This is a genomic window from Micromonospora sp. NPDC005163 (genome assembly GCF_053599835.1).
Genome location: NZ_JBSFYP010000003.1, coordinates 1 through 107,587, shown reverse-complemented (window position 1 = coordinate 107,587; position 107,587 = coordinate 1). Strand labels below are relative to the sequence as shown.

Sequence of the window (107,587 nt, the reverse complement as noted above, 5' to 3'; positions counted from 1 at the left end):
CCGGCAAGACCCCGGCCGGTTGGCGGCTGCGGCCGGTCCCGTTGACCGGCGCCGACGGGAGCGCCCTGCCCGCCCTGGTCCAGGCCGGCCTCGCCGCGCCGACCGACCCGGAGCCGGAGTACGTCTCGATCAACAGCCTTAACCAGCTGGCGGTGACGCTTCAGGAGAACAACGGCGTCGCCCTGGTCGACCTGCCCACCGGCCGGGTCACCAAGGTGTTCAGCGCCGGCACGGCGACGATCAGCGGGATCGACACCGTCAAGGACGGCACGATCAACCTGACCGGCGGCATCACCGATGTGCCGCGCGAGCCGGACGCGGTGGCCTGGATCGACGACCGCTACCTCGCCACGGCGAACGAGGGTGACTGGCGGGGCGGCACCCGCGGCTGGTCCGTCTTCGACAGCCGCAGCGGGCGGGTCGCCTGGGACGCCGGCAACACCTTCGAGCGGCTCGCCGTCACGTACGGGCTGCACAACGAGGACCGGGCCGCGAAGAAGGGCACCGAGCCGGAGGGCGTCGCCGTCGCCGAGTACGACGGCGTGCGGTACGCGTTCGTCGGCTCGGAGCGCAGCAACTTCGTCGCCGTCTACGACCTGAGCCGGCCGACCGACCCGCGGTTCCGGCAGGTGCTGCCGGCCACCAACGGACCGGAGGGGCTGCTGCCCATCCCGTCGCGGGGGCTGCTCGCCGTCTCCAGCGAGGAGGACGACGCCTCGGTCGGCGTCCGCGCCTCGGTGTCGCTCTACCAGCTGGGCCGGGGCACTCCGGCGTTCCCGAGCATCGTCTCCGGCACCGACCGGGCGGGTACGCCGATCGGTTGGGGCGCCCTCGGCGCGCTGACCGCGGCACCCGGCAAGCGGGACCAGCTCTACAGCGTCACCGACGCGGCGTACAGCCAGACCCGGATCCTCACCATCGACGCGAAGCGGACGCCGGCCGTGATCACCGGTGCGCTGCCGGTGAAGGACGCGACCGGCGCACCGGTCGGGTACGACGCGGAGGGCATCTTCGCCCGTCCGCAGGGCGGCTTCTGGCTCGCTGTCGAGGGCGCCAAGGGCCCGGAGAACAAGCTGGTCCGGCTGGACGACGCCGGGGTCACCCGGCAGACCGTCGCGCTGCCCACGGAGGTCGCCGCCGGTCTGGCCAAGCAGGGCCTGGAGGGGGTCACCGCGACCACCGACCGGCAGGGCAGGGAGATCGTCTGGGTGGCCGTGCAGCGCGAGCTGAGCACCGACCCGGCCGGCGTGGTCCGGCTGGGCCGGTACGACGTCGCGGCCGGCACCTGGAGCTGGTTCGGTTACCGGTTGGGCGCCACCAGCGTCCCGGGTGACTGGATGGGCCTCTCCGAGATCACCGTGGTCGGCGACCGGCTCGCGGTCATCGAGCGGGACAAGCTGAACGGCCCCGCCGCCACGGTGAAGCGGATCTACACGGTGCCGCTGCCGGGCGGGGCCGCGGCGCCCGGCCCGCTGCGGGTGCTGCCGAAGACGCTCGCCGTCGACGTGCTGCCCGCGCTGCGTGCCACCAACGGGTGGACGCAGGAGAAGCTGGAGGGCCTGACCGTGGCCGGCGACGGCGAGGTCTACGCCATCACCGACAACGACGCGGTCCAGGACGCCACCGGCGAGACGGTGCTCCTGCGGCTGGGCTCCAGCCGCAAGGTCTTCGGCCGCGACTGACCCCTCACCGCGTGCCTCTCGGCCCGGCGTCCACCGCGAGGGGGCGCCGGGCCGATCACGCAGGGTGATTTGATTCCGGGCCCCGGCCGCCGCACCCACCCCAGACCCTTTGCTCTGCTTACCTATACGCAACACTCACACTCCGCGAGCACAGGTATGGCCACCGCCCACGCAAGCCATCGTGAAGCCGCAGCTCAACGTGGTGTTGCGCCCGTGTAAGCAGAGCAAAGGGGTTGAGCGGTCTGGCCGGGGGCACCGATGCCCGTCGCGCTCAGTGACGAGCACCCGCCACGCCATCCGGACACCCACCGTCACGGTGGCCTGAGGGTCAGATCGCCGTGCCAGGCGGGGACTTGAGCAGCGACGACGCCTCGGCGAGATAACCGCCGCGCCCAGCTCGGAGCGCGCTCGCCGCCATGCGAATCAGATCGATGTTGACGCCGGCAGCACCGCTCGGGTCATGCACCTTCAGCTTCACGTCAAGGCTTATCGCCGTCTCACCCCAACCCTGCGCCTCGATGTTGAGATGCGCCACCTTCTGCGACTTCAGATGCGGTAGGTATCCGAGCGGAGCCAGTTCGACCTTGTCAGCCGCCGACAGCGCATTGAGCTTGGACTGCTTCTTGGTATTGGAGTTCTCAACCAGGTTCCGGAAGTCTTCGGTACCTCCCAGATTGACCTGATATGAACTCACCAGGGTGAGCCCCCGCTCCTCGAGCAACCGCAGCAACGCGTTGTGCACCACCGAGGTGCCGAACTGGCTGGCCAGGTCGTCACCGAGCAACGGCAGGCCGGCCTCCTGGAACCGTTCCCCCCACATCGGGTCGCGGGCTATCGCGTCGGACGTGGTGTTGACGAAGGCGACACCCGCTTTGCAGGCCGCCTCGGCGTAGGCCCGGGCGGTCTCCGGCCGGCCGCTCGGTGCGGAGTAGAGCAGCACCTCCGCCCCGGCCAACGCCGCTGCCACCCGATCCACCTCAGTCGCATCGACAAGGCCCCTGGTTACGGGCACGTCCGCCCTGGGAAGATCGCAGTCGAGACGGGGGAAGTTGTTGGGCGCCACGAAGATCGCCTCGGTCAGGTCCTTGCCAATCTTCTCCGCGGAGGTGGCGAAAGCCGCGACGAAATCGATGTCGGCCACCCCGAGACCGTCGATCATCGGCCTACGAACACCCACCAGGCTGCCGGTCTGGCGGTAGAGAGCAATCCCCTGCACCAATGCTGACGTGTTGTTACCGACTCCCGCGACCGCAACTCTCACCCGTTCGACCATGGGCACGAGGGTACGAGAGCCGGCATCGCCTCAGACGGGCAGTTCCGGGCCACCGTCGAGCAGCGGGGCGAGCAGGTCGCCGTACTCCTCGACCCGGTCCAGCACCTCGGCGGCGGTGAACTGGCGGACGGCCGGCTTCCGGCCGCGGGCGCCGGCCTCGACCTCGTCCCAGGTCAGTGGCGTCGACACCGATGGCATCGACTGTGCCCGCAGGGAGTACGGCGCCACGGTGGTCTTCGCCGCGTTGTTCTGACTCCAGTCGATGAAGACCTTCCCCGGGCGCAGGTTCTTCGCCATCTTCGACACGATCAGCTTCGGGTGCGCCTTCTCCAGTTCCTGAGCGATCCGCCGGGCGTAGTCCGAAACGAGATCGGAGGACTGGATGCCGGCGATCGGGCAGCAGAGTTGCATGCCCTTCTTGCCGGACGTCTTCGGGTACGACTCGATCCCGTCCAGAGCGAGCCGGTCGCGCATCAGCACCGCCACCGGGCAGCACTCGGCGAGCCCGGCCGGTGGGCCCGGGTCCAGGTCCACCACCATCATGTCCGGGTGCTCGCCGACCTTCCACTGCGGCGTGTGCATCTCCAGCGCGGCCAGGTTGGCCAGCCAGACCAGCGTCGGCAGGTCGTCGGCGACCACGTAGTCGATGGTCTCCCGACCCTTGGTCGACCCCGGCGCGGGCAGCGTCTCCACCCGTACCCAGTCCGGCGTCGCGGCCGGCTTGTTCTTCTCGAAGAACGACTTGTCGTCGACCCCGTTGGGGAACCTGATCCGGGTGAGTGCCCGGTCCCGCAGGTGCGGCAGCAGCACCGGCGAGATCCGCGTGTAGTAGTCGATCACCTCGCCCTTGGTGAAGCCGGCCGACGGATAGAGCACCTTGTCCAGATTGGACAGGTCCAGCGCGCGGCCCTCGACGTCCACCCGCAACCGGTCAGCTGGCATCGTCGACCTCCTCCGGCGGCTTGTCCGGGCGCAACCGCAGCACCCGGGGGAAGCGCAGTCGGCCGTCCGGGGTGCGCTGGCCGTACTTCACCTCCACCACCACCCGGGGAGTTACCCAGATGGCACCCCGGGCATCCTCGCGTGGCACACCCGGCGCGAACGGTGACACGCCGGAGCGCAGTGGCTCCAGCTCGGCGAGGAGCTGCCGTTCGATGGCCGCGCCGATCCCACCTCCCACCCGGCCCCGGTAGATCAACCGGCCGTCCGGCCCGGGTACCCCGACCAGCAGCCCACCGATCCGGCGCGCGCCCGGTCGCCAGCCGCCGATGACGAAGTCGCCGGTCACCTCCAGCTTGACCTTCACCCAGTCCGGCGAGCGCACCCCGGGGCGGTAGACGGCGCCGACCCGCTTGGCCATCACCCCCTCCAGTCCGTGCTCGCTGGCCGCCTCGTAGGTGGCCGGACCGTCGGCGAAGACCGGCGGCACGGCCCACCGGGCACCGCCGAGAGCGAGCCCGTCCAGAGCCTCCCGACGGCGCTCATACGGCCAGCCGGTCAGGTCGTCGCCGTTCAGCCGGAGCAGGTCGAAGATCATGTACGTCACCGGCATGACCGCCGCCAACCGGGCCGCTTTGTTCCGGTCCCGGACGTGCATCCGTTCGGCCAGCGCGGTGAACGACGGCTGCCCACCCTCACCGAGCAGCACCACCTCACCGTCGAGCAGCGCGTCGTCGACCTGCTCAGACAGGGTGGCCAGTTCGGGGTACGCGGCGGTGATCTCCACGCCGGAACGGGCGTACAGGTGCTGGCCGCCGGCCGAGATGTCGGCCAGCGCGCGGACACCGTCCCACTTGAACTCGTACGCCCAGCCGTCACCCGCCGGGAGCGGCCCGGTCATCGCGAGCATCGGCTTGAGCGGCGCGCCGGGCACGACCCGACTGTAGTAGCAGGCCGAACACCTCGCGTCCGGTTCCTTCGGATGCGAGCATGGTCGATACCGGGGAAGGGAGCAGAGGATGCGGGCCATCTGGAAGGGAGCCGTGTCGTTCGGGCTCGTCTCGATCGGGGTGAAGCTCTACTCCGCGACCGAGGAGAAGGACATCCGGTTCCACCAGGTGCACCGTGAGGACGGCGGCCGGATCCGGTACAAGCGCACCTGCTCGGTCTGCGGCGAGGAGGTCACCTACGACGACATCGCCAAGGGCTACGACATCGGCGGCGGGGAGATGGTGATCCTCACCGACGAGGACTTCGCCGACCTGCCGCTGACCAGCTCGCGCGCGATCGACGTGCTGGAGTTCGTCCCGGCCGACCAGGTCGACCCGATCCTCTACAACAAGGCGTACTTCCTGGAGCCGGAGGGCACGGCGACCAAGCCGTACGTGCTGCTGCGCGACGCGCTACTCGACTCGGAGCGGGTGGCCATCGTCAAGGTCGCGCTGCGCCAGCGGGAGCAGCTCGCCACGCTCCGGGTCCGCGAGGGCGTGCTGCTGCTCAACACCATGCTCTGGCCGGACGAGATCCGGACGGCGGATTTCGGCTTCCTCGACGAGGACCTCAAGGTGCGCCCGCCGGAGCTGGCGATGGCGAGTTCCCTAATCGACTCGATGACCGGTGAGTTCGAGCCGGACGTCTTCACCGACGACTACCGGGCGGCGTTGCAGGAGGTCATCGACGCCAAGGTGGAGGGTCGGGAGGTCGTGCAGCCGGAAGAGGTGGAGGAGGCGCCGGCCGCGGCGGTGGACCTGATGGCCGCGCTGAAGGCATCGGTGGACCGGGCTCGGACGGCCCGCGGCGAGCAGCCGGCCCGTGGTGGCGGCGGCGAGCCGACGCCCATCTCGTCGGCCCGCTCGGCCAAGAAGGCGGCCGAGAAGAAGGCGGCGAAGGCGCCCGCGAAGAAGACCGCGGCGAAGAAGACCGCCGAGAAGAAGACGGCCGCGGCCAAGGCCGAACCGGCGAAGAAGGCCGCCAAGAAGACTCCCGCGAAGAAGGCGGAGCCGGCGAAGAAGACGGCGGCCCGGAAGACGGCACCCCGCAAGACCGCCTGACCGCACGGCAGCGACGGAGGCGTCGGCCGAACCGGGTACGCTCCGCCGGCCGCTGGCCACCGGAGGAGCCGCCATGCCGTACACCCCTGATCTGGACCGGTTGTTGACGCCCGGCGCTCGCTTCACCGACGCGCACGGCTCGTACGTGATCGAGGCCCACCCGGTGGGCGACATCGTGCTGCCGACCGGCCAGGTGGTCGGGTGTGACCCGCTGGTCTGCCCGGAGGCCGAGCCGTTCACGGTCACCGTGCCCCCGGGGCGGCATCCCGCCCGCGCCTGGGTGGCCGTGGTGCTCCGGGAGGACGCCGAGGTGGACCGCCGGGTGGCCGCGCTGGAGCTGGTGGTCCGGGACGCGCCGACGGTGCGCTGGGAGCCGGCTGTCGCCGGCGACCAGGACGTCGCCAGCCTCGGCGCGGACGACTACTTCGGGTACGGGGTGGACGCCGGCGCCGGCACCCTCGCCGACCCGACGGCGCTCACCGCCCTGGAAGCCTGGGACGAAGACCAGGTGGAAAAGGTCTTCATCCCGGCCGAGCTGCCCGCCTCACCGGTCCCGGGGTTGATCACCGCGGTGCTGGAGGAGGCCACCGGCGCCAACGTCGTGACCGTCGCCACGGGATGGGGTGACGGCTGCTACGGCACCTGGATCGGGCGGGCCACCGATGGCGGGGTGACATCGTTCGTGACGGACTTCATGGTGGTGCCGGAATAACCGTCACGCCGGCTCGGGGCGAGCGCCCGCAGAGCGATCCGGGCGGTCCGGGGTGGGCACGGTGGGCCGTCAGGCGGGTACCGTGTGCGTCGGCTTTCCCCCCGGCACCGGGTGCCGGCCACACCTTCGCAGCAGGGAGTCGACGACGTGAGCGAGAGCACGAAGCAGAACCGGTCGGAGGGCCAGAGTCCGGCAACCAAGGCGGGGCGGCGGCTGGCCGCCCAGCTGGCCGCGCAGAAGGCGGCCGAGGCGAAGCGGCGCCGTCAGGCGTGGGCCGGTGGGCTGGCCGGCATCGCCGTGGTGGCGGTGCTGATCACCGTCTTCGTGCTGGTCGGTGGGGGCGACGACAAGCCCGCGAACCAGGCTGACGCGACACCGTCCGCCTCCGCGTCCGCCCCGGCCCCGGACGAGGCCGCCGCGCCTCCCGCACCGCAGCTGCCGGCGGACGTCGACCCGGCGCTGGGCAGCAAGCCGACCGTCGAGGCGGGCAAGGGCGAGCTGAAGAAGCTCACGGTGACTCCCCTGATCAAGGGCACCGGCCCGGCGGTGCAGAAGGGCCAGACCATCACCACGAACTACGTGGGCGTCTTCTACAAGGACGGCAAGGAGTTCGACTCCTCCTGGAAGGCCGGCCAGCCGGCCACCTTCCCGATCGGCGTGGAACAGGTCATCCCCGGCTGGGACCAAGGCCTGGTCGGCGTGACCGTGGGCAGCCGGGTGCAGCTCGACATCCCGTCCGAGCTGGCGTACGGCAAGGACGCCGCCGCCATGGGTCGGCCGGAAGGCCCGCTGCGCTTCGTGGTGGATGTGCTCGCCGCCCAGTGACCCGTCCGGATCGCCCCGGTGTTCGCCCGGGCGCGATGGAGTTGTTCACATGGGGCTTCCGGCCCGTCACCCACCGGCAGTAGGTTCGGCGTCACCCCGGGAGGCTCGCCTCCCGGGGTGAGCATCCGGACGGGACGCGGAGGTGCACGTGACGGCGCTGGACGAGCCCGGGCGGATCGCCCGGTTGATGTGGGCGCACTTCGAGCCGGTGCACGCTGTCACCTACTTCCACCCCCGGGCACGAGCGGCGTACGAGGCGGTCGGGCTGCGCGGCTACTGGCGGGGTTACTTCGCCGGCCGGTCCGCGCCGCTGGGCGCCACCGACGCGGCCCCGGTGATCGCCGCCTTCTTCAGCTTCGCGCCGCCGATGGTGAGCCGGGCACTGCCGGCGATCTGGCGGTTGGCCAGCCCGCAGGAGGCCCTGCGGGCCCGGCTGACCGGTGCCGTGCAGGCCCTCGCGGAGCTGACCTACGAGCTGCCAGAGGCGCACCTGGCGGAGGCCGCCGATCTGCTGGAGCGGGCCGCGTCGGCGACGCAGACCGCCGGCCGGGTGCTCGGCGCGGTCAACGCGGCGTTGCCGATCGGGGAGTACCCGCTGTCCCGGCTCTGGCAGGCCGCCACCACGCTGCGCGAGCACCGGGGAGACGGGCACGTGGCCGCGCTGGTCGCCGCCGGCCTGGACCCGGTGGAGACGCTGGCCTGGCGGGTCGCGGTGGACATGTCGCCGCAGAACCTGCTGGGCCGGGGCTGGTCCGAGGAGCAGTGGCGGGCTGCCCGCGAGCGGCTGGCGCGGCGGGGCTGGCTGAGCACGGACGGCGAGGCCACGGAACACGGCCGGGCCGCTTTCCAGGCTGTCGAGGACGCCACCGACCGGGCCGCCGAGCACCCGTGGCGGGCGCTCGGCCCGGACGACACGGACCGGCTGCGCAACCTTCTGGAGCCGATGGCCCGGGCCTGCCACACCCTGATTCCGGCCGACAGCCCGATCGGGCTGCCCGCACTGCCCGGCTGACCGACGGCCCCCGGTCCGGCAGGATGGGGCCGTGGTGGATGCGGTGGTCTTCGACCTGGACGGCGTGATCGTGGATTCCGAACCGGTGTGGGAGGAGGTCCGGCGGGCGTACGTGGCGACGCACGGCGGAGCCTGGCAGCCGGACACCCAGCGCCGGCTGATGGGCATGAGCACCAGCGAGTGGGCCCACTATCTCAGCGGTGAGCTGGGCGTGGCGCGCACCGCCGGACAGGTCGCCGACGAGGTGGTCGAGGAGATGACCCGGCGCTACCGGGAGCACGTACCGCTGATCGACAACGCCGACCAGGTGGTGCGCCGGCTGGCCGCGCGGTGGCAAATGGGGTTGGCCAGTTCCTCGCCGACCCGGCTGATCGCGGCGGCACTGGCCGCCACGGGTCTGACCGACGCGTTCGCCACCACCCTGTCCACCGAGGAGACCGAGCGGGGCAAACCGGCGCCGGACGTGTACCTGAGCGTCGCGGGGCGGCTGGGCGTCGACCCGGCCCGCTGCGTGGCGGTGGAGGATTCGTCCAACGGGGTGCGTTCGGCCGCGGCGGCGGGGATGCGGGTGGTGGCAGTGCCGCACGGTTCGTACCCGCTGGACCCGGACGCCGCCCGGCTGGCCGCGGTGACGCTGGGCGCGATCGGTGAGCTGACCCCCGAACTGGTGGATCAGCTGGCTGACTGATGTACGCCACGTCACCCGTTGTCCGGTCCCTCCCGCCTCGGGTGCGGTTATACGGTTTTCAGGGACCGGTGGGGCCGGCATGACGGGGACTGAGCGGGGTACCGCAGCCGGCGGTGCTCGACCCGGGTGCCACCCGCCGGACGGGTGAGGAGACCACGGATGAAAGCCATCGTGTACGAGCGCACCGGTGATCCTTCGGTGCTGCAGTTGGTCGACCGGCCGGTGCCGGAGCCGGGGGCGGGCGAGGTCCTGGTCCGGGTGGCGGTCTCCGGCGTGAACCCGACGGACTGGAAGGCCCGCCGGTCGTTCCCCCTGCCGGCCGGCTGGCAGATCCCCGGGCAGGACGGGGCGGGCGTGGTGGAGGCCGTCGGCGCCGGGGTGGACCCGGACCTGATCGGCGAGCGGGTCTGGATCTGGGAGGCGGCCTGGCAGCGGCCGTGGGGCACCTCGGCGGAGTACACGCTGGTGCCGGTCCGGCAGGTGGTCCGTCTCGGCGACGCCTCGTTCGACCTGGGCGCGAGCCTGGGGATCCCGTTCCTCACCGCGCACCGCTGTCTGACCGCCGGCGAGTTCATGCCGGACACGTTGCGGGCCGGCGCGCTGGCCGACCACACCGTGCTGGTGCAGGGCGGGGCGGGCGCGGTCGGCAACGCGGCGATCCAGCTCGCCCGTTGGGCCGACGCCACGGTGATCACCACGGTGAGCAGCGCGGAGAAGGCGCAGCTCGCGGCGTCGGCCGGCGCCTCCGTCGTGATCAACTACCGGGAGCAGGACGTGGTCGAGGAGGTACGCAAGATCGCTCCCGACGGGGTGCACACGATCGTCGAGGTCTCCCCGGCCCGCAACGCCCCGACGGACGTGCAGGTGCTCCGGAACGGTGGCTCGGTCTGCGTCTATGCCGACGACGAGCCCGAGGTGAGCGTCCCGATCCGGCCGTCGATGATGCGGAACGCCCGGTGGCAGTTCGTGCTGGTCTACACGGAGCCGACGGTGGCCAAGGCCCATGCCGTGCGGGACGTGGCCGCGGCGGCCGACCAGGGCGGCATCCGGGTCGGTGTGGAGGCCGGCCTGCCGCTGCACTACCACCGCCTGGCCGAGACGGCCGCGGCGCACCAGGCGGTGGAGAACTCGGCCGTGGGCAAGGTGCTGATCAGCACCAGTGACGCCTGATCAGGTCGCTGACCACCCAATTTCCCCGTCATCAGGACAGAGGCGAATAAGTTTCGCAACAATGACGGTGCGGGTCGCCCCGCGTGGAGCGGGCGGCCCCGGCGCGGTGCGAACGCCGGGGCCGCCCCTGGGGAGGAATGTTCAGAAGCACCCCTGCCCCAACAGGCGACGGTGCCGGGGAAAACGTTACGGGGCCGCCAGCTCCCGGACCGTCAGCTCGCCCCCGGCGTACCGCGAACGGACGACCTTCTTGTCGAACTTGCCGACGCTGGTCTTCGGCACCGTGTCGATGAACGCCCACCGCTCGGGCAGTTGCCAGCGGGCCACCGAGCTGGCCAGGAAGTCACGCAGCTCCTCGGCGGTCACCGAGGCGCCCTCCCGGACCACCACGGTGGCCAGCGGCCGTTCGTCCCACCGCTCGTCCGGCACACCAACCACGCACGCCTCCAGCACCGCCGGGTGAGCCATCAGTGCGTTCTCCAGCTCCACCGACGAGATCCACTCACCCCCGGACTTGATCACGTCCTTGGCGCGGTCGGTCAGCGTGATGTATCCATCCGGAGAGAGGGTGCCCACGTCGCCGGTGCGCAGCCAGCCGTCCCGGAACTTCTCCTCGTCCGGGGCGTCGTCACCGACGTACCGGGCGGTCACCCACGGTCCACGGACCTCCAGCTCGCCCACGGCCTTGCCGTCGGCGGGCAGCGGCTCGCCCAACGGGCCAACGATCCGCGCCTGCACACCCGCAGGCACACGGCCCTGCGTGTAGCGGTAACGCCACGCCTGCTCCCCGGTCGCGCCGGCCGGCGGACGGGAGACCGAACCCAGCGGGGACATCTCGGTCATGCCCCAGGCGTGGATGACGTCGATCCCGTGCCGCTCGTCGAACGCGTGCATCAGCGACGGCGGGCAGGCCGAGCCCCCGACGATCACCTCCTTGAGCGAGGAGGTGTCCACCTCGTGGCTGTCCAGGTGGGCCAGCAGGTCGGTCCAGATGGTCGGCACCGCGCCGGCCAGGGTGGGCCGCTCGGCGGCGATCATCTCGGCGATCGGCGCGGCCTGGAGGAACCGGTCCGGCATGATCAGCGACGCGCCGGAGAGAAACGCCGCGTACGGCAGCCCCCACGACATCGCGTGGAACATCGGCACGATGGCCAGCTCCCGATCGGTCGGCCCGAGACCGAAGCCCTCCGGCATGCAGACCTGCAACGAGTGCAGGTAGATCGACCGGTGCGAGTAGGCCACGCCCTTCGGGTTGCCGGTGGTGCCGGAGGTGTAGCAGAGCGCCGCGGCGTCCCGCTCGTCCACCTCGGGCCAGTCGAACACCTCGGGCCGGTCGGCGAGCAGGGCGTCCCAGTGGTGCACGGTGATCCGATCGCCGGCAGCCGCCACCAACGGCGCCGGGTCGCCGCCGCCGACCACCACCACGTGCCGCACGGTGGCCAGTTCGCCGATCACCCGGGCCAGCAGCGGGATGAGCGTGCTGTCGACCAGCACCACCCGGTCCTCTGCGTGGTTGGCGATGTAGGCGACCTGGTCGGGAAAGAGCCGGATGTTGAGGGTGTGCAGCACCGCACCCATGCTCGGCACCGCGAAGTAGGCGACCAGGTGCTCGTTGTTGTTCCACATGAAGGTGGCGACCCGCTCGTCGCCGGTCACCCCGCACTCGTCGCGCAGCGCGTGTGCCAGCCGGGCGGCCGCACGGCCCACCTCGGCGTACGTCATCCGGCGGGGTTCCCCGCCGGTCCAGGTGACCACCTCGGCCGTGCCGTGCACGGTGGCGCCGTGGTCGAGGATCCGGGAGACCTGCAGAGGGGCGTCCATCATCGTGCTACGCATGGGTAACAAGCTAGTGTCGCCGGTCACAGCTTGGGAACCCCCGTAAATTGTCGCAGGTGAGCATCTCCTGGGCCGACTCGTACGTAGGGCAGTTGCGCGCACTGGCCGGGGACCGGACGCTGATGTTCGTCGGCGCCCGCGCCGTGGTCCGCGACAACGCCGGACGCATCCTGCTGATCCAGCGCTCGGACAACGGCCAGTGGGCCATGCCGGCCGGGGCGATGGAGCTGGGCGAGTCGATCGCGGACTGCGCGGTGCGGGAGGTCCGCGAGGAGACCGGGCTCCGGGCGTTGCGGGTCTGCGCGTTCGCCCTCTACACCGGCCCGGACCGGACCAGCACCAACATGTACGGGCACACCTACCAGGTCTTCACCACGGCGTTCCGGGTCGAGGATTGGGACGGGCAGTTGTCGCGGTTCACCGACGAGACCACCGACGCCGGCTTCTTCCCCCGGGACCGGTTCCCCGCCCCGCTCTCCACCTCGGTCACCGAGACCCTGGCCGACCTGGACGTCTTCGAGCAGACCAACCGGCTGATCCTCAAGTAGGCCGTACCCGCCGTGCCCGCCCGGCCCGGCCAGTGAGCGCCGGACCGGACGACAGGCCTCACTGCGGGTAGCGGACCCCGGCGAACGCCTCCTGGATCCAGTTCGGGTACCCGACGGGCAGCTTGCTGATCTCGTCCAGCTCGGCGAGATCCTGCGCGGTCAGCGTCAGGTCCGTGGCGGCGATGTTGTCCACCAACTGCTCCTGCTTGCGGGCGCCGACGATCACGCTGGTCACGGCCGGCCGGGCCAGCAGCCAGGCGACCGCCACCCGGGCCGGGCTGACCTCGTGCCGCTCGGCGACGCCCTTGAGCACGTCGACCACGTCGAACCCGCGCTCGCGGTCCACCGGCGGGAAGTTGGTGAAGCCAGGCTGGGCGCTGCGCGAGCCGCTGTCGGCGACCGCGCTGTCCCGGCCGACCTTGCCGGAGAGGAAGCCACCGGCCAAGGGGCTCCACACGGTGAGGCCGACGCCCTCGTCGAGCGCCATCGGCACCACGTCGCGCTCCACGTCCCGGCCCAGCAGGGAGTAGTACGACTGCACCGAGACGAAACCGGCCAGCTTCTCCCGCGCGGAGATGCCCAGCGCCTTGGAGATCTGCCAGGCGGCGAAGTTCGCGCAACCGATGTAGCGGACCTTGCCCTGCCGCACCGCGTCGTCGAGCGCGCGCAGTGTCTCCTCCATCGGAGTGACCTGGTCGAAGTTGTGGATCTGGTAGAGGTCGATGTGATCGGTGCGCAGCCGTCGCAGGCTGTCCTCCAACGCCTGCATGGTGTGCAACCGCGAGGTGCCGACGTCGTTCGGGCCGGGACCGGTCCGGGCGTGCGCCTTGGTGGCGAGCACCACGTCGCGGCGCCGCTTGCCGAGCGCCTGGCCGAGCAGTTCCTCGCTCTCGCCCTCGCTGTACGTGTCAGCGGTGTCGACGAAGTTGACGCCCGCGTCCAGCGCGGTGTCCACCAGCCGCTGGGCGTCGGGCAGCGCCAGCGCGCCGAGGCCGCCCCAGATCGGGTGCCCGCTGCCGCCGAAGGTCATCGTGCCGAGCGAGATCTCCGAGACGTACACCCCGGTGTTGCCCAGCAGTCGGTACTTCACGCGTTACTCCTCGTCGATCGGAGGCCTGCTTCGGCCACCCCGTGGTCACTATGTCGGACAGTGTGTCCGGTGACGAGCGTACGTCGCCCGTTCCGCCCCCGGCCACCTAGGATTTCGACCATGCCCTCGATCACCCGACGCCGCCCGCGCAACCCCGACGGTCGGGCCGCCGTCGAAGCGCGGGTGCTGGCCGCCACCGAGCGGCTGCTCCAGGAGGGGGCCCGCTTCACCGACCTCGGCGTCCAGCGCATCGCCGCCGAGGCGGGGGTGGCCCGCTCGACCTTCTACATCCACTTCCGGGACAAGAGCGAGCTGCTCATGCGCCTGGCCGGCAGCATGCGGGAGACCTCCTTCGACCGGGTCCAGGAATGGGATCCAGCCGACCCCGGCGACCCGCTCGACCGGCTCACCGAGGTCTTCAGCGACGTGATCCGGATCTACCGGACGTACGCCCCGGTGCTGGCGGCGATCAGCGAGGTCGCCGCGTACGACGAGGTGGTGCGGGAGTACTGGGCGGCCGGTTTCGAGCGGTTCATGGCGCGTACCGAGGAGGTGCTCCGCGCCCAGCAGCGGGCCGGTCGTACCCCGGCGAGCCTGGACCCGGCGACCGCGAGCCGGCTGATCGTGCTCGGCGGCGACCGGTTCCTCGCGCACCATGTCGCCCTGACCCCCGCCGACCCCGAGGTCGATGGTGCGGCCGCCCGGGAGCTGGCCGCGACCTGGTGGTACGGCGCCTACCGACGCCCCGCCTGACCACCGACCGCCCCGGACCAGCCGGGGCGGTCGAGGTGGACACGGTCAGATCATCGTCTGGGACTTGGCCTCCATGTCGGCGGCCGCCTCCTCCTTCGACTCGCGGGTCAGCGGCTTGCCGCCCGGCGCCGGGGCCTCACCGCCGAGCGGGTCGGCGCCGCCCTTGGCGCCCTGCGGACCGGCGCCCCGGAGCTGTTCGTTCGGCAGCGCCAGGGTGACCAGCACGGCCACGATCGCGATCAGGCCGGCGGTCAGGAAGACCATGTCCAGCGCGTCGACGAACGCGTTCTGGATGGCCGACCGGACCGGCCCGGGCAGGGCCATGATGGTTGCCGGATCGTTGATCGAGATGTTCGCGCCGCCGCTCGCCGCCACCTCGGCCTGCTGCTGCGGCGGAAGCTGGGCGATCGCGCCGGGCAGCCGGTCGCCCAGCCCTCCGGCGAGCCGGGACGAGAGCACCGCGCCGAGGATCGCCACCCCGAACGAACCGCCCAGCGACCGGAAGAAGGTGGCCGAGGAGGTGCCGGCGCCCAGGTCGCGCACGGAGACCGCGTTCTGCACCGCGAGGACCAGTGACTGCATGCACAGCCCCAGGCCGACGCCGATCACCACCATGTAGCCGAAGGCGATCCAGAGCGAGGTGCCCACCGACAGTTGGGTGAACAGCAGCATGCCGATCAGCAGGATCGCCGACCCGGTGACCGGGAACCACTTGTACCTTCCGATCCGGCTCATCGCCCGACCGGTGAGGATCGAGGTGACGATGATGCCGGCCATCATCGGCAGCATCAGCAGACCGCTGCGGGTCGGTGAGGCGCCCTTGACGATCTGCAGGTACAGCGGGATGAAGATGATCGACCCGAACATGACCAGGCCGAGCACGAAGCCGGCCGAGTTGGCCAGCGCGAAGGTCGCGCTGCGGAACAGCCGCAGCGGCAGGATGGGCTCGGCGACCCGGGCCTCCTGGAGCAGGAACAGCACGGCGAGCACCGCGCCGGCGACGAACAGGCCGATGATCACCCCAGAGCCCCAGGGGTACTCGTTGCCACCCCAGCTCAGCGCGAGCAGCAGGCTGCTCACCCCGGCGACCAGCAGGCCGGCGCCGAGCCAGTCGATCGCGTGGTCCCGGCGCTCGAACGGGATGAGCCGCATCACGTGGTAGCAGACCACGATCGCCAGGATCGCCAGCGGCACGTTGATGTAGAAGATCCACCGCCAGTCGGTCTCCGCGAAGTAACCACCGACCAGTGGACCGGCCACCGACGAGATTCCGAAGACCGCACCGAACAGCCCCTGGTAGCGGCCCCGCTCCCGGGGTGAGACGACGTCCGAGATGATGGTGAACGCCAGCGTCAACAGACCACCCGCGCCCAGGCCCTGGATGCCCCGGGTGATGATCAGCTGGGTCATGTTCTGCGACAGACCGGCCAGCAACGACCCGACCAGGAACGTACCGATCGAGAAGAGGAAGACCGGGCGGCGCCCGTACAGGTCGGCCATCTTGCCGTACAGGGGTGTCGACGCGGTCGAGGCGAGCAGGTAGGCGGTGACCACCCACGAGTAGTGGTTGATCCCGCCCAGCTCCCCGACGATGGTCGGCAGGGCCGTGCCGACGATGGTCTGGTCGAGGGCGGCCAGCAGCATGCCGGTCATCAGACCGATCATGAGCAGCCGGATCTGCTGGCGACTCAGCACCGGCGCGGCAGAGGCTTCGGTGGTCATGGGCCCTTCTTTCCCGACCAACGCGGAACATGCGTCGAACCAGGAAAAACACGTCCGCCTCGGCCGGCCACTGGAGTGGATCACCACGGAGGTTTGACCCCGAGGGTGCTGGGGACCCGGGGAGGCATGGCAGGAGCAGCAGCGGAACACCGCCGGCTCGCCACCGTCGTGGAGAGCTGGCTGGGGCGCCCCGTCCTGATCATCGGCGACGCCATGTTGGACGAATGGCGGTTCGCCGACTCCGACCGGCTCTGCCGGGAGGCGCCCGCCCCGGTCCTCACCCTGCGGCGGCGGATCTCCGCCGCCGGCGGGGCCGCGAACACCGCCGTCAACGTCGCCACCCTCGGTGGACGGGCGGTGCTGGTGGCACCGGTCGGTGCCGACGTCGCCGGTGACGAACTGCACGACTGCCTGGACCGCGCCGGCGTCTGGGACCGTACGGTCAACCAGCCCGGTCGCCCCACCCCGGTGAAGCGGCGGATGCTGGCCGGCAACCAGATCCTGCTCCGGGAGGACTCCGGCGGCCCGGACGCGCTCGCCCCGGACGGGGTGACCCGGCTGCTCACCGCGCTGGACTGTGCCACCGAGGAGCTGCGCGCCGCCGCCGGCGGGGAGGCACCGACCCTGGTGGTCTGCGACTACGGCCTGGGCGCCCTGCCCGCGCCGGTCCGCGCCTGGCTGGTCGAGCAGCGGGAGCGCTACGCCACGGTCGCGCTGGACGCCCACGACCTGGCCGACTGGCGGGGGCTCGCGCCGACCGTGGTCACCCCCAGCTTCGCCGAGGCGACCCGGCTGCTGGCCCGCGCCGGCCGCGCGAACCGCCCGGCGGCCGGCATCGAACTGCACCTGGAACACCCCGACAGCGACCCGGCCGACGGACCATCCGAGCTGAGCGTGGGTGCCGCCCCGGGTGGGGCGCGAGCCGACGCCGTCAGCGCCGGAACCATCCCCGACCCGACCCGGGCCGGCCATCCGGGGCCGGTCGGCGAGCCGACGCTCAGCGAAGGCCAGGTGGCCCTCACCGGCGACGGACTCAGCGTCACCGGCGCCGGCGTGACCGTGAACACCGAGGCCGGAGAGGGCGTCGACCGGGCGGTGCTGGCCGAGGCGCGCCTCGCCGACCTACGTGCGCACACCGGCGCCGACGTGGTCGCGGTGACCCTGGACACCGAGGGCGCGGTTGTCGGCGGCGCCGACGGGGAGCCGCGACGCAGCCACAGCACCCCGGTGCCGGCGAGCCATGCCGTGGGTGCCGGTGACGCGTACCTGGCGGCGATGACGCTGGCCCTGGCCGCCGACGCGCCGCTGCCCACCGCCGCCCAGCTCGCCCAGCTGGCAGCCACCATCACCGTGTCGGACACCGGCACCTGCGTGTGCCGACGGGAGGACCTGCTCACCGCGCTCGACCAGCCGCCGGAGAGCACCGGGCACCCGGTGCTCGTCGGCGCCGACGAGCTGGACGCGATCGTCGCCGAGTATCGCGACACCGGACGTTCGGTGGTGTTCACCAACGGCTGCTTCGACGTGCTGCACCGCGGGCACGTGCGCTACCTGGAGCAGGCCCGCGCCCTGGGCGACCTGCTCATCGTGGCGGTCAACTCGGACGGCAGCGTACGCCGGTTGAAGGGGTCGGACCGTCCGGTCAACCCGGTCGAGGACCGGGGCGCCCTGCTCGCCGCGCTGTCCTGCGTGGACCACGTGGTGATCTTCGAGGAGGACTCGCCCGCGGCGCTGATCGAGGCGGTTCGGCCGGACGTCTACGTCAAGGGCGGGGACTACCCACCGGAGCTGGTGCCTGAGGCGCCGCTGGTGCGCCGGCTGGGTGGCCAGGTGCGCACCCTGGGGTACGTGCCGGACCGGTCCACGTCCGCGATCATCGAGCGGATCCGGTCGCACAGTCAGGACCGGGAGCCCGACCCGTCGTCGCACGGCCAGGACCCGTCACTCCGCACCCGTACCCGAGCGTCGTGAACCGCCCACTCGACCTCGACACCCCGGAGGCGTTCCGCACCGAGCGGCTGGTCGACGTGCTGATTCCGACCCGTAACCGGCCCGCCGAGCTGGCGGTCACCCTGGCCGGCCTCGCCGCCCAGGAGGGCGTATCCGGCTTCGGGGTGGTGGTCAGCGACCAGTCCGACGGGGAGCCGGCGTACGCCCACCCCGCCGCCGCCACCATGGTCCGGGCTCTGCGCCACCGGGGCCACCCGGTGCTGCTGACCCGCCGGCTGCCTCGGCGAGGGCTGGCCGAGCACCGGGCGTACCTGCTGGCCACCTCGGCCGCCCGGTACGTGCTCAGCCTCGACGACGACGTCTGGCTGGAGCCTGGGGCGCTGCATCGGCTGGTCACCGCGATCGGGGAGCTGGGCTGCGGGTTCGTCGGCAACGGCGTGCACGGGCTCTCGTACACCGATGACCGGCGACCAGAGACGCACGGGCACTACGAGGAGTGGATCGGCCGGCCCACACCGGAGCGGATCCGGCCCGGCACCCCGGAGTGGAACCGGGCCCGGATCCACTCGGCGGCCAACCTGCTGCACGTCACCGGAGAGTTGGCGCTGCCGCCCGGTGCGTGGCGTGCGTACAAGATCTCCTGGATCGGGGGGTGCGTGCTCTACGACCGGGCCAAGCTCGTCGATTCCGGTGGCTTCGACTTCTGGCGGAAGGTGCAGGAGAAGCACCAGGGCGAGGACGTGGCCGCCCAACTCTCGGTGCTGGCCCGGCACGGAGGGGCCGGCATCCTGCCCAGCGGCGCCTACCACCTGGAGTCCCCCACCACGGTCACCGATCGGGACGTCGAGGCGTGGGAGGTCGTACTCGCCGACGAGGACACCCCCCAGCCAGCCTGAAAAGGCGCCCTTCCCTACGCCTGGAGCAGCTCCCGGGCGGCCTCCAGCACCTCGATCGTCGGCACGTCGCTGACGAAGGAATCCCGGTGCGGGCACTCGCCGTCGCCGGGCCGGTGCGGATAGATGCCGGGCGTGCAGTCCACCCCGCAGACCGGGCAGTGCACGATCCAGGAACAGATCGGCCGGTGCCGGCCGCGTAGCGGGTTGGCCGTGTTGATCAGGTTGCCGACCCAGTAGACGCCGACCGTCGGCGTACCCACCGCGGCGGCCAGGTGCAGCGGGCCGGTGTCGTTGGAGACGACCAGGGCGCAGCCGGCGTAGCAACCGGCCAACCCACCGAGGCTGAGCGTGCCCACCTGCGGCCGGACCGGCACCCCCGCCGCGGCGACCACCCGGTCCACCACCTCCCGCTCGCTCGGCGTACCGGTGACCAGCACCTCGAAGCCGTCGCCGTGCAGCTCGCGGGCCACCTCGGCGAACCGCTCGGCCGGCCAGCGGCGGCGGGTGTCGCTGGCGCCCGGATGCAGCGCCACCCGGGGTCGGTCCGGTGGGCCGAGCACCTGGTCCGCCTCCGCCCGGTCGGCGTCGGTCACGGCCAGCGCCGGCACGATGGTGGTCGCCGGCGCACCCACCAGGGCCACCGCCTCCAGGTAGCGGATCACCTCGTGCTGGTAGTAGATGTACCGGATCCACCGGTCCAGCGGCGGCGCGTCGTCGGCGCGCAGCCCCACGGTGACCCGGGCGCCGAGGCCGCTGACCAGCGGGTTGGAGTTGGCGCCGCCGCCGTGGATCTGCACCGCCAGGTCGAAGCCCTCGCCGGTGGCCGCCGCCAGGAAGTCGTCCATCGACGACTCCGCCTCACCCGCCTCCGGCGTGCGGATGCCCGGCGCCGGCGGCACCACCAGCACCCGGTCCACCGGGCCGGGCCGGTCGCGCCAGAGCTTCGCGTGCCACGGCGCGCCGAGCAGCACGATCTCCGCCTCCGGGTACGCGGCGCGCAGCGCGTCCAGCGCCGGCAGGACGAACAGGAAGTCGCCGAGCGCGTTGGCGCGCAGCACGGCGATCCGCTGCACGTCGGGGACGCGCCCGGCCGTCGGGCCGAGCAGGGACGGGGTGACCACGCGGTCCCGCTACGACCGGTCGATCTCGCCGACCGTGTCCGGGCGGTGCAACTCGCGGTCGGCGGCGGGATCGGCCGGCATCGGCGTACCGGTGGAGAAGTCGCCGGAACGCGGCCCGGTGCGGCCGACGGTGATGGTGCGCGGCCTGGGTCGGACCGCCCGCGGCAGCCGGACCCGGAGCAGGCCGTGGTCCATCACCGCGTCGATGCCCTCCGGGTCGACCCGGGCCGGCAGGTCGATGCGGTACTCGAAGCCGCGGGTCTCGAAGCCGCCCGGAATGCCCTGGTCGGCGTTGACCTCCGCCTCGGAACGGGCCCGTACGCACAACTCCCGGTCGTCCAGCTCGACCGCCACCTCCTCCGGCGCCACCCCGGGCAGCCGGACGACGACCTCCCAGCCGTCCGCGGTCTCGGTCAGCTCGACGTCGGACGTCCCGGCCCGGCCGCCGACCAGCCGGCTCAGCTCGGCGCGCAGCGACTGCAGCTCGCCCATCGGATCCCAACCCTGCTGCCGGCCCCGCCATCCCCGGCCGAAGCCGCCGGTCTGCTGCTCGGTCATCACACCTCTCCGATCCGCCGGGCGGCCGCGGGCGGCCGCAGTGAGCTGGGCGCGTCCAGACCGGCCTCGCGGTCGACGCCCACGCCGAGCCGGTCGACCAGTTCCCCGCCGAGCCAGGCGCTGATGCCGAGAAGGGCGACCGCCACCACCTCGATGGCGACCAGCGCGCCACCTGCGGCCCGGGAATCCGCGTTGAGCCGGACCGCCCAGACGGCGGCGAAGAGCAGGATCACGGCGACGTTCGCGCCGGCGTGCAGCAGACCCACCCGCTTGGCGCGGGTGCCGGTCGGGATCGCCAACAGGTCGAACGAGCCGGCCACCGCGGCCAGCAGGCCGCCGATCAGACCGACCGTGATGTTCCAGTACGCGACCTCGCCGAGGAAATCAGGCCCGCCGACGGTGTCCACCACGTCGAACAGCAACGCCGTGACGAGCAGCGCGACCGGGAACATGACCAGCATCGGATGGACCGGATGGCCCAGCACCTTGAGTCGGCTCTCCATCTTCCGGCCTCCACTGGTCGGCGTCCTCGTGACAGTTCGTGCTGCGGGCGCGTCGGGTGAGGCCGTACCCCCGACAACCGGGGGCAAACCTCGCGCTGGCCACGCAGGCCTAGGCTGGCGGACGAGGTCGTCGGACGGTGGTGCCCGCCACCCAGGTCAACGGCCGGGGGAGGATCACGTGACGGTGGAGATCACCTCGCACGAGGAACTACGCGAGCTGCTCGGCGTGCCGAACGCGCAGGCCGCCAACAAGGATCGCGCCCGCCTGCACGAGCGGGACCGCCAGTGGCTGGCCGCCGCGCCGTTCTGCCTGGTGGCCACGGCCGGCGCGGACGGCAGCTGCGACGTATCGCCCAAGGGCGACCCGGCCGGGTTCGCCCTGGTGCTGGACGACACGACCATCGCGCTGCCGGAACGACCGGGCAACAAGCGGGCGGACGGCTACCGCAACATCCTCGACAACCCGCACGTCGGGTTGCTCTTCATGATCCCCGGGCGGACCGACACGCTGCGAATCAACGGACGGGCCCGGCTGGTGCGGGACGCGCCCTGGTTCGACGACATGGTGGTCAAGGGGCACCGGCCGGTGCTCGCGGTGGTGGTGGAGATCGAGCAGATCTTCTACCACTGCCCCAAGGCGTTCATGCGGTCCGCGCTGTGGCAGCCGGAGACCTGGCAGTCGGACGTACTGCCGTCCCGGGCCCGGCTGATCAAGGAGGTCGAGGCGCCGGCGGAGAGCCTGGCGGACCTGGAACAGCGCTACGGCCCGGAGTACGTCCGAAGCATCTACGTCTGATCCCGCCTCGCCGTCGGTTTCAGGACGCTGGCTCGACGGACACCATCCACAGGTGACCGTCGGGGTCGGCGAAGGTGCCGGCGTACCCCCAGGGTTGTGCTGTCGGCTCGGTGACCACCTCGGCGCCGGCGGAGCGCGCCCGCTCGACGATCGCGTCCGCGTCGGCGGGCGAGGCGACGCTCAGGCTGAGCAGACACTCGCTCTGCCCCCGCGCGGCGGCCTCGTGCGGACCGATCACCCACCCGAATCCGCCGGTCGGGATGAGCATCAGCCGCAGCCCGTCGTTGACGACGAACTGCAACGGCTCCGGGATGCCGTCGTCAGCCAGCTCTCCCACCGTCTCCAGACCGAGACCATCCCGGTAGAAGCGGTGTGAGGTCGGACGGTCGGCGATCGGAAGACTGACGATTACGGGCGCGAAGGTCATGGGACGGGCTCCAGGGTGTCGAACGGACACTGTCTCCAGGATGGACGCGACCCGGCGCCAAAAGTCATCGGACCGCCGGTCGAACACCGAGCACCGGCACCCCGTAACCGCGGGGAATCGGCCTCGCCGATAGGTCACAGCTTGTCGATCAGCTCGGCCAGTGCGGCGTCACCCTGCGCGATGACCGTGCCGCCGGAAGCGGCGACCACCATGATGCGGTGGCAGCCGTCGAGTTCGACGTACGTCTGCGGGTCCCCGCCGGCCACTGACCACAGCAGCGCGAACCGGCTGGCTTGTCCGCTGCACGACTCCACCGGCCCGGCAGCCTTGAGGGCGTGCTCAATTGCCGTCCGGCGGTCCGCTGGCAGCACCGTCCCGTGCGCGAATTCGCCTTCGCTCCCCTGCGCGCTCTTCGACACCTGGTAAACGCAAAGGCGGACCTGCTGCCCGGCGGGGAACGGCTCCGGGAGGGCTCCGGTGCGGGGGCCCGGCTTCCTCGTCGTCTCCACCGACATCACGTCCTTCCAGCGCTGGCTGCAACCCGCTGCGGCGGCCTCAGCCGACTCGACCTCGGCGACCGGGCGGGTCGCCACAGTGGTCAGCGGCAGCGCGTCGAGGGCTTCACGTACCTCGGTCCGCAAATTCCGGCACAGGTCGATGGGAATCCCGGGCCGCATCCACCGGCCGTCGGCGTCGACGACCGCGAGCCAGGGCGCCAACGACAACATCATCAAGCACCCCCCTCGGTTTGGGCTCGGCTCGTCGGGCAGGCGGAGCGCGGTGACGAGGGCGGCGACGTCGTCGGCACGACGTTCCGTCGCCACCATGTCCTCGCCTCCGTCAGCGCGTCGCTGCGTCTCGTGTCCGCAGATGACGACCGCTGTCGGCGTGAAGTCACCATCGAGGCGGGGCAGGACGGCCACGTCCTCGGCCGTGATAGAGAAGCCAGGGGTGGCCATCTCCGGTGCCGCGTCGGCGCACGAGGTCCACCGCCCTTGTCCGCCCGAGTCGCCCGCCGCCTGGGGTGGAGGGGCGTGGTTGCCACCGGCGAGTATCTGCACCCCTCCGACACCTAGTGCAACTGTCATCGCTATGGCGAGCGCGCTGCTTCCGATCAGGCGCTGCCGGTGCCGGCGGACCCGCCTCGCCACCGCGCCAACCCGATCCACCGGCGGCGCCAGCGGGGGAACAGCCTCGGTCAACAGGAGTTTGATGTCCTCATCTTCATGCGTCATTTCGTGACCTCCTAGTGGCAGACAGCTCAAGGTTCGGATCGGTACGCAGAATCCGTAGGGCACGAGAGGCCTGCACCTTGACCGTGTTGTGCGAGCAGCCGAGCACTTCCGCTGTCCGCTGGACCGTCAGGTCCTCGACGTAGCGGAGCACCACGACCGCCCGCTGCTGTCGGCTAAGCCGCGCCAAGGCGCGGCGCACCCGCGTCCCGGTCAGCGGACTCCCCGGCTATGTCGCCGTATTCCGACTTGTCCGGTGGCTGGCCTGGAATCTCATTGCGCCAACGACGCCGCCACCAGGACACGTACGTGGTGAACAAGGCCTTGCGCAGGTACGCCTCGGGATGCCCGACAGTCGTGATCGCGGCCCAGCGCCGCCAGACGTCTGCCAGAACCGTCTGCAACAGGTCCTCCGCCCGCCCGACGTCGCCGGTAAGCAGCCAGGCCGAACGTAGCAGCGCATCCGAGCGCGCCGCGACGAACTCGGCGAAGCCCTCCGGCGGCCTCAGTTCCCGGGGTCGTTGCATGTGTATGTGTACCTCCCACCTCATGAACGCTCTGGGAGGACAGTGCGGTTAACGCGCCAGCCGATCAAAATCCGCGCAGGGCAACACCGCTAGGCCAGGCAGGCGGCGTAGCCGGTGAGCATCGAGAAGCGGCCGAACCGGAAGTAGCGGGCGCCCGTCTACGACGCCTCGGGTAAGCAGATCGCAGCCCCGACCCCGCCTGGCCTGCAGAAACCCCTCTCGGCATCCCTCAGTGTCAGCGGCCGGGGTTCGACCTCTCGAGGACAGAACGAGGACCGAGACGGGGCACCACGCAGCACCGGTGGCGAAAGTCCGTAGACCAGCACCGGCCGTGATCGGGAAACTGCCGGGATGGAACCGACACAGACGGCGCTCATCGTGCCGATACCCGAGGCCGAGGAAGCGGTAGGCCGGTTTCGGGAATCCCTCGACCCGGCTGCCTCATGGGGCGTGCCGGCGCACGTGACCGTCCTCTACCCGTTTCTGCCTCCGCAGCAGATCAACGACCAGGCCCTGACCGCGCTGCGCAAGACCATTGCCGGCATACCGCGGTTCGACGTTGCGCTGACTCACATCGGCTGGTTCGGTGACACGGTCGTATGGCTTGCGCCGCAGCCAGACCATCCGTTCCGGAACCTCACCGCGGCGGTGTGGCAGCGAATTCCCGAGACCACCCCATATACCGGGGCGCACACCGAGGTGGTGCCGCACCTGACCATCGGCCAGGACGGACCCAAGCCCACACTGAGCCACGCCGCGGAGACTGTCTCCGCGCAGCTGCCGATCAACGCGGCCGTCGACATGGTTCGCCTCATCGCCGGAACGCCGGGCCTAAGCCCTTGGCGCACCGTCTGCGAGTTCCCACTGGGGGCGGATCTCCTCGTCGGGCAGTCGTAGACCGTCCAGCCTCCCCCGACGGAGACAAGGTGGACCGCCTCGCCGAACGCCCTTGGCCCCGTCGACGTTTCAGGACGCTGGCTCGACGGACACCATCCACAGGTGACCGTCGGCGTCGGCGAAGACGCCGGCGTACCCCCAGGGTTGTGCTGTCGGCTCGGTGACCACCTCGGCGCCGGCGCAGCGCGCCCGCTCGACGATCGCGTCCGACGCGGCGGGCGAGGCGACGCTCAGGCTGAGCTATCGGTCAGGTGCGTTAACAGGTGGTGCCCAGAGTTACCACGACAAGGTGAGGGTCCATGCGCTACGTCGGCAATCCGACGACGCTACGGTCCTGTTAACCCGTAGAGGAGACGAACCGGGAGCCACGCCGGGAATGAGTAGCGGTATTCGGTCGCGCCGGTAGGCCTACGAATTCTGCACCCGTGATTTCTTGCGAAAGACAGCCCAGGTCAGTGACTGCCGCGGCGGAACGGCGTCCTCTTCGGCAACGGCCGGCCAAGTCGAGCCAGCGCAGGACTGCCAGAGTGCACCTCGCCCGGCATCCCGAAGTCGGTCACTGGCTGCTGAGTCCGGGATGGTGCTGGTGGGTGGGCCTTCCCAGCCGGTCACGACAGGTACGCGTCGGCTCGGCCGCGGCTGCCCCGAACCATGTGGCACCGGATTGGCCGACCGGCCCCAGCACGGTTCCTCAACAGAGTACGCGTCCGCGTCGAAGGCAAGGACACAGTTGTCGGCCGACCCGGCATACCCATCCGCCAGACGGACGGGACGTCGGAAATACACTGCCCTTCATGTCATCCGAGCAGGTCACCGTCAGCCCGGTCGAACTCAGCTACACCCTCACCAAGGACGACTGGCTCGACGGCATCGTCGCCCACCGGCGCGACGTCCGGCGTCCCTGGCTGGTCCCGGTACTGATCGTCGCCGCGCTCGTCGGGCTCCTTCCTGGGCTCATCTCTTCTGACGGCTCCCGGGCCATGTCGGCGGCTCACATCGCAGTCCTCGCCACGGTGGCTCTCTTCGGCATCGGGCTCGGCCTGCTGCTGTTTCGGCTCCTGGTCGCCGCCCGCTGGATCTATCGCTGGCAGGTACGCCTGATCATGCGCGGGAATCCTTGGCTGTCCGAGCCCATCCGAACCACCGTGGATGACACCGGGATACGTCTCACCAGCGCAAGCCGGAGCGAAACAGCCGCGTGGTCCCAGTACCTGCGGTATATCGAGACGGAACGGTCGTTCGTTCTGCGCGCGTCTGAGCGGCTTGGCGCAGCGGTACTCGTGCTGCCCAAGCGCGGCCTGGTGACCGGCGATCCGGCGCGGCTACGGTCGTTGCTCGAGACCCACTGCCACCGGCGCGCTTGATTGCCACGCCCAGCGCCCTCCAGGAACACCCGCGCACCTGCACGGTTCCACCCGAATCTTCCGACATCGCTCACCGCTCTCCCACCGTCCGTGGACCCTCGTGCGGACTGGATGCAGACCGTTCCGTTGATGCGGGGGCCCGAAGCGTCAGCTTGGGAAATGTCGATGCCCGGCTGTAGCGTTCTGCCAGTGGGACGGCTAGCGGATCGGCGCCGTGACCTCGCCGGATGGTTGGTGACGCCGCTGTTCACCCTCGTGGCGGCTCCGGTGTTGGCCTGCATCGTAGGAATGTTGGGAAACCTCGGGGACCACAACGGCCCACCGGCGCTGTGCGAGCAGGCCATGGCTGACAACATGTGCGAGGAGACCAGCCTCGGGGTGATCGGCGGGCATGTGGTGATCTCAGGCACCATGTGGTTGCTGCTCTGGATTATCCCGTGGTGGCGAGGTCTTCGCACAGTGCGCGTTCTGCTCGCCGTCGCTGCGACCGTCGTTCTTGTACTCCTGCCGGTGCGGATGTTCGGCTGGTCGTTCTCGTACATCTGACAATCGCGCGTCGCGTTCCGGAGGAACTGCTGGCACCTCTCGTGCCGCTCGAAGGCCGCTCGCTCATGCCAACTTCGCCGGTGTGACGCCACACGACCTGCGGCACACCGCTGCGAGCCTGGCCGTAGCGGCCGGCGCCCTCACCGCTCCCGGAGTGCGGAAAACTGCGGGGGCCTAACATTCCAGGTCATGCGTGGGTTCCTCACGGTTGGGAGTCGCAGGCTTTCGTATCTGGACTTTGGCGGTTCGGGTACTCCGCTCCTGGCTCTTCACGGGCACTACAACGAAGCGTCGGCATTCGCGCCGCTGGCTGAGGCGCTGGCACCGCGGTGGCGGGTGATCGCGCTCGATCAGCGTGGGCATGGAGCGTCGGACCGTGCCGAGAGCTATGAGCGGGACGACTATGTTGCCGACGTCGCCGCCTTCCACCGGCATCTGGAAGTCGGCCCTGTGGCGGTGCTGGGCCACTCACTCGGCGGTGTGAACGCCTACCAGTACGCCGGCCGGCACGCGGACCGGGTCACGGCGCTGATCGTCGAGGACATCGGCGCGGTTGTGGACTGCGACTGGTCGTTCACCACCAGCCTCCCCCGCCACGCGCGATCCCGCGATGCGCTGGCCTCGGCCCTGGGCGCGACGGCTCCCTATCTGGAGTGTTCCTTCCGCCGGTCGAAGGACGGCTGGGGCTTCTCGTTCGACATCGATGACACGGTGGCGTCCCAGAAAGCACTCAACGGTGACCACTGGAAGGACTGGCTTTCGGTAAGCTGCCCCACCCTCCTGATTCGTGGAACGCGCAGCGATGAACTGGCGGCCGGCCACGCTCGCGAGATGATCGCCCGTCGCGCCGGCCAGGCCCGTCTTGCCGAGCTGCCAGCCGGTCACGTGGTGCATCACGATGCTCAAGCGCAGTTCGCTGCCGCTGCCAGTGCCTTCCTGTCCGAACTCGACTGAGCCAGCGGAGGGTGGGGAGCAACATGGGCGTCATGTTCCCTCCTGTGACTGGTGGCCGATCAACCAGACATCCGGTGCCGGCCACTCGCAATCGGTTTTCTCAACGGGCGGCGGAACGACGTGCTCGCTCATCGGCTACGACAGGACGTTGGTCGGCGGCTAACCTGCCACCCCTCGATCGCCGGACCCTGTCCCATATCACCTGGCGGAGCTGCGTCGCACATCAGCTGTCGGATCACAAACGGCTCGCCGAGTGTCCTGTCACGGGACATGCTTGACACCCGAGTCCCACCAGATGCTCGACATGATCACGAGTCCCAGCGGAGGAAGCGGTTTCACTCCGGCTGCCAGCGGAGCCAGCGCTGGTCATGCTGGAAGCCCACCCGCTGGTAGAAGGGCACTGCTCGTTCACTGGAATGGACGGTCACGTGCTCCAGGTCCAGCTTGCGGGCCTCGACCAGTACGGCCTCCAGAAGAGCCGGACCGGTCCCGCAGTCGCGTAGCTCAGGCACCACATACACCGACTGGACGTCGCCGCTGCGCCGAACGTGCTGCGCGGGAGTGGGTACTCGGTCAGCGACGATCAGCCATGCCATGCCGACTACGTCTTCGTCTACCTGGGCGAGGAAGGGCAGGTGGGTTGACAGGTGGTGGACGACCCAAGTGGAAAACAGCTCCATGAAGGCGGCGCGGTCTGTTCCGGTGTAGCCGCGTTCCTCGGTCAGCCGCCGCCACCGAAGACCGCCTAAAACCGCAGCGTCGGACACCGTCGCCTCACGAACGGCCACCTGCATGCCGGCTCTCCTCCGTAGTTCGATGACCCTGGACGTGTATGCCGGCCTGTTCGGTGACGACCTGGACGCGGTCGCCAACGTCTTGGACGAGGCGGTCACTGCGCATTACGAGTCGCTAGCGACCCTGACGTCTTGGCGCTGCGCCGCTCGATCCGGCTGGCGCCGGTGTGCGCACCAGTCCGCTGACGTCCGCGGACTTGGCTGCTCGGTTGGCTGCTCCTCGCCACTGCCGGTAGCAAAGCTCCCACGGGCGATCACCCGGACGGCAACCGACCGGTGAGACAGCGGATCTGTTCGCCACCTGGCCGCCAAAGGCAGACGTAAGCAGGACCTGGCCCCGCCCGGCGCCGTCCGCGAGCCAAATCGGCCAACGGGTAGATTGACGCCGATGAGCAGTCTGTTGCGTCAGGAGTTGCTGGGGTTGGCCCGCAGTCGGACGCTGTGGCTCCTGCCGCCCCTGGTCGCGTTCGCCGGCCTGAGCAGTCTTTCGTTCAACGACGACGCCTACATGTTCTACGTCTACTACGACCCGCAGACCCTAGAAGAACAGCTTGACGCGTACCACTTCGACGTCAAGGCGATCCACACCTCGGGCCTCGGCTGGGCTCAACTGGCCGCGCTGGCGGCCGGGGCGTTCCTGGTACTGCGTGATCCACGACTGACCGGCCGCCCGGCCCGGCTCTCCCTGCCGGCCCTGGAATCGTCGCCGGCCCGGCTCCCCCCGCCGCCCCGTCCCGGCCGGTACCTGGTGGCGAAGGCGGGCGCGGCCGCGCTGTTCGGTCTGCTCCTCGCCGTGGCCGACCTCGCCGCCGTGCTGCCACTGGCGTCCAGAGTGGTCGCCGACCACTGGGTTCGGCGCGAGCTGGCCTCGAAGGACATCTTCTTGCCGGTGCAGATCTTGGCCGAGGAGTCGGTGTGGCCGGTGGTGCTTCGTGCGGCGGCCGGCGTCCCGCTGTTCGCGATCGTTGGGATCGGCCTGGCCGCGCTACTCAACCGCTGGTGGGCGGTTACGGTGGCCGTCGTCATCCCAATCTGCGGGTCGCTGTACGTGACCGCTGACCCGTTCTTCGGCGCCCTGACTGCTCCGAACCGACCGGCCCTCGCCGCGACCCTGATTCCGAGCCTGGGCGGGGCCGCGATCGCCTTCCTGCTCGGCTACGGCGCGACGCGGTGGCGACTCGCCCGGGCGCCCGCAGTCCGGCCGACCGGCCGACCGGCGCGGAAGCTTGAGGCTTCGGCCGCAGACGGGCCAGAGACGACCCGACGCTTGGCCACGGACACTCGCTTACAAGGCGCTTCCGGCAAGAGTCGCAGCGTCCGCTGACGTCCACTGGGTCCGGGCCGGAGGCCAGATCCGTATGAGCATGTCCGGCCTCGGCCGCCAGCGATGATGTCAGCCACGGATGTCAAGCCGCCTCTGCTGCCGGCTGCTTGCTCGCCGCGGGCATGACCCCCGTCGGGGGGAGCCTGGTCGGCGTTGCCGGCTGGTATCAACCGACGTCGTCTCGTGCCCTCACGCACCGGGGCCGTGTCACCCCCTTCAGCCGTCATCATCGCGCGGCAAGCAGCCATGCTGACTCTCTGCTGACTCGGCATGGCGGTCGCTGCCGGTGCGACTCCTCGCTCACAAGCTCTGTGCAGCAGGTCCGTCGACGCTCGGCAAGGGCCGTGGGCTGCCATCGTCCTGTGCGGTTGCTCTCGTCACTGCTGCCAACTGCGGCGGGAGCGCGCTGATGCCTCGCCCACGGTTGCTCGACCTGTTTTGCGGTGCCGGCGGTGCGGCGATGGGCTACCACCTGGCGGGGTTCGAGGTGGTCGGCGTGGACATCCGTCCACAGGCGCGGTACCCGTTTGCCTTCGTACGGAGCGACGCACTCACGTTCCCGCTTGACGGCTTCGATGCCGTCCATGCCTCCCCGCCTTGCCATGATCACAGCGCTCTCGTGAGTCGCGTAGGGGGTGACGGGACGGGCTGGATGCTCGACGCGACGCTCCGCAGGCTTGCCGCGTCCGGCCTCCCGTGGGTTGTCGAGGACGTCGAGGCCACCCCCCGGATGCTGGGATCCCGCATCCTGTGCGGAAGCGAGTTCGGCCTACGCGCGGGCGGTCGGTGGCTGAGGCGGCATCATCGGTTCGCATCCAACATGCTGTTGATGGGCGCCGGGGGCTGCCACTGCTCGAAGCGCCCTATCGGCGGGGTCTACGGCACCGGTGGCGGTGGTCAAATGACCCGCGGCTACAAGTTCACCCACGCCGAGGGAGCCGCGGCGATGGGCATCGACTGGATGACGCGTGCTGAGCTGTCGCAAGCCATCCCCCAAGCCTACACCAGGTTCATCGGAGAACAGCTACTCCACCGCATCAGCCACGGCCCTTACTTGGCTGCCGCCGCATGACCCCGACTCACGTCGGCCAAGGCCGGACCGGGAGCGCAACTGGCCGTCATGCCACTGGTCGGACCCGGCGCAGCCCTGACCGCCGCCGGTTGGCGCCCTGTCGACGCCTGTACGTGCTTCTCAGGCGGCCCCTCGGAAAAGTCGGCGTGAGAGCCTGCGTCCGTCATGAGGCCGACCTCCGTTCGGCATCGTGAGAAAGGTGCGTGTGTCACGGGTCGCCGTCGAGCTGTGGTGTGCAATAGATGGCGAACGCGCTGATCGCGTGGGCCCAAGCCGCGTCGAGGTCGGCGTTGGGTGGGAATCGGTCGGCCAGCTCGAGATCGACAAGGCCGTGCGCGAGGCCCCAGATGGCACGCGCGGCTGCGACGTTGCCGCCGGTGACCTTCAACAGGGGCGCGGCCGCCGCGGCCTCGACGCCGGACGCGAGACGTGGACGATTCAGGGAATGGCGGGCACTGAGCTCGTAGAGGCGAGGGTGCTCAAGCGCCCATCGCCGGTAGGCGGCGACGAGCGTGGCCAGGTCGGCGCTGGCCCCGGCCAGCACGGCACCGAGCCGTTCCAGCGCGCGCTGTTGCAGTGCAGCTTCGATCTCGGTCTTGCCGGCGATGTGCTTGTACAGCGAGGGTGCCTGGATCCGCAGTTCGTCGGCGAGGCGCCGCATGGTCACCGCGTCTGGGCCTTCACGTTCCAGGATCCGCTCGGCCGCGTCGACCACCTCGCCGCGGCGGTTCACCAGCGCCTCGGACAAGCCGGGATCGCTATCAGCGCCCTCATCCGGCGCGCTGGGTGGTGCCGCGCCAGTCCGGGGACGACGTCCAACCGCGACTCAACACGTAGGCGCCGACGAGGAGCACAGAGACGGTGCCATCCCAACCGACGATCGTTGCGGTGTCGGCGATGCCGGCGTGAGCGGCGTAGAGCAAGGCGGTCACCGTGAGCGCGATCTTGTGGAAGATCACCAGCTCCCACACACCTCGGTAGCTGCGCGGCGCCAGCGCAAGCAGCACGAACAGGCCCGCGAAGACGACGAGGCCGTAGGCTCGCCAGGTCTCGACGACTTTGGTCCCGCCATCGGCGTCCCAAACCGTGCCGGCCGCGGTGAGCGCGGCACCGGCGGCGCCGACGGCGGCAAGCCACAACATGATCCTTGCGATCCGATCGCGGCCAGATCGCGGCGACCGCGCCGATGTGGTCGACACGGTGGAACTGCTGGTGATCATAAACTCTCCTCGGATCTGGCTAACAGCGTTAGCCTGACCGTAGGCTAACAACGTTAGCCTCGTCAACGGGTAGTCGGCCCCGGGCGCGACAAATTACGGCACGGGGCAGGGCGAGCAGCGCGACGACCACGACCAAGCAACGAATCGTCAGGAGGCCGCGTCGCGGATGGAGGGGGCGCTGTGGTCAGGTGTATGAGGCTTTGGCTGCTCGCTTGGCTGCTCGGCCTGGCGAGAGCATGGAGAAGGCCCAGGTCATGATCGGCGATCAAGCCGGTGACCTGGGCCTTCTGGTGGAGCCGCCTGACGGAATCGAACCGTCGACCTACGCATTACGAGATCAAACTGCCCGTGCCGCCGACCTGGGCACATGGGGGCCTGGCAGCGGAAATCCTTCCGACATCCCTCAACGCTTCCCCATCATCTGTGGACCTCTTGCGGACTGGATGCGGACCGCCTCTGCTAGGCGGACGGGGACGGGGCCTCCAGTGGGCGGCCGGCGGCGCGTCGAGCGTCCGCAACGGCGACGCCGAGCAGCACGACCGCAGCGACGATGGCGGCAAGCAGCGGCGGGCCGAAGAACAGCGGCGGCGCCAGCAGGACCAGAACGCCGATGCCGACGAGCCGGCGCACGGCGAGCCGGTTGAAGACGACCCGTTCCAGCCGACTGCGGCCGAACAGGAAGATCGCCGGCCCGCCGAGGATGACCACGAGCCAGGCCGGCACGGAGGGCCCCTCCGGATGCGCCAACACGATTTCCGCGCCAGCCGCGGCCAAGGTGATGCCGAGAACCATGAGCAGATGGGCCACACCGACGATCCCGCCGGCAGCTGCCCGGTTCGACGACATCTCGACGGCCTCGGCCAGCACCTGGCCCGCGCGATAGAAGTAGATCCGCCACATCAGCACGGACGACAGGAACGTGACCACCAGGGCCGCCTTTGCGGCGAGCGTGGTGGGGTGGGTGGCGTAGGTGAGGCCTATGGACAGCACCGTCTCGCCGAGCGCGATCAACAACAGTTGCTGGTAGCGCTCGGGGAGGTATCGGCTGCTGGCCATCGCCCACGCGCTGGTCGGTGGCCGGCCCAGGCCGGGTACCGGCCATCTGACCCGCGCCACGACCAGGTCCACGGTGATGGCGATCAACCATAGGGCGAGCCGGAGGTTTCCGCGCATCGCCGCCCCGGCGAGCCAAATGACGCCGGAGATGCTGGCCCAGATGGCCAGGCGGGTGTAGAGCTCCCGTACCTGCTCGTGCTCCCGTAACAGGGGCCGGAGCACCAAGGGGCGTCCGATGTGCAGCACCACGTACACGATGGCGAAGGTGGCGCCGTGTTGCTCGAACTCGTACAGGGACGTCGCCATGATCAGCAGGCCGAACGCGCTGACCAGGACCAGCAGCTGAATCCAGCCGTTGCGGTAGTCGAACCGGCTGGTGAGGTACGCGGTGGTCGTCCACAGCCACAGCAACGGCAGGGCCAGAACGGCCGCGTACAGCAGCGACAGCCAGCGCACGCCCACATTGTCGGAGAGAAGGTCCGGCCCCATCCTGCTGACGACCCCGACCAGGGCGAAGACCAACACCAGGTCGAAGAACAGCTCCAGGAAGCTGGCCTGCTGGGCGTCCTCCTCGCCGCGCATGATGCCCCCGGTCTGCGCCGGCTCCGATGGTCGCCCCATCCGCCCATGGTTACGGGAGGATCGCTTTGCGTGCACCGATTTCGCCCGTTTCATCAACCGGCGGCGACGGCGGTAACGCTCGCGTGAGCCAGGCACGGATGACACCTGCGCCGATCCGTTGACGTTTGTGGGCGCCCAGCTGAGTAAAGAGCGGATCTCCTCGTCGGGCAGTCGCAGACCGTCCAGCCTCCTGGGACGGGGACCAGGTGGAGCGCCCTACACGGCGGCGAGTCTGGCCGTGGCGGCGGGCGCCAACGTCAAGGCGGTGCAGCGGATGCTCGGGCACGCCTCGGCGTCGATGACGCTGGACGTGTACGCGGGGCTGTTCGGTGACGACCTGGACGCGGTCGCCAACCGGCTGGACGAGGCGGTCGCTGCGCGGGGTGCGGACTATCTGCGGACTGGCACGGCCGGCGGCGGTGTTGTCGACCTCGGGAAACGGCGAAGCCCAGGCCGATGACCTGGGCTTCCGTGCCGAGCCGCCTGACGGAATCGAACCGTCGACCTACGCATTACGAGTTTCCCGCCTGGCACTGAACTAGACTGAATAGCCCTGCATACGGGCTGTTCCGTCAGTCTCATGCAGTGCCATTCAGCGTGGTTCAGTACACGGTTTGGTACACGGTTGATCTTCCGCTGCGGCGGCGGCGCGACGCCGCCAGATCGCGACCTGAATCTCGGCGAGGGCCTCGGACAGCGCCTCCGCGGCGGCCTTCCCGGCGGGGCTGTCCGGGTCGAGCGGGGTGATCTTCCTGCGCTCCGTCACGCGCCCGCCGCGCCGAACAGCCGGCCGCCGATCGCCGCCGCTGCCTCCGTCATCAACTCATCCGCACCCTGCGTATAACCCTGCGTCGTCCGGATATCCCGGTGCCCCAGAATCTTCTGCACCGTCCGAATATCCACACCCTGCGCCAGCAGCATCGTCGCCGCAGAATGCCGCATGATGTGCAACTTGGAATGCGGCACCCCGGCCTCAGCCAGAATCGACACCCACTCGTCGTAATCCTCGCGCGGGTCAATCAGCCGACCGTCGTCCGTCGTGAAAACCGCGTCATGCTCATTCCACTCACCCCGGAACGCCATCCGCTCTTTCCGCTGCGCCAATCGGTGCGCCTTGAATGCGGGCAGCAATTCCGGCGGAACCGGAATGGAGCGCCGCGACTTTCCTTTCGTCTTCACGAACATCAACCCGCCGCCCGATCGTTGCGGGCAATCCGCGCCCCGCTTCCGCCCGCAATTCCCGCCGCAGCCATGCTCGTAAATTCGGCGGCGCAGCTGATACCACACGTGCAACACCCCGGCGTCCAAGTCGACCAGGTCCTGATTCCCGGCCCGCCACCGTAGCCCGATCGCCTCACCCTGCCGCAGCCCCATCGCGAACGCGATCGACCACCGCGGCGCGTTCCGCCGGCCAGCGGCCACCTCGAGGATCCGCAACGTGTACGCCTCGGCGAGCGCTTCCACCTTCGCCTCGTCGATGCTCGGCGGGTCGACCAGCTGGGCGACGTTGCGCACGACCAGGCCGCGGCGCATCGCGATGTCCATGGCGCGGGACAGGATCCGGTGCACCTTCAGCTGGTGGCTCGCTGCCTTCCCGGCCCGGTCCATCGCCAGGTAGATCCCGTCGAGGTGCTCCGGGGCGAACTTCTCCAGCCGGATCCGCCCGTACTCCGGGAACACCCAGTTCCGCATCTTCGAGCGGTAGTCGTAGACGGTGCTGGGGGCGCACCGACGCGGGGCGATCGTGTCGAGGTAGGTCGTCAGCCACTCCTCGACGGTCGGCTTCTTGCCGGCCTTGGCGACGGCGCCCGCGGTGCGCAGCTGGTCGAGCAGCTCGTCGGCGGCTTCCTCGGCGGCGTCCTGCGTGTCGCGGCTGATGTGCCGCTGGTCGGGCCGGCCGTTGGGCTTGGTGCCGACCGACACCCACACGTGCCAGTAGCCGTCGGCGCCCTGGCGGGCGACGGGTCGGCGCCGGCGGGCCATCAGCTGTCCGTCTCGGTGCGGGTGGCCCGGGCCAGCATTCGGATGGTGTGCCGGATCGCTTGCTTCTCGGCCTCGGACACGTTGGGGTCGCGCAGCAGTCGGCCGAGCCGGCGCAGGTCCGGGTCGTCGAGGGGCTCCGGTTCGGGTTCGCGGGCCCGGTCGGAGATGCCGAGCGCGGCGGCTCCGGCCGATACCGGAATGTCGAGGCCGGCGCAGAACTGGGCAACCTTCTCCCACTTTGGCAGGCCGCCCTCGCCGGACTGCCACTTGTGGAACGTCGACGGGGAGATGCCGGTGGCGCGGTGGATGTCCTTGTCGGTCATCTGGCGCTCGCGGGCGTCGGCGAGTGCTCTCTTGACGAAGCGTGCGAAGCGGGCGCGGGCCACCGATGGCGGGACGGTCACGCGCCCAGTGTCGGTCCGATTCGGCGGACGGTTGTCCGGTGTACGGGAGTGCTCCGATGCGCGGTAGCGCCCCCGGCGCGTGCCGGTGGTGCTGCGCCACGGGCGTTCGCGCTGCGCCTGCGTGTCGGGGGAAGGGACCTGGTAGCACCTCATGTGACTGATGTTAGGCGTCTCTGTTCAGTCGAATATCGGCCGAACGGCTGACATGCTCCACTGAATCGGAGCGTGTACCGTCACTCCTATGAATCGGAGCGAGATCGTTCAGACTCCGGCGCGTCGGAGCGACGACGTTCCCGGTCGACTGGCCTACACCGTCCCCGAGGTGGCCGTGCTGCTCGGGGGTGTCACCGAGCGGTACGTCTGGAAGCTGGTCGACAACGGCAACGGCCCGCTGCGGTCGTTCGTCCTCGGCAAGCGACGAGTCGTCTACCACGAGGACCTCGACGCGTTCATCCGGGAGCTGCGCGACGAAGAGCTGCGCGCCCGGGAGGCCGCGGCCGGGACGGCGGCGGCGGCATGAGCGCGTCGGCCGCCGCGATGTCCGGCAGCCCCGGCCAGCCCCGCCCCGGCGGCGGGTCCGGCCCGCGCCCCGGCGGCGGCAGCGGCACCGGCCCGAAGAGGTAGTAGCCGTGCCCACTTACCACTCCCAGACTCCGGCCACTCGGCCGGAGCCCGGCCCGGCGGGTATCGACGTCCCCGCCGGCCGGGCCAAGACCACCCCGCCAGGAGAACGTGATGGCAACGACGAACGGCAGCTACGACTACCGGTCGCGGCAGGACGAGACCGACGAGGACCGGGCGCGCCGGGAGCGGTTCTGGCGGTCCCTCGGCAAGCGGATCCGCTCCGGTGCGCGCATCCGATGACGACGCACCCGCAGCCGATGCCGCTGCCGCCCAGCTTCCCGAAGCCCAAGCCGCAGTGAGCCCCGGGTCGGCGTCCGCGAGAGCCGCTCCGGACGCCGACTCGGCAGCAAGAACGCGGACCACCTGGCTAGAGGCGGTCCGCGCCAACCGACCTACACCACTGAGAGGACAAGGTCGATGGACACGAACCCTACCAACCGCCGCCCCGTCGAGCAGCTGACGGCCGGCGTCCACATCGCCGACGTCCACGGCGTGCACGAGCTGGTGCACAGCCTGCCCTACAGCAACGGCGACGGCAGCCCGATGTACGCCCTGACGCTGCGGCCGATTGGCAGCGGCGAACCGTGGGTCGAGCGGCACGCCAAGGGCGTCAAGGTGCACCTGGCGACCGACGCCGAGGTCGCCGAGGCGGTCGACGCGGTGCGCCGGTTCGCCCTGGCGCAGGCGCTGCGGGCGCTGGCCGACGACATTGTGGACCGGAACCTGCCGGTGTCCGCCGGATGGTTCAGCGTCGGGCCCGGTGTCCTCGACTCGCGCGATGACCTGAACCGGTGGGCCGCGTACTTCGGGGCCGAGGTCACGATGGGCGGCACCGCCGGGGACATCCCGGTGGTGCGCGCGTCTCGGCCGGTCATGGCCGGGCTGCGGCTGGACTTCCACGCGCAGAGCTCGGCGGAGCCGGTGGCCGCGCCGTTGCAGGTCGACGCCGCGATCGCCGCCGCTGCCGCGCTGGAGCCGAAGGACACCGGCCGGCTGGCCGAGTGCGGCTGCCACATCTTCCAGGACCCGCTGCAGGACGACCCGGAGGTCATCCACGACACGGCCTGCCAGGACTGGTACTTCACGTTCGGCGCTGGCCACGTGCACCCGGAGAGCCCGGCGATCAACGCGGAGGGCGGGGCGAGCCTGGCCGACCGGTACGTGGTCATCCGGGGCACGCACGAGTCGGCGCGGGCGATCATGCTGCGGTTCTTCGGCCGGGCGTGGTGCGACCAGTACGGCTCGGCTGAGCGGGCCGGCGTGAACGAGTTCTGCCTGACGGAGCTGGCCCGCCGGCACTGGCCGACGCCGGCCGCCGACGCCACCCCTACGCAGCAGGCCGGGGAGTGAGCGGCGATGCGACCGCCACTCGACCACGCCACCCGCGAGTGGGTGCAGGGCCACGAGGCCGCCATGCGCCGGGCCGCCGCTAACGCGATCACCGCGTCGAACCGGTGGCGGCAGCTCGACGCCGAGCTCGACGACAAGTACAAGGCCGAGGGTCGCGACAGCATCGCGGCCTCGCAGGCCAAGGCCACCCACCCGGGCCTGGCCGACGCCTACGGCGCGTTCACCTTCTTCGCGACCAAGACGCAGCTGCACTCGGCCGCGCTTCAGGGGGAGTTGGCCGCGCGGGCGCTGCTGGACGGCGTCAATCAGGACCAGGACCCCGACCCGACGGGCATGCGGTACGACCGGGCCGACACGGCTGAGCCGGTGTCGCCGGTGCCGGACTTCGTCGATGGTCTGTCGATCACCGGCCGCCCGCCGAGGCGGCCCAACAGTTCCCCGGCCGGGCACGTCACCGACACCCGTCGAGCGGCGCGCTCATCGTCTCGCCCGGTCGGGGCCAAGCAGGGCGCGGCGGGTGCGGGGGTGCCCGCCGCGCCCGCCGGGGCGGTGGCGTGATGGCCGTCAACCGGATGAAGACCCGCGACGGAGTCTTGGTCGACGTGCTGGACACGGACGGACAGGTGACCGTGGTGGCGCTGGGCGACGGGCGGGCTGAGCTGGCCGTGCTGGCCGCCAGGGGCACCTTCCCGACCCGGGTCGTGGTCGGCCCGGACGAGGCCCGTGCCCTGGCTGCCGAGCTGCTGCGGATCGGTGGTGCGTGATGGCCCAGTTCGATCGCATCGACGGCGGCTCCCACACCGCCCGCGTGTCCGCCGCCGAGCAGGACCGCCTCTGGCGCGAAGAGCGGGAGGCAGACGCCCGCGCCTGGCTGCTCCGCAAGGGCCTGCGCGACGTCGCCGAGATCCTCGGCCTGGTCGCGCCGGCCACCGAGCCGGCCGATCCGAAGCGCCGCCACGGCCACAAGCTGGTGTCCCGATGACCGGCCTGCCGATCCACGACGGCGGCCGTGGCGACCTCCACTGCCCGGACTGCTGGACGCCGCCCGGGCAGACCCACGAGCTGTCCTGCCCGAAGGTGTCGCCCTCGCAGGCGTGGGCGTACCTCGATGAGGTTCGCGCCGAGCGGGAGCGCCGCGATCGGCGGGATCGGCGCATGGCGGTCGCAGGTCGGTGGGTCGCCTTCGTCGCGGTGCTGCTCGCCGCCGCGCTCGTCTGGGGGTGGGCGCGATGACCGCGCTCGACCTGCTGCTCGTGTTCGTGCTGCTCGTGCTGGTCATCACCGTGCCGGGCTTCGCGCTCATCTGGGGCCACCGGCGCAAGGCGGCCCCGGCCCTGGCCCCGGTCGACGCGTTCGACGAGCACGCGGCCACCGCGACCGCGCTGCTGCAGCCCGACGACCCGGCCCTGCCCGACGTCGACTCCCAGCTCATCGCCCTCGTCGTGGCCCGGGCGGTCGACAACTACGCCTCCTACCTGATCGCCCTGCGCGACCAGATGCCCGCCGCCGTGCTGGCCAGCCTCCGCGAGCAGATGTACGCGGACCTGCGCGAGTCCCTGACGCCGCCGCAGCTGGCCCGGGCGCTGGTGATCGGCCTGCACCCGCACGCCGATGACCGTGCCCGCGCGCTGGTCGACCAGTTCCGTTCCCTGCCCACCACCACCGCGAAGGAATCGCGTTGATGAGCCTGATCCGTGACCTGCTGGTCGGCGCCGCTTTCCTGGCCCCGATCGGCGTCGGCGTCGGCCTGCTGGCCGCCTTCGGCCGCGACCGCACCGCAGACGAGCACGACCTGTCCGACTACCACGCCGAGCCGACCGCCGAGCTGGAGCCGCGCCGGCACACCCCCGACATCAGGCCGACGGTGACGGTCGACGCCCCCGAGACGGCCCGAACCGACGGGCCGACGCCGCCGCTGGCACGTGCCCTGCTGATCGACCACGCGGTGCCGACCCTGTCCGAGGCGGCGATCAGCGCGACGGCCGACGACTGGCTGCGGGAGATCGCCGCCGAGCAGCAGGCCAAGGCCGGCATCGTCCGGGTCGTCTCGCCGGCGACGGACCGGGACCTCACCGGCGCGTTCGCCGTGGTGCGTGCCGCATGACCGCCCCGGTGTGGCTGCTCGACGTCGACGGCGTCGTCAACGCTCGGCTGCCCGGGTGGCCCGGCGACCCGGCGACGGGCAAGGCGTACGCCGGCAGCGCGGGGTACGTGATGACGTGGGCGCCCGCCCTGGTCGATCGCATCCGCGAGCTGCACGCGGCTGGCGTCGTCGAGGTCCGCTGGTGCACCACCTGGTGCGCGTACGCCGACGAGCTGGAGCGGCTGTGGGACCTGCCGGTCCTCGGCCGGGCGTTCACCGAGGACGTCAACGGGTTCGCTGCGGTCAAGGCCAAGATGCGCGCCGCTCGACAGGTCATCAGCGAGGGCCGCCGGCTGATCTGGACGGACGACGACGTGGTGCCGCTGCCCAACGATGGCGGGTTGCACGACGACCTGACCGCTGACGGCCGGGCCCTGCTGATCCGGCCGTCGGGTCGGTGCGGGTTGGAGCCGGAGCACCTCGACGAGATCGAGGCGTTCGCGAAGGCTGCCGTGCCGGTCGACCAGCACAGCGCGCCGGAGCTGACCGACCGGCAGCTGCTCGTCGAGGTGCACCGGTGGGCCCGCGCCAACGGGTGGAACTGGCACGAGTGCTGGGGCTGGGTGAACGCCCGCTACGCCAGCGAGGCCACCCTCGCCGTCGGGTGGGACGAGGGCACCGTCACCGTCCGGTCCGGCGTGGTGCTGCTGCGGCCCACGACGTACCCGGTCGACTCCGTCACGCAGGCCGTGGACATGCTCGTCACGGTCGGGGTGCTGCCGGCCCACCTGTCGTCCGCGTACCGGGCGGCGGTGGCCCGCCCGTGACCGAGGCTCAGCCGTTCGTCGTCGAGCGCCCCGGGATCTACCCCGGGGTGCCCGACGACGTCTACCACGCCGACCCCGTCCCCGGCGGCAGCCTCTCGTCGACCGGTGCCCGCGACCTGCTCCCGCCTTCCTGCCCGGCCAAGTTCCGGCACAAGCGCGACAACCCGCAGCCGCCGAAGGCCGCGTTCGACGAGGGCAAGGCAGCGCATCACCTGGTCCTCGGCACCGGCCCGGAGCTCGTCGTCGTGGCCCGGGAGCGCTGGGACACCAACGAGGTCAAGGCGCAGGTTAAGGCGATCCGCGAGGCCGGCGGGGTGCCGCTGAAGCAGGCCGCCTACGACCGGGTGCACGAGATGGCCGAGAAGCTGCGGGAGCACCCGGAGGCTTCCGCGCTGCTGCGGCCCGGCACCGGGCAGCCGGAGGTGTCGCTGTTCTGGGTCGACCCGGAGACGCGGATCCGTTGCCGCGCTCGGGTGGACTGGCTGCCTGACGCGCCCGGTGGGGACCGGCTGATCGTGCCGGACTACAAGACCTGCGCCACCGCCGAGCTGGAAGCCCTCCGGAGGGTCATCTACGACCGCGGTTACCACCGGCAGGGCGACTGGTACGAGGGCGCCCTGCGTGCGCTGGGCCGGCACCCGAACCCGCAGATGGTCTTCGTCTTCCAGGAGAAGGAGCCGCCGTACGTGGTGACGGTGGCGCAGCCGGACCCGACGGCGCGGCTCATCGCTGCGCGAGAGAACCGCAACGCCCGGCACCTGTACCGCGAGTGCGTCGAGTCCGGCCGCTGGCCGGGCTACACGGACGACGTCGCGCTGATCAGCCTGCCCGGCTACATCGAGAACCGCTACGCACAGGAGTTGATGTGAGCACCAGCCAGCGCGCCGTCGAGCGCTTCACCCCGCCCGCCGCCGGCGCCGCCCCGGCTCACGTCGGCCAGGCCACCGCCGTCGAGCAGGCCCGCGCCGTCGCCGAGGTCGCCGCGGCCGTTCAGGTCGCCCAGCAGAACCCCCGCGACATGAACCGCGCGTGGGCCGAGATGCAGGCCGCGTGCAGCCGACTCGGACTCGCCTCCCGCGCCTTCTACACCGTCAGGAACCGGGGCACCGGGCCGTCCGTGCACCTCGCCCGGGAGCTGGCCCGGATCTGGGGAAACATGGACTACGGCGTCCACGAGCTGCACCGCGACGACGAGCGGGGCATGTCCGAGATCCGCGCGTACGCGTGGGACCAGCAGACCAACGTCCGGTCGTCGCGGACCTTCCAGGTGCCCCACGCCAAGATGGCCGGCGGCGCCCGAAAGCCGCTGACCGACCTGCAGGACGTCTACCTGAACAACCAGAACATCGGCGCCCGCGCGGTCCGGGAGTCGATCCTGGCGGCGCTGCCGGCGGACTTCGTCGAAGAGGCGAAGGACCGGTGCCGGGCGACGATCGAGAAGGGCGACGGCAAGCCGCTGGTCGACCGGATCACCGACATGCTGGCCGCGTTCGCCGGCGTCGGTGTGAAGCCGGCGCAGATCGAGACGCGGCTGGGTCGCAAGAAGGGCCAGTGGACGGCGGCCGACGTCGCCGACCTCAGCGTCGTCTACTCGTCGATCAAGCGCGGTGAGCTGTCGGCCGACGAAGAGTTCCCGCCGCAGGTGACCGGCGACGAGATCGCCGCGCAGGCCGCGGCCCGCCCGGCGCCTGCTCCGGAGCAGCCGACCGCCCCGCCGGCGGGTCAGACCGAGTGGGACGACGTCGAGACGGCGCAGCCCGGATCGGCGACCGGCCAGTGAGCGGGGACGTGGCGTTCTACGAGCCGGAACCGGCGGACGTGGAGCTGGTCAGCCAGGCATGGAAGGCCGCGACCTGCCTGCACTTCACCGGCGCCGTCTGCCTGCCCTGCCAGTCGAGGGCGATCCTGCGGGCGCTGGCCGGGCGCTACGAGCTGACGCCTCGGGGCGGTGCCCGGTGACCGAGCTGCGCATGGTGGCACTCGACCTGTCGCTCGCCGCGACGGGCCTGGCCGCCACCCACGACCACCACGGCCGGGCCGGCCTGCTCGCCCGGACCATCCACACCGCCCGGACCGCCCGCGGCGCCACCGACATGGACCACCAGCGGGTGAGCCGCGTCCTGCTCGACGTGGCCGCCGCGGTGAAGTGTCAGCCGCACCTGGTGCTGATCGAGTGGCTGCCGCAGTTCGAGGGCAAGGGCGCGACGTCGCTGCGCCTGGCTGAGCTGCACGGGGTGCTGAAGCATTGGCTGTTCAGCAAGGGATTCCGCTACGTCGACGTGCACCCGCCCGAGGTCAAGATGTGGGCCACCGGGAACGGCAACGCCAACAAGACGCAGGTGGTGGAGGCGGTCACCTCCACGTACGGCCGCCTGCTGCACGTGGGCGACGACAACGCCGCCGACGCGGTCGCGCTTCTGTCCCTCGGCTTGGCGGCGTACGGCCACCCGCTGGTGCCGGTGTTCGGTCAGCAGCAGCGGCGGGCGCTGGGCAACGTGAAGTGGCCGACGCTGGCCACCGAGACCGGGCCGGTGGTGGCCCAGTGAGCGGCCTGCCTCCGCACATCCTCGCGTCCGTCGACCAGCACCGGGCGCTGCTCGCCGAGCTGGTGGGCGGGGTGCGGGAGCACGTCGACTCGCAGGCGTGCGAGTACGCCGACGCGTGCCCCGGCAACGAGGTCGCCAGGGCGCTGGCCGACCTGGGCGGGTCGGCGCGGACCCGGCTGCTGTATCTGGCGCTGGCGGAGTTGCGGGCCCTGGATTACGGCCTGCCGGTGCACCTGACCGAGGCGGCGGTGGCCGCCCTCGATGACAAGCCGAAGAGCAGGAGGTGGTGGCCGTGGGGTCGCCAGTGATCGCGGAGGTGGAGGTGGCGGGCCGGTGCGGGTGGTGTGGCTGCCCGCAGTTCAACCACCGCCTGGGCAAGAAGGGCTGCAAGGACCCGGAGTGCGGCTGCGCGAAGTACGAGCCACCGAAGGGCAAGCCGGCCGCTGAGCCGGCCGTGCTGGTGGTGGACCCGGCCAGCCCGGTGCCGGGCGTGGTGGTCGAGCGGCCGGACGGTCCGGATCTGGGCGTGTGCGTGGGCGGGTTCGAGCCGGCCCAGCCGGGTGACGTCGACCTGCCGGTCGAGCCGGAGCAGCCCGAGCCCATCGACCACCCGGTCCCATGCCGGGGATGCCACGCCTGCGAGCCGGAGCCGACCGACGACGAGGTGGCCGACGAGATCGACCGGGCGGAGGGCGCCGCCGAGATCGAGCAGCTGCACGCCGAGCTGAGCGAGATCCGAGCCGCCCTGGGCGTTGACGAGGCCACCTCGCCAATGGAGGCGATCAGTGCGGTGCTCAACCGGGCCGGGCACTACCGGGCGAAGCGCGACCACGAACGCCGCCGCGCCGACCGGATCGACGCCGCCCTGCGTGACGCCGCTGTCGAGCTGGAGCAGGTCCGCGCCGACAAGGTCCGGCTGGCCGGGCAGCTCGCGCCCCGCCTCGCCGACCTCGACCAGGCGCTGGGCGAGGTGTCGAAGCTGCGGCAGGTCAACGTCGAGCTGGGCCGCGCCCGGGCCGAGGCCGACCAGCTGCGCCGAGAGCGGGACAAGGCGCAAGGCGCGTACGACGACGCGATCCGGACCGGCACGGCGGCCGCCGCCAACGTGCTCTACCGGTACGACGCCGACCAGTGCACGACGGACGGCTGCGGGAGCCGGTACACGGTGCCGGTCGACCACCGGCATCCGCTGACGCCGGTGACCGTGCTGATCGTCCGCCGGGAGGTGCCCGGTGTGTAGGTGGCTGCTGCGGCTGGTTGACGCCGAGGTGCGCCGGCTGACCCGCGAACGAGACCAGGCGCGTGCCGAGCGGGACCAGGCGGCGAAGGCCGCCGTGCGTCACCGCGTGGACGCGCTGGTGCAACAGGCCCGGGCAGACGCCCTGGCCGAGGCCCGCGAGAAGGAGAGCAACACCTGATGGCAGTGAACATCTCGGCGACCTTCAAGAAGGACGAGAAGCCCCGCAACGGCCTGGCCGCGATCGCCGAGCAGCTGGTCGACGAGGACCTGCTGCACGCCCAGTACGTCGTCGTGGCCACGATCCGGCCCAAGCGGGTCGCGATGGACGCCGAGGACGGCGTGAAGACCCCGACGATTCGCTTCGACCACATCGAGGTGCTGACCGACGTCGCCGACGTCGAGCTGGCCAAGGGGCTGCTGGCGCGGCGGTTGAAGGACCGGACCGGGATCGAGGACACCGAGCCGGCGTCGCTGTTCGACGTGGTGCCGGGCGACGAGGACAACGGCGAGCGCCAGGTGCCGGAGGCCGGCGCCGACGAGATCATGGCCGAGCGGGCGGAGCGCAAGGCGGCCGAGGCCGAGGCGGAGCAGGCCAACCGGGTCGCCCCGCCTGCGTTCTCCGGCGGTGAGCCGGAGTGACCGCCCCGGTGATGACCGTCAGCGAGCTGCAGGCGCGCGTCGACCGGGGCGTGGTGTGGCTCGACGAGCACCTGCCTGACTGGTGGCGCGCCGACCGGCCCGACCAGGGCTTCGACAAGGGCGGCCCGATCGACGTGAACGCACTGGTCATGCGTGACCCCTGCGGCTGCGTCCTCGGCCAGCTGCTCGGCAACTACTACCGCGCCGAGATCGGCCTCGACGAGGCGACCGAATGCGGGTTCGACACGGCCGCTCGGGCCGAGGACTACGACGGACACGACGAGATCCGCGAGGCGATGAAGGACGAGTTCGAGGCCCTGACCGAGCTGTGGTCGCGGGTCATCGAGCAGCGCCGGGCAGCGGTGGCGTCGTGATCGGCCGCGCCCGACCGGAGCAGCCGGCCGCCGACCCGACGGCGGTCCGGCTCGCCCAGCTCACCGCCCGCCACGACCAGGCCCTCGCCCTCGTCGACGAACGGCTCCGTGCCGCCGGCTCGAACGCGCAGATGGTCGACGCCTTGCTCGACCTGCGAAACCTGCTGCGCCCACCCCGGCCGCAGCCGTGACCGCACGAGACGAGCTGTACGAGGCGCTCTGGAAGGAACGGTTCGGGCCGCGACCGGCCCGGACCGTTCGGCCGGTGCCGCTGTCGCGGCAGCGCGGGGACGCCGCCGACCTGTTCCGGGTCGGCGGCGTCATCCACAGCCCACCCGGGCCGCGGCTCGACGACGACGTGCTCCGGATGGCCGGCTACGGCTGGTCGGCCGAACAGATCGCGGCGCTCATCCAGCGCGACGACGTGTACGTGACCCAGGTCCTCGCCAAGCACGGGCGGCGGCCGGCCCTCGAGGAAGGAGCAGCGGCGTGAAGACCACGTTGACGACGGCGCCGCCGACGGACACCGGCGTGTGCGGCACGCCAGCGGGCAGGCAGCGGCACCAGCGCAGGGGGCAGCGGGTCTGCGAGCCGTGCCGGGTTGCCCGCTTGGTTGAGCAGCGCGCCCACTACGCCGCCCGCGCGGCCCGGCTCCGCGGCCGCGCCCTGGTCACTGCTGACGATCGGAGGGCGGCGCTGCTGGCGCTGCCGTTGACGTCGGGTCGACTGTCGTGCACGGCTCGCCGGCATCTGTTCACGGGGCCGGTGGGCGCGACGCTGTGCGTGGACTGCTGGGGCTGGCGCGATGATCCCCGGCACCCGGTGGTCGGCGGTCCGGTGGTGGGCCGGTGAACGGGCTGCTGATCGCCACCCACGACCAGGCCGTCGACGCCATCATCGAGCGCCTCCCACAGCTCGCCATGCACCTGATGGTCCGCGATGCGCTCGCCGGCGTGCTGGAGATCCACCGCGCCGAGCCGTCGGAAACGAACCGGCCGAACCCGGAGTGCGGGAGCTGCGAGGGCATCGGCTGGATCGAGTACGCCGAGGTCGAGGACGGCCCGACGGTCCGGGAGCACTGCCACTGCCGGTGCCCGTGGTGTGTGGGCTGCGAAGAGCCGTTGTGCACGGGGCCGTGCCCGACCGTCGAGGCCATCGCCGAGGCGCTGGGGCTGCTCTCATCCGACCCGCCAGGAGAGGCGGCCCAGCCGTGACCAGTCCGGACGTGCGGGCGGCGGTGATCCGGCACCTGATGCCGCTGCTGATCCGCCGCCCACCGCATCCGCCCCCGGCGCGCACGCCTGCTCGCCGTCAAGCTCAGGAGACCCCGATGACCGACAAGCCGTACACCGACGCCGACGTCAAGCTCGTCGAGCAGGCAATCCTCCACGCCGACCCCCCGATCCGTCGCGGGTACATCAACGGGCCAGACGTGCTCACCGCCGAGGCTCGGGCCGCGCTGGACGCCCTTGCCGCCGCCGGCCGGCTCGCCCCCGTCGACGACGGCCCCCGCCACATCATCGAGTTCCGGCCCGACGGCTGGACCATCAAGCACCCGCTGTCCTGCCGGATCGGCGACCTGTTCGGCTGCCGCGTCAACCTGGCCGCCGAAGACCTCGACGGGCCGCCGGTGCCACCCGGCCGGTACGAGGCGTCCGTCAGCGACATCGACGGCCGGCTGCAAATCGGCGACCGCGTCGACCAGGGCGTGACGGCGTGACAAACCCTGCCGCCGTGCCACAGCCCCGCGACTGGCTCACCCAACTCGGCCAGAACGTCCGCGCCCTCCGCGAAGCCGCCGGCCTCCGCCAAGCCGACCTCGCTGACCTGGTCGGTGTCAGCCGCGCCAGCATCGCAAACATCGAAGCCGGCCGCCAAGACACCACTGTCACCGTGCTGCTGACACTCGCGGACGCCCTGGACACCACCGCTGGCACGCTGCTCGGCGAAGACCCCGCGCCGTTGTCGCTGCTCGCCCGGATCGCCGACGGGCAGCGGCGCATCGCGGGGGCGTTCACCGAAGCGGCCGTCCTGATGGAACGGATGGGGCAGGACGCCGCCGAGATGCGCGACCGCATGGAAGCGCTCGGCCCGTACGAACCCGTCCGGCCGACAGAGGGCTGACCGGTGGCCATCGACCGCTGCACCGAGACGCGACCGCACCCCGCCCACCGCACCCAGTACGGGCCGTTCGGCGTGAAGGACTGCCCCGGGGTGCCGATGACCCCTGCCGCCGCCGAGCCTGCGTACCACCCGGGCGGCCCGGTCGCCGGCCCCCCACTGACGATCCTGCTCTTCCCCGACGAGTGCTTGCTCGCGGCCAGGGAGAACCGCGTGGCGTGCGTCCGCGCCGACCACCAGCACCAGGCCGAGGGCTGAGCGGTGACGTGCGACGTGTGCGGCCTGCCTGACAGCTACCGGGGCCAGGGCGACGGCATTGGGTCCTGCGACTGCCCCCGCTGCGACTGCGGGTCGGCGCGCGGCTCGTACCTGTGCGACTGCCCACCCGACGACTGCCGCGACCACCTCTGCTGCGGCGGCTGCGCGGACGATGACGGCGAGCCGTGGCCCGACGACGTGATTCGCCCCGTCGTCACCGTCGAGCTGCCCGGGGTGAGCCGGTGAGCGCCGAGCAGCTCGCCCTCGATCTCTGGGCCACCGCGCCGACGCCGCCGCGAGCCCCGCGCCCGCTCGACTCGCATCAGCGCGGCCACGTACGCCTGCCGTACGACACCGCTGGCCTCGGCAAGACCGGGGACATCGTCCCCGCCTGGGTCTGCTGCCGGTGCGGCGGCGTCGAGCTGACCGAGTACTCGCTCAACATCAACCACCACTGCGAGGCGTTCAACCCGGGATGCCGTGGCCGAGCGCCCGACGCGCGCTACCCGTTCAACTTTCGGCCGTACTGGATCCCGCCGGCGGAGGTGACCCGGCCGTGACCCACCAGGCGGCGCTGATCCACCACCCCGGCCGAGGCGGCATCTGGCGACGATTCCTGCTCGCCGGCCCCGACCGGGTCGTCAACGCCGCCCCCTGGCTCGACGCCGTCGCCCAACACGCGCCCGTCGGCACCTGCCGCCCCTGCGGCGGCTACCTGTACCCCGGCCAGCCCTACCGGCCCGCGTCCGGCAACCGCGACTGGTACCCGGCCGTCTGCGCCACCTGCCACCAGGACACGGCGGCGCCCGGCCCACGCCCCACCAGAAAGAGGAAAAGCACCCGATGACGTGGTTCAAGGTCGACGACTCGTTCTACGACCACCCCAAGGCGTTCGACGCGACCGACGCCGCCATCGCGCTCTGGCTCCGAGCCGGCACCTGGTCCGCACGCAACCTCACCGACGGGTTCGTGCCGACCGGAATGCTCGCCCGGCTGTCCACGGGCGGCGATGCGGCCGCCGGCGAGCTGGTCGTCCGAGGGCTGTGGAAGAAGGCGCGAGGCGGCTACCGGTTCCACGACTGGGCGGACTACCAACCGACCAAGGAGGAGGCGACCGCAGGGAAGAAAAAGCTGTCGGCCGCCGGCGCCCTCGGTAACCACCGCCGGTGGCACCTGGGCGCCGGCAAGGTCGACCCCGAGTGCCGGTACTGCCAGGCCGACACGGGCGATCGCCAACCGCCAACGAAGGGCCAACGAACGGGCAACGAAGGACGAACGAAGGCATCGGGTTTGCCATCGCCTTTGCCCATCGAGGACCAGTCGAGCACCGGGGGGCAAAATCCGAATCCGGCACCTGACCAGCAGGGACAGGTATCGCCCAGGCGATCGGGTGGCGATCGGGTTGGCGAGGGGGTACCCGAATCGCCCCCGATTCCCCCCGACCCGGCCCGACCCGACCTTATGGGGGGGCGATCTTCGTACGTCTCTCACGACCGCGCGCACGGGGGTCCGCCCCCCTCCCGATGCGACAAGCACCTGACCGACCCGGACCCCGGCCCGTGCCGGGCTTGCGGTGACGCCCGCAAGGCCCGGGAGGCGTACGACCGCGACCAGGTGACCGCCGCCGCCCGCGCCCAGTCCGAGCGGGCCCGCGACCAGGCCGCCGCCAGCCGCACCGCCATCGACGCCTGCCGCCTCTGCGGACCCGACGGCAAGCGCGATGGCCGGCTCTGCCTGCACGACCCCGACATGACCGACCGATCCCGCCGCGGCGCATCGCTCGCCGCGGCCGCCATCCGCCGACCCACCACTCAGGAGACGCCGTGATCACCAAGCCCACCAGGGTCCGCACCCACCAGGTCGCCGGCCCCGCCCAGCCACTGCGCCGACCCGCCGAGCCGATGCTGCTCGACCCCCGACGGTGCACCTGCCGCAAGCCCACCTTGGTGGCCACGTTCCGCCGCGAGCAGCTCGTCGCCCTGGAGCTGCGCCACCTCCGGTCGAACGGCTGCGCGTACCCCGCCCAGCCCGTCGACGTCGCCAGCTGGCGGCTCCCGTGGTGACCACCGAGCCCGCCTGGGCCTGCGGCGCCTTCCAGTCCGACCCACCCCCGGAGATGGACCCGTACCGGTGCAGCGAGCCGTACGACCACCCCGGCGACCACCAGGCCGTGATCGTCGGCCAAGTCGTCGCGCAGTGGCCCCGCCGGCCACAAACCTGACCCACCCGCACAACCCGAGAGGCCGCCCGTGACCCACCCGCACCAGCTGCACGCCACCCGCGCCGCCGGGTCACTCGCCGCCGCCCGCACCCGCCTCGACCAGGCCGTCACCGACGAATGGCTCGCCCGCCGCCGCGAGGCCAAGGTCATCGCCGCCGCCGGCGCCATCCAAGCCTGGCGACCCATGTCCGGCCCGTCCGGCCAAGGCGGCCACGGCGACCTGGTCGGCCGCACCGCCGTCTCCACCCTCGAACCCGAGGTACGCGACGGCCACCTCGCCCGTCTCGCCGCGTCGACCACCGCCACCCTCGCCTGGCTCGCCGACGCCCTGCGGCTCACCTTGGCCGGTGACCCGCTCTACGCCCTGGCCGACGCCGCGCCCACCCTCCGGCCCAGCACCGCCGCCCACCTCACCCGGTGGCTGGACGAAGCCGACCAGCGGATCCGCGACACCCTCCACCTCGACCCCGACGGCACCGCCCTACCCGGGCGACGATGCCCCCGCTGCGCCCGCCGCCAGCTGACCGCCCACACCACCGGACCCCGGACCGCCTGGACCGTCACCTGCACCCCCACCTGCCGCTGCGTGGGCGACACCTGCCCGTGCACCATGCCCATCCGCGCCACCGACGTCCCCCACGTCTGGGGCCCCGACCACCCGCTGATCACCGGCCTGACCGCCATCGCCTGAGAGATGATCGAACCGTGGATGACTTGGTGACCTGGCTATGCGCACAGCTCGACGCCGACGAGCTCACGGCGACCAACCTCGACGAGCTCGGCGGCTGGGAACGCAGCGGCATCGAGGCCACCGCCGGCGGGCACGTGGTCGACTACCTCGACGTCTTCGACTCCGCCCGGATGCTCGACGAGGTGACCGCCACGCGCCGCATCATCGACCTGTACGAGGAGACCGAGTTCGGTGACTTCGCGCGGCGAACCGCGCTCGAGGAGGTCGTCCGGATCCGAGCTGTGCCGTTCGCGCACCGGCCCGGCTACCGCGACGACTGGCGGCCTCAGTGACCGACGAATGGATTCCCGCCGACGGCGACCACTGGGGCACCGCCCGCATGATCGCCACCCACCTCGGAGGCGACGTCACCGAAGCCATGATCCGCAACTGGGCCGCCCGCGACGGCCTCCCAACAGCCAAGATGCGCGACCGCCACGGCCGCCGACAGACCCGCTACCCACGCCAGAAAGCGACCGACATCGAAGCCCAGAAGTACCTCTCGGGCCGCGGCCGCAAGCGTCGACTTGACGAGACGATCATCGTCGCCGCATGATTTGATCACTCCGAACCGGTAGGTGAACCCTGCCCGCAGCCGGACCAGAGCTAAGCGGGTGACTCCCCGGGAGCCTCTACCTCGGGCGCCGGGACCTCGTGGACCTTCTCTCTCGGCATCCATCCCGACGGGTCGCGCTTGAGCCACTCAGGCTCGCGCTGATGCGCTTCGGCAGCAGCCAGACGCAGCGCCGCCGTAACAACGAACTCGAGACAGAACGAGAAATCGTCGTCAGTCGGCGCGTAGCCTTCCGGTGCCGTGTATTCCCGCCGCCCGTCGCCATACGCGGTCATATCAGGGACCAGCAGATCGAACTTCAGATACGCCGGGAAGTCCAAACCGAGCGCGACCATCCGCATCGCCGGGCGCATCAACCTGGCGGACGCTACGGCCGACGCCAAAGCCTCCGCCACTCTGCGAGAGCGTGTGAAGCTCGACCCGCCGAGCAACTTCTCGATCGCTTCCTTGACGTCGTGCGCCGTCGCCGCGAACGACAAATCAGGTCCGAAGGCGAACGGGGAACTGTTCCTGTCGAACCAGGAGATGCGGCGCTCGCCCCGGTGGGGCTCGAACAACTCGTCGAACGCATCCCGCAGCTTCACCATGGCGAGGCGCGTCCTTCCACCCGCCTGTTCAACCTCCGCGGCGCGCAGGTCGGCACGCACCTTGGCTTGGCTGACGACATCCACCATGGACACGTCTGCGTAGTCCACCCTGAAGACTGCTTGCACAGTGGCCGCCATGAAGGTTGCCGCGTCAGCGCCAGCGAGCGTGATCGTCGCCGACGACGGGACGACGCCGTTGTGCTTCAAGTCGTTGCGCGAGCGGTGAAGCCGCTGCATCCCCCGGAACCCGGTCAGACCGCCCGGCACACGGGGGGCAAGCACCTTCCAGTAGTCCTCAAACTTCGGCGACATGACGCCGTAGTGATCGGCCACTAGCAGGAGCAGGCTCTCGACCGCATCGTGCAGCATCAGCAGCGAGACCGCGGACTGTGGATCAGGGAGCTGGGCCTGACCGTCGGCCAGTCGATGCAAGTAGCGGATGAACGCAAGACGCCGTACTGCTGTCGGATCAAGAGTCACGCTGCGACTCTCGCACCTTGCCGCTGGCCGGCTCAACGGCGATACGCCCCGTCGACTCGTTCATCTTGCCGGCGCTACCACCCGCCCCGCCGCTCCGGTGACTACGCATCTGACTCACCGGAGGTGTTCATGCCCCGACCCGGCAGCACCACCGACCGCGGCTACGGCTGGCAACACCAACAACTCCGCGACCAGTGGGCCACCACCATCGAGCACGAAGGCAGCACCCGCTGCCACGCCACCCGCTGCCTCGCCCCCAGCCGCGCCATCCGACACGGCGACGACTGGGACCTCGGCCACACCGACGACCGCACCGCCTACACCGGACCCGAACACCCCCGCTGCAACCGCGCCGCCGGCGGACGCAAAGGCGCCCAAGTCGTCAACGGCCAACGCACCCCACTCCGCCACAGCCGCGTGTGGTTCCCAGCCGAGCAACCCACCCCCCAGCGCCCGTGACCCAACGTCACCGAACCTCAAAAAAATTCGGACATTGGGGGCGAGCCTGACCGCCGGGGTCAGCATTTTTTTTCCGCAGGGTGGTGATCTTGGATGGCCGGCCAGCGGATGCGCTGCCAGACGTGCCGCGAGCGGTTCACCCGGGCGCAGGGCACCCGCCGTCTGCACTGCGAGAAGTGCCGTCCGCCTCGCCAACCGACCGCCCCGGTGCACGCCTTGCCCGAGCGGCCGACTGAGCCCGGTCCGATCGAGACGGCGACACGCAAGGAGCTGGACGCCCGGAAGCGGGCCGACACCACGGCGGGGGCGATCGCGCTGCGGCTGGCCCGGGACCTGGACTCGCAGTTGCTGACCGCGTCGCAGGCGTCGTCGCTGTCGTCGCAGCTGCTCCGCACCATGGCGATCGCGACGGAGGGCGCTCCGGCGGCCCCCGACGAGATGGATGAGCTGGCCCAGCGGCGGCGGGAGAAAGCGAGGGGCGCATGATCGGCGCGCCTGAGCCGATGACCCAGCCCGCGCACCTGTGGGTGCCACCGCGGCGCGGGTCGTACGGGCCGGAGATCATCGACTTCTGCGACATGATCCACCTGCCGGTCGACCCGGAGCAGCGCCTGGCGATCGACGCGACGGCGTCGTACGGGCCGGGTGGCCGGTGGCTGGCGCTGGAGACGGCGATCATCGAGGGCCGGCAGAACGGCAAGACGATGAAGGTCGTTCTGCCGATCACGCTGGCGGACCTGTTCCTGTTCGACGACAACCCGGACCGGATCGTGTGGACCGCCCACCGGATGAAGACGTCCCGGGACGCGTTCAACGAGGTCAAGCAGCTGATTGACGGGTCGGACTACCTGTCCCGCCGGGTGAAGAACATCGTCGACTCGAAGAGCGAAGAGGCGATCGAGCTGACCTCCGGCGCGACGCTGGAGTTCCTGGCCCGTACCGCTGACGGCGGCCGCGGTCTCGGTGGGAAGCGGCTGGTGTTCGACGAGGCGCTGTTCCTGTCGGCCGATTCGATGGGCGCGCTGATCCCGACGCTCTCCGCCCGGGGAAACCCGGTCATCAACTACGCGTCGAGCGCCGGCAAGCAGCAGTCGGACCACCTGCGCCGGCTGCGGGACCGGGGCCGCCGCGGCGGCGACCCGTCGCTCGTCTACATCGAGTATTGCGCGCCGGGCAGCTGGGACGACCCGGGCTGCGAGCTGGGTCCGGAGTGCCCACACGAGTACGGCACCGAGGGCTGCTCCCTCGACGACGAAGACCGGTGGCGGAAGGCGAACCACGCGATCAGCCGCGGCCGCATCACGATCGAGTTCGTGCGCGGCGAGCGGCGCACGTTGACGCCGCGGGAGTTCGGCCGGGAGCGCAACGGCTGGTGGGACGACCCGGTCGGCGTGGTCGACGAGCTGCTGAAGCGGTGGGCCGACCTCGGCGATCCGGACTCGGCGCCGACGACCCGGCCGGTGTTCCTGATCGACGTCGCGCCCAGGTCGCGGTCAGCGGCGATCATCGCGTCGATGAAGCTGCCCGACGGCCGCACTCACCTGGAAATCGTGGCGCACCGGCCGGGTGTCGCGTGGGTGCCGGACGCTGCCGAGCAGCTGAAGGTCCACGACCCGCTGGACTGGGTGATCGACCCGGCCGGGCCGGTCGGCGCGTTGAAGCCGGCCCTGGCCGAGCGGGGCATCGAGCCGCGGGAGATGACCACCCGGGACCTGGGGCAGGCCTGCGAGGCGTACGCGTCAGCGGTCGACGCCGGAGACATCGTGCACCTGGACGACGCGGCGTGGCTGACGGCGATCAAGGGCGCCGCGAAGCGGGACATCGGCGACGGGCTGTGGGCGTGGGCGCGCCGCAAGAGCGACGCGGACATCACCGTGCTGGTCGGCGGGACGGGCGCGTACTGGGGGCTGTCGGTGGTGCCGCCCGAGGTCCCGCCACCACCGCCGCCGGTGAACGCGCCGGTCGAGTCGGCGGAGTCGTGGACGAACGACCTGGCCGCGGCCGGGTTCTGAACGTGGGGAGGTGTTGCCGGTGACCGCACCAGTGGGCGAGATCGGGTACGCCGCCCGGACGTCGGTGCTCGGCTGGATGGAGATGGCCGAGGACGAGCCGACGCCGGAGCTGCGGTGGCCGGACTCAATCAAGGTGTACGACGCGATGCGGTCGCAGGACTCGCAGGTCGGGTCGGTGCTGCGGGCGGTGACATATCCGGTGCGGCGCACGCCGTGGCGGATCAATCAGGCCGGCGCCCGCGACGAAGTGACCGAGTTCGTCGCCGACAACCTCGGTCTGCCGATCGTCGGCGCCGAGCCACGGCCGCTGCCACGCACCCGGGACCGGTTCTCGTGGGATGAGCATCTGCGCCTGGCGCTGCTGATGCTGCCGTTCGGCCACGCCTACTTCGAGCAGGTGTACCGCATCACCGACAACGGCACGCGGGCGCGCCTACGGAAGTTGGCGCCGCGGCTGTCGAAGACGATCGAGAACATCGAGGTCGCCGACGACGGCGGCCTGGTCAGCATCACCCAGTTCTCGTCGAAGGTCGGCAAGCGGCAGAAGCCGATCCCCGTGGACCGGCTGGTCGCGTACGTGCTGGAGCGCGAGGGCGGCAACTGGCTGGGGCGCAGCGTGCTGCGCGGCTGCTACAAGAATTGGCTGATCAAGGACCGGCTGCTGCGCGTCGACGCGCAGACGATCGAACGCAACGGCATGGGCATTCCGCTCTACCGGGGCGCCCCGGGTGAGAAAGACCTCGGGCCTGGCCTGCAGATGGCGAAGTCGTGGCGGGCCGGTAACAGCGCCGGCAGCGCGGTGGCCGACGGCGCGGACCTGGTGCTGCGCGGCGTCGAAGGTGACCTTCCGACCGCGTTGCCGTCGATCCGCTACCACGACGAGCAGATCGGCCGCTCGGTGCTCGCGCACTTCCTCAACCTGGGCAGCCAGACGGGCAGCTGGGCGTTGGGGACGACCTTCGCGGACTTCTTCACCCTCAGCCTGCAGACCCTCGCGCAGGAAGTCGCGGACATCGCCAGCCAGCACGTCGTCGAGGACCTGGTCGACCACAACTTCGGCGAGGACGAACCGGCGCCGCTGGTGACGTTCGACGAGATCGGCTCCCGGCAGGCGGCGACGGCGCAGGCGCTCAAGTGGCTTGTCGAGGCGGGGATCCTCCGCCCGGACCGGTCCCTCGAGGAAGACACCCGGCAGCAGTACGGGCTGCCGAGCAAGGACAGCCCGGCGCCGGCGCCGGCCGACGATGGGAGTAGCTGATGAAGGGACAGGCCGACCTGCTCTACCTGCTCCGCCCCGATCCGGCGCGCCGGCCCAGTGTGGTGCGGACATCCGCGCAGCGGGCTGCGGCGTTGGCCGCCGGCGACAAGCCGCCGGCGTGGTACGAGGTCGGGCCGGTGCTGGCGCTGGCCGCCGAGGGTGAGGGCGACGACAAGGCCACCAGCGCGGACGTGTACGTGTACGACACGATCGGCGGCTGGTTCGGGATGACCGCCGATGACTTCGTGCGCGACGTCGCGTCGCTGGACGTCGACGAGATCGTGCTGCACCTCAACACCCCCGGCGGGGACGCGTTCGAGGGCGTCGCGATCGCGAACGTGCTCCGCGCGCACCGGGCGAAGGTGACCGTGCGGGTCGACGGCCTGGCCGCGAGCGCGGGAAGCATCATCGCGATGGCCGGCGACGAGGTCGTCATGGGCATCGGCAGCCAGATGATGATCCACGACGCGTGGGGTGTGGGCATCGGCAACGCCGCCGAACTGACGAAGTACGCCGAGCGGCTGGCGTCGACGAGCAACGCGATCGCCGCGGCGTACGCCGCGAAGGCGGGCGGCACGGCCGAGCAGTGGCGGGCCGTCATGCAGGACGAGGTCTGGTACACGGCGGAGGAAGCCGTGACGGCGGGCCTCGCCGACCGGGTCGCGGCCGCCGACGAGACGGGTACCGCGTCGGGCGAGCAGATCACCCCGGGCGGCTCGTCGAGCTTCTGGGACCTGTGGGATTCCCTGCGGGATCCGGATCGGTTCGACCTCAGCGCCTTCCAGCACGCCGGGCGCGCGAACGCGCCCGCGCCCGCCATGGTGGCGGGCCCCATTTCCCCGGTCGCGTCCGCGGCCGGTTCCACCCAACAGGAAGGGAGCCGCGCCGTGGCGTTCAGCGACGAGCAGCTCGACAACCTGCGGCAGCGGCTCAACGTCGCCGACGACGCCGACGAGGCCACCATCCTGGCGGCTCTCGACACGGCGCTCGCCGAGCGGCCGGCCGCGCGGCAGACCGCACCGGGCACCGTGGTGCTCGACGAGGACCAGCACGCCCAGCTGCTCGCGGATGCCCGCGACGGCCGGGAGGCGCGGGCGCAGCAGCTGCGCGAGCAGCGCGAGGCCACCGTGAAGACGGCCGTGAAGGACGGCCGGGTTCCGCCGGCACGCGCCGAGCACTGGCTGACGCAGCTGGAGGCCGACCCGGGTGCCGCCGAGACGCTGGCCAGCCTGAAGCCGGGCCTGGTGCCCGTCGACGAGCTCGGCTACGCGGGCGAGGACTCGAAGGCGTCCGCCGACCCGGCGGCCGCAGACGACTACTGGTTCGTCGGCGCGCCCGCCGCGAGCCGGAAGGGGAACTGACATGGCGAACGAGTGCATCCCGTTCTACGAGCCCGGGCGCCGGATCACCTGCCACGCCACCGCCGGTGTCACTGGCTGCCGGTTCGTCATGATCTCCGGCAACCGGCAGGCCGACGGGTCGATCAGCGTCGCGCACGCCACCGCCGCCACCAAGGCGTTCGGCGTGGCCGCGTACGACGCCGCGACCGGCGAGAAGGTCGGCATCGTGCGGGGCTCCGGGTTCATCGTCCCGGTCACCGCAGCGGCGAACCTGACCGCCAACCAGCGCGTCGAGGTCGGCGCGAACGGCCAGGCCGCGGTCCTCGCGGCCGGCATCGCCGTGGGAACGGTCGTCACCGGCGCCACCTCCGGCAACCTCGCGCAGATCGCGCTCGACTGAGAAAGGGGGATCCAGTCAGATGCCTACGCAGCAGACCGCGTACCCGCTGGCCGCTCCGACCGTCACCGGTAACACGCTGACGGTCGACACCGCGCTCAAGCAGCCGACGCGAATCACGCGCCGGATCATGGACCTCACTCTGGCCCGGTTCATCGTCGACCGCATCTTCGCCACCGGCGGCAGCGCCGACGGCGGGTCCGTCGTCTACGACCAGGCCACGGTCAACGAGCTGTACACCGATCGGGACGTCGAGCGGGTCGGCCCGGGCGACGAGTTCCCGATCGTCGGGTCGCAGCGGCCGGTGCCGAAGGTCGCCCTGGCCGAGAAGTGGGGTGGCAAGTTCTTCGTCACCGACGAGGCCCGCGACCGCAACGACGTCACCCTGTTCAACAACCACACCACCCAGCTGGGCAACACGATCGTCCGGAAGGTCAACACCCGGGCGGTCGAGACCCTGGAAGCGGCGATCACCGCGCTGGGCGGAGCGGGCACGTTCGCCGGCCACAACTGGGCGACGGTCGTGACCGCCGGCGCCGGCCAGACCAACAACTCGGGCTGGCCGGCGGCTGACTTCGCCCAGGCGCAGTACCTCGCGGACGTCGACGAGCTCGGGGTGCAGTACGACCTGTGGGTCGTGAACCCGAAGCAGAAGATGGATCTCGTCACCGCGTACGGCAGCGGCCTCAACGAGGTCCTGGCCGCGGCCGGCATCGACGAGATGTTCGCCTCCAACCGGGTGGCCAACGGCACGGCGTACGCGGTCGCCCGCGGGCAGGTCGGCGAGCTGCGCGTCGAGAAGGCCCTCTCGACCGAGGTGTGGCGGGAGCAGGGCACCCAGCGGACCTGGGTGCAGGCGGACGTGCGGCCGGTCATGTACGTGACCAACCCGTACTCGATCAAGAAGGTGACGGGGCTCAATGGCTGAGCGGACGATCATCCACGGCAGCTTCTGGTACGTCGACGACGAGGGCCGGCAGCTCACCGCGCTGCGGGGCGACACCGTCGACGTCACCCGGGACGAGGACCTGCGTCGGGGCGAGCGGCACGGCGCGTTCGCCACCGAGCGGGACCTGGCCGACGGTTCGGAGCTGCGTCAGTTCATGGCGCGGCGGGAGGCAGCGGCGCCGTCGGCGTCGGTGTTCCTCGACCCGGCGGACGTCGAGGGTCGCACCTCGGCGGCCGGGTCGGCGGACCCGCGCATCCAGTCCGGCATGGTCGACCCGACCACGGTGCCTGGCCCCTCGGCCACGCCGCCAGCGGACCCGGCGGCGGCGGACTCCGGCGCGGACGTCGGCGGCAAGCGGCCGTCGGTGAACGCGCCGAAGGCCGACTGGGTGGCGTACCACGTCGACCAGCGGCCGGACGACGTCGACGAGGACACCGCCCGGGCGCAGGCCGAGGGGATGAACCTCCCCACCCTGAAGCAGCGCGCCGGCGTGAACTACCAGGCCGACACCGCACCGCCGCAGGGCTGACCGATGGCGGAGCTGTTCGACACGGAGGACCTGCGCAAGCTGCTGCGGGAGACGGTCACCGAGTTCGACAGCGACGCCGCTGAGGTCGCGCGCCGTCAGGCCGGTGGGTGGCTCTCGGACGCCACCGGCCTGACGGAGTGGCCCGACCCGGTACCGGACCGGCTGTGGTCCTGGGCGATTGAGCTCGGCGCGATCGCCTACCGCAACCCGGACGGGGCGGGTGAAGAGCAGTCCGACGACCACCGGGTGAAGTTCGACCGGGCGCGCCGGGCGGAAATCCTGGCCTCGGCGCGGGCGGCGTACCCGTCGGCCGGGCCACCGGCGCCGGCCGGCTCGGGTCCGCTGTGGTCGTTCCCGGCACCGGACTGGTCGTGGGGGCAGGAGACGTACACAGGGCGGGAGGGCTGAGGACATGTCTCTGGCATCAGTGCTCGCCCGCGGCCGTAACGCGGCGGAGCGGCGGATGGTCGACGAGTGCGTCATCCGCCGCGCCGGCGTCACGGACCCGGTCTACGCCGGTCGGTGCGAGGTCGTGCAGTCCAGCGATGAGGGCGGCGAGGCGCAGGACGAAGCCGACGCGTACGCCCTGAACCTGCGTCTCGGGCTGAAGCTGCCGATCGCGGCGACCGGCCTGCAGCTGGGCGATGAGGCGGAGTTGACCGTGTCGTCGCGGGATCCGGACCTGGTCGGCCGGTTCCTGCGGATCCAGGGCCTGGCGCACGAGAGCAACGCGACGTGCCGGCGGCTGTTCTGCACGGAGCGGACCGGGCCGGTGTACCTGCGCGGCGGCGACGAGCGGGCGTGGACGACCTGATGGCCACCAACGTGTTCGCGGCGAAGCAACTGCTGTTCGACCGCCTGGCGGTCCTCGCCGGCCAGGGCGGGCCGCTGGCCGGCCTGCAGGTGGCCTACTCGATCCCGAGGGCAGCGGACCTGCAAGCCCAGTGTGTGTACGGCGGTGGGGTGCGGTTCACCCACGACGACGCCACCGCCGAGCGGCTCGTGCTGCTCGACGAGGTGGCGCTGGTGTCGGTGTACATCTGCATCGTCGGCGACGCGAGCGTGACCGTCGCCGACACCGACGCCCGCGCGGCCGAGGTGTTCGCGCAGCTGGCCGCGCAGCTGACCACCTGGCCGGACCTCGGGCAGGGCCTGTCGTTCGCCGGCGTCACGCAGGGGCAGGGCGACTACGACCTGGCGCCCGGCGAGACGAAGTCAGTCCTCGGCGTGCAGGTGCGCATCGAGTCGACCGTGACCTACGGCGGCGGGTGATGGCCGACGACAACGTGCGGGTCACCGTCGACGAGCGCGCGGTCGACGCGGTGGTCCGCAGCGTCGACATGCGGGACCTGCTGCTGGAGGCGGCCGAGCCGATCGAGGCGCGGGTGGTCGCGGGCGCGCCGAAGGCCAGCGGTGAGGGCGCAAGGTCGATCCGGTCCGAGCCGGTGCTCGACGGCCCCGACTGGACGGTCCGGATCTCGTGGGACCGCGCCCACTTCTACCTCTATTTCCATGATCGCGGCACCCGGCGCCTGCCGGCCAGGCCGTTCCTCGAACCTGCGCTGGACACGGCGCTGTGAGCAAGCAAGGAGAGCTGGCGTGACATACCCCGGACTGGAGCACGACCCGAGCGCCGCACCGGCGACCGAGGACTTCATGGCGGTGGAGCGGCTGCGTAAGGAGCGCGAGGCGGAGTACGGCGAGTACGTCGCCTCGCAGGTCATCCCGTGGGGCACGGTGAACGCGTTCACCCCCGGAATGCGGGTGCCGACCTCGACGGTGCAGCGGCTGCACTGGGACGAGCTGGGCCTGGTCGCCCGGCGGTCCACGAAGGCCGGCCGGGAGGTGCTGGAGCGCACCTCCACCGCCACCGCGGACGAGCTGGAGAAGTGGGCGGCGGACGACAAGGCCGCCGCCGAGCGGGCCCGCGAGCAGGCGGCCGCGAACGAAGCGAAGCCGGCCGGCGGCTCGACCGCCTCGGCGCGTACGACCGGAGGTAAGTGACATGCCGCTGTCTCAGGCCACACCGCTGATCCTGAAGGAGCCCGGGTTCCTGTTCCACGCGCCGCTGGCGACGGCTGAGCCGCTGCACGCCGCGGCGGGGTCGACGTACGACGCCGACACGTGGCCGGTGGCGTGGGTGCCGCTGGGCCCGACGCAGGAAGGCAGCGCGTTCAGCCACTCCATGAACGTCGAGGCGATCCGGGTCGCCGAGCTGTTCGACGCGGTCGCCTACTCGGTGACCGAGGTGACGACCACGCTGGCGTTCGCGATGACGAACTACACGCTGCACAACCTGCGGCGGGCGATGAACGGCCCGTCCTCGCTGGTGAGCACCGTGTCGGGTACCGCCGCGACCCTCAGCTCGAAGTTGGAGGCGCCGGACCCGCAGGAGATTGTCCGGTCGATGATCGGCTGGGAGTCGCTGGACCACACGCTGCGCCTCGTCGGCCGGCAGTGCCTCAACGGCGGCGAGCTGCAGTCGACCTTCGGTCGGGCCAGCGCGGCCGGCATCGCCACGGTGTGGAGCTTCGAGCGCCCGGCCGCGGGTAAGGCGTTCGCGTTCTACGGTGCGGGCACCGCCCGCCTGGGGGCCTGATGGGTCGCAGCATCGGCACCCTGGGGCGGGTGCGTGAGCCGCTCGATCTGGAGTTCGACTACTTCGGGGAGACGATCCGGATCCACCCGCAGGCCACCGACGCGGTCGAGATGGAGTTCCTGCGGGCGGGCGAAGAGGTGGACCTGTCGGTGTTCGACGGCGTTGACCTGTCGAAGGTCGACGCCGTTGACCCGGAGAAGCTGGCCGGCGCGGTCAAGGCCATGAACCAGATCCTGCGGGCGGGCGTGCAGGCGGCGCTGGACGCGTTGCGCCAGCTGATCCACCCGGAGGACTTCGACCGGTACTGGCGGATCGGGATGCAGCACGGGCAGCAGATCCGTGACCGGATGACTGACATCCGGGCCATCACCACTGCGGTGGTGGAGGCGACCACGGATTTTCCTACTGGGCGGCTCGCCGCCTCGCCGACTGGGCCCGGAGCAACGCCGCCCGGATCCACGGCCGGCTCGCCCTCGCCGGCGCCGGCCTCGGATCTGGAGGTGGCCCTGGCGCTGGAGCGGGGCCGCCCGGACATCCAGGAGTTCTACGTGATGCAGGCGGAGGACAAGGCGCGGGCGGCGCAGGAGGAACGGGAGAATGCGGCCCGGGACAAGCGGCAGCTGGCCACGGCCGGCCTGGCCTGAGCCTCGCCGACGTCCTCGCCGTGGCGTACACGCTGCGGCTGGAAGATTTGGCCCGTGACGTGCACGCCCACACGATCGCTGCGGCGATGGCCGCGGCGTTCGGTGTGCAGCAGGTCGCCGGCGATCGTGCGGACTGGGATGCGGTCAAGGCGGGGTTCGACGTCGCCCTGGCCGCCCCGCCCGCTGGCCAAGGCGGCAGGGACAACAGCCCGGGCGGGATCAAGCGGCGGGCGCTCGGCGTGACGCGATAGAGGGGTGGGCGGATGGCGGCCAGGGGTAAGAAGCTGTCGGACGCCTACCTCGAGCTGCGGGCGGACGACTCGAAGCTGTCCGGCGACGTCAAGGTCAAGGCGACGAAGGCGGCGAAGGGCTTCGCGTCGCAGCTCAACAACGCCCTCAAGGTGTTGGACATTGATCCGGTCGACGTCAAGGCCGACCCCACGTCGGCCCTGGCCGCGATCGAGACGACGCGAGAGCGGCTGCGGGTCATGTCCCGCGAGGCGGACAGCGTCGAGATGCGGGTCCGGACCGAGCGGGCGCTGACCCAGCTGGAGCGGTTCCGTAAGCAGCTCGGCCAGGTCGACGACGAGCCGGTCAAGATCGAGGCGGATCCGTCGCCGGCGCAGCGGCAGGTTGACCAGCTGCAGAAGCGGCTGGCGTCGCTGGGCATCGACCCGCCGGTCACCGTCGACGCCGACCCGAAGGCCGCCCTGGCGGCGATCAAACTGGTCGACGAGCAGCTGGAGAAGCTGACCAAGGACGCCGGCAACGTCAAGGTGCGCATGGACGCCACGTCCGCGCGTAACGACCTGGCCCGGCTGCGGGACCAGATCGGGGACGTGGGCGACGACGCCGCCGACGGCTTCGGCGCCCGGTTCATCGCCCGGGTCGGGCCGCTGCTCGCGTCGGCTCCGCTGTCTCCGCCGATGCTCGTCGCGGTCGGCGCGGCCGGGTTGGTGGCCGCGCCGCTGCTGTCCGGGATCCTCGCGTCGGCGATGGTCGGCGGCGCTGGCGCGGGCGGCATCGTCGGTGGGGCGATCCTCGCCGCGCGGGACCGCCGGGTGCAGATCGCGGGGATGGAGCTCGGCCAGTTCATCCTCGGTGATCTGGAGGACCGGGCGGCGGACTTCGTGCCGGTGATGCTGGGCGGGATCGCTGACATTCGCGCCGGGTGGGGCAGCCTCGGCGGGGACCTGGATCGGATTTTCGCCGCGTCGCGGTTCGTTGAGCCCCTCGCGGCTGGGGCGGCCGCCGGTGGTCGGGCGCTGATCGGTGGGATCGCCGACGCTGTCGACGAGGCCGACCCGGTCGTCGCCGCGTTCGGTGCCAGCCTTGACCGGATCGGCGACGCGACCGGCGACACGTTCTCCCTGCTCGCGGGTGACGCCGACGAGGCCGCGTCTGCGGTGAACGACCTGACCGAGGGGGTGGCGAACTTCATCCGAGTCTCGGGCGGCATCGTGCACGCCGGGGCGACGGTGAAGGGCTGGGCGGATGAGGTCGACCACGCGATCGACCGGGGCCGGTACTGGCTTGAGGACTGGATGTCCTCCGGTGGTGTGCTCAAGCAGTTCGGCATCCAACTCGACCTGACCGCTGACGGCTTTCGGGCTGGCAGCAAGGAAGCCGACGCGTACCGCAAGGCGGGCCTCGGCACCGCCGACGCGTCCGACTTCGCCACGCTGAAGCTCGCCGGGATGACCGACGCGCAGATCGCGGCCGCCGACGCCTCCGGGAAGTTCCGCTCCCAGACCGAGGCGGTGGCCCGCGCCATGGGCTTGTCCGCTGACGCGATGGCCGCGACCGAGGAAGACGTCGCCGGTTTGCAGCTGCAGCTCGACGCTGCCGGCGCCCGCTACAAGGCGCTCGGTCAGATCGGCGCCGACTCGCTGAACGATCTGATGGTGAGCAGCGGCGCCGTGTCCGGGGCGATGGTGCGCCAGACGACCGTCGCGGATGCGTTGCGGCAGGCGCATGAGCGGATGTTCGGTGCGGTGATCAGCCAGACCGAGGCCAACGAATCCTATGAGGCGTCCTGGGACACCCTGTCGGAGACGGTGAAGGGCAACTCCGACCAGGTCGGCAAGAACAAGAACAACCTTGACCTGCACACGAAGGCGGGCCGGTCGAACCGGGACGCGCTGCAGGAGCTGCTGACCAAGTCCGGGGAGATGTACTACGCCGACATTGAGGCCGGCATGGCCGTCGACGAGGCGCGCAAGAAGCACGAGAAGCGCACCGGGGCGATCCGTACCGAGGCCGGTCAGCTGAAGCTCAACAAGACCGAGACCGAGAAGCTGATCGGCACGTACGGGAACATCCCGCCGAAGAAGACCACCGCCCTGCTGGTCGACGGGATCGACCGGGTCGGCCGGGTGCTGACCGACCTGTACATCTTCCAACGGTCGCTGGCCACGGGCCGGACGTTGTCGCAGGTCCGCTCGGATGTGTTCGGCGGGTACGCCGGTGACCCGCGCGTTTTCAAGCGCGAGGGCGGCGAGATCACCGGGCAGGGGATCAAGGGTGTCGACTCTGAGCCCATCATCGCCGCGCCGGGTGAGTTCATGCAGCCCGTCCCCGCGGTCGACTACTACGGTGTCGCGGCGATGCAGGCGATCCGGCACCGGCAGATCCCCAAGGAAGCGTTGCAGGGCTACGCCACCGGCGGGCTGATCGACCGGCTGCACGGCCGCGACTGGGGCAAGCGGATGCCGATGGAGACGGACGTCGACCGCACGCGCATCCCGTCGCGGGCGGAGGTGGCCAGCAAGGTGACGCCGGCGTTCGGGGCCTGGCCGTCGTCGCCGTCGTCGCAGCGCGGTGACTCCGGGGTGTGGCGCGGAATCATGGCCATGGTCCGCGGGTCGGGTATCCCGTACACGTTCGGGAACGCCTACCGGCCGGGCGATCCGCTGTGGCACGGCTCCGGCCGGGCGGTCGACTTCATGGGCTACAACCAGGACCGCCTGGCGCAGTTCTTCATGGCCCGGCAGTCGAAGGTGTTGGAGCTGATCCACCGCACCGGGAACCGGGACTACGCCGTCACCCGCGGTCGGAAGACCACGATGCCGACGCAGTTGCCGCTGCACCGCAACCACCTGCACGTGGCGATGGACAACGGCGGCTACCTGATGCCGGGCTGGAATCCGCCGATCTACAACGGCACGGGCAGGCCGGAGCCGGTCACCCCCGCGCCGATCATGGACAAGGTCGTCGACCGGCTGGAGAAGCTGATCACTGCCGTCGACCGGGTGGCCCCGGGCGTCGGCCGGGAGCTGAACGGTCAGGTCACTGGGCTACGGCAACTGGGGAGGACATGGCCAGCGTCAGTCTGACCCGCATGTGGGTCAACCGGGTCGACTCCGGTGAGGCAGTGTCCGCGTACTCGATCGACCGGTCGCGGACGCACGGCATCGCCGGTGAGGTGCGCGCGTACGCCGGCGGCCGGCAGCGGTCCATCGCGGTGGAGGGTGAGCGGGGCGAGTGGTCGTTCACCCTCCGCCGGCTGACCCTGGCCGACATCGACACGCTGCGCGCTTGGGAGGGCGTGCTGGTGCAGGTCCGCGACCACCGCGGGCAGCGGGAGTTCGGCGTGATCTACGACGTGCCGCAGGTTGAGTACGTGCACGACGCGGCCCGCTACGACGTGGGGCTGACGCTGCGGATGGTCACGGCCGCCGAGGGGGTGTGATGCAACCCTTGACGGCGGTTCCCCGCGACGAGCTCACCGTCGATGAGGTGGTGGGGCTGGTGCAGAACGCGCCCGGCTTGATCATCGGCTACGGCGCCGAGCTGCTCGACCAGGACCTGGGGGTGCTGGAGGACATCAGCGCGGACCTGTCGGGTGGGCAGGTGTCGCGGGCGTCGTCCGCGACGCTGCACGGCACCGCCCGGTTGACGATCTCCCGGGATCTGGACTGGCCGCGGGCGATCGTCCGTCCCTTCATGACCATCAGCGACGGGCAGCTGCTCGCCCGGTTCAACCTCGGCGCCTACTACACCAACACGCAGCGGCGGCAGGTGGGTCGGTCAGTGCCCAGCCACGACGTGGACTGTTACGACATCCTGCACGGGCTGAACGACCCGGTGGGTGAGGCGTACGCGGTCGACGCGGGGATCGGATACCTCACCGCGGTCGAGGACATCCTGGTGCAGCGCGGCTACACCCAGCACGTCATCGACCGCACCGCCGCCGGCCTCACACTGCCGGCGGCGCGGGTGTGGCCGTTCGACGCCAAAACGACCTGGCTGACCGTCGTCAACGACCTGCTCTCCGCCGTCGGGTACGCGGGCATCTGGTCGGACTGGGATGGCCGGCTGCGCTGCCACCCCTACGAGTCGCCGATCCAGCGCGTCCCGGAGTGGGTGTACGACACGGGTCCGCTCACGTCGATGCTGGCCGACCGGGCCATCGAGCGGGACTACTTCAACGCCCCGAACCGGTGGGTGGTGTACCGGCAGAACAACATCGACGGGCCGCCACCGGTGGAAGGCGACGGCATGTACACCTACATCAACGAGCGGCTCGGCGACACCAGCGTCGAGGGCCGCGGCGGTCGGATCATCACCCGCACCGAGGCCGTCGACGCGGCGGACCAGGCGTCGCTGGTCGCCCTCGCCGAGCAGCTGGTTGACGCGGACCTGCGGCTGACGACGACGATCCCGGTCACGACCGCCCCGAATCCGCTGCACTGGCACTTCGACCGGATCGCTCTCGACGACCCGGAGATCGGGCCGGTCACCGCCGTGCTCGGCACGCAGTGGACGTTGCCGCTGACCGGCGGCGACATGTCGCAGGAGTGGACGGTGCTGGAGCCATGATCCTAAATCGGTGGCTGGAAATCATCGACCAGCGGATCCGGGCGCACGCGTCGCCGGTGACGAAGATGGGCACCGTCCAGTCCCGTGACCCGTCCGGGCCGCGGGCGATGGTCACGCTCGACGGGTCGACCCTGGCCGTGCCGGTGAAGGTGTCCGCCAACGTGCGGGTGCACGCGGATGACCGGGTCAGCCTGACGCTGTTCGGTTCCGAGTGGGTGGTCGTCGCCTCGTTCGGCGCCGCGGCGGCCGGTCCGAACGTGGAGACATTGGAGATTGCCAGCCCCGCTGACACCACCTTCACGACCGTCAACACCGACCTGGTCGGCGCGTCATTCCCGGTGGCGAAGGAGCTGGACGCCACCCGCATGCGGGTGACTATCCACGGGAGCGCGTACCGCAGCACCGCGACGTTCTGCCGGTTCTTCTACGGCGTCCGGATCAACGGCGTGAGCTACGACGTGGACAAGTTCACGTTCACCAACGCCAACGACCGCAACCCTTTCAGCAGCTTCGCGACACTGCCCGCGATCCCCGCCGAGCGGTACACGGTGCAGGTGTACGGGCGCACGGACGTCGCCGCGCAGACGGTCCGGACCGTGGCCGACGACTCGTGGAAGATCAAGTGGGAGGAGATCGTCTAGATGGGGACCGTCGCCACCACTAATAGCCTGACGCCGCTGATCTGGCCGTCGACCACCTTGATCGACCGCAGCCCACGCACCGGGCACCTGTTCGCGATGGTGAAGGCCACCGCGGCCGACACGTACGAGCTGCGGCGCTCCACCGACGGCGGCGCGAACTGGTCGACGCTCACCTCCGTGGTCCGGGCGAATGTGCAGGAGATCGGCTCGCTGCTCATCCCGTCGGACGGGATGATCTACTGGTGCTTCCGCACGGCGGAGAGCAGCCAGGACCGCGTCTACTTCCAGCGGTTCTACCTCGGGCCGCCGCTGCAGATCGGCCCGCAGATCCTGCTCGCGTCGGCCGGTAACGAAGGAGCGGCCGGGTCCGTCTACACCGGGCTGGACATCCAGTCGGCGGCGTCCGGCACCAACCGGTACGTGGTGGTGGCGATGGGCACGACCGTCGGCGCCACGCACGGGGTGGTGCTGGTCGGCGCGACGATCAACGCCCGCGGGCAGCACACGGCGTCGAATGTCATGCTGACCGGCACCCGCTGGTGGTTCGCCACCGGGTCGGGGCGGATCACCCCGTCGATGGAGATCGAGCACGTCGGGGACAGCAAAAGCGGCTACCCGGCGCACCTGTGGGTGACGTGGGGCCGCACCGACGTCTACATCGCGAAGCTCGCCTACAGCAACGGGGCGTGGGCGGGCCCGGTTTCCCCGGTGCGGGTCAACCCAGCGACCCTGGCGGCGCAGGACCACATCGCTGGCCGGTGGGACGGGCATCGGTTCATGGTCGCGACGCCCGACCCGACCGCCACCGACCGGGTGCAGATCCTCGAACGCAACCGGGCCAACTCCGTGACGTCGGTGCGGCAGACCCCGGCGCACCCGGCCGGGAACATCCGCAACTGCACCCTGTCCTATGACCGGTCGGGTGACACCCGGGTCTACGCCGTCGGCACCAGCTCGACGGTGCTGTACTTCGTCGACCGTGTGCGGGCGACCGGGGTGTGGACCAGCTGGGCGCAGGTGTCCGCGACGGCGATCCTCGGGACGACCGGCAACAACTACTCGGTGCGCCGGTCAACGTACGGCAACGCCCGCTACGACGTGCTGACCGCGCACGCCGGTTCACCCAACACGATCGTTTCGACCCCCCAGGTGGTGTCGTACCCGCCGGACACCCCCGCGTGGGACACGGTGGCGATCGGGATCGACAACGGTGCCGCCGCGAACGTCAGCGCCCCCGTGAACCTGCAGTGGACGTTCACCGACCCCGACCCGGTCGACATCCAGTCGGCGTGGGCGCTGTCCCGGCAGATCGGCGCCGGCACCATCCAGTACCTGCGCGCGTCGGACAACACCTGGCAGCCGGCGGAGGTGAAGAACACCGGCATGAGCATCACCCGGTCCCTCGCGGCCGGGTGGGGGGTGACCTCCGACGCCCCGCACTCTTACAAGATCAAGGTGTGGGATTCCACCGCCAACGGATCCGCCTACTCGGATGCGCTGGTGCTGGTGCCGTCCGGCAAAGTCAACCCGGTCATCACCTCGCCGGTTGAGGGCGGCACTGTCACCACCGACACGGTGACCACCGCGTGGACGGTCGCCGAGCAGACGCAGTACCGGGTCAAACTCATCATCTTCGGTGGGGTGCTCTACGACTCCGGCTGGCGGGGCGGGACCGACACCTCGTACCGAATCCCGTGGGTGGTCGCGAACGGGTTCAACTACAGCGTCCAGGTGCAGACCCGCAACGCGGAGGGCCTGGCCTCCGACGTGATCCAGGTCAACTTCGGGGTGGCGTTCGTGGAGCCGCCCCGCGCGTCGCTGGCCGCGACCGCGCTGCCGGAGTCCGGCGTGATCCGGGTGGCCATCTCCAACCCGGCGCCCGCCGGCGTTGATCCGGTGTTCGTGCAGCAAGACCTGTGGCGCCGGCCGGTGCTTACTCCGATCCTCAACGGCAACCCCGGCTTCGAGGCCGGCAGCACAGCCGGCTGGGGGCCGGCGGTGGGCGGCGTCGGCGCCGCGTCGACGGAGCAGGCGCAGAGCGGCAGCTGGTCGTACAAGGTCATTCCCGACGGGGTGTCGGCCATGGCCTACGCGGAGTCGATCAAGCTGCCCTGCGTGGAGGGCGTCACCTACGACGCGTACGGCTGGGCGCGGGCGGTCACCGCGAACAAGCCGACCGCGGTGTTCATCCGCTGGTACAACGCCGGCGGCGGGCTGGTGGGGTCGAGCATCACCACGGTGCTGCCGCCGGCGGCTGGGGTGTGGCGGGCCCGCTCGCAGCTGGCCGCTGCGCCGGCCGGTGCGACGCAGATGACCCTGTGCGCAGGTGTCGGCTCGACGCCGGCCGTCACCGACATCGTGTACGTCGACGAGCTGCGGATCCGGGTCGCGGACCCCAACGACGGGGTGCGTATCGCCGCTGGCCTCCCGTCGGGCGCGGTCGTCGACGACTGGCGTGCGGTGTCCGGCATCCCCTACGAGTACCGGGCTGTGGTCCGCGCCGCCAGCGGTGCCAGTGCCTTCGGCCCGTGGACCGCGTGAGAGAGGACAACGAGATGGCGACCACCGGGGACCTGACTCCTAAGACGAAGCCGGCCTTGGGCTCCGCGACCGTGCCCGCCGATGCGACGAGCGCGGAGGACATGAACGCCCGCACGCAGATGATCGACGGGCTGGGCGACGGTTTCGACGGGTTCCGCACCGCCCGCATGCCTGACGGGCGGTGGCTGTCGTTCACCGGTGACGCCATCGCGCAGGACGGGCAGGTGTGGCCGGTGTACGACAACGCCGCGGTCATTTGGGAGGCGGGTACGCAGCGGCGTGTGGAGTCGCCGTGGCCGGGCGGGCACTTCTTCCCGCGATGGCCGGACGGCGGCGAGTTCTGGCCGAACCAGTTCGTCGTCGCCGACGGCCGGGCGTATGTCATCGGCTCCCGGGTGCTGCCCGTGTCAGGCGAGATGGCCTGGACGGCGATGGGAGCCTACGGCGCCGTCGTCGACCTGCCCGCCGGCGCGGATCCGCTGTTCGCCCACTACTGGCCGACGCCGTCGTCGCTGCTCGGTGACGAGGCGGTGCAGTGGTCCGCCGCTATCGCCACGGACGGCACCTGGATGTACGTGCACGGCGTGCTCGACAGGCCGGACCAGTTCCACGCCCGCGACGGCGGCTACGTGGCCCGGGCACCGCTGGCCCGGCTCGGGGTGCCGCACCGGTGGGAGGTGTGGACCGGTAGCAGCTGGTCGGCGCACGTCGACCAGGCCGTGGCCACCATCCCGACCGGGGGCGCGCCGACGCACGGTACGGCCTCCGGCTACACCCTGCACCAGCGGCCCGACGGCACCTGGGCTGTGACCACGAAAGCGGGCGGGGAGCTGGCGGACACGTTGGGCCGGTACACGGCGGCCACCCCGTGGGGGCCGTGGACGTGGGAGAACCTGCTGACGGTTGGCGGCCTGGACTCGTACCTGACGGGTGCCGCCCCGGGTATCCCGACGGTGTCGGGGAAGCTGCTGGTGCAGTGGTCGCGGCGCGGGTCGACACCGTACTGGGCGGAGGTGCCGCAGTGACGCGCGCACCCGCCAACCTGCTGGCCGTCCGCTCCCTGCTGCTGACCCACCTCGACAACGCGCCCGGTCCGGATGATCTGGACGCGGCTGAGGCCGGCATCGTTCCCGATCCGCTCCACCGCGGCGGCTACCACTGCGGCTCGGACCGGACCGTCACCAACGACTACTCGGTGGTGGAGTCACCCCGGGACAAGGCCGGCCTCACCGACTACGCCAGCGCCCTGGACGTGGGTGGTTTCTCGGTGACCGCTGGCGGCCGAACGCACACGCTGTCCAGCTTCTCGCTCTGGTGCGTCGGGCAGTGCGTCGCGAACGCGGCCGACACCCGGGACATCCGCGAGATCATCTACAGCCCCGACGGAAACACCGTGAAGCGGTGGGACCGCCTCGGCAAGCGCAGCAGCGGCGACAGCTCGCACCGCTGGCACACCCACTTCAGCTTCCACCGCGACGCCATCAAGGCAGGCCGCGACCTGACCCCGCTGTTCCGCCGCTACCTGACCACCATCGGACTCTTGGAGGATGATGTGTCCGCCGAAGACCTGCTGTTCCCGAAGCTCATCGAGAACCCGATCACCAAGACGAAGGTCAGCGTGGCCACGTTCCTGGTGTCGATCAACTCCGAGGCGTACCGCGGCCGGCTGCTGGACGAGGCAATCCTCGCTGCGGTCAAGGGCGTCGACACCAAGGCGATCCTCGCCCGCATCGAGCAGGTGGCCACCGCCGAGGTGGCACGGGACCAGGTCGCCGCCGCCGAGCGCGCCGAGCTGGCCGAGCTGGTCCGCCAGGGCAACTCCGGGGAGCTGGACGCCGCCGAGGTAGTCCGGCTGATCGGCGAGAAGCTCGCCGACGACTCCACTGCGGCCTGACGCACCACCACCACCAGCACGGGAGGCCGCCGGTGGCCGGCGACGACATCACCAACGCCGAGCTCGGCCGGCAGATCGCCGCGATGCGGCACGACATCCAGGAAGATCTGGCGGAGATCCGGCGGCGCCAAGACGCGTACGTGCTCCGCGAGGTTTACGCAGCCGACCAGCGACTGACGGAGGCGCGGATGCTGACGATGGAGAGGTCGATCGCGGAGCTCGGGGCGACGATCAAGGCCGCCGACGAGCGCCGAACCGCCGACCGGCGGCTCGTTGTCGGTGCTGTAATCAGCGCGGTGCTGGCCCTTGTCGTGCAGCTGGTGCTGAGCCTGCGAGGGCCGGTGTGATCGCCGAGCACCGTCGGCCCCGCCGGCGGATCGTGTCGCGTGCCGGCCTGGGCGTCGCGGCGGTCGCCGTGCTGGTGGCCGTGGTCGTCGGGTGGATCGCTCACGATGTGCGGGTGACCCGCGCCCAGGTGGCCGCGCTGGCGGTGGCGTTGGATCAGCAGCGGCGGCAGGCGCAGGACTCCGGTCAGGAGCCGGTCGCGCCGGCGGCGGAGGACATCATCCGCGATCCGCAGGTCGTGACCGGCCCGGAGGGGCCGCAGGGGCCGCGAGGCCAGGATGCCACCGACGAGCAGGTGCGGGCGGCGGTCGAGCGCTACTTCGCCCGCAACCCGCCGAAGGCACGCGATCCAAACCCGACGGAGATCGCCGTGGCCGTCATCAACTACCTGACCGAGAACCCGCCGCCGGCTGGGAAGGACGGCCAGGACGGTACAGACGGGCGGGACGCGAGCCCGGAGCAGGTCGCTGCTGCCGTGCGCGAGTACCTGACGGCGAACCCGCCGCCGGCTGGGCCGAAGGGTGACAAGGGAGACCCGGGCGAGCAGGGCCCGGGGGCGACGCCTCAGCAGGTCGCCGACCAGGTGGAGGCGTACCTGAAGGCGCATCCGCTGCCGTGGTGCCCGGACGGAACCCACGCCGAGACCGTCACGGTCGTGACCACCGACGGGGCGCAGCGGATCGCGGCCTGCGTCGCCGACTAGTCCGGCGTCCGGTCGTACCGGATGCCGGCCTGCTCGAACCTCGCCCGCACGTCGGCCGCGTGCTGCGCGGCTACCTCCATGTCGGCGCCGGCCGCCTGGAGCAGCTCCACCGTCGGCCCGCTGATGCCCTGCGGGTCGGCCATCGCCACCCCGGCCTGGATTCCCAGCAGCCGCGGGTCAGTGGACACCTCGCGCACCGCGGCGACCGCCTGATCGCGCGGGGTGTCTCGGTCGCTGCCGTTGCCGTACCGGCCGGCTACCCCGGACAGCCCGGCGAGCACGAGCCGGTCATAAGCCGGCAGCGAAGGCACATGCACCATCCGACGACCGTACCCAAGGAGGTACTCACCGTGGCGATCCGCGCCAAGTTCCGCTGCAACTCCGTCACCTTCAACGGCGACCCGACCGACGCGAACACCTCGCGCAGCTACAAGCTGTCGCCGGTTTACGACACCAGCACCCCGGAGAACGCCCGGTTCACGAAGGCCACCCCGTGGGGTGAGCTGAAGATGAACGTCGACAACCCGGACGCCCAGTTCGAGGTCGGCCAGTTCTACTACGTCGACTTCACCCCGGCGGAGGGCTGACATGCAGAACTTCCAGCCGACGCAGGCCCGCTACCCGTGGCGGGCGGTGCTGCGCACCATCGTCGCGTACATCCCCCCGGTGGCCATCATGCTGCCCGAGGCGGCGAAGGCCGCCGGCGTCGAGCGGGTGGCGTGGGTAGCGGCGATCCTCGCCGTCGCCGGCGCGATCACCCGCGTGCTGGCGGTGCCATCGGTGAACGCCTTCTTCCAGCAGGTGTTCCCGCCGCTGGCTGCGGCGCCGAAGACGGAACGGTCCGCCGATCGCCCGATCGGGTGACGAACGCGCGTTGGAAGCGATGAGCGCGGGGGCTCGCGGTGTGAAAATCGGCCTGATAATATCCCCCGCATGGCCACACCCGAGGACGTCGCTGCCGTTGTCGAAGCCGTTGGACCGCTCTGCGAGCCGCTGCACCGGTGCGTGGAGAAGGCAGCCGACATCGCGCTGAACCACTTCACGGAGTACGACATGACCGACTCGTGCTACCGGCGCGAGCGGACCGACCTTACCCGGGCGCACAGTCGTCGGCTCCTTCGCGCGGCGGACCTCGGCGGCTGGCAGGTGGCCCAGACGAAGAACAACGGACAGCTTCTCCTGCGGCGCAACCTGATGTGCGCCAAGGTGTTGCATGTGGCGCCCGACAACCTTGTACCCGCACCGGGCAGCAACCGCGCGCGGGTCGCCTACTACCGCAACCCGCCAGCCGACCTCTTTGGTGTGGAGACCAGCCGGTTGCTGGTGATGTGGTCGGTTGACCCTAAGACAGGCGAGGCGGGGTTCCGCATGGTGCGGCCGACCGGCTCCTGGTCCTACGGGGAGCAACACCTGGCCGATGTCGACTTCGACCTGCCTCGCGCCAGCACAGACCTCTCCAGTCTCGAATTCGTGCCGGACGACAACGCAATCACTCTGCCGATTGACTTCGGCGATGAAGGGACCAACGATGACCTCGCCCATGGCTGGTGAGCGAATCCGATCCCTGCGGCGTCTACTCGGGATTTCCCAGGTCGAGCTGGCGCGAGCCGCTGGCATCCGGCAACCCATCATCTCTGACGTCGAACTGAGCGTTCGCCCCGCCACCGATGAACTGTTGGATGCAATCGCTCAGGCCACTGGCACGCCTCGGTCATTCTTCGACGTTCTACCGCCGGACTTACCGCTAGGGACACTACGGTTCCGAAAGTTGGCGACGGCGCGGCAGAGTGACACCAAGCGAGTCAAGGCGCTATTTGATGAGGCGTATCGAGTCGTTGGTGACCTGCTCTCAACGGCCCGCTACCCCCTCCCTGAATTGCCAGTGGCGACAGGGGAGGTGACCGATCGAGATATTGAGCGGTTAGCCCTTGAGGCACGAGAGGCGCTCCAGATCGGTGGCGATAGCCCGGTCCGTCATTTGACACGGTCGGTCGAGCGTGCCGGTGTAGCAGTCACTCCGCTGACCCTTCCCGGCGATCATGCGGCTGAAGATGAAGCCATCGGTCACTTCGGAGTGTCGCACTGGCCAGGGCCTGGCGATGGGGCTCTGGTGGGAGTCTTCACCGGGGGGTCCGGAGATCGCCAGCGATTCACCGTTGCCCACGAGCTGGCTCATCTGATTCTGCATTCCCGCCGTCGAACTGTGTTTGATCCCGAGGGCGAGGCAAATAAGCTTGCAGGCGCGATCCTGCTTCCCGACGAGCGGGCCAGGTCGATCTTCGCGGACGGTGTGAATCTGAGCGACTTGGTCGAGGTCAAGAGGGTGTGGGGCATATCGATCCAAGCATTGATCATGAGAGGTGGCCACCTCGGAATGATCGATGATCGGCGGAAAACATCGCTGTTCAAGCAACTGTCTGCCCGCGGTTGGCGCAAGAACGAACCTGTAAATGTGCACTTGGAGGAGCCAATGCTCGTGTGGCGCCTGCTGGCCAAGCGTTTTGGAAACCCAGTGCCATATCAAAAGGTCGCAGCAGAACTCGGTCTCAGTGCCGTTGTGCTGCGGTCGCTGGCGCCGCCCCCATCGGATGGAAGCCCTACACCTCGCGGACGTACCGATCCACCATCCAACGTCTCGCGAATTCCGACGCGGCCGCGGCTCAGGTCCGTTTAGCAAGGCGAGAGCAGACATCCACCGCGCGGCCCGGCCTCGGACGGGTTCATCGGGCCAAGACGACAACCAGCGTGGCAAGGGCCCCGAGCAGCAAGGTGACTCCGCCGAACATGACGTACGGCCACCGTTCACCGGAGCGCTGCGGCTGCGGCCGAAGAGGCTGAGTCGGCAGGTTCCATGTTGGATGCGAAGCCACCCCGTTCTGCCCGGGCCAACGCGGCGGGGGGTGGTGCGAATTCGAGTTGACCATCGTGCAGTGCCTCCGATGAGGGTGTCGCGGTGGGCTGTTCGGCTGTGAGCCGGGCGGAACCGCGGGGGTCGTGCGGTCCCGCCCGGCCGAAAGGTCGCGCACCTCGGCCTTCCACCGGTAGGCGTCGCCCGTTTCCGTGCCGTTACATCACTCCTGCCGTCATCGTCCCTAAACGTTCCCTAAGGGATGTCCGAGCTCCCACTCCGTGCCGGCGGCAGCGCCGCGGCCGATCGAGTCCAAGGTGAAGGCCGCGACGGTCGGCGCGCCGGCGGCAGCGCGGCCGTCATCACCCCGGCCGTGCTGTGGGCGATCGACGAGCTGTGGTTCCGCGCCGCCGCGCCGGACGTGCCGCTGCCGCTCGTCGGCCTCGTCGGCCTGGCCCGTCACCGGCATCTGCGCGTTCGCCGCCGGCTTCTGGGCGAGGCACACCACCCGGCCGGACCTCGGCCGGTCCTGATCCCTCACCGCAAGACGAGAGCGCCCCCGCTTGGCCATCCGACCGGGCGGGGGGCGTGTCGTCGTCTCCGGGACCTCAGCTGCGGGTCCGCTCCGAGTAGGATCGTCGGCGCGGTGCTCCCGGTGACGTCCCGGGTAGCGCCGACCAAGCAGGAACGCCCCCGCTCGGCTACGGCCGGCGGGGGCGCTTCGTTGCTGCGAGTCAGCCGCCGAGAGTGAGCGCAAAGGCCCCGAACAGCTGCTGCTCCGGGTACTGAACCTTCCCGCGGTGCGACACCTCCACACCGTAGAAGTTCTTCCCGGTGGGCACGTCCTTCACGGTGAAGTTGAACTTGCAGCCATCGGCGGTGGTCGCGCCCGGGGCGGTCTCCATCACGCCGTTGCCCAGCTTGCCGAGTCCGACGGTAGCGCCGGCCGAGTCAGTGATGACGACCTGCGCGCCGGGTGCGATGTCGTCGTACCCGCCGGAGCCGCGGCATCCGGTGGTGCTGTCCCACGCGACGCCGTCCGGGTCGCCGAGCATCAGCGTTCCGGTGACGACGCGGGCGGCGGGTGCGGCGCTGACGGCTGCGGCTGGGGCCGGTTCGGGGTCGCTAGAGCAGCCGGCCAGCGCGATGGCGGCCAGGGCCAGTGCAGCGGCGAGGTGGGTGCGGGTCATGCCGCGCACCGTACCGGCCGGCGGCAAGGGCGCTGGTGCGTCGTCGGGTTGCCGACGCTGTGGCGTGTCGACGTAACACCGCAACTCGTCGTCGCTGGGATCAGCGGGGACGTTTGCGCGGGTCAGGGACGCTACAGTGACCGGCTACCCGACCCCCCGCGCCAATCGATGGAGCGCCCAATGACCGCCAGCCCCGACATGCCCGCCGACCCAACCCGTCCAGAGGGCGGCCCGTTCACCGACGGCAGGGTCTACACCGGCGCGTGGCAGATCCCCATGGATGAAGCCGTCGCCTCCGCCACCGCAGCCGGCTTCCGGGTGACACCGCGCAGCCACCGCACCCGTGTGTTCGTAGAACGCGGACGGTGGACCGCCGCCGCTATCACGCCGACGCCCGCCGGGGTGGTGGTGAAGCGGTCAATGACGCTCGCGCAGACGGCGATCGTCGGCGCTGTGATTGTGCTGTTCATCGTGTGCGTAGGCGCCCCCGGCCTGCTCAACTGACCGCGGCCCGCCGCCTCTTCGGAGGTGGCGGGCCGATTCTCTGCGTCTGCGGTCAGCGCTGGTTGAACGACGACTCCGTCACCAGCCAGCCGCCGCCGCTCTCTCGCTGCACCTTGCACCGGTAGTCGCCGCGCACCAGCGCCCCGAACCCGTTCTGCGCGTCAACCTCACCGCTCACCTCGTAGTAGGTGCCGAAGTTGCCGTCCTCGCCGGTGACCGTCACGCCGTCGGCGTACTTGGCGGTCGACGGGGACTTCAGCTGGCCCGAGATCGCCGTCTGGCAGCGGTCGACGGCCTCGTCCTCGTCGGTGGGCATCAGCGCGTACGCGACCCCGCCGGCGGCGAGCAGGACAACGAGCGCCGCAGCGGCCATCCACGGCCAGCGCCGGGCTTCCCGTCGGGGTGGCGTGGCGGCGGGAGCCTCGGTGGTGATGAACCCACTCGGCGCGCCGCCGGCCTGCTGCGGGATGCCCGGCTGCTCGGCGCGCGGGTCGGTGGGGTGCGTCATGTCCGGCAACGTACTCCCGGCTGTCAATGCCGTCAGTAGCCCAGTGCCGGGAGTAGCCATTCGACGGTGGCGACGATGGCCGCTACGCCGAGGGCCAGTCCCCCGGCCGCGGCCGCGGCGAACAGTCTCAGTGTCATCTCGGTGTCCTTCCGGTTGATGAGGTCGGCCAGATGCCCTGCTGCCGGCGGCGGCACTCCGGCTCGGGGCAGACGCACCGCCAGCCCAGCTCGGCCGACGGGATCCGGTCGCCGCCGCACAAGTGGACGCTCGTGGCGAGGACCGTGTCGGCGCAGCCGAGGCACCGCGAGTCCCGCACGGCAGGGGCTACCGGATCCACCCGACGATCCGCTCGTACAGGTCGCTCGCGTCCTCGCTGGGCCGCTCCTGCAAGGCGACGTAGAGCAGGCTTCCGACGTGCATCGACAGGCCGATCCGGTCCCGGCGGTACGTCTCGGCCAGTCGCACCTGAGCCGGCGCGCACGGCCAGGACGTACCGGCGTCGCAGGTCCGGCACTCCCACTCCGGGCGGCGCGGCACGTGCTCGTCGGCGAGCCGGGCCTCGATGGTGGCGATTTCCCGCAGCGCGACCCGTGCCCGCCTGGCCGTGGCGTCGCGGATCGTCGTGGGGACCTCACCCATCACCGGGTCAGCCCGTCGTAGAGGTGGGCGGCCTGGCGCTGCGCGGCCAGGGCGAGCAGGCGGCTTTTCGCGGCCTGTTGTTCGCGGCTCTGGATCGCGGGTCCGCGTGGGGGCGCGGGCTGTCTGCGGGTGCGTCGTGCGAGGGGCCAGACCATCGGTGATCACTCTCCCGGCTCAGGCGGTCACCTTATGCAGCCTATCTAACCTGTGCAGCCTGTACAGCCCTAGCAGGTAGGTCATTGCCGCCCGAGTGTCCACATGGTGCAATTCCGGAGCCCGTGAGCTCAGGAGAAAAACGCGCAATGGCACCCGCCCGCCGGATGACGTACGAGCAGATCGCGGACGATTTAGCCGCCCGAATCACGTCCGGCGAATACGCGCCCCACACCAAACTTCCGTCGAATCGCGAGCTGGCCGACCTGTACTCGGTGTCGATGGGGACCGTCGCCCAGGTGCAGCGGATGTTGCGGGACCGGGGATTGACGTACGGAGTGCCCGGTGCGGGAGTGTTCGTAGAAGATCGCCAGGAACGTAACTCCTAGCGGGATCGGCGACATCGGGCGACGGCGTAACTCCTCAGCGTGGCGGCCGTTCGGCAATCGGCCGGTCGCAATCCGTGAGGTGTAAGGGGCCGGACAGCAGTCGGCCCTCACGCTCGGTCGCGCTCATAACACGTGGAACTTCCACGGTCCACCGGCCAGCGCAGGAGCGGGCCTGGCCTCATCCCCACCACCTACGCAGGTCTTCCCCCCGCAGCTCGAACGGGTGTCTCATCGGAGCCCTTAAGGATCTGTTAAGGAGCTGAGCGCCGATGAGCCAGTGGGGCTGCACCCTGCGACCATCCGACCGGGACGACCCGCCGATTTTCGGCGCCGAGCATGGCTGGCTGGTGGTGGGCATCGCCTCCGGCGCCGGGTTCGCGGTCGCCTACCTCGTCGACCAGACCCAGCCGGTGGACATCAACCACGGCGCGTACATCGCCGCGGGGGCGACGTTCCTGGCGGGGATGGCTGGCTATCTGGTGCGGTCGGCGGAGCGGCGTGTCCGCCGGGACGGCGACGGCCGGCAGGTGAGTGACCGGCTGGCGGAGCTGACCAGCCAGGTGGACCAGCTGCGCAAGCAGGCCGCCGGACGGCCCGGGTGCCCGGCAGTGGGGCACATGTACGTGTCGCAGGCCATGCAGGCCGCGCAGGGCGACACGGTGCCGACGATGCCGCGCGTCGACGACAAGGCGCGCCGGTCGCAGCGGGGTGGCCGGTCGGAGTACTGGACCGTGTACAGCGACGTCCTGGAGGACTTGAGTGGCCTCGACGGCGGGCCGTCGGACAACTGAGTACACGGTTCCGCACACTGTTGATCTTCGGGCGGGTATGAGGAAGGCCCCGTGACCTTGGCGTTTCGCCTGGTCACGGGGCCTTCGCGTTGCCGAGCCGCCTGACGGAATCGAACCGTCGACCTACGCATTACGAGTGCGTCGCTCTAGCCGACTGAGCTAAGGCGGCAACGATCGTCAAGTGTACGGCACCCCCACAGCCGTCGCCCGAACGGGGTGCCCCCCTCCCCGCCCGCTGCCATCAACCGGACAACCGCCGTCATCTGGACGTTTACCGGACAGCGGATCATCCGGGTCGGTACTACGCTGCGGCGGGTGAGCGACGATCACGCCCCCCTCGACCGCCCCGACCAGCAGGACCCGGCGGACGGACGTCCCGACGGCCCGCCGGCCGGGGAGCGGATCGCCCACCGGCCCCGCACCACCGACCCGCTGGAGCTGGGCTTCACGCCGCGCAAGCCGGTGCCGTGGCTGGCCCCGTTCCTGCTGATCAGCACCGGCATCCGGACGCTGCTGGCGATGCTCTTCGGGGCGTACCTGGACAAGCGCGAGTTGCAGAACGCGTTCGGCGACGACGCCTTCCGCCAGGCTGGGCCGGACGGCGGGCTGTGGCTCGACTACGTGGCCGACCTGGGTGATGGCTTCAACGCCACCTACTCGGTGGCGTACCTGCTGGCACAGCCGGAGCTGACCGTGGACGGGCACCGGCTGCCCCGGGCGCAGACCCTGGTGATGGGTGGCGACCAGGTGTACCCGTCGGCGGCCTACGCCTCGTACGAGGATCGTTGCAAGGGCCCCTACCAGGCCGCGCTGCCAGCGACCCCGCCGGAGCGGCCCACCCTCTTCGCGGTGCCAGGCAACCACGACTGGTACGACGGCCTGACCGCCTTCCTGCGGTTGTTCGTCCGCTCCAGGGACCGGCACTTCGGCGGCTGGGGCACCGGGCAGTCGCGCTCGTACTTCGCCGTGGAGTTGCCGGCCGGCTGGTGGCTGCTCGGCGTCGACGACCAGTCCGGCTCGTACCTGGACGACCCGCAGCTGGCGTACTTCGACGAGGTGGCCCGGCGGCTCGGCCCGGAGTCGAAGGTGATCATCGCGACGCCGGCGCCGGCCTGGGTCAAGGCCGCCGACCATCCGACGGCGTACGACTCGGTCGACTACTTCATCCGAACGATCATCGACCCGACCGGGGCGCAGGTCCGTCTGCTGCTCTCCGGCGACCTGCACCACTACGCCCGCTACGCGGGGCCGACCCGGCAGCTGATCACCTGCGGCGGCGGTGGGGCGTACCTCTACCCGACGCACAAGCTGCCGGAGCGCATCGAGGTGCCGCCGCGGGACACCCTGGCCCGGCGGGCCAGCCGTGCCCAGCCGTACGACCTGGTGGCCCGCTATCCGGACGCGGCCCGCTCGCGCCGCTACGGCTGGGGCATCTTCCCCCGGCTGCCGTTCCGCAACCCCGGTTTCACCACCCTGCTCGGCACCCTGCACACGCTGCTGATGCTGGCCATGGCGGGCGCGGCCGCGAACTGGGCGGACGCCACCGATCAGCGGCTGTTCACCGTACCGCTGGTGTTGATGTTGCTCGTGACAGTGCTGGCGGCGGCTCTGTTCGCCAAACCGCCGAGCGCGAGCGGCAAGCGGCACGCGCGGCACTGGATCCTCGGCGTCAGCCACGGCCTGGCACACGTCGGGCTGGCCGCCGCCGGCACCTGGGCCTGGTTGGCGCTGCCGCTCTACGACTGGCCGTGGCCGCTGCCGGTGGTCGCCGCGGCGGTGCTCTACGGCCCGGTGAGCGGCCTGCTGGCCAGTCAACTGGTGGCGGCGTACCTGCTGGTGGCGGGGTCGTTCGGGGTGAACGTCAACGAACTCTTCGCCGGTCAGGGCATCGAGGACTCGAAGGCGTTCCTGCGGTTGCGCATCGACCCCGACGGCACGCTCACCATCTACCCGGTGGCCGTCGACCGGGTCTCCCGCGACTGGCAGGTCAACCCCGACCAGTCCCCCACCGCCAGTTGGCTGACCCCGAAGTCCCCCCTGACCCCCCGCCTGGCCGAACCCCCCATAGTCCTGCACTGACCGGTCGGACGGGGCCCTGCGGGGTCAGGACGTGTAGTGCTGGTCGTGGGCCTGGCGGGGGGCGCAGACGGAGGCGCGGGAGCAGGAGCAGCGGGAGCCGTCGGCGTCGAGCCGGACCGTCACCGCGTCACGGGGGACGCTGTGGCCGACCACGCGGCCGTCGCCCTCCGGCGTCGAGACCCGGCTGCCGACGGTCGGGGCGGTCTCCTGGAAACGCTGGTAGAGCGGGTGCTCGTACTTCAGGCAGCACATCAGCCGGCCGCACGCGCCGGAGATGCGCAGCGGATTCAGCGGCAGGTCCTGGTCCTTGGCCATCCGGATGGTCACCGGCTCGAAGTCGGTGAGGAACGTGGCGCAGCACAGGTCCCGCCCGCACGAGCCGATCCCGCCCTGCACCCGCGCGGAGTCCCGTGCGGAGAGCTGCCGCAGCTCGACGCGACAGTGCAGGGTGGCGCCCAGGTCACGGACCAGGGAGCGGAAGTCCACCCGGTGCGGCGCGGTGAAGTAGACGGTGCTGCGCTCGCCGCCACCCTCGGTGGAGCCGAGCACGTGGTCGACGGCAACCACCTTCATCGGCAGGCCGTGCGCGCGGATCAGCCGCTTCGCGGCCACCTTGGCCTCGGCCTTGCGCCGACGCAGCGCCTCGTCCCGGCGCAGATCGTCGTCGCCGGCCAGCCCCACCAGCCGGGGGAAGCCTTCGGTCTCCTCGGTCACCCACTGTGCGGCCCAGACGCACTCGGCCACCTCGGGCCCGTCGTCGGTCGGCACCAGCACCTTGTCGCCGACCTGCGGGCGCAACTCGCCGGGGTCGAGGTAGTAGAGGCGCCCGTACCGGTTGAAGCTGACCGCGCAGAGCATGCCCATGCACCCCACCCTACGACGGATCACCGCCGGAGGGCGCGTCGGCCGTCGCCGGGCGACTACCGCCCGCTGCCATCCATGACCGTCGACTTGACCGATGGCAGGGCCACCCGTCGTGCCGTTGCTCCTCGCCCGGACGGTTGAATCCTGGCCGCAGTAGGGGACAAACGCGTCCGGGCGGCGTTGAGTGGAGGCAGACCTGCGGGGGGTGCAGGGGGAAGACCACGGCGTCGCCGTCGGTGCCGGCTCAGGCCGGGCGCCCGCGGGCGACGCCGTGGCCTGTCCGGGGCGCGGTCGGCCGGCTACCAGCCGACCTGGGTGGTCTGGTCGTGCCGGGGTCGACCGTCCACCGGCGGCCGCCAGGCGGACTCGGCCAGGCTCGGCGCCCATTGGTGCAGCAGCGTCTCGGCACCGTCGTACGCGACGCAGAGCACCGCCAGCACCCGCGCGGCGATCTCGGCCGCATCGGCCACGCCCGGCCCCACCGGGCCGGGCCGGAGCGGCATGCCCGTGGCCGTGGCGGCGACCACGGCGACCGCCTCGGCCGAGCGGAGGATGTCGGCCAGGGTGCGGGCCAGGGCGAGCCGGGTGCCCTCCACCCAGTCGGCGAGGGCGTCGGCGTATCCGGCCGTGGACTCCAGGCGCCCGACCAGGCTCTCCGGCCCCTCGTCGAGGTGGCGCAGCAGTGCCGCCCGCTCCTGCCCGTAGGCCGAGGCGGCTGGGCCGGACCAGAGCACGGGGTCGCTGAGCGCGGCGGAGACGTCGTCGTACCCCCGGACCAGCCGGCGCACCGCGTGCCCGGCGCCGGCGAGCGGCGCCGGATGAAGGTCGAGGAAGCCGCGGACCGCGTCGCCCGGGAGCACCTGCATCCGGCGCAGCAGCGGCCAGACCCGGTGCCCCTCGGGGACCCCGGCGGCCAGCAGTGTGTCCACCCGGCGCAGCAGGTCCAGGCCGGGCTCGGCGAGCCGGTCCAGCGGGTCCATCAGGGCTCCCCGGTGATGCGGCGGCGGGCGGCCCGGTCGACTTCGCCGTAGCGGTCGGCGGCCTCGCGCACGGCCGAGGCGGCGGCGGCCAGCCGACCGGCGGCGGCGCGTGCCTCGCGGGCCCGGTCGTCGGTGGCGGCGGTCCACTGCCGGTGCAGGGCGCGGCCGATCTCGCCGGGCCGCCCCGGGGCGTCCGTGCCGAAGGCTGCCTGGACCGGATCGCTGGCGGTGACCGTGCGGGACAGGGCGGTGAGCGTGGTGCTCGCCTCGTCCAGCCGGGCGGAGAGCGCGCGCAGTGTGTCCATCTCAGGCCCCCGCGAGCGGTCGGTAGGCGGCGAACGTCTCGTTGTGCAGCTTCTCCCGGGCCCACTCGGCGGCGTCGGCCGCGGCGGTGACCGCGGCCTGCACGGAGCCGGCCACGTCTCGCGGGCTGCGGCTGTGCAGCGGCCCAAGGAACCGGACGTCGGTGATCCGCCCACCGGCGGTGACCACCACCTCGACCAGCCCGTCCGGCGAGCGGACGGTGACCTCGACGGTCGAGACCGCCTGGTCGAACTCGGCCTGGAGCGACTCGATCCGGCGGTAGCGCCGAACCGCCTCCTCGATCCAGGCTTCGTCGATCTCCCCCCGCGGCATCGGCCGACTCCTCCCGGATGACCCATCACTGAGCGTGCCGTCACCGTCACAACAGCACACCGGACCGTACCGCACAGCAATCGCGCGTGTCGATGCCTGTGGATGACCGGTCCGGCGGGCGGGACCACGGCACGGAGGGTGCGGGTCAGCCCTTCCAGAGGGCGAGCATCATCGCCTCGACGGCGATCCGTGGCTTGACGTTCGCCTCGATAGCCGCCCGGCAGGCGAGCACGGCCTCCAGCCGGCGCAGCGACCCCTCGGCGTCCCACTTCTGTGCCCCGGCGCCGGCCAGCACGGCGGTGTCGGTGTGCACCGGGGCGACCGGAGCGCGCAGCGCCATGGTGAGCGCGTCCCGGTAGAAACCGGCCAGGTCGACCAGCGCCCGGTCCAGCGCGTCCCGTTGAGCCCGGGTGGCCCGCGACTTCTGCCGCTTCTCCAGCTCCTTGAGCTGCCCGGCGGCGCCCCGCATCGCGCCGGCCGCGCCCCGGCCGGTGCCGCCGGCGCCGAGCGCGGTCTCCAGCGCCGCCCGTTCGGTCGCGTCGGCCTCGGTGACCGACGCCTCGGCCTCCGCCTCGGCCGCCTCGATCAGTGCGGACGCCGCGTCGAACGCCGCGCCGACGCCGGTCAGCCGGCGAGGCACCGCGAGCACCGCCTCGCGCCGCTGGCGGGCCTCCGGGTCGCGGGCCAGCCGGCGGGCCCGACCCACGTGCCCCTGCGCGGCCGCCGCCGCCCACTGCGCCACGTCGGGGGCGATGCCGTCCCGACGGACCAACACCTCGGCCACCGCCGTGGCCGGCGGCTGCCGCAGGGGTACGACGCGACAGCGCGACCGGATGGTCACCGAGATGTCGTCCGGGTGGGTGGAGGGGGCGCAGAGCAGGAACACGGTACGCGGTGGGGGCTCCTCGATCGCCTTGAGCAGCGCGTTGCCAGCCGCCTCGGTGAGCCGGTCGGCGTCCTCGATGATCACCACCTGCCAGCGCCCGCCGGACGGGGTGCTGGCCGCGCGGAGCACCAGCGCGCGCATCTCGCCGACGCCGATGGAGAGCCCCTCCGGCACCACCATCCGGACGTCGGCGTGGGTGCCGCCCATCGTGGTGTGGCAGCCGGGGCACTCGCCGCAGCCGGTGCCGTGGACGCACTGCAGGGCGGCGGCGAAGGCGCGGGCGGCGACCGAGCGGCCGGAGCCGGGCGGCCCGGTGAAGATCCAGGCGTGGGTCATCCCGGCGCTCGGGTCGACCCGGGCCGGTGCACCGGCCCCGCCGTCCGTGCCGGCCGGGCCGGCGGCGATCAGCGCGGGCGAACGGTCGGCCGCGCCCACGCGCAACACGGCCGCCGCCGCGGCGGCGGCCCGGCGCAGCTCGGTCACCGCCTCGTCCTGACCGACCAGGTCGGCGAAGACCTCCGGCATCAGGTTCGATGCTCCATCGTCACCAGCTCCGCGTCGGATAACTCCGGCTGCACCGAGGTGTCCGGACCCTGCGCCGGCCTGGGGTGCACGATGCCGCCCGGATTTCCGAGCATCTCCTCGACGCGTCGGACCACCTGCCGGGTGATCTCCTCGGCCGGTCGGGACCCGTCGAGCACCAGGTAGCGCTTCGGGTCGGCGGCGGCCAGGTCGAGGAAGGCGTACCGGACACGCTCGTGGAACGCGATCGACTCGGCCTCCAGCCGGTCGACGCCCGCGCTGCGCGATGCCACCCGGGACAGGCCGGTCTGCGGCTCGACGTCCAGCAGCACCACCAGGTCGGGCTTGAGCCCGCCGGTGGCCCAGGAGGAGAGCCAGGAGACCTCGTCGACCGGGAGTGTCCGCCCCGCGCCCTGGTACGCCAGGGACGAGTCGACGTACCGGTCGCTGATCACCACGCCGCCACGGACCAGCGCGGGTCGCACCACGGCGGCCACGTGGTGCGCCCGGTCGGCGGCGTAGAGCAGCGCCTCGGCGCGCGGCGAGGGCGCCTCGTCGCCGGAGGTGTCCAGCACCAGCGACCGGATTCGTTGACCGACCCCGGTCGCCCCCGGCTCGCGGGTGACCACGACGTCGCGCCCCTGGCCGCGCAGCCGCTCGGCGAGCGCGGCGAGCTGGGTGGACTTGCCGGCGCCCTCACCGCCCTCGAAGACCACGAAGAGCCCGGCGGAGACGAACGGCTCGGCCGGCATCAGCGGGCGACCCCGGATGGAGCCCCAGAGGTCGGCGAGGACCGGGACGCCCTTCTTGTCGTCCATCTGACCGAACGCGCTGATCCCGGCGAAGATGCCGGCGACCCCGGCGGCGAGCAGCAGCAGCCGGGTCGACGAGACGGACAGGCCCAGGTCGGCGATCTCCAGCTTGCGCGAGCCACCGACACCGGCGAGCAGGCTGCTCAGCGCGATGGCCAGGATCAGCACCAGCCGGGTGCCGATCTGCACGACGGCGAAGACCCGGCCGCGCACCTCGTCCCTGATCTCGCCGCCGAGCAGCGTGGTGCCGGCCAGGAAGGCCATCCCGGCGCCGGCGCCGACCAGCACCGCGCCGACGATCGCCATGGACAGGTGGATGGCGAAGGCGAGGGTCATCACGGCGGCGCTGGCCAGCACGATGCTCATGCCGAACCAGCGGCGCCGGGACATCTCCTTGACGATCATCGGGCCGAGCCCGATGCCGAGTGCCAGGCCGACGAAGATGGCACCGAAGAGCAGCGAGAACGCGGCGTCACCGGCACCCAGCGAGCTGGCGAAGAACTTCGCGGTGCCGATGACGATGCCGCCCCCGGCGAACGCGCCCAGGATGCCGAGGACCAGCCCACGCACCAGCGGGGTCTGGCCGATGAACTGCCAGCCCTCCTTGAACTGGCGCAGCATGCTCTGCTCGTGGCGGTCGCCCTCGGCAGTCTGCCCCTGGCTGATCTCCCTGATGCCGAACGCGACGACCAGGGCGGTGGCCAGCCGGGACAGGGAGTTGAACCAGAGGGCCAGTTGGGCCGGCTCGGCCCAGTCCGGGAAGTTGCCGCCGGTCACGCCCCGGACGCTGCGGTCCAGACCGGCGCTGACCAGCGCGGCGAGCACCGGGGTCAGGCCGTACGTGGTGATCAGCGTGAGCTGGTTGGCCGCCTCCAGCCGGGCGCGCGGGATCAGGTTGGGGACCGCGGCCTCCTTGGCCGGGATCCAGATCAGGGTGATCGACTCGATCAGGAAGGTGGCGATGGTCGCCCACAGGACCACCACCGCGCCGCTGGCGCCGGCAAGCGCCACCATCGGGATGGACGCGAACAGGACGAACCGGAGCAGGTCGCAGATGACCATCGTCCAGCGTCTGTCGAACCGGTCGGCGAGGACGCCGGCGATCGGTCCGAGCACCAGTGCGGGCAGCAGCCGGATGGCGATGACGCCACCGAAGACCGCGCCCTGGGCAGTGCTGCCCTGCACCTGGGAGGCGGCGAAGACCGAGGTGGCCAGCAGGCCGAGCCAGTCACCGAAGGAGGCCGCGCCGAGCACGATCCAGAGCCGGCGGAACGGCCGGATGCGCAGCACTGACCGGATGGCGGCGTAGCCGGATGAATCGACCTGGCTGCCGCCGGACTGGTTGGCGGCGTTGCCCGGCTGGCCTCCGGAGCGCGACACGCCGTGCGACTCGCCGCTGTTCTGGCTTTCGATGGCCGTACCTCCACGTGCCGGCCCATCGCTGGGCATTCCCGGTGGAACACTCTAGACCCGGTGGGGAGCCATCCCACTCGCGACATTCTCCTGCTCGCTGAGCCTAGGCCGCCGAAGGCACCAACCGCAGCCCGGGTTATACGCGAGGGTGTTTCGCATTTGCCGTCAGACAGTTAGCGTGCACACGTGGCCATCGAAAGCGACAAACTTCGCGAGCGCCTGGATCGCGCGACCGCCCACCTCGACCCGCCGTACGCGGTGGTGGATCTCACCGCCTTCGACGCCAACTCGGCCGCCCTGGCCGACCGCGCCGCCGGCAAACCGGTCCGACTGGCTAGCAAGTCGGTCCGCAGCCGGGAGCTGATCAGCCGGGCGCTCGCCCGGCCCGGTTGGCGGGGCGTGATGGCGTTCACCCTGCCCGAGGCGATCTGGCTGGTCCGGGCGGGGGTGAGCGACGACGTGCTGGTCGCGTACCCCAGCGCGGACCGCTCGGCGCTCGCCGAGGTGGCAGCCGACCCGGCGCTGGCCGCCGCGATCACCCTGATGATCGACGGCAGCGGGCAGCTCGATCTCATCGACGCCGTGCGAGCCCCCGGGCAGCGCGCCGAGCTGCGGCTCTGCCTTGACCTGGACGCCTCCTGGCGACCGCTGCGCGGGCGGGTGCACGTCGGCGTCCGCCGCTCACCGGTGCACAGCGCCCGAGCGGCCGGCGCGCTCGCCGCCACCGTCGCCGGCCGCGCCGGCTTCCGGCTGGTCGGCCTCATGTCGTACGAGGCGCAGATCGCCGGCCTGGGCGACGCGCCGCCGGGGCAGGCGCTGCTGGCCGGCGCGATCCGGCTGGCCCAGCGCGGGTCGTACCGCGAGTTGCTGGCCCGCCGGAGCGCGGCGGTGGCCGCGGTCCGTCAGCACGCCGACCTGGAGTTCGTCAACGGTGGCGGCACCGGCAGCGTGGCCGCGACCAGCGCCGATCCCGCGGTCACCGAGGTCACCGCGGGATCGGGCCTGTACGGGCCGACGCTGTTCGACGCCTACCGTGCCTGGCGGCCCACCCCGGCGGCGTTCTTCGCCTGCGCGGTGGTGCGTCGGCCGACGCCGGAGCTGGCGACCGTGCTCGGCGGCGGCTGGATCGCCTCCGGCCCGGCCGCCGACAGCCGACTGCCCCGACCGTGGTTGCCGGCCGGCCTGAAGCTGGTCGGCACCGAGGGGGCCGGTGAGGTGCAGACCCCGCTGGCCGGCGCGGCGGCGGCAACCCTGGCCATCGGCGACCGGGTGTGGTTCCGACACGCCAAAGCCGGTGAGCTGTGCGAACGGGTCAACGAGCTGCACCTGGTCGACGGGGACGCGATCGTGGCGACCGTGCCCACCTACCGGGGTGAGGGGCAGGCGTTCCTCTGACGCCACCCCCGCTGCCCGGTCCGCCCACCCGGCGGGCCGGGTCAGGCGGGCTGGGCGGCCGCGGCCTGCTGCTCGGCGGTCGACCGCGCGCTCTCCGGGCCGTCGACCTGGCGGTGCAGGTACTCCCGGATCAGCGCCTTGGCCTCGAGCAGCACCCGCTCGTCGCCGTCGGACCTCCGGCGGAACGCGAGCTTGATCAGCGCGTCGGCCGCCTCCACCGCGATCTCGAGGACGAAGCGGAGCTTCGGGACGTCGGTCAGCCCGAAACGCTCGGTGAGCACCCGCGCCAACTGGTCGGCGATCACGCCGTTGTTGTCGCGCTGCTCATCGAGCAGGTGCAGGTCGACCACGTCGCCGAAGTGCAGGGTACGGAAGCCGGGGACGGTGCGGTGCATCGTGATGTACTCATCGATCCCCGCGTCGACGCCGTCCCACCAGTGGGTCATCTCGTCCGAGGCGAACCGCTCGTCCAGCCGCTGGAGGTAGGACTCCATCGTGCGCAGGGTCAATGCCTGCACGATCGCCCGCTTGTCCGGGAAGAACTGGTAGACCGACCCGATCGCCACCTCGGCGCGCTCGGCGAGCACGGTCGTGGTCAGCCCTTCGTACCCCACCTCGTCGACGAGTTCGGCGCAGGCGTCCAACATGCGCTGTACCCGCGCGACACTTCGACCCTGCACCGGTACGCGGCGCAGCGGCCCGGTCGTGGCGGCTGGTGTGGACACTCGGCGCCACCCCCCTTCGACGGATGAACATATCTCCACGTCACGAGTCCGTGACTACCGGTACAACGAGCGGACCGCAATTGCGGTATTTACCAGCTACAACGTTCCTGATATGAAGTCACTTCATATTCATTTTCGAGGAGCGAGCATGGTCGGCACCGCACCGCTCACCGCCCGCTGGTCCAACTGGGCCGGTAACCAGCGTGGCAGCGCCAGCGCAATCCTCCGCCCCGGCTCGCCGGCTGACGTCGCCGAGGCCGTCCGGGCCGCCGCCGCCTCCGGCGGCCGGATCCGGGTGGCCGGCAGCGGCCACTCATTCACCGCCATCGCGCTCGCCGACGACCGGCGGATGGAGCTGTCCGAGCTCGACACCATGGTCAGCGTCGACCTCGAGCACAGGCTCGTCACCGTACCGGCAGGGATGACCCTGCACGCCCTCAACGGCCTGCTCGCCCGACACCGCCTCGCCCTGCCCAACCTCGGCGACATCGACGCGCAGACGGTCGCCGGGGCGATCTCCACGGGCACCCACGGCACCGGCGCCGGCTTTGGCTGCCTGTCCACCTTCGTCGAGGCGATCACCCTGGTCACCGGCACCGGGGAGGTGCTGCGCTGCTCCGCCGACGAGAACCCGGACGTCTTCGCCGCCGCGCGGGTGTCGCTCGGCGCGCTCGGTGTGCTCGTCGAGGTGACCCTGCGCTGCGTGGACGCCTTCGTGCTGCACGCCCACGAACGCCCGGCCGCGCTGGCCGACGTGCTCGACGAACTGCCGGCACTGATCGACGGCCACGACCACGTCGAGTTCTACTGGTTCCCCTACACCGAACGGGTCCAGGTCAAGACCAACGACCGGGTACCCGCCAACGACCGGCCGCTGCCCCGATGGCGCGGCTGGCTGGACGACGACTTCCTGGCCAACACCGTCTTCGCCGGCGCCTGCCGGCTCGGCCGGGCCGTGCCGACGCTGGCACCGAGGATCAGCGCCGTCTCCGCCCGCGCGCTCACCGAACGCCGGTACACCGGCCGCTCCGACCGGGTGTTCTGCACCCCGCGCCGGGTCCGCTTCCTGGAGATGGAGTACGGCCTCCCCCGCGAGGCGCTACCCGAGGCGCTGGCGGCACTCCAGCGGATCGTGGACGGGCTGCCGTTCAAGGTGCTCTTCCCGGTGGAGGTGCGGTTCACCGCCGCCGACGACATCTGGCTGTCGCACGGCTACGGCCGAGACTCCGCGTACATCGCCGTGCACCAGTACGTCGGCATGCCGTACGAGCCGTACTTCCGGGCCTTCGAGGAGGTGGCCGCCGGACTGGGCGGCCGGCCGCACTGGGGCAAGCTGCACTACCGCGACGCCGCCTCGCTGGCCACCGCCTACCCGCGCTTCGCCGACTTCCTGGCCGTCCGCGACCGCCTGGACCCCGACCGCGTCTTCACCAACGCCCACATCGACCGCGTCCTCTGTGGCGGCGCTCAGCCGCCCGACGCCACCACCTGATCCGGGCCGGCGCCGAGGGACCGGACGTAGCCGAGCACCCGCTGGTACGCCGCCCGGTAGTCGCCCCGCAGACCCGGCGGGGTGGCCGGGTCGGCCAGCGCTGCGGTCAGGTCGACCAGCCGGAGGGCCGGTGCCAGGTCGGTCCAGGTTGGCAGCGCCTCCATCCGGGTCACCGTCCAGCGCCCCGGGGCGGTCTCGGTGAAGGTCGCTCGCGCCATCACACCCTCGCGGTTGTCGTCGATCGGCTCCGCGTGCCGGGCCAGTTCGTTGCCCATGCCGAAGACCACCCACTTGTCGCCGAAGCGCTGGAACGGCTGCACCGCGTGGGCGTGGTGGCCCAGGATGAGGTCCACGTCGGGCGAAGAGATCAACTGCTGTGCCCAGGCCCGCTGGTCGGCGTCCGGCAGGTGCTGGTACTCCGTACCCCAGTGCAGGCTGAGCACGACGATGTCGGCGCCGGCGGCGCGCGCCTCGTGGGCGGCGGCGAGGATCTCTGGCGGATCGATCAGGTTGGCCAGCCACGGCTGGCCCGGGGGGCGGCTCAGCCCGTTGAAGTTCAGGCTGTACGCCAGGTGGGCGACGCGGACGTCGCCGACCTGGTAGATCCGGGGCGTGGCCGCCTCGGCGGCGCTGCGGGCGCTGCCGGTGTGCCCCAGCCCGGCGACTTCGAGCGCGCGGACCGTCCGGGCCACCCCGTCGGCGCCCTGGTCGAGGGTGTGGTTGGAGGCGGTCGAGCAGCCGTCGAACCCGGCACCGCGCAGCCCCTCGAGCACCTGCGGGGGCGCGTTGAACGACGGATAGCCGGCGAACGGGCCGGCGGGATCGGCCAGTGGCGTTTCGAGGTGGCACAGCGCCAGGTCGGCGCCGCCGACGGCTGGGGCGATCCCGGCGAACATCGGGGCGAAGTCCAGGCGGCCGGCCCGGGCGCCGTCCCGACGCGCCTGGTCGGTCACAGCGGGATGAACCAGAACGTCACCCGCGGCGACGAGTCGCACGGTCCGCCGATTGGCGGCATCCCGGGTCGGCCCGGTGGACGACCCCGGGGCGACGGTCTGCGGGGCAGCCTGTGACGCGGTGGCCCCGGCCGGCGCGGAGCTCTCGGCATCCATCGCCCAGGAGCCGACCGCGGCCACGGCAAGCAGCAACGCTCCCGCCGACGCGCTGACGAGTAAACGGCGACGCGTGGCAGTGGTGGCGAACATCCCCTCACGTTAGGGAACCTCCACCAAACCCTCGTACCAAATAGGACATTTCATCCATTAGGGACAGGGGTCGGTGACCGTCACTCCTCGGCGGGCCTGGCGGCGGCCTTCTTCGGGGCCGCCTTCCTGGCAGTGGTCGCCTTGGCGGTGGTGGTCTTCTTCGCGGCGGTGGACTTGCTGGCAGCGGCCGTCTTCTTGGCCGCCGTGGCCTTCTTCGCCGGAGCCTTCTTCGCCGCCGCCTTCTTCTTCGGCGCCGGACCCTTGGCCCGCTTCTCGGCCAGCATCTCCGAGGCTTCCTCGATGGTCAGCGCCTCCGGGGTCTGCCCACGCCGCAGCGACGCGTTGAACTCCCCGTCGGTGACGTACGGGCCGAACCGGCCGTCCTTGATCACCATCGGCTTCTCGGTCAGCGGGTCGACGCCCATCTCGCGCAGCGGCGGCGCCGCGGCCCGCCGTCCACGGGCCTTCGGGGCGGCCAGCAGCGCCAGCGCCTCGTCCAGGCCGACCGTGAACATCTGCTCCTCGGACTCCAGCGACCGGAACTCCTCGCCCCGCTTGACGTACGGGCCGTAGCGGCCGTTGTTGGCGAACACCTCGACCCCGTCGGGCGCGACGCCGACCAGCCGGGGCAGGCTGAGCAGCTTGAGCGCCTCCTCAAGGGTCAGCGAATCCGGCGTCTGCGAGCGCAGCAGCGAGGACTTCCGCTCGCCGCTGGACACGTACGGGCCGAACCGGCCGGACTTGAGCACGATCGGCTCGCCGGTGCCCGGGTCGTCGCCGAGCTTGCGCTCGCCGCTGCCACCGAGGAACAGCTCGTGCACCTTCTCCGGGGTCAGCTCGTCGGGGGCCAGCCCCTCGGGGATCGGCGCCCGGTCACCCTGGGTGCCACCCTCCTCACCCTCGGCCGGTGCCGCCGGCTCGCCGCCGGGCAGCTCCCGCTGGAGGTACGGCCCGTACCGGCCCACCCGGACCACGACCTCCCGGCCGTCGTCGTCGGTGAAGAGCGGGATGGAGTTGACGCTGCGTGCGTCGATGTCGCTGAGGTTCTCGGTGACCAGCTTCTTGAGCCCGCCGGAGCGGGCGATGCCCTGGTCGCCGGCACCGTTGGCGCCGCCGAAGTAGAACGCGGTGAGGAAGTCGACGGCGGCGTGGCCGCCGCCGGCGATCTCGTCCAGCTCGTTCTCCATCGTGGCGGTGAAGTCGTAGTCGATGAGGCGCGGGTAGTGCCGCTCCATCAGGCCGATCACCGCGAAGGCCAGGAAGGTCGGGATCATCGCCTGGCCGCGCTTGGTGACGTACCCCCGGTCCTGGATCGTCTGCATGATCGACGCGTACGTGGACGGCCGGCCGATGCCCAGCTCTTCCAGTGCCTTGACCAGCGACGCCTCCGTGTAGCGCGACGGCGGCTGGGTGTGGTGGCCCTGCGCGGCGAGTTCGTCGGCGGTCAGCGGCTGGTCCTTGACCAGGGTGGGCAGGCGGCGCTCGGCGTCCTCGGCCTCGGCGGTCTCGTCGTCGCTCGACTCGACGTACGCGCGCAGGAAGCCCGGGTCGGTGATGGTCTTGCCGGTGGCGCCGAAGTCGGCCTCCTCCTGGGAGGTGGAGACCGCGCGGATGCGCACCGAGACGCTGGAGCCGACCGCGTCGGTCATCTGCGAGGCGATGGTGCGGCGCCAGATCAGCTCGTAGAGCTTGAACTCCTCGGCGGACAGCTCCTTGGCCACCTCGCCCGGGGTGCGGAAGTTGTCCCCCGCCGGGCGGATCGCCTCGTGCGCCTCCTGCGCGTTCTTCACCTTGCCGGTGTAGCGGCGGGGCTCCGGCGGCACGCTGCGCTCGCCGTACAGCTCGACGATCTGCCGGCGGGCCGCCGAGATGGCGGTCTCCGACAGGTTCACCGAGTCGGTACGCATATAGGTGATGTAGCCGTTCTCGTACAGGCGCTGCGCGGTGCGCATCGTCTGCTGCGACGACAGGCGCAGCTTGCGGGCCGCCTCCTGCTGGAGCGTCGAGGTGATGAACGGCGCGTACGGGCGGCGGCGGTAGGGCTTCTCCTCGACCCGGGTGACGGTGAACGGCCGTCCCTCGAGCCGGGCCGCCAGCCCACGGGCGCCGCCCTCGTCCAGGTGCACGACGCCGGCCCCGGGCTTCACTCGACCGGTGGTCGGCTCGAAATCCTTACCGGTGGCGATCCGGTCGCCGTTCAACGCGATGAGGGTGGCGTTGAACGCGCGCGGCCCCTCACCGACGTTCGCCACGGCGAGAGTGGCCAGAATGTCCCAGTATTCAGCGGTGCGGAAGGCCATCCGCTGCCGCTCCCGCTCGACCACGATCCGGGTCGCCACGGACTGCACCCGGCCGGCCGAGAGCTTCGGCATGACCTTCTTCCACAGCACCGGAGATACCTCGTAGCCGTAGAGCCGGTCGAGGATCCGCCGGGCCTCCTGCGCGTCGACAAGGTCGCGGTCGATCTCGCGGGGGTTGGCCACCGCCGCCTGGATCGCCGGCTTGGTGATCTCGTGGAAGACCATCCGCTTGACCGGCACCTTGGGCTTGAGCGTCTCCACCAGGTGCCAGGCGATCGCCTCACCCTCGCGGTCCTCATCCGTCGCCAGGAAGATCTCGTCGACCTCCTTGGCCAGCTTCACCAGCTTGCTGATCTGCTGCTTGCGGTCGGCGGAGACGACGTAGAGCGCGTGGAAGCCGTTGTCCACGTCCACCCCGAGCCGGGCCCACGCCTCACCCTTGTACTTGGCCGGCACGTCGGCGGCGTTGCGTGGCAGGTCGCGGACGTGACCGAAGCTGGCCTCCACGACGTACCCCGGGCCGAGGTAGCCCGAGATCGTCTTGGCCTTCGCCGGTGACTCGACGATGACCAGACGGGTGGTTCCAGCGTTGCTCGGCACGTCTCTCCCCGACCTCACTCCTGCTCGTGGTCTGCCGGCCCCCGGACAGCGACCGCTCTCGACCCCGCCGTCGCACCGGCGGTCCGGATGTCCAACGTAACGCGCCGTCCGCGTTTCGGGTTTCGCGGGCGGCAATCCGCTCCGGCGCGGCGGTCCACTTCCGCCCCACCGCGCTCGGCACTGCCGGACGGCGCCACCGTACACCGTGGGTAGGGCTCGAAGCGGGTCACTGTGACGATGGCGGACCCTCGGCCGAGGTCCGACCCGCCCGTTTTCCGCCCGGATCAACCCGCCGGCTGTCCGGCACCAGACAGCCGCGGCCGCCCGGGCGCCACCTCCGCCTTGAGGGGAATGACCCGGTTCGTCCCCTGGTCAGGGTCGGGTCGGCCAGGCGTCGGCCGGTGCCGCGCGCGGCGGCCCGCCGACCAGTTCGGCGAGCCGGCCCAACCGGCGCCGGCCCGTGATCCGGTACCCCGGGCCGCCCTCGTCCGGGCCGAGCAACGTGCCGGCGAGCCCGGCGGTGGCGAGCGCCGTGCCGACCGGGTCCCAGCACTCCTGGTCACCGGCGCCGAGCCGTAGCAGGAAGCTGTCGGGTGGCTCCGGCGTCCCGGCGGCGGCGAGCCACAGCCGCAGCCGCCGGCCGGTCAGGTGCAAGGTGGCCGGCGGACGTTTCGCCGGGCCGTGCAGCCACGCGACCGCGAGCGGCTTCAGGACCCGGGTGTACGAGGTACGGACGGCGTGTCGCGCGTCCCCGGTCGGCTCCCAGCTCGCCGCCAACCCGCGCAGCGCCAGCTCCGCGACCAGCACGTGCACCCGCCAGGCGGCGTCCACGTGCACCGAGAGGCGGGCGGTGCCGCCCATCCGCACCATCTCGCCCGGCCCGGCGAGCAGTCCGGCCAGGTCAGCGACCGTCGGTTCGGCCGCCTCCGCGCCGAAGAAGACCAGTTGATGTCCCGCGTCGTCGGTCTGCGCCGGCCCGGAGGACGGCCCGCTCGACCCGTGCCGGGTCGGCCCGCTCCGCCGTCGCGTCGCCTCGGAAGCCGACGGGTCGGGCTCGGGTGCCGGGAACAGCGCCGGGGGCGGCTGCGCCGCTCCGGTGTCGCCGAGCCCGCTCAGCGACACTCCGGCACCTCGTCGAAGGCTTGTTTCAGCTCCTCGGAGTTGAGCCGGCTGGTGTCCAGCGCGCTGGCGTCGTACTCCTTGTTGAGGGTGTCCACCGCGGCCCGCACGCCGTCGTAGAAGACGGTCGGCTCGCCGGTGCCCAACTTGTCGATGGTGTCGCGGGCCCGCCCGTAGGCGTCCCGCATCTTCCCCAGGGAACTGCGGAAACCGGCCGAGATGGCCTCACCGTTGTCCGTCTCCGGGATGCCGGCCTGCTCCACCTTGCGGCGCGCGGTCTCGCTGGCCTGCTCCGCCCCACCGAAGAGCCGCACCAGGTTCTCCTTGGCCTGCGCCGGCGTGGTCTGCGCGGTCATCTGCTCATCCGTGCTGCTGGTCAACTTGCTGATCTCGGAGCGCCACGGGGTGAGCGCGCCGCAGACCGTCGCCGCCCAGGCCCGTGGGCTGGGACCGCCACCGCAGCCGGCGAGGACAACGACGAGCGTGGCCAGGACCACCGTGAGCTTTCCGGCGGCAGACGCCTGGCACGTACGCATGCGTTGCAGCGTACGACCTCCGCCCAGGCGTGGCACCGGTCAGACGGCCCCGGAGGAGGAACCGACGGTCCCCGGCCGGCGTGGCACGCCGACCGGGGACCCGGTGCCGAGGATGGTCAGGCGTTGACCGTCTCCGGCCGGTGGTCCGTGCTGCCCGCACCGGTGTCGGAGTCGTCCATCGCGATGCCCTTGCGCTTGCTGAACACCACCGACGCCACGATGATCAGCGCGGCCACCACCGCGATGGCCACCCGCACGGGGGTGTTCCGGTCGTCGCCGATGCTGAACGCCACCACGGCCGGCGCGATCAGCAGCGAGACCAGGTTCATCACCTTGAGCAGCGGGTTGATGGCCGGGCCGGCGGTGTCCTTGAACGGGTCACCGACGGTGTCGCCGATGACGGTCGCGGAGTGCGCCTCGGAGCCCTTGCCCCCGTACGCGCCGTCCTCCACCAGCTTCTTGGCGTTGTCCCAGGCGCCACCGGAGTTGGCCAGGAAGACCGCCATCAGCGTGCCGGCCCCGATCGCCCCGGCCAGGTAGGCCGCGAGCGCGCCGGGCCCGAGGCCGAAGCCGACCGCGATCGGCGCCAGGATGGCGAGCAGGCCGGGGGTCATCAGCTCGCGCTGCGCGTCCCGGGTGCAGATGTCCACGACCTTGCCGTACTCCGGGCGCTGGGTGCGGTCCATGATGCCGGGCAGCTCACGGAACTGCCGGCGGACCTCCATCACCACGGCACCGGCCGAGCGGGACACCGCGTTGATGGCCAGCCCGGAGAAGAGGAACACCACCGCCGCACCGATGATCAGGCCGACCAGGTTGCGCGGGTTGGCCACGTTCAGCGAGTTGAGGATCTCCGTCCCGACGTCGCCCACGCCAGCCGTCGCGTACGCGCTGCGGAGCGAGTCGGTGTACGAGCCGAACAGCGCGGTCGCGGCGAGCACCGCCGTGGCGATCGCGATGCCCTTGGTGATCGCCTTGGTGGTGTTGCCGACCGCGTCCAGCTCGGTGAGCGTCCGGGCGCCGTGCTCGTCGATGTCACCGGACATCTCGGCGATGCCCTGGGCGTTGTCGGAGATCGGCCCGAAGGTGTCCATGGCGACGATCACGCCGACCGTGGTGAGCAGGCCGGTGCCGGCCAGCGCCACCGCGAACAGCGACAGGGTGATGGAGCTGCCGCCGAGCAGGAACGCGCCGAAGACGCCGGCACCGATCAGCAGCGCCGAGTAGACCGCCGACTCCAGGCCGATGCTGATGCCGGCCAGGATCACGGTGGCCGCGCCGGTCTGCGAGCTCTTGCCGATGTCCTGCACCGGGCGCCGGTTGGTCTCGGTGAAGTAGCCGGTCAGTGCCTGGATCGCGGCGGCCAGCACGATGCCGATCACCACGGCGCCAATGGCCACCAGCCGCGGGTTGCCGCCCGCGTCGGTGAGCCCGCTGCCGAACTCGCCGAAGGTCGCCGGGAGGTACGCGTAGGCGGCGATCGCCACCAGCACCGCGGAGAGCACCGCGGAGAGGTAGAACGCCCGGTTGATCGCGGTCAGGGCGTTGCGATCGGACGCGCGCAGCCGGGTGATGAAGACGCCGACGATCGCGACCAGCACGCCGATGGTGGAGATGATCAGCGGGAAGACCAGGCCATCCTCGCCGAACGCGGCCCGACCGAGGATCAGCGCGGCGACCAGCGTCACCGCGTACGACTCGAACAGGTCGGCGGCCATGCCGGCGCAGTCACCGACGTTGTCGCCCACGTTGTCGGCGATGGTGGCGGCGTTGCGCGGGTCGTCCTCGGGGATGCCCTGCTCGACCTTGCCGACCAGGTCGGCGCCGACGTCGGCCGCCTTGGTGAAGATGCCGCCGCCGACCCGCATGAACATCGCGAGCAGCGCGGCGCCGAAGCCGAAGCCCTCCAGCACGGTCGGTGCGTCGCCCCGGTAGACCAGGACGACCAGCGCGGCGCCGAACAGGCCGAGACCGACGGTGAGGAAGCCCACCACGCCGCCGGTGCGGAAGGCGATCTTCATGGCCGCCTCGCGGCCACCCTCTCGCTCCCGGGCGGCGGCGGCCACGCGCAGGTTGGCGCGGGTGGCCAGCCACATGCCGGCACCACCGATGGACGCGCTGAACAGGGCGCCCACCACGAAGAAGAGCGAGCGGCCGAACTTCACGGCGGTCTCGCTGCCGTCGGTGTCGTGCACCGGCAGCAGGAAGAGCAGCACCACGGCGATGACAACGAAGATCGCCAGAGTGCGGAATTGGCGGAGCAGGTAGGCGGAAGCGCCCTCCTGGACCGCCCCCGAGATCTCCTGCATGTTGGTGGTGCCCTTGCCGGCTGCCAGCACCGCCTTTGTCAGGGCGGCGGCGAAGACGAGCGCCACCAGCGCGATTACCGCGGCGATGACGACGTACGTGACATTGCTTCCGGTTAGGGACAGCCCGCCGGCGTCGGCGGCCAAGGTCTCGGACATCTGTGTCCTCCTGTTACCGAACACTCGCGCCGGTGAGTGGAGACGCACCGACCGGCGCCTGAACGCGGACTCGCAAGCGCGCGCCAACCCACCCCAGCGGACCAGCGATGACCACCCATTCCCGCTGGCTGCGGGATGGATCACTTGCTGACAACCCGGGTACTGTAGCCCTCCGGAGTGTTGGAGGTCACACCGAGGTGGCACCATGTCTCGATGATCTTCGTCGCTGTGTTATGAAACGAAATCTGATATAGGGCCCGGCCCATGGCAAAAAGGCCGCACCCCGGCGGGGATGCGGCCTGTATGGAACAGAACAGAACGAACGGGTCAGCGGCCGACCGGCCACACCATCCGCACCTCGGTGCCGACGCCATCGTCGACCGGACGCACCTGAAGGTCCTCGACGAAGCCGGCGAGCAGGGCGAAACCAACTCCGGTGGTCAGCGCCTCATCGGTGAGCGACTCGTTGGCCAGCTCGTCCGGCGGCAGCGCGGCCAGCCCGATGCCGGCCTCGATCGGCGCCCGGTCCACCACCCGCACCGCGTACGACCCGGCGTCCGACATCTCCACCAGCACCGGGTCGGCCAGGCCGTACTGGCGGTGCAGGGCCACCGCCCGGGTGCACGCCTCGCCGATGGCCAGGCGCACCTCGTCCAGCAGATCCTCGCGGACCCCCGCGCGCCGGGCGACGGCGACACCGACCAGCCGGGCGGTACGTACGTGCACCGGCGCCGGGGAGAAGGAGAGCTTGACTGTCGCCATCACGCGCTGGCACCGGTCGGTTCCGCGCCTACCGCCGCGTCGACCGAGGGGTACAGCGGGAACACCTGGTCCAGCGCGGTGATCCGGAAGATCTTGAGCAGCGGCTCCTTGTCGCAGACCAGGGCGAACGAGCCACCGGCCGTGCGGAGCCGCTTGAGCGCGCCGACCAGCACGCCCAGCCCGGTCGAGTCGAGGAAGTCCACCCGACCGAGGTCGACCACCACGTGCCGGGCGCCGCCGTCGATCAGTTCGAGGAGCCGTTCGCGGAGCCGGGGCGCGGTGTAGACGTCCACCTCACCGCCGACCTCGAGCACCGTGTGCTCGCCCACGGTGCGGGTCGCCAGCGACAGCTCCATCGGTCCTCCTCGCCAGAGCCGTAAACTCTCCTGGGCATCTAACCACTACCGCTGGGCCACCCTGCGGTCACCAACGGAAGCTCCCCCTTACCCCCCGGCCCGACTTTTCATCTCCGAACACCAGTGCGAGAGTGCAGGGCGTGTCGTCCGCAGCCACCGTATCCGCAGATCCCGGCCCCGAGCCATCGCCGGTCGACCTGCTGCGCCGGCTGCGCGCCCGAAGCGCCGGTGACCCGGTCACCCACGTCGAACGGGTGCCGGCCCGCGCCGGAGTGCCCGCACCGTGGCCGCCGTGGGCGCCCGTGGAGCTGCGCGAGGCGTTCGCCCGCCGCGGCGTGGTCGCGCCCTGGCGGCACCAGGCCGAGGCGGCCACCCTGGCGTACGACGGCGGCCACGTCGTGGTCGCCACCGGCACCGCGTCCGGCAAGTCCCTGGCGTACCAGCTCCCATCGCTGGCCACGCTGCTCGCCGACCCCCGGGCCACCGTGCTGTACCTGGCGCCGACCAAGGCGCTCGCCGCCGACCAGCTGCGGGCCGTGGCCGGGCTGGAACTGGAGGGCGTACGCCCGGCCTGCTACGACGGGGACACTCCGCGCGCCGAGCGGGAGTGGATTCGCCGGCACTCCCGGTTCGTGCTGACCAACCCGGACATGCTGCACCACGGCATCCTGCCCGGGCACGCCCAGTGGTCGGGCTTCCTGCGCCGGCTGGCGTACGTGGTGATCGACGAGTGCCACACCTACCGGGGGGTGTTCGGCTCGCACGTCGCGCACGTGCTGCGCCGGCTGCGCCGGCAGTGCGCCCGGTTCGGGGCCACCCCGGTGTTCGTGCTCGCCTCGGCGACCTCCGGCGACCCGGCGACCGCGGCCGGACGGCTGACCGGCCTGCCGGTGACGGCGGTCACCGAGGACGCCTCGCCGCGCGGCGGGGTGACCTTCGCACTCTGGGAGCCGCCGCTGCTGCCACCCGACTCGTCGGCGACCTCGTCCCCGGCGCCCGCCCAGGCGGCGGGCGGGCACGACGACGTGCCGGACCTCATCCAGGTCCGCCGGTCGGCGCTGCGGGAGACCGCGGACCTGCTCGCCGACACGGTCGCCGAGGGGGTACGCACGCTCGCGTTCGTCCGGTCCCGCAAGGGCGCCGAAGTGGTGGCCGCCAGTGCGCGCCGGTCGTTGGACGAGGCGGTGCCGGGGCTCGGCAAGCGGGTGGCCGCCTACCGGGGTGGCTACCTGCGTGAGGAGCGGCGTGAGTTGGAGCGGGCGCTGCTGCACGGTGACCTGCTGGGCCTGGCCTCCACCAACGCGCTCGAACTGGGCGTGGACCTGATCGGCCTGGACGCGGTGCTGATCTGCGGGTATCCGGGCACCCGGGCGTCGCTCTGGCAGCAGGCCGGCCGCGCCGGGCGCTCCGGGCAGGAGGCCCTGGCTGTGCTGGTGGCCCGGGACGATCCACTGGACACCTATCTGGTCCACCACCCGGAGGCGATCTTCGGTGCGCCGGTGGAGGCGACGGTGCTCGACCCGGCCAACCCGTACGTGCTGGCCCCGCAGCTCGCCTGCGCCGCGGCCGAGGCCCCGCTGACCCCGGCCGACCTGACACTCTTCGGTGACGGGGCGAAGGAGGCGATCGACGAGCTGGTGACGGCCGGGGCGCTGCGGCAACGGCCCACCGGCTGGTACTGGCGGCACCGGGAGCGCCCCGAGGTGGACCTGCGCGGCCAGGGCGGCGCCCCGGTCTGCGTGGTGGAGTCGGCCACCGGCCGGCTGCTGGGCACGGTCGACGGCGGCTCCTCGCACTTCCTGCTCCACCCCGGCGCGGTCTACCTGCACCAGGGCGTCTCGTACGTGGTGGACGACCTCGACCTCGCCGACGGCTGCGCGCTGGTGCACGTGGAGGAGCCGGACTGGTCCACTCACGCCCGGGACGTCACCGACCTGTCCGTGGTGTCGGTGCGCTCCTACGTGGACGCCGGGCCGGTCGGCATGTTCCTCGGCGAGGTGGACGTGACCAGCCAGGTGGTGTCGTACCAGCGACGCCGGATCGCCACCGGTGAGGTGATCGACACCCGGCCGCTCGACCTGCCCACCCGGGAGCTGCGCACGGTGGCGGTCTGGTTCACCCTGTCGCCGCAGTCACTGGCCGCAGCCGGTGTGCAGGCCCCGGACGTGCCGGGTGCGCTGCACGCCGCCGAGCACGCCGCGATCGGCCTGCTGCCGCTGATGGCCACCTGCGACCGGTGGGACATCGGCGGGCTCTCCACGGCGGTGCACCCGGACACCGAGGCGCCGACCGTCTTCGTCTACGACGGACACCCCGGCGGTGCGGGCTTCGCCGAGCGGGCGTACGGGACAGCGTCGGCGTGGCTGCGGGCCACCCGGGACGCGATCGCGGAGTGCGGCTGCGAGACGGGTTGCCCGTCCTGCGTGCAGTCGCCGAAGTGCGGCAACGGCAACAACCCGCTCTCCAAGCCGGACGCGATCCGGGTGCTCGACGTGGTGCTGGCGAACCTGCCCGCCTGAACCACCTTGCATGATCCCGAGCCGGACGGGGCACAATGATGGGAGCGCTTCCATCGATGCCTGCCTTTTCTGCCCGTCCCGTGCCCAAGGAGGAGCCGTGGCCGACACCATCGCCGAGACCGTCGACCTGCTCTACACCATCGACCAGGAGAAACTCACCCTCGACCAGCAGATCGCGCTCGGATCCGCACTGGCCGCCCTGGCCCAGGCAGAACGGCTGGAGCAGATCAACGAGCGGCTGCAGGGCATCCACCAGGTTCTCAACGGCTGGGCGCTGCGCGTCACCGTCGACGGCCGCTGACCTCTGCAGGGACGGCCGCACGGTCACGGGTGGGAGCGCCGGGACGCGGGCCGGCGGCGGTCGCCGGGCTGTGCGAGACTCCGGCGCACAATCCCCCTGAGGAGACCAGATGCAGCTCGACAACTTGCAGACCCTGCAGCAGTTCCACATCCGCCAGCGGCTGCGGATGATGGTCAACCAGTACGAGGTCCGGGCGGTCTCGCCGGACGGCACCGAGGGTGAACTGCTGGCCTTCGCGCAGCAGAAGCGGCTCGCCTTCAAGGAGCAGGTGACGATCTACACCGACGACTCCAAGCAGCAGCCCCTGCTCGGCTTCAAGGCCCGCCAGCGCCTCGACCTGGGCGCCACGTACGACGTGACCGACGCGGCCGGCAACCCGATCGGCCTGTTCCGCAAGGACTTCGCCCAGTCGCTGCTCCGTTCCACCTGGCACGTCGAGCAGAACGGCCTGCCGCAGGTGACGGGCCAGGAGCGCAGCATGCCGGTGGCGCTGCTGCGCCGGTTCGTCGACTCGCTGTCCTGGCTGCCGTACCACTTCGACTTCACCGCCGGCGGCCAGCCCGTCTTCTCGGTCGTGAAGAAGTGGGGCCTGCGCGACAAGTACATCGTCGAGGTACAGAACCCGCAGATCGACCGCCGCCTGGTCATCGCCATGGCCGTCGCTCTCGACGCGCTCCAGTCCCGCTGACCCACCCCGGCTCACCGAGCCACCCATCTTCTCGCCCGCTGGCCGGGACACGGGCCCGTCGGCCCACGTCCCGGCCAGCCGGCTGTCGGGCCGCCTGCTGTTCTGCGGCGCCTCTGGACCTGATGTCGTAGACGCATCGCGGCTGATGCCGTCGATGGGTGCGGGCCGCGCATCGTTCAACCGCGCACCGGGCCCGCGCGGGCCGTTGACGCCACTACCCGGGTCAGGCCGGGCAGCGGCGTGATCGCCACCTGGACGGTCACCAGCACATCCAGCCCGTCGGTACGACAGTCGACCAGCCGGCCACCGTTGCGACCAGCGATGTCCGCAGCGGACGCACACGCCGCCGCGTCGCCGTCGAGCGCCCTGGCCGCCCCGGCCAGCGCACCCAGGTCGGCCGCCACCGCCGCCCGTTGCGCCGCCATTCCGGCCGCGGCGACGGCGGCGCCGAATGTCCCCACCAGCACGAACACCAGACCCATCGCGAGCAGGAGCACGGTTGCCCCGCCTCGCTCAGCCTCCGTCCGCTCCGCATCGGGCGTGTGCCCGGGCGGGTATGCAGTCTCCGTCCGCTCCGCGTCGGGCCTGTCCCCGGGCGGGCATGCAGTCTCCGTCCGCTCGGCGTCGAGCCTCTCCCGGTGCGGACATTCGGTTTCCGGTGGCTCGGTGTGCGGTCGCTCGGTTTCCGGTGGCTCGGTGTGCGGTCGCTCGGGGTGCGGTCGCTCGGGGTGCGGTCGTTCATGGCGGAGGTGCGCCCGGCCCGGCCCGGTCTGCTGCTTCGGCATGCCTGGGCATTGGTTCATCGGCTGCCCTCGGTGGCCCCGGGTTCCACGGCCGCGACGGCGGTAGCGACCACGGTGATCCGCGGGAGGCGACCGCCCAACGCGCGTACGGGCGCCCGGACCGTCGCCTGCGCCCGGTCGCCGTCGACCGACACCGACACCTCCGCCCCCGGCGGCGCCGCGCGCAGGCCGCCGGCACTGCCGTCCGCGCCCCGGGCGGCGGCCAGCGCCGCCTCCCGGGCCACGTGCAGGCAACTCGCCCGGGTGCTGACCGCGTTGACCGCGGCCAGGCCGGTGAGCAGGAGCAGGAGCAGCGCCGGCAGGCCGGCCGCCAGTTCGGCGGTGAAGGACCCCCGGTCCCCACCGGCTGCCCGGTCGACGAAGCGGAATCTCCGTCCGCCGCCGGCCGCCCACCCGGTGGTGCCGGACCCCCGACAGCGGCCGGTCTGCCGGCGCCCGATCACTTGAGCGCCCGGTCGATCACGGCGGTCAACGCCGACTGGACGTTGCCGGAGGTCAACACCTTCAACAGGATCCCCGCGAAGGCGACGGCGGCGAGAGTGCCGACGGCGTACTCGGCGGTGTTCATCCCGGCGTCGCCGTGCAGGCGGGCCATGAACCAGTCGTTGCACACGACGGTCATCGGGCCCACCGGCAAGCCGGTGGAGATGCAGATCCGCACGTACGCGATGCACCGCACCGCCGAGTTCGGCATCGCCGCGCACTGGAAGTACAAGGAGCACAAGGGCACCCAGATCGTCGGCCCGCCGGCGCACATCGACGAGATGACCTGGCTGCG

At 71.3% G+C, this 107,587-nt stretch carries 135 protein-coding genes, 1 tRNA gene and 2 pseudogenes (1 of these 138 cut by a window edge); 93 read left to right on the top strand and 45 right to left on the bottom strand.

The window, feature by feature from the left end; genetic code table 11:
• On the top strand, positions 1-1,682 hold the 3' portion of the coding sequence (locus tag ACWD6N_RS03915; protein WP_354964395.1) for an esterase-like activity of phytase family protein. 628 nt of this gene lie to the left of the window's left edge; 1,682 of the gene's 2,310 nt are visible here — the last part of the coding sequence; the start codon falls outside the window, past its left edge; its stop codon occupies positions 1,680-1,682.
• 328 nt (positions 1,683-2,010) lie between these two features.
• On the opposite strand, the gene ACWD6N_RS03910 is transcribed toward ACWD6N_RS03915, so the two are convergent.
• Genes ACWD6N_RS03910 through ligD (ACWD6N_RS03900) form a run of 3 tightly spaced genes read right to left on the bottom strand, consistent with a single transcriptional unit; the run spans position 2,011 to position 4,828 of the window.
• Positions 2,011-2,955 carry an inositol-3-phosphate synthase gene (locus tag ACWD6N_RS03910; protein ID WP_354964394.1) on the bottom strand — a complete coding sequence of 315 codons (945 nt, stop codon included), beginning with the start codon at positions 2,953-2,955 and terminating at the stop codon, positions 2,011-2,013.
• Positions 2,956-2,985: 30 nt separating this feature from the next.
• Complete coding sequence (gene ligD / locus ACWD6N_RS03905; protein WP_354964393.1) at positions 2,986-3,897, bottom strand: non-homologous end-joining DNA ligase; 912 nt, start codon at positions 3,895-3,897, stop codon at positions 2,986-2,988.
• A complete protein-coding gene (gene ligD, locus ACWD6N_RS03900) occupies positions 3,887-4,828 on the bottom strand; it encodes a non-homologous end-joining DNA ligase (RefSeq protein ID WP_354964392.1) in 942 nt (313 codons plus the stop codon). The genes ligD (ACWD6N_RS03905) and ligD (ACWD6N_RS03900) overlap by 11 nt, the downstream gene beginning before the upstream one ends.
• 85 nt (positions 4,829-4,913) lie before the next feature.
• Here ligD (ACWD6N_RS03900) and ku point away from each other — a divergent pair, with 85 nt between their 5' ends.
• The 6 genes from ku (at position 4,914) to ACWD6N_RS03870 (ending at position 10,352) form a co-directional block, all read left to right on the top strand.
• Positions 4,914-5,945: a non-homologous end joining protein Ku gene (ku, locus tag ACWD6N_RS03895; RefSeq protein ID WP_354964391.1), complete on the top strand. Its 1,032-nt coding sequence runs from the start codon at positions 4,914-4,916 to the stop codon at positions 5,943-5,945.
• 73 nt (positions 5,946-6,018) lie between these two features.
• Positions 6,019-6,657, top strand: a complete 639-nt coding sequence (locus ACWD6N_RS03890; RefSeq protein ID WP_354964390.1) for a DUF4241 domain-containing protein — start codon at positions 6,019-6,021, stop codon at positions 6,655-6,657.
• Positions 6,658-6,768: 111 nt separating this feature from the next.
• On the top strand, positions 6,769-7,482 hold the full coding sequence (locus ACWD6N_RS03885; protein ID WP_354964626.1) for an FKBP-type peptidyl-prolyl cis-trans isomerase: 714 nt from the start codon (positions 6,769-6,771) through the stop codon (positions 7,480-7,482).
• Positions 7,483-7,669: 187 nt separating this feature from the next.
• Positions 7,670-8,494, top strand: coding sequence for an SCO6745 family protein (locus ACWD6N_RS03880; RefSeq protein WP_354964625.1), 825 nt, complete (start codon positions 7,670-7,672; stop codon positions 8,492-8,494).
• A gap of 31 nt (positions 8,495-8,525) precedes the next feature.
• Complete coding sequence (locus ACWD6N_RS03875; RefSeq protein ID WP_354964389.1) at positions 8,526-9,182, top strand: HAD family hydrolase; 657 nt, start codon at positions 8,526-8,528, stop codon at positions 9,180-9,182.
• 159 nt (positions 9,183-9,341) lie between these two features.
• Positions 9,342-10,352, top strand: a complete 1,011-nt coding sequence (locus ACWD6N_RS03870) for an NADPH:quinone reductase (RefSeq protein WP_354964388.1) — start codon at positions 9,342-9,344, stop codon at positions 10,350-10,352.
• A 186-nt stretch (positions 10,353-10,538) separates the two neighbouring features.
• Here ACWD6N_RS03870 and ACWD6N_RS03865 read toward each other — a convergent pair whose 3' ends face one another.
• Positions 10,539-12,188 carry a fatty acid--CoA ligase gene (locus tag ACWD6N_RS03865; RefSeq protein WP_354964387.1) on the bottom strand — a complete coding sequence of 550 codons (1,650 nt, stop codon included), beginning with the start codon at positions 12,186-12,188 and terminating at the stop codon, positions 10,539-10,541.
• A gap of 56 nt (positions 12,189-12,244) precedes the next feature.
• Here ACWD6N_RS03865 and ACWD6N_RS03860 point away from each other — a divergent pair, with 56 nt between their 5' ends.
• Entirely contained in the window at positions 12,245-12,736 is a 492-nt protein-coding gene (locus ACWD6N_RS03860; RefSeq protein WP_354964386.1) for an NUDIX domain-containing protein, read from the top strand.
• 58 nt (positions 12,737-12,794) lie between these two features.
• Here ACWD6N_RS03860 and ACWD6N_RS03855 read toward each other — a convergent pair whose 3' ends face one another.
• Complete coding sequence (locus ACWD6N_RS03855) at positions 12,795-13,826, bottom strand: aldo/keto reductase (RefSeq protein ID WP_450004466.1); 1,032 nt, start codon at positions 13,824-13,826, stop codon at positions 12,795-12,797.
• Positions 13,827-13,946: 120 nt separating this feature from the next.
• Here ACWD6N_RS03855 and ACWD6N_RS03850 point away from each other — a divergent pair, with 120 nt between their 5' ends.
• A complete protein-coding gene (locus tag ACWD6N_RS03850) occupies positions 13,947-14,579 on the top strand; it encodes a TetR/AcrR family transcriptional regulator (protein ID WP_354964384.1) in 633 nt (210 codons plus the stop codon).
• A gap of 45 nt (positions 14,580-14,624) precedes the next feature.
• Here the strand turns inward: ACWD6N_RS03850 and ACWD6N_RS03845 are convergent, their stop codons facing one another.
• Positions 14,625-16,301, bottom strand: a complete 1,677-nt coding sequence (locus tag ACWD6N_RS03845; RefSeq protein ID WP_354964383.1) for an MDR family MFS transporter — start codon at positions 16,299-16,301, stop codon at positions 14,625-14,627.
• Positions 16,302-16,427: 126 nt separating this feature from the next.
• Here ACWD6N_RS03845 and rfaE2 point away from each other — a divergent pair, with 126 nt between their 5' ends.
• Together rfaE2 and ACWD6N_RS03835 are read left to right on the top strand one after the other, a co-directional pair.
• Positions 16,428-18,272: a D-glycero-beta-D-manno-heptose 1-phosphate adenylyltransferase gene (gene rfaE2 / locus ACWD6N_RS03840; RefSeq protein WP_354964382.1), complete on the top strand. Its 1,845-nt coding sequence runs from the start codon at positions 16,428-16,430 to the stop codon at positions 18,270-18,272.
• Positions 18,269-19,147, top strand: a complete 879-nt coding sequence (locus ACWD6N_RS03835; protein ID WP_354964381.1) for a glycosyltransferase family 2 protein — start codon at positions 18,269-18,271, stop codon at positions 19,145-19,147. The genes rfaE2 and ACWD6N_RS03835 overlap by 4 nt, the downstream gene beginning before the upstream one ends.
• A gap of 14 nt (positions 19,148-19,161) precedes the next feature.
• Here the strand turns inward: ACWD6N_RS03835 and ACWD6N_RS03830 are convergent, their stop codons facing one another.
• From ACWD6N_RS03830 to ACWD6N_RS03820, 3 genes are read right to left on the bottom strand one after another with little or no spacing between them, the layout of a single operon-like run.
• On the bottom strand, positions 19,162-20,268 hold the full coding sequence (locus ACWD6N_RS03830) for a glycosyltransferase family 9 protein (protein ID WP_354964380.1): 1,107 nt from the start codon (positions 20,266-20,268) through the stop codon (positions 19,162-19,164).
• A 9-nt stretch (positions 20,269-20,277) separates the two neighbouring features.
• The gene (locus ACWD6N_RS03825) at positions 20,278-20,826 is read right to left on the bottom strand and encodes an Hsp20/alpha crystallin family protein (RefSeq protein ID WP_354964379.1); all 549 of its coding nucleotides are present in this window, start codon (positions 20,824-20,826) and stop codon (positions 20,278-20,280) included.
• The gene (locus ACWD6N_RS03820; protein ID WP_354964378.1) at positions 20,826-21,329 is read right to left on the bottom strand and encodes a DUF2231 domain-containing protein; all 504 of its coding nucleotides are present in this window, start codon (positions 21,327-21,329) and stop codon (positions 20,826-20,828) included. The genes ACWD6N_RS03825 and ACWD6N_RS03820 overlap by 1 nt, the downstream gene beginning before the upstream one ends.
• 178 nt (positions 21,330-21,507) lie before the next feature.
• Between ACWD6N_RS03820 and ACWD6N_RS03815 the strand changes: the two genes are divergently transcribed.
• The gene (locus ACWD6N_RS03815) at positions 21,508-22,125 is read left to right on the top strand and encodes a pyridoxamine 5'-phosphate oxidase family protein (protein ID WP_354964377.1); all 618 of its coding nucleotides are present in this window, start codon (positions 21,508-21,510) and stop codon (positions 22,123-22,125) included.
• Between the two features lie 19 nt (positions 22,126-22,144).
• On the opposite strand, the gene ACWD6N_RS03810 is transcribed toward ACWD6N_RS03815, so the two are convergent.
• The 4 genes from ACWD6N_RS03810 to ACWD6N_RS03795 form a co-directional block, all read right to left on the bottom strand.
• Positions 22,145-22,552, bottom strand: a complete 408-nt coding sequence (locus tag ACWD6N_RS03810; protein WP_354964376.1) for a VOC family protein — start codon at positions 22,550-22,552, stop codon at positions 22,145-22,147.
• A gap of 134 nt (positions 22,553-22,686) precedes the next feature.
• The gene (locus ACWD6N_RS03805; protein WP_354964375.1) at positions 22,687-23,787 is read right to left on the bottom strand and encodes a hypothetical protein; all 1,101 of its coding nucleotides are present in this window, start codon (positions 23,785-23,787) and stop codon (positions 22,687-22,689) included.
• Complete coding sequence (locus ACWD6N_RS03800) at positions 23,777-23,938, bottom strand: sigma factor-like helix-turn-helix DNA-binding protein (RefSeq protein WP_450004465.1); 162 nt, start codon at positions 23,936-23,938, stop codon at positions 23,777-23,779. Before ACWD6N_RS03800 ends, ACWD6N_RS03805 begins: the two co-directional genes overlap by 11 nt.
• Positions 23,939-23,960: 22 nt before the next feature.
• Positions 23,961-24,311, bottom strand: coding sequence for a hypothetical protein (locus ACWD6N_RS03795; protein WP_450004464.1), 351 nt, complete (start codon positions 24,309-24,311; stop codon positions 23,961-23,963).
• A gap of 351 nt (positions 24,312-24,662) precedes the next feature.
• Here ACWD6N_RS03795 and ACWD6N_RS03790 point away from each other — a divergent pair, with 351 nt between their 5' ends.
• Positions 24,663-25,208 carry a 2'-5' RNA ligase family protein gene (locus ACWD6N_RS03790; RefSeq protein WP_450004463.1) on the top strand — a complete coding sequence of 182 codons (546 nt, stop codon included), beginning with the start codon at positions 24,663-24,665 and terminating at the stop codon, positions 25,206-25,208.
• Positions 25,209-25,277: 69 nt separating this feature from the next.
• Here the strand turns inward: ACWD6N_RS03790 and ACWD6N_RS03785 are convergent, their stop codons facing one another.
• Positions 25,278-25,442 carry a VOC family protein gene (locus ACWD6N_RS03785; protein ID WP_354964624.1) on the bottom strand — a complete coding sequence of 55 codons (165 nt, stop codon included), beginning with the start codon at positions 25,440-25,442 and terminating at the stop codon, positions 25,278-25,280.
• A 560-nt stretch (positions 25,443-26,002) separates the two neighbouring features.
• On the opposite strand from ACWD6N_RS03785, the gene ACWD6N_RS03780 reads away from it, so the two are divergent.
• From ACWD6N_RS03780 to ACWD6N_RS03770, 3 genes are all read left to right on the top strand, one after another.
• Entirely contained in the window at positions 26,003-26,572 is a 570-nt protein-coding gene (locus ACWD6N_RS03780; protein WP_354964372.1) for a YcxB family protein, read from the top strand.
• Positions 26,573-26,806: 234 nt separating this feature from the next.
• Positions 26,807-27,118 carry a hypothetical protein gene (locus ACWD6N_RS03775; RefSeq protein WP_354964371.1) on the top strand — a complete coding sequence of 104 codons (312 nt, stop codon included), beginning with the start codon at positions 26,807-26,809 and terminating at the stop codon, positions 27,116-27,118.
• A gap of 189 nt (positions 27,119-27,307) precedes the next feature.
• Complete coding sequence (locus ACWD6N_RS03770) at positions 27,308-28,072, top strand: alpha/beta fold hydrolase (RefSeq protein WP_354964370.1); 765 nt, start codon at positions 27,308-27,310, stop codon at positions 28,070-28,072.
• Between the two features lie 335 nt (positions 28,073-28,407).
• Here the strand turns inward: ACWD6N_RS03770 and ACWD6N_RS03765 are convergent, their stop codons facing one another.
• Positions 28,408-28,866, bottom strand: coding sequence for a GNAT family N-acetyltransferase (locus ACWD6N_RS03765; RefSeq protein WP_354964369.1), 459 nt, complete (start codon positions 28,864-28,866; stop codon positions 28,408-28,410).
• 388 nt (positions 28,867-29,254) lie between these two features.
• Here ACWD6N_RS03765 and ACWD6N_RS03760 point away from each other — a divergent pair, with 388 nt between their 5' ends.
• Together ACWD6N_RS03760 and ACWD6N_RS03755 are read left to right on the top strand one after the other, a co-directional pair.
• The gene (locus ACWD6N_RS03760; protein ID WP_450004462.1) at positions 29,255-30,190 is read left to right on the top strand and encodes a hypothetical protein; all 936 of its coding nucleotides are present in this window, start codon (positions 29,255-29,257) and stop codon (positions 30,188-30,190) included.
• Between the two features lie 460 nt (positions 30,191-30,650).
• A complete protein-coding gene (locus ACWD6N_RS03755) occupies positions 30,651-31,262 on the top strand; it encodes a hypothetical protein (RefSeq protein WP_354964367.1) in 612 nt (203 codons plus the stop codon).
• 208 nt (positions 31,263-31,470) lie between these two features.
• Here ACWD6N_RS03755 and ACWD6N_RS03750 read toward each other — a convergent pair whose 3' ends face one another.
• The 3 genes from ACWD6N_RS03750 to ACWD6N_RS03740 form a co-directional block, all read right to left on the bottom strand.
• Entirely contained in the window at positions 31,471-32,010 is a 540-nt protein-coding gene (locus ACWD6N_RS03750; protein WP_354964366.1) for a TetR/AcrR family transcriptional regulator, read from the bottom strand.
• Positions 32,011-32,032: 22 nt separating this feature from the next.
• Positions 32,033-32,482: a hypothetical protein gene (locus ACWD6N_RS03745; protein ID WP_354964365.1), complete on the bottom strand. Its 450-nt coding sequence runs from the start codon at positions 32,480-32,482 to the stop codon at positions 32,033-32,035.
• Between the two features lie 459 nt (positions 32,483-32,941).
• Positions 32,942-34,159 carry a low temperature requirement protein A gene (locus tag ACWD6N_RS03740; RefSeq protein ID WP_354964364.1) on the bottom strand — a complete coding sequence of 406 codons (1,218 nt, stop codon included), beginning with the start codon at positions 34,157-34,159 and terminating at the stop codon, positions 32,942-32,944.
• A 238-nt stretch (positions 34,160-34,397) separates the two neighbouring features.
• Here ACWD6N_RS03740 and ACWD6N_RS03735 point away from each other — a divergent pair, with 238 nt between their 5' ends.
• Positions 34,398-34,619, top strand: coding sequence for a hypothetical protein (locus tag ACWD6N_RS03735; protein ID WP_354964363.1), 222 nt, complete (start codon positions 34,398-34,400; stop codon positions 34,617-34,619).
• 302 nt (positions 34,620-34,921) lie between these two features.
• Here ACWD6N_RS03735 and ACWD6N_RS03730 read toward each other — a convergent pair whose 3' ends face one another.
• Together ACWD6N_RS03730 and ACWD6N_RS03725 are read right to left on the bottom strand one after the other, a co-directional pair.
• On the bottom strand, positions 34,922-36,142 hold the full coding sequence (locus tag ACWD6N_RS03730; RefSeq protein WP_450004461.1) for a tyrosine-type recombinase/integrase: 1,221 nt from the start codon (positions 36,140-36,142) through the stop codon (positions 34,922-34,924).
• Positions 36,142-36,546: a helix-turn-helix domain-containing protein gene (locus ACWD6N_RS03725; protein WP_450004460.1), complete on the bottom strand. Its 405-nt coding sequence runs from the start codon at positions 36,544-36,546 to the stop codon at positions 36,142-36,144. The genes ACWD6N_RS03730 and ACWD6N_RS03725 overlap by 1 nt, the downstream gene beginning before the upstream one ends.
• A gap of 241 nt (positions 36,547-36,787) precedes the next feature.
• Between ACWD6N_RS03725 and ACWD6N_RS03720 the strand changes: the two genes are divergently transcribed.
• The 35 genes from ACWD6N_RS03720 (at position 36,788) to ACWD6N_RS03550 (ending at position 52,115) form a co-directional block, all read left to right on the top strand.
• On the top strand, positions 36,788-37,066 hold the full coding sequence (locus ACWD6N_RS03720) for a helix-turn-helix domain-containing protein (RefSeq protein ID WP_450004459.1): 279 nt from the start codon (positions 36,788-36,790) through the stop codon (positions 37,064-37,066).
• Between the two features lie 215 nt (positions 37,067-37,281).
• Positions 37,282-37,410: a hypothetical protein gene (locus ACWD6N_RS03715; RefSeq protein WP_450004458.1), complete on the top strand. Its 129-nt coding sequence runs from the start codon at positions 37,282-37,284 to the stop codon at positions 37,408-37,410.
• Between the two features lie 177 nt (positions 37,411-37,587).
• Positions 37,588-38,520, top strand: a complete 933-nt coding sequence (locus ACWD6N_RS03710) for a hypothetical protein (RefSeq protein WP_450004457.1) — start codon at positions 37,588-37,590, stop codon at positions 38,518-38,520.
• Between the two features lie 6 nt (positions 38,521-38,526).
• Entirely contained in the window at positions 38,527-39,078 is a 552-nt protein-coding gene (locus ACWD6N_RS03705; RefSeq protein WP_450004456.1) for a hypothetical protein, read from the top strand.
• Positions 39,078-39,284 carry a hypothetical protein gene (locus ACWD6N_RS03700; protein WP_450004455.1) on the top strand — a complete coding sequence of 69 codons (207 nt, stop codon included), beginning with the start codon at positions 39,078-39,080 and terminating at the stop codon, positions 39,282-39,284. The genes ACWD6N_RS03705 and ACWD6N_RS03700 overlap by 1 nt, the downstream gene beginning before the upstream one ends.
• Positions 39,284-39,502: a hypothetical protein gene (locus ACWD6N_RS03695; protein WP_450004454.1), complete on the top strand. Its 219-nt coding sequence runs from the start codon at positions 39,284-39,286 to the stop codon at positions 39,500-39,502. The genes ACWD6N_RS03700 and ACWD6N_RS03695 overlap by 1 nt, the downstream gene beginning before the upstream one ends.
• A complete protein-coding gene (locus ACWD6N_RS03690; protein WP_450004453.1) occupies positions 39,499-39,753 on the top strand; it encodes a hypothetical protein in 255 nt (84 codons plus the stop codon). The genes ACWD6N_RS03695 and ACWD6N_RS03690 overlap by 4 nt, the downstream gene beginning before the upstream one ends.
• Entirely contained in the window at positions 39,750-40,202 is a 453-nt protein-coding gene (locus ACWD6N_RS03685; RefSeq protein WP_450004452.1) for a hypothetical protein, read from the top strand. The genes ACWD6N_RS03690 and ACWD6N_RS03685 overlap by 4 nt, the downstream gene beginning before the upstream one ends.
• Positions 40,202-40,624, top strand: coding sequence for a hypothetical protein (locus ACWD6N_RS03680; RefSeq protein WP_450004451.1), 423 nt, complete (start codon positions 40,202-40,204; stop codon positions 40,622-40,624). Before ACWD6N_RS03685 ends, ACWD6N_RS03680 begins: the two co-directional genes overlap by 1 nt.
• The gene (locus ACWD6N_RS03675; RefSeq protein WP_450004450.1) at positions 40,621-41,430 is read left to right on the top strand and encodes a hypothetical protein; all 810 of its coding nucleotides are present in this window, start codon (positions 40,621-40,623) and stop codon (positions 41,428-41,430) included. The genes ACWD6N_RS03680 and ACWD6N_RS03675 overlap by 4 nt, the downstream gene beginning before the upstream one ends.
• Positions 41,427-42,299, top strand: coding sequence for a PD-(D/E)XK nuclease-like domain-containing protein (locus ACWD6N_RS03670; RefSeq protein WP_450004449.1), 873 nt, complete (start codon positions 41,427-41,429; stop codon positions 42,297-42,299). Before ACWD6N_RS03675 ends, ACWD6N_RS03670 begins: the two co-directional genes overlap by 4 nt.
• Positions 42,296-43,210: a hypothetical protein gene (locus ACWD6N_RS03665; RefSeq protein WP_450004448.1), complete on the top strand. Its 915-nt coding sequence runs from the start codon at positions 42,296-42,298 to the stop codon at positions 43,208-43,210. The genes ACWD6N_RS03670 and ACWD6N_RS03665 overlap by 4 nt, the downstream gene beginning before the upstream one ends.
• A complete protein-coding gene (locus ACWD6N_RS03660; protein WP_450004447.1) occupies positions 43,207-43,389 on the top strand; it encodes a hypothetical protein in 183 nt (60 codons plus the stop codon). Before ACWD6N_RS03665 ends, ACWD6N_RS03660 begins: the two co-directional genes overlap by 4 nt.
• Positions 43,386-43,976, top strand: a complete 591-nt coding sequence (locus ACWD6N_RS03655) for a crossover junction endodeoxyribonuclease RuvC (protein WP_450004446.1) — start codon at positions 43,386-43,388, stop codon at positions 43,974-43,976. The genes ACWD6N_RS03660 and ACWD6N_RS03655 overlap by 4 nt, the downstream gene beginning before the upstream one ends.
• Positions 43,973-44,284, top strand: coding sequence for a hypothetical protein (locus ACWD6N_RS03650; protein ID WP_450004445.1), 312 nt, complete (start codon positions 43,973-43,975; stop codon positions 44,282-44,284). The genes ACWD6N_RS03655 and ACWD6N_RS03650 overlap by 4 nt, the downstream gene beginning before the upstream one ends.
• On the top strand, positions 44,269-45,216 hold the full coding sequence (locus tag ACWD6N_RS03645; protein WP_450004444.1) for a hypothetical protein: 948 nt from the start codon (positions 44,269-44,271) through the stop codon (positions 45,214-45,216). Before ACWD6N_RS03650 ends, ACWD6N_RS03645 begins: the two co-directional genes overlap by 16 nt.
• A complete protein-coding gene (locus ACWD6N_RS03640) occupies positions 45,209-45,394 on the top strand; it encodes a hypothetical protein (RefSeq protein WP_450004443.1) in 186 nt (61 codons plus the stop codon). Before ACWD6N_RS03645 ends, ACWD6N_RS03640 begins: the two co-directional genes overlap by 8 nt.
• Entirely contained in the window at positions 45,394-45,855 is a 462-nt protein-coding gene (locus ACWD6N_RS03635; protein WP_450004442.1) for a hypothetical protein, read from the top strand. Before ACWD6N_RS03640 ends, ACWD6N_RS03635 begins: the two co-directional genes overlap by 1 nt.
• Positions 45,852-46,229, top strand: coding sequence for a hypothetical protein (locus ACWD6N_RS03630; RefSeq protein WP_450004441.1), 378 nt, complete (start codon positions 45,852-45,854; stop codon positions 46,227-46,229). The genes ACWD6N_RS03635 and ACWD6N_RS03630 overlap by 4 nt, the downstream gene beginning before the upstream one ends.
• The gene (locus tag ACWD6N_RS03625; RefSeq protein ID WP_450004440.1) at positions 46,226-46,420 is read left to right on the top strand and encodes a hypothetical protein; all 195 of its coding nucleotides are present in this window, start codon (positions 46,226-46,228) and stop codon (positions 46,418-46,420) included. Before ACWD6N_RS03630 ends, ACWD6N_RS03625 begins: the two co-directional genes overlap by 4 nt.
• Positions 46,417-46,722 carry a hypothetical protein gene (locus ACWD6N_RS03620; protein ID WP_450004439.1) on the top strand — a complete coding sequence of 102 codons (306 nt, stop codon included), beginning with the start codon at positions 46,417-46,419 and terminating at the stop codon, positions 46,720-46,722. The genes ACWD6N_RS03625 and ACWD6N_RS03620 overlap by 4 nt, the downstream gene beginning before the upstream one ends.
• Complete coding sequence (locus tag ACWD6N_RS03615) at positions 46,719-47,081, top strand: hypothetical protein (RefSeq protein ID WP_450004438.1); 363 nt, start codon at positions 46,719-46,721, stop codon at positions 47,079-47,081. The genes ACWD6N_RS03620 and ACWD6N_RS03615 overlap by 4 nt, the downstream gene beginning before the upstream one ends.
• On the top strand, positions 47,078-47,443 hold the full coding sequence (locus ACWD6N_RS03610) for a hypothetical protein (protein WP_450004437.1): 366 nt from the start codon (positions 47,078-47,080) through the stop codon (positions 47,441-47,443). The genes ACWD6N_RS03615 and ACWD6N_RS03610 overlap by 4 nt, the downstream gene beginning before the upstream one ends.
• Positions 47,440-47,949: a DUF6085 family protein gene (locus tag ACWD6N_RS03605; RefSeq protein ID WP_450004436.1), complete on the top strand. Its 510-nt coding sequence runs from the start codon at positions 47,440-47,442 to the stop codon at positions 47,947-47,949. Before ACWD6N_RS03610 ends, ACWD6N_RS03605 begins: the two co-directional genes overlap by 4 nt.
• 14 nt (positions 47,950-47,963) lie before the next feature.
• Positions 47,964-48,353, top strand: coding sequence for a helix-turn-helix domain-containing protein (locus ACWD6N_RS03600; protein WP_450004435.1), 390 nt, complete (start codon positions 47,964-47,966; stop codon positions 48,351-48,353).
• 3 nt (positions 48,354-48,356) lie between these two features.
• Positions 48,357-48,608, top strand: a complete 252-nt coding sequence (locus tag ACWD6N_RS03595) for a hypothetical protein (protein WP_450004434.1) — start codon at positions 48,357-48,359, stop codon at positions 48,606-48,608.
• Between the two features lie 3 nt (positions 48,609-48,611).
• Positions 48,612-48,854, top strand: coding sequence for a hypothetical protein (locus ACWD6N_RS03590; RefSeq protein ID WP_450004433.1), 243 nt, complete (start codon positions 48,612-48,614; stop codon positions 48,852-48,854).
• Positions 48,851-49,168 carry a hypothetical protein gene (locus ACWD6N_RS03585; protein ID WP_450004432.1) on the top strand — a complete coding sequence of 106 codons (318 nt, stop codon included), beginning with the start codon at positions 48,851-48,853 and terminating at the stop codon, positions 49,166-49,168. The genes ACWD6N_RS03590 and ACWD6N_RS03585 overlap by 4 nt, the downstream gene beginning before the upstream one ends.
• Complete coding sequence (locus tag ACWD6N_RS03580; protein ID WP_450004431.1) at positions 49,165-49,455, top strand: hypothetical protein; 291 nt, start codon at positions 49,165-49,167, stop codon at positions 49,453-49,455. Before ACWD6N_RS03585 ends, ACWD6N_RS03580 begins: the two co-directional genes overlap by 4 nt.
• The gene (locus ACWD6N_RS03575; protein WP_450004430.1) at positions 49,452-50,435 is read left to right on the top strand and encodes a hypothetical protein; all 984 of its coding nucleotides are present in this window, start codon (positions 49,452-49,454) and stop codon (positions 50,433-50,435) included. The genes ACWD6N_RS03580 and ACWD6N_RS03575 overlap by 4 nt, the downstream gene beginning before the upstream one ends.
• The gene (locus tag ACWD6N_RS03570) at positions 50,432-50,671 is read left to right on the top strand and encodes a hypothetical protein (RefSeq protein ID WP_450004429.1); all 240 of its coding nucleotides are present in this window, start codon (positions 50,432-50,434) and stop codon (positions 50,669-50,671) included. Before ACWD6N_RS03575 ends, ACWD6N_RS03570 begins: the two co-directional genes overlap by 4 nt.
• Positions 50,668-50,829, top strand: coding sequence for a hypothetical protein (locus ACWD6N_RS03565; RefSeq protein ID WP_450004428.1), 162 nt, complete (start codon positions 50,668-50,670; stop codon positions 50,827-50,829). The genes ACWD6N_RS03570 and ACWD6N_RS03565 overlap by 4 nt, the downstream gene beginning before the upstream one ends.
• A 28-nt stretch (positions 50,830-50,857) precedes the next feature.
• Positions 50,858-51,520 carry a hypothetical protein gene (locus tag ACWD6N_RS03560; protein ID WP_450004427.1) on the top strand — a complete coding sequence of 221 codons (663 nt, stop codon included), beginning with the start codon at positions 50,858-50,860 and terminating at the stop codon, positions 51,518-51,520.
• 14 nt (positions 51,521-51,534) lie between these two features.
• Entirely contained in the window at positions 51,535-51,852 is a 318-nt protein-coding gene (locus ACWD6N_RS03555; protein WP_450004426.1) for a DUF6221 family protein, read from the top strand.
• Entirely contained in the window at positions 51,849-52,115 is a 267-nt protein-coding gene (locus ACWD6N_RS03550; RefSeq protein ID WP_450004425.1) for a hypothetical protein, read from the top strand. The genes ACWD6N_RS03555 and ACWD6N_RS03550 overlap by 4 nt, the downstream gene beginning before the upstream one ends.
• A 50-nt stretch (positions 52,116-52,165) precedes the next feature.
• Here the strand turns inward: ACWD6N_RS03550 and ACWD6N_RS03545 are convergent, their stop codons facing one another.
• On the bottom strand, positions 52,166-53,200 hold the full coding sequence (locus tag ACWD6N_RS03545) for a hypothetical protein (protein WP_450004424.1): 1,035 nt from the start codon (positions 53,198-53,200) through the stop codon (positions 52,166-52,168).
• A gap of 129 nt (positions 53,201-53,329) precedes the next feature.
• Here ACWD6N_RS03545 and ACWD6N_RS03540 point away from each other — a divergent pair, with 129 nt between their 5' ends.
• The 25 genes from ACWD6N_RS03540 (at position 53,330) to ACWD6N_RS03420 (ending at position 74,332) form a co-directional block, all read left to right on the top strand.
• Positions 53,330-53,659, top strand: a complete 330-nt coding sequence (locus tag ACWD6N_RS03540; RefSeq protein ID WP_450004423.1) for a hypothetical protein — start codon at positions 53,330-53,332, stop codon at positions 53,657-53,659.
• 93 nt (positions 53,660-53,752) lie between these two features.
• Positions 53,753-54,145, top strand: coding sequence for a hypothetical protein (locus ACWD6N_RS03535; protein WP_450004422.1), 393 nt, complete (start codon positions 53,753-53,755; stop codon positions 54,143-54,145).
• Positions 54,142-55,671 (top strand): terminase large subunit domain-containing protein, encoded by a 1,530-nt coding sequence (locus ACWD6N_RS03530; RefSeq protein ID WP_450004421.1) that lies wholly within the window; start codon positions 54,142-54,144, stop codon positions 55,669-55,671. The genes ACWD6N_RS03535 and ACWD6N_RS03530 overlap by 4 nt, the downstream gene beginning before the upstream one ends.
• A gap of 19 nt (positions 55,672-55,690) precedes the next feature.
• Complete coding sequence (locus ACWD6N_RS03525; RefSeq protein ID WP_450004420.1) at positions 55,691-56,929, top strand: phage portal protein family protein; 1,239 nt, start codon at positions 55,691-55,693, stop codon at positions 56,927-56,929.
• The gene (locus ACWD6N_RS03520) at positions 56,929-58,290 is read left to right on the top strand and encodes a head maturation protease, ClpP-related (protein WP_450004419.1); all 1,362 of its coding nucleotides are present in this window, start codon (positions 56,929-56,931) and stop codon (positions 58,288-58,290) included. Before ACWD6N_RS03525 ends, ACWD6N_RS03520 begins: the two co-directional genes overlap by 1 nt.
• Position 58,291: 1 nt before the next feature.
• Positions 58,292-58,669: a capsid cement protein gene (locus ACWD6N_RS03515; protein WP_450004418.1), complete on the top strand. Its 378-nt coding sequence runs from the start codon at positions 58,292-58,294 to the stop codon at positions 58,667-58,669.
• Between the two features lie 19 nt (positions 58,670-58,688).
• Complete coding sequence (locus tag ACWD6N_RS03510) at positions 58,689-59,594, top strand: major capsid protein (RefSeq protein ID WP_450004417.1); 906 nt, start codon at positions 58,689-58,691, stop codon at positions 59,592-59,594.
• Positions 59,587-60,144 carry a hypothetical protein gene (locus ACWD6N_RS03505; protein WP_450004416.1) on the top strand — a complete coding sequence of 186 codons (558 nt, stop codon included), beginning with the start codon at positions 59,587-59,589 and terminating at the stop codon, positions 60,142-60,144. The genes ACWD6N_RS03510 and ACWD6N_RS03505 overlap by 8 nt, the downstream gene beginning before the upstream one ends.
• 3 nt (positions 60,145-60,147) lie before the next feature.
• Complete coding sequence (locus ACWD6N_RS03500) at positions 60,148-60,552, top strand: hypothetical protein (RefSeq protein WP_450004415.1); 405 nt, start codon at positions 60,148-60,150, stop codon at positions 60,550-60,552.
• A gap of 4 nt (positions 60,553-60,556) precedes the next feature.
• The gene (locus ACWD6N_RS03495; RefSeq protein ID WP_450004414.1) at positions 60,557-60,958 is read left to right on the top strand and encodes a DUF6093 family protein; all 402 of its coding nucleotides are present in this window, start codon (positions 60,557-60,559) and stop codon (positions 60,956-60,958) included.
• Entirely contained in the window at positions 60,946-61,416 is a 471-nt protein-coding gene (locus tag ACWD6N_RS03490; RefSeq protein ID WP_450004413.1) for a hypothetical protein, read from the top strand. The genes ACWD6N_RS03495 and ACWD6N_RS03490 overlap by 13 nt, the downstream gene beginning before the upstream one ends.
• The gene (locus ACWD6N_RS03485) at positions 61,416-61,724 is read left to right on the top strand and encodes an HK97-gp10 family putative phage morphogenesis protein (protein ID WP_450004412.1); all 309 of its coding nucleotides are present in this window, start codon (positions 61,416-61,418) and stop codon (positions 61,722-61,724) included. The genes ACWD6N_RS03490 and ACWD6N_RS03485 overlap by 1 nt, the downstream gene beginning before the upstream one ends.
• Positions 61,725-61,743: 19 nt before the next feature.
• Positions 61,744-62,148 carry a hypothetical protein gene (locus ACWD6N_RS03480; RefSeq protein ID WP_450004411.1) on the top strand — a complete coding sequence of 135 codons (405 nt, stop codon included), beginning with the start codon at positions 61,744-61,746 and terminating at the stop codon, positions 62,146-62,148.
• A 1-nt stretch (position 62,149) separates the two neighbouring features.
• Complete coding sequence (locus ACWD6N_RS03475; protein WP_450004410.1) at positions 62,150-62,743, top strand: hypothetical protein; 594 nt, start codon at positions 62,150-62,152, stop codon at positions 62,741-62,743.
• 29 nt (positions 62,744-62,772) lie between these two features.
• Positions 62,773-63,387: a hypothetical protein gene (locus ACWD6N_RS03470; protein ID WP_450004409.1), complete on the top strand. Its 615-nt coding sequence runs from the start codon at positions 62,773-62,775 to the stop codon at positions 63,385-63,387.
• A gap of 20 nt (positions 63,388-63,407) precedes the next feature.
• A complete protein-coding gene (locus ACWD6N_RS03465; RefSeq protein ID WP_450004408.1) occupies positions 63,408-63,638 on the top strand; it encodes a hypothetical protein in 231 nt (76 codons plus the stop codon).
• A gap of 12 nt (positions 63,639-63,650) precedes the next feature.
• Positions 63,651-66,722 (top strand): hypothetical protein, encoded by a 3,072-nt coding sequence (locus tag ACWD6N_RS03460; RefSeq protein WP_450004407.1) that lies wholly within the window; start codon positions 63,651-63,653, stop codon positions 66,720-66,722.
• The gene (locus ACWD6N_RS03455; protein ID WP_450004406.1) at positions 66,704-67,078 is read left to right on the top strand and encodes a hypothetical protein; all 375 of its coding nucleotides are present in this window, start codon (positions 66,704-66,706) and stop codon (positions 67,076-67,078) included. The genes ACWD6N_RS03460 and ACWD6N_RS03455 overlap by 19 nt, the downstream gene beginning before the upstream one ends.
• The gene (locus ACWD6N_RS03450; RefSeq protein WP_450004405.1) at positions 67,078-68,208 is read left to right on the top strand and encodes a hypothetical protein; all 1,131 of its coding nucleotides are present in this window, start codon (positions 67,078-67,080) and stop codon (positions 68,206-68,208) included. The genes ACWD6N_RS03455 and ACWD6N_RS03450 overlap by 1 nt, the downstream gene beginning before the upstream one ends.
• Positions 68,205-68,849, top strand: coding sequence for a hypothetical protein (locus tag ACWD6N_RS03445; RefSeq protein ID WP_450004404.1), 645 nt, complete (start codon positions 68,205-68,207; stop codon positions 68,847-68,849). The genes ACWD6N_RS03450 and ACWD6N_RS03445 overlap by 4 nt, the downstream gene beginning before the upstream one ends.
• Positions 68,850-71,390, top strand: a complete 2,541-nt coding sequence (locus tag ACWD6N_RS03440) for a hypothetical protein (protein WP_450004403.1) — start codon at positions 68,850-68,852, stop codon at positions 71,388-71,390.
• Positions 71,378-72,415 (top strand): hypothetical protein, encoded by a 1,038-nt coding sequence (locus ACWD6N_RS03435; protein ID WP_450004402.1) that lies wholly within the window; start codon positions 71,378-71,380, stop codon positions 72,413-72,415. Before ACWD6N_RS03440 ends, ACWD6N_RS03435 begins: the two co-directional genes overlap by 13 nt.
• Positions 72,412-73,284 (top strand): hypothetical protein, encoded by an 873-nt coding sequence (locus ACWD6N_RS03430; RefSeq protein ID WP_450004401.1) that lies wholly within the window; start codon positions 72,412-72,414, stop codon positions 73,282-73,284. Before ACWD6N_RS03435 ends, ACWD6N_RS03430 begins: the two co-directional genes overlap by 4 nt.
• A gap of 32 nt (positions 73,285-73,316) precedes the next feature.
• Entirely contained in the window at positions 73,317-73,631 is a 315-nt protein-coding gene (locus ACWD6N_RS03425; RefSeq protein WP_450004400.1) for a hypothetical protein, read from the top strand.
• Positions 73,628-74,332: a hypothetical protein gene (locus ACWD6N_RS03420; protein ID WP_450004399.1), complete on the top strand. Its 705-nt coding sequence runs from the start codon at positions 73,628-73,630 to the stop codon at positions 74,330-74,332. Before ACWD6N_RS03425 ends, ACWD6N_RS03420 begins: the two co-directional genes overlap by 4 nt.
• Here the strand turns inward: ACWD6N_RS03420 and ACWD6N_RS03415 are convergent.
• Positions 74,329-74,652 (bottom strand): hypothetical protein, encoded by a 324-nt coding sequence (locus tag ACWD6N_RS03415; RefSeq protein ID WP_450004398.1) that lies wholly within the window; start codon positions 74,650-74,652, stop codon positions 74,329-74,331. The genes ACWD6N_RS03420 and ACWD6N_RS03415 overlap by 4 nt on opposite strands.
• Here ACWD6N_RS03415 and ACWD6N_RS03410 point away from each other — a divergent pair.
• From ACWD6N_RS03410 to ACWD6N_RS03395, 4 genes are all read left to right on the top strand, one after another.
• Entirely contained in the window at positions 74,644-74,919 is a 276-nt protein-coding gene (locus tag ACWD6N_RS03410) for a hypothetical protein (RefSeq protein ID WP_450004397.1), read from the top strand. The genes ACWD6N_RS03415 and ACWD6N_RS03410 overlap by 9 nt on opposite strands.
• 1 nt (position 74,920) lies before the next feature.
• A complete protein-coding gene (locus tag ACWD6N_RS03405; protein ID WP_450004396.1) occupies positions 74,921-75,196 on the top strand; it encodes a hypothetical protein in 276 nt (91 codons plus the stop codon).
• Positions 75,197-75,265: 69 nt separating this feature from the next.
• A complete protein-coding gene (locus tag ACWD6N_RS03400; RefSeq protein WP_450004395.1) occupies positions 75,266-75,883 on the top strand; it encodes a hypothetical protein in 618 nt (205 codons plus the stop codon).
• The gene (locus ACWD6N_RS03395) at positions 75,861-77,006 is read left to right on the top strand and encodes a helix-turn-helix domain-containing protein (RefSeq protein ID WP_450004394.1); all 1,146 of its coding nucleotides are present in this window, start codon (positions 75,861-75,863) and stop codon (positions 77,004-77,006) included. Before ACWD6N_RS03400 ends, ACWD6N_RS03395 begins: the two co-directional genes overlap by 23 nt.
• 418 nt (positions 77,007-77,424) lie before the next feature.
• On the opposite strand, the gene ACWD6N_RS03390 is transcribed toward ACWD6N_RS03395, so the two are convergent.
• Together ACWD6N_RS03390 and ACWD6N_RS03385 are read right to left on the bottom strand one after the other, a co-directional pair.
• Entirely contained in the window at positions 77,425-77,721 is a 297-nt protein-coding gene (locus ACWD6N_RS03390; RefSeq protein WP_450004393.1) for a hypothetical protein, read from the bottom strand.
• 193 nt (positions 77,722-77,914) lie between these two features.
• Positions 77,915-78,370, bottom strand: coding sequence for a hypothetical protein (locus ACWD6N_RS03385; protein WP_450004392.1), 456 nt, complete (start codon positions 78,368-78,370; stop codon positions 77,915-77,917).
• A gap of 180 nt (positions 78,371-78,550) precedes the next feature.
• On the opposite strand from ACWD6N_RS03385, the gene ACWD6N_RS03380 reads away from it, so the two are divergent.
• Positions 78,551-78,874 carry a hypothetical protein gene (locus ACWD6N_RS03380; protein ID WP_450004391.1) on the top strand — a complete coding sequence of 108 codons (324 nt, stop codon included), beginning with the start codon at positions 78,551-78,553 and terminating at the stop codon, positions 78,872-78,874.
• A gap of 52 nt (positions 78,875-78,926) precedes the next feature.
• Here the strand turns inward: ACWD6N_RS03380 and ACWD6N_RS03375 are convergent, their stop codons facing one another.
• From ACWD6N_RS03375 to ACWD6N_RS03365, 3 genes are all read right to left on the bottom strand, one after another.
• The gene (locus ACWD6N_RS03375) at positions 78,927-79,382 is read right to left on the bottom strand and encodes a hypothetical protein (protein ID WP_450004390.1); all 456 of its coding nucleotides are present in this window, start codon (positions 79,380-79,382) and stop codon (positions 78,927-78,929) included.
• Positions 79,383-79,706: 324 nt separating this feature from the next.
• A complete protein-coding gene (locus ACWD6N_RS03370; RefSeq protein WP_450004389.1) occupies positions 79,707-80,021 on the bottom strand; it encodes a hypothetical protein in 315 nt (104 codons plus the stop codon).
• On the bottom strand, positions 80,021-80,176 hold the full coding sequence (locus ACWD6N_RS03365; protein WP_450004388.1) for a hypothetical protein: 156 nt from the start codon (positions 80,174-80,176) through the stop codon (positions 80,021-80,023). The genes ACWD6N_RS03370 and ACWD6N_RS03365 overlap by 1 nt, the downstream gene beginning before the upstream one ends.
• A gap of 165 nt (positions 80,177-80,341) precedes the next feature.
• Here ACWD6N_RS03365 and ACWD6N_RS03360 point away from each other — a divergent pair, with 165 nt between their 5' ends.
• Complete coding sequence (locus ACWD6N_RS03360; protein WP_450004387.1) at positions 80,342-80,563, top strand: winged helix-turn-helix domain-containing protein; 222 nt, start codon at positions 80,342-80,344, stop codon at positions 80,561-80,563.
• A gap of 269 nt (positions 80,564-80,832) precedes the next feature.
• Positions 80,833-81,354: a hypothetical protein gene (locus ACWD6N_RS03355; RefSeq protein ID WP_450004386.1), complete on the top strand. Its 522-nt coding sequence runs from the start codon at positions 80,833-80,835 to the stop codon at positions 81,352-81,354.
• Positions 81,355-81,449: 95 nt separating this feature from the next.
• Here ACWD6N_RS03355 and ACWD6N_RS03350 read toward each other — a convergent pair.
• Positions 81,450-81,523 (bottom strand) — tRNA-Thr (locus ACWD6N_RS03350).
• 233 nt (positions 81,524-81,756) lie between these two features.
• Here ACWD6N_RS03350 and ACWD6N_RS03345 point away from each other — a divergent pair.
• Complete coding sequence (locus tag ACWD6N_RS03345) at positions 81,757-83,433, top strand: metallophosphoesterase family protein (protein ID WP_354964623.1); 1,677 nt, start codon at positions 81,757-81,759, stop codon at positions 83,431-83,433.
• A 24-nt stretch (positions 83,434-83,457) separates the two neighbouring features.
• Here the strand turns inward: ACWD6N_RS03345 and ACWD6N_RS03340 are convergent, their stop codons facing one another.
• The 6 genes from ACWD6N_RS03340 to tmk all read right to left on the bottom strand — a co-directional run bounded on the left by ACWD6N_RS03340 (position 83,458) and on the right by tmk (position 89,582).
• On the bottom strand, positions 83,458-84,297 hold the full coding sequence (locus tag ACWD6N_RS03340) for a PSP1 domain-containing protein (protein WP_354964362.1): 840 nt from the start codon (positions 84,295-84,297) through the stop codon (positions 83,458-83,460).
• Between the two features lie 299 nt (positions 84,298-84,596).
• Complete coding sequence (locus ACWD6N_RS03335) at positions 84,597-85,277, bottom strand: hypothetical protein (RefSeq protein ID WP_354964361.1); 681 nt, start codon at positions 85,275-85,277, stop codon at positions 84,597-84,599.
• Complete coding sequence (locus ACWD6N_RS03330; protein ID WP_450004385.1) at positions 85,277-85,582, bottom strand: hypothetical protein; 306 nt, start codon at positions 85,580-85,582, stop codon at positions 85,277-85,279. The genes ACWD6N_RS03335 and ACWD6N_RS03330 overlap by 1 nt, the downstream gene beginning before the upstream one ends.
• A 1-nt stretch (position 85,583) precedes the next feature.
• Entirely contained in the window at positions 85,584-85,913 is a 330-nt protein-coding gene (locus ACWD6N_RS03325; protein ID WP_053659404.1) for a YbaB/EbfC family nucleoid-associated protein, read from the bottom strand.
• Between the two features lie 145 nt (positions 85,914-86,058).
• Positions 86,059-87,324, bottom strand: a complete 1,266-nt coding sequence (locus ACWD6N_RS03320) for a DNA polymerase III subunit delta' (protein WP_354964359.1) — start codon at positions 87,322-87,324, stop codon at positions 86,059-86,061.
• Entirely contained in the window at positions 87,324-89,582 is a 2,259-nt protein-coding gene (gene tmk / locus ACWD6N_RS03315; RefSeq protein WP_354964358.1) for a dTMP kinase, read from the bottom strand. Before tmk ends, ACWD6N_RS03320 begins: the two co-directional genes overlap by 1 nt.
• Positions 89,583-89,732: 150 nt before the next feature.
• Here tmk and ACWD6N_RS03310 point away from each other — a divergent pair, with 150 nt between their 5' ends.
• Positions 89,733-90,941, top strand: coding sequence for an amino acid deaminase/aldolase (locus tag ACWD6N_RS03310; protein WP_354964357.1), 1,209 nt, complete (start codon positions 89,733-89,735; stop codon positions 90,939-90,941).
• Between the two features lie 41 nt (positions 90,942-90,982).
• Here ACWD6N_RS03310 and ACWD6N_RS03305 read toward each other — a convergent pair whose 3' ends face one another.
• A complete protein-coding gene (locus ACWD6N_RS03305) occupies positions 90,983-91,588 on the bottom strand; it encodes a TetR/AcrR family transcriptional regulator (RefSeq protein ID WP_354964622.1) in 606 nt (201 codons plus the stop codon).
• 226 nt (positions 91,589-91,814) lie between these two features.
• Between ACWD6N_RS03305 and ACWD6N_RS03300 the strand changes: the two genes are divergently transcribed.
• The gene (locus ACWD6N_RS03300) at positions 91,815-93,158 is read left to right on the top strand and encodes a D-arabinono-1,4-lactone oxidase (protein ID WP_354964356.1); all 1,344 of its coding nucleotides are present in this window, start codon (positions 91,815-91,817) and stop codon (positions 93,156-93,158) included.
• Here ACWD6N_RS03300 and ACWD6N_RS03295 read toward each other — a convergent pair.
• The 7 genes from ACWD6N_RS03295 to ACWD6N_RS03265 all read right to left on the bottom strand — a co-directional run bounded on the left by ACWD6N_RS03295 (position 93,134) and on the right by ACWD6N_RS03265 (position 102,498).
• Positions 93,134-94,360: a CapA family protein gene (locus ACWD6N_RS03295; RefSeq protein ID WP_354964355.1), complete on the bottom strand. Its 1,227-nt coding sequence runs from the start codon at positions 94,358-94,360 to the stop codon at positions 93,134-93,136. The genes ACWD6N_RS03300 and ACWD6N_RS03295 overlap by 25 nt on opposite strands.
• 80 nt (positions 94,361-94,440) lie before the next feature.
• Entirely contained in the window at positions 94,441-97,260 is a 2,820-nt protein-coding gene (gene topA, locus ACWD6N_RS03290) for a type I DNA topoisomerase (RefSeq protein WP_387322855.1), read from the bottom strand.
• A 372-nt stretch (positions 97,261-97,632) separates the two neighbouring features.
• Entirely contained in the window at positions 97,633-98,382 is a 750-nt protein-coding gene (locus ACWD6N_RS03285; protein WP_354964353.1) for a hypothetical protein, read from the bottom strand.
• Positions 98,373-98,915: a nucleoside/nucleotide kinase family protein gene (locus ACWD6N_RS03280; RefSeq protein ID WP_354964352.1), complete on the bottom strand. Its 543-nt coding sequence runs from the start codon at positions 98,913-98,915 to the stop codon at positions 98,373-98,375. The genes ACWD6N_RS03285 and ACWD6N_RS03280 overlap by 10 nt, the downstream gene beginning before the upstream one ends.
• Before the next feature lie 116 nt (positions 98,916-99,031).
• Positions 99,032-101,380, bottom strand: coding sequence for a sodium-translocating pyrophosphatase (locus ACWD6N_RS03275; RefSeq protein WP_387322852.1), 2,349 nt, complete (start codon positions 101,378-101,380; stop codon positions 99,032-99,034).
• A gap of 327 nt (positions 101,381-101,707) precedes the next feature.
• Positions 101,708-102,145, bottom strand: coding sequence for an ATP-binding protein (locus tag ACWD6N_RS03270; RefSeq protein ID WP_354964350.1), 438 nt, complete (start codon positions 102,143-102,145; stop codon positions 101,708-101,710).
• Positions 102,142-102,498 carry an STAS domain-containing protein gene (locus tag ACWD6N_RS03265; RefSeq protein ID WP_354964349.1) on the bottom strand — a complete coding sequence of 119 codons (357 nt, stop codon included), beginning with the start codon at positions 102,496-102,498 and terminating at the stop codon, positions 102,142-102,144. The genes ACWD6N_RS03270 and ACWD6N_RS03265 overlap by 4 nt, the downstream gene beginning before the upstream one ends.
• Positions 102,499-102,638: 140 nt before the next feature.
• Between ACWD6N_RS03265 and ACWD6N_RS03260 the strand changes: the two genes are divergently transcribed.
• The 3 genes from ACWD6N_RS03260 (at position 102,639) to ACWD6N_RS03250 (ending at position 106,006) form a co-directional block, all read left to right on the top strand.
• The gene (locus ACWD6N_RS03260) at positions 102,639-105,017 is read left to right on the top strand and encodes a DEAD/DEAH box helicase (RefSeq protein ID WP_354964348.1); all 2,379 of its coding nucleotides are present in this window, start codon (positions 102,639-102,641) and stop codon (positions 105,015-105,017) included.
• A 97-nt stretch (positions 105,018-105,114) separates the two neighbouring features.
• Complete coding sequence (locus tag ACWD6N_RS03255; RefSeq protein ID WP_354964347.1) at positions 105,115-105,318, top strand: hypothetical protein; 204 nt, start codon at positions 105,115-105,117, stop codon at positions 105,316-105,318.
• 109 nt (positions 105,319-105,427) lie between these two features.
• A complete protein-coding gene (locus ACWD6N_RS03250; protein WP_354964346.1) occupies positions 105,428-106,006 on the top strand; it encodes an LURP-one-related/scramblase family protein in 579 nt (192 codons plus the stop codon).
• A 176-nt stretch (positions 106,007-106,182) separates the two neighbouring features.
• Here ACWD6N_RS03250 and ACWD6N_RS03245 read toward each other — a convergent pair.
• The 3 genes and pseudogenes from ACWD6N_RS03245 to ACWD6N_RS03235 all read right to left on the bottom strand — a co-directional run.
• A pseudogene (locus ACWD6N_RS03245) lies at positions 106,183-106,593 on the bottom strand (Rv3654c family TadE-like protein); the annotation flags it as partial.
• A 212-nt stretch (positions 106,594-106,805) separates the two neighbouring features.
• Entirely contained in the window at positions 106,806-107,123 is a 318-nt protein-coding gene (locus ACWD6N_RS03240) for a TadE family type IV pilus minor pilin (RefSeq protein ID WP_387323561.1), read from the bottom strand.
• Between the two features lie 125 nt (positions 107,124-107,248).
• Positions 107,249-107,404 (bottom strand): DUF4244 domain-containing protein, encoded by a 156-nt coding sequence (locus ACWD6N_RS03235; RefSeq protein WP_354964345.1) that lies wholly within the window; start codon positions 107,402-107,404, stop codon positions 107,249-107,251.
• On the opposite strand from ACWD6N_RS03235, the pseudogene ACWD6N_RS03230 reads away from it, so the two are divergent.
• Positions 107,403-107,587 (top strand): annotated as a pseudogene (locus ACWD6N_RS03230) (hypothetical protein); the annotation flags it as partial. The gene ACWD6N_RS03235 and the pseudogene ACWD6N_RS03230 sit on opposite strands and share 2 nt — an antisense overlap.

Excerpts from the sequence above, each read along its gene's own strand:
- ACWD6N_RS03910 (WP_354964394.1), bottom strand. The coding sequence starts at position 2,955 with ATGGTCGAACGGGTGAGAGTTGCGGTCGCGGGAGTCGGTAACAACACG.
- ligD (WP_354964393.1), bottom strand. The coding sequence starts at position 3,897 with ATGCCAGCTGACCGGTTGCGGGTGGACGTCGAGGGCCGCGCGCTGGAC.
- ku (WP_354964391.1), top strand. The coding sequence starts at position 4,914 with ATGCGGGCCATCTGGAAGGGAGCCGTGTCGTTCGGGCTCGTCTCGATC.
- ACWD6N_RS03890 (WP_354964390.1), top strand. The coding sequence starts at position 6,019 with ATGCCGTACACCCCTGATCTGGACCGGTTGTTGACGCCCGGCGCTCGC.
- ACWD6N_RS03880 (WP_354964625.1), top strand. The coding sequence starts at position 7,670 with ATGTGGGCGCACTTCGAGCCGGTGCACGCTGTCACCTACTTCCACCCC.
- ACWD6N_RS03870 (WP_354964388.1), top strand. The coding sequence starts at position 9,342 with ATGAAAGCCATCGTGTACGAGCGCACCGGTGATCCTTCGGTGCTGCAG.
- ACWD6N_RS03865 (WP_354964387.1), bottom strand. The coding sequence starts at position 12,188 with ATGCGTAGCACGATGATGGACGCCCCTCTGCAGGTCTCCCGGATCCTC.
- ACWD6N_RS03850 (WP_354964384.1), top strand. The coding sequence starts at position 13,947 with ATGCCCTCGATCACCCGACGCCGCCCGCGCAACCCCGACGGTCGGGCC.
- ACWD6N_RS03845 (WP_354964383.1), bottom strand. The coding sequence starts at position 16,301 with ATGACCACCGAAGCCTCTGCCGCGCCGGTGCTGAGTCGCCAGCAGATC.
- rfaE2 (WP_354964382.1), top strand. The coding sequence starts at position 16,428 with ATGGCAGGAGCAGCAGCGGAACACCGCCGGCTCGCCACCGTCGTGGAG.
- ACWD6N_RS03825 (WP_354964379.1), bottom strand. The coding sequence starts at position 20,826 with ATGACCGAGCAGCAGACCGGCGGCTTCGGCCGGGGATGGCGGGGCCGG.
- ACWD6N_RS03820 (WP_354964378.1), bottom strand. The coding sequence starts at position 21,329 with ATGGAGAGCCGACTCAAGGTGCTGGGCCATCCGGTCCATCCGATGCTG.
- ACWD6N_RS03810 (WP_354964376.1), bottom strand. The coding sequence starts at position 22,552 with ATGACCTTCGCGCCCGTAATCGTCAGTCTTCCGATCGCCGACCGTCCG.
- ACWD6N_RS03805 (WP_354964375.1), bottom strand. The coding sequence starts at position 23,787 with ATGACGCATGAAGATGAGGACATCAAACTCCTGTTGACCGAGGCTGTT.
- ACWD6N_RS03795 (WP_450004464.1), bottom strand. The coding sequence starts at position 24,311 with ATGCAACGACCCCGGGAACTGAGGCCGCCGGAGGGCTTCGCCGAGTTC.
- ACWD6N_RS03790 (WP_450004463.1), top strand. The coding sequence starts at position 24,663 with ATGGAACCGACACAGACGGCGCTCATCGTGCCGATACCCGAGGCCGAG.
- ACWD6N_RS03780 (WP_354964372.1), top strand. The coding sequence starts at position 26,003 with ATGTCATCCGAGCAGGTCACCGTCAGCCCGGTCGAACTCAGCTACACC.
- ACWD6N_RS03770 (WP_354964370.1), top strand. The coding sequence starts at position 27,308 with ATGCGTGGGTTCCTCACGGTTGGGAGTCGCAGGCTTTCGTATCTGGAC.
- ACWD6N_RS03765 (WP_354964369.1), bottom strand. The coding sequence starts at position 28,866 with ATGCAGGTGGCCGTTCGTGAGGCGACGGTGTCCGACGCTGCGGTTTTA.
- ACWD6N_RS03760 (WP_450004462.1), top strand. The coding sequence starts at position 29,255 with ATGAGCAGTCTGTTGCGTCAGGAGTTGCTGGGGTTGGCCCGCAGTCGG.
- ACWD6N_RS03755 (WP_354964367.1), top strand. The coding sequence starts at position 30,651 with ATGGGCTACCACCTGGCGGGGTTCGAGGTGGTCGGCGTGGACATCCGT.
- ACWD6N_RS03745 (WP_354964365.1), bottom strand. The coding sequence starts at position 32,482 with ATGATCACCAGCAGTTCCACCGTGTCGACCACATCGGCGCGGTCGCCG.
- ACWD6N_RS03740 (WP_354964364.1), bottom strand. The coding sequence starts at position 34,159 with ATGGGGCGACCATCGGAGCCGGCGCAGACCGGGGGCATCATGCGCGGC.
- ACWD6N_RS03730 (WP_450004461.1), bottom strand. The coding sequence starts at position 36,142 with ATGGCCCGCCGGCGCCGACCCGTCGCCCGCCAGGGCGCCGACGGCTAC.
- ACWD6N_RS03720 (WP_450004459.1), top strand. The coding sequence starts at position 36,788 with ATGAATCGGAGCGAGATCGTTCAGACTCCGGCGCGTCGGAGCGACGAC.
- ACWD6N_RS03715 (WP_450004458.1), top strand. The coding sequence starts at position 37,282 with ATGGCAACGACGAACGGCAGCTACGACTACCGGTCGCGGCAGGACGAG.
- ACWD6N_RS03710 (WP_450004457.1), top strand. The coding sequence starts at position 37,588 with ATGGACACGAACCCTACCAACCGCCGCCCCGTCGAGCAGCTGACGGCC.
- ACWD6N_RS03705 (WP_450004456.1), top strand. The coding sequence starts at position 38,527 with ATGCGACCGCCACTCGACCACGCCACCCGCGAGTGGGTGCAGGGCCAC.
- ACWD6N_RS03700 (WP_450004455.1), top strand. The coding sequence starts at position 39,078 with ATGGCCGTCAACCGGATGAAGACCCGCGACGGAGTCTTGGTCGACGTG.
- ACWD6N_RS03695 (WP_450004454.1), top strand. The coding sequence starts at position 39,284 with ATGGCCCAGTTCGATCGCATCGACGGCGGCTCCCACACCGCCCGCGTG.
- ACWD6N_RS03690 (WP_450004453.1), top strand. The coding sequence starts at position 39,499 with ATGACCGGCCTGCCGATCCACGACGGCGGCCGTGGCGACCTCCACTGC.
- ACWD6N_RS03685 (WP_450004452.1), top strand. The coding sequence starts at position 39,750 with ATGACCGCGCTCGACCTGCTGCTCGTGTTCGTGCTGCTCGTGCTGGTC.
- ACWD6N_RS03680 (WP_450004451.1), top strand. The coding sequence starts at position 40,202 with ATGAGCCTGATCCGTGACCTGCTGGTCGGCGCCGCTTTCCTGGCCCCG.
- ACWD6N_RS03675 (WP_450004450.1), top strand. The coding sequence starts at position 40,621 with ATGACCGCCCCGGTGTGGCTGCTCGACGTCGACGGCGTCGTCAACGCT.
- ACWD6N_RS03635 (WP_450004442.1), top strand. The coding sequence starts at position 45,394 with ATGGCAGTGAACATCTCGGCGACCTTCAAGAAGGACGAGAAGCCCCGC.
- ACWD6N_RS03575 (WP_450004430.1), top strand. The coding sequence starts at position 49,452 with ATGACGTGGTTCAAGGTCGACGACTCGTTCTACGACCACCCCAAGGCG.
- ACWD6N_RS03540 (WP_450004423.1), top strand. The coding sequence starts at position 53,330 with ATGCCCCGACCCGGCAGCACCACCGACCGCGGCTACGGCTGGCAACAC.
- ACWD6N_RS03535 (WP_450004422.1), top strand. The coding sequence starts at position 53,753 with ATGGCCGGCCAGCGGATGCGCTGCCAGACGTGCCGCGAGCGGTTCACC.
- ACWD6N_RS03530 (WP_450004421.1), top strand. The coding sequence starts at position 54,142 with ATGATCGGCGCGCCTGAGCCGATGACCCAGCCCGCGCACCTGTGGGTG.
- ACWD6N_RS03520 (WP_450004419.1), top strand. The coding sequence starts at position 56,929 with ATGAAGGGACAGGCCGACCTGCTCTACCTGCTCCGCCCCGATCCGGCG.
- ACWD6N_RS03515 (WP_450004418.1), top strand. The coding sequence starts at position 58,292 with ATGGCGAACGAGTGCATCCCGTTCTACGAGCCCGGGCGCCGGATCACC.
- ACWD6N_RS03510 (WP_450004417.1), top strand. The coding sequence starts at position 58,689 with ATGCCTACGCAGCAGACCGCGTACCCGCTGGCCGCTCCGACCGTCACC.
- ACWD6N_RS03505 (WP_450004416.1), top strand. The coding sequence starts at position 59,587 with ATGGCTGAGCGGACGATCATCCACGGCAGCTTCTGGTACGTCGACGAC.
- ACWD6N_RS03500 (WP_450004415.1), top strand. The coding sequence starts at position 60,148 with ATGGCGGAGCTGTTCGACACGGAGGACCTGCGCAAGCTGCTGCGGGAG.
- ACWD6N_RS03495 (WP_450004414.1), top strand. The coding sequence starts at position 60,557 with ATGTCTCTGGCATCAGTGCTCGCCCGCGGCCGTAACGCGGCGGAGCGG.
- ACWD6N_RS03485 (WP_450004412.1), top strand. The coding sequence starts at position 61,416 with ATGGCCGACGACAACGTGCGGGTCACCGTCGACGAGCGCGCGGTCGAC.
- ACWD6N_RS03475 (WP_450004410.1), top strand. The coding sequence starts at position 62,150 with ATGCCGCTGTCTCAGGCCACACCGCTGATCCTGAAGGAGCCCGGGTTC.
- ACWD6N_RS03460 (WP_450004407.1), top strand. The coding sequence starts at position 63,651 with ATGGCGGCCAGGGGTAAGAAGCTGTCGGACGCCTACCTCGAGCTGCGG.
- ACWD6N_RS03455 (WP_450004406.1), top strand. The coding sequence starts at position 66,704 with ATGGCCAGCGTCAGTCTGACCCGCATGTGGGTCAACCGGGTCGACTCC.
- ACWD6N_RS03450 (WP_450004405.1), top strand. The coding sequence starts at position 67,078 with ATGCAACCCTTGACGGCGGTTCCCCGCGACGAGCTCACCGTCGATGAG.
- ACWD6N_RS03445 (WP_450004404.1), top strand. The coding sequence starts at position 68,205 with ATGATCCTAAATCGGTGGCTGGAAATCATCGACCAGCGGATCCGGGCG.
- ACWD6N_RS03440 (WP_450004403.1), top strand. The coding sequence starts at position 68,850 with ATGGGGACCGTCGCCACCACTAATAGCCTGACGCCGCTGATCTGGCCG.
- ACWD6N_RS03410 (WP_450004397.1), top strand. The coding sequence starts at position 74,644 with ATGCACCATCCGACGACCGTACCCAAGGAGGTACTCACCGTGGCGATC.
- ACWD6N_RS03415 (WP_450004398.1), bottom strand. The coding sequence starts at position 74,652 with ATGGTGCATGTGCCTTCGCTGCCGGCTTATGACCGGCTCGTGCTCGCC.
- ACWD6N_RS03405 (WP_450004396.1), top strand. The coding sequence starts at position 74,921 with ATGCAGAACTTCCAGCCGACGCAGGCCCGCTACCCGTGGCGGGCGGTG.
- ACWD6N_RS03400 (WP_450004395.1), top strand. The coding sequence starts at position 75,266 with ATGGCCACACCCGAGGACGTCGCTGCCGTTGTCGAAGCCGTTGGACCG.
- ACWD6N_RS03395 (WP_450004394.1), top strand. The coding sequence starts at position 75,861 with ATGACCTCGCCCATGGCTGGTGAGCGAATCCGATCCCTGCGGCGTCTA.
- ACWD6N_RS03385 (WP_450004392.1), bottom strand. The coding sequence starts at position 78,370 with ATGACCCGCACCCACCTCGCCGCTGCACTGGCCCTGGCCGCCATCGCG.
- ACWD6N_RS03380 (WP_450004391.1), top strand. The coding sequence starts at position 78,551 with ATGACCGCCAGCCCCGACATGCCCGCCGACCCAACCCGTCCAGAGGGC.
- ACWD6N_RS03375 (WP_450004390.1), bottom strand. The coding sequence starts at position 79,382 with ATGACGCACCCCACCGACCCGCGCGCCGAGCAGCCGGGCATCCCGCAG.
- ACWD6N_RS03370 (WP_450004389.1), bottom strand. The coding sequence starts at position 80,021 with ATGGGTGAGGTCCCCACGACGATCCGCGACGCCACGGCCAGGCGGGCA.
- ACWD6N_RS03365 (WP_450004388.1), bottom strand. The coding sequence starts at position 80,176 with ATGGTCTGGCCCCTCGCACGACGCACCCGCAGACAGCCCGCGCCCCCA.
- ACWD6N_RS03360 (WP_450004387.1), top strand. The coding sequence starts at position 80,342 with ATGACGTACGAGCAGATCGCGGACGATTTAGCCGCCCGAATCACGTCC.
- ACWD6N_RS03355 (WP_450004386.1), top strand. The coding sequence starts at position 80,833 with ATGAGCCAGTGGGGCTGCACCCTGCGACCATCCGACCGGGACGACCCG.
- ACWD6N_RS03340 (WP_354964362.1), bottom strand. The coding sequence starts at position 84,297 with ATGGGCATGCTCTGCGCGGTCAGCTTCAACCGGTACGGGCGCCTCTAC.
- ACWD6N_RS03335 (WP_354964361.1), bottom strand. The coding sequence starts at position 85,277 with ATGGACCCGCTGGACCGGCTCGCCGAGCCCGGCCTGGACCTGCTGCGC.
- ACWD6N_RS03330 (WP_450004385.1), bottom strand. The coding sequence starts at position 85,582 with ATGGACACACTGCGCGCGCTCTCCGCCCGGCTGGACGAGGCGAGCACC.
- ACWD6N_RS03325 (WP_053659404.1), bottom strand. The coding sequence starts at position 85,913 with ATGCCGCGGGGGGAGATCGACGAAGCCTGGATCGAGGAGGCGGTTCGG.
- ACWD6N_RS03320 (WP_354964359.1), bottom strand. The coding sequence starts at position 87,324 with ATGCCGGAGGTCTTCGCCGACCTGGTCGGTCAGGACGAGGCGGTGACC.
- tmk (WP_354964358.1), bottom strand. The coding sequence starts at position 89,582 with ATGCCCAGCGATGGGCCGGCACGTGGAGGTACGGCCATCGAAAGCCAG.
- ACWD6N_RS03305 (WP_354964622.1), bottom strand. The coding sequence starts at position 91,588 with ATGTTGGACGCCTGCGCCGAACTCGTCGACGAGGTGGGGTACGAAGGG.
- ACWD6N_RS03300 (WP_354964356.1), top strand. The coding sequence starts at position 91,815 with ATGGTCGGCACCGCACCGCTCACCGCCCGCTGGTCCAACTGGGCCGGT.
- ACWD6N_RS03295 (WP_354964355.1), bottom strand. The coding sequence starts at position 94,360 with ATGTTCGCCACCACTGCCACGCGTCGCCGTTTACTCGTCAGCGCGTCG.
- ACWD6N_RS03280 (WP_354964352.1), bottom strand. The coding sequence starts at position 98,915 with ATGCGTACGTGCCAGGCGTCTGCCGCCGGAAAGCTCACGGTGGTCCTG.
- ACWD6N_RS03275 (WP_387322852.1), bottom strand. The coding sequence starts at position 101,380 with ATGTCCGAGACCTTGGCCGCCGACGCCGGCGGGCTGTCCCTAACCGGA.
- ACWD6N_RS03265 (WP_354964349.1), bottom strand. The coding sequence starts at position 102,498 with ATGGAGCTGTCGCTGGCGACCCGCACCGTGGGCGAGCACACGGTGCTC.
- ACWD6N_RS03250 (WP_354964346.1), top strand. The coding sequence starts at position 105,428 with ATGCAGCTCGACAACTTGCAGACCCTGCAGCAGTTCCACATCCGCCAG.
- ACWD6N_RS03235 (WP_354964345.1), bottom strand. The coding sequence starts at position 107,404 with ATGGCCCGCCTGCACGGCGACGCCGGGATGAACACCGCCGAGTACGCC.